The organism is Pseudomonas sp. NFPP25, assembly GCF_900116505.1.
Taxonomy (GTDB): Bacteria; Pseudomonadota; Gammaproteobacteria; order Pseudomonadales; family Pseudomonadaceae; genus Aquipseudomonas; species Aquipseudomonas protegens.
Genome location: NZ_FPBG01000004.1, coordinates 55986 through 166875, shown reverse-complemented (window position 1 = coordinate 166875; position 110890 = coordinate 55986). Strand labels below are relative to the sequence as shown.

Below are 110890 nucleotides of genomic sequence, written 5' to 3'. Positions count from 1 at the left end.
CGCTGGCTTGCAACTGCGCCTGGTTGGTCTGCTCGGCAGCCGCTCCACGTTCCCGGGAAATCAGCGCCTGGGCGCCAATCTGCGCCGCTTGCACACCGTGGTAGGCATTGGCCGCGCCAGCCGGTGGATGGATGGCCTCGACTACCGTGGCGAGAATCTCCACCCCGCTGTCGAGCCGATCCAGATCGCCCTGCACGGCCCTGCCGATGTCATCGGCCAGCCCGGTGCGGTCCTGCCCCAGCAGGCCATCGAGGGTGCGCGAGGCAAAGTCGTGCACCAGCACGCGGCTGGCGGTGCTGCGGATCAGCGTCGGCACATCGCTGCTGTTGTAAGTGGCGGCCAGCGCCGCAGCGTCGCCCAGGCCGATGCGGTAGACGAAGCGCACGTCCATGTTGACGATCTGAAAACTCTGTTGCTGGGCATTGCCGCTGGCGATCACCTGGGATTTGTCATTCACGTGGCTGGCATCCCACAGGCGGTTGGCAATGGCGGGGGCCGGGCCTTCGGCAGGGGCCGCTTGAAACGGCTGCGAGCTTTCGCCCACGCTGGTGGCCAGTTCATGGACCACGCCGTTTTCCACCGTCAGTACCCGCCCCAGGGGCCAGGGCAGGCCCAGATGCAGGCCCGGGCCAAAGACCTGTACCGGCTTGCCGAAACGCTCGTAAATACCGCGATTTTGCATGGAAAGTTCATGAACGCCGGCCAACAGCCAACCTACCGCCAACACCACCAGCAATACCGGTACAAAGGCCCGGCGCATATAGGCGAAGGCCCAGATCTGCCGCAGATCGATGCCAAAACGGTTGTGCAATTCATGCTGCAGGCTGAGCAGGGGTTGGGGCGGCCAACGCAGCATGTCGGCAACAAAACTGTGGGCCAGAAGCCGTGGCTCCAGCTGTTCGCGCTGTGGGCTGAACAGCGACAGCACCGCGCGCAACAACAACTCGCCGGCCACCAATGCCGGCAGCAGCCCCGTCAGCACCGCCAGACGTACTGGCCACAAGGCCGTGTCGCTGCTGAACAACAGGCACAGGGCGCTCACCAGCAAACAGATAATCGCCACCCGCAGCAGCTGCGCCAGGGCGCCGGCTTCCGGCCATTCCCCTGGGTGCTCCTGGGCCAGTTGGCGCTCCAGCACCAGCAGGGCAAACGCCAGCAGCAGAGCCAGCACCGCCACCACGCTGGCACTCAGGCCCAGGGCGGTGGCGGGCAACGACAGGTTGAACACCTGCACCACGCTATACAGGATCAGCAGCGACCAGCCACCAAGCCACAGGGTAGGCGCGCCGATCTGCTGCAACAGGCGCCGCCCGCGCAGGGTCAGGGCAGCCGCCAGCCGGCCCTGTGGCTGCCGATCCTCCCCGGCCTCGGGCGTGACAACCGGCGCCGGGGCGATCACCTCTTCGCGCCAGCGGCTGACCCAGCACGCCGATTGCAGCCCGGCCACCACCACCAGCAAGGCACACGAAAGGTTCACCAGCAGTGCCGGCCAGATGGTCAGCGCCGCAAACAGATCGACAAACACCGCCGCCACCAGCCCCAGCACCGCCAGGCCCAGCAAAGCGGCGCCCCAGCGCTGCAAACGCGCCGCATGGGACGCCGCCTGCTGAAACCGTGGCAAGGCAGCCACCTCGCCACCTTGCGTCTCAAGATCGACTTGCATACCACCCCGCCGCTCTGGTCCGGCCCTGTGGATAAACCCACGGGGCCGAAGAAATTCGAAACAATTCGTTACTATATAACGAGCCGAGTGAAATTTTTGTCCCCCGCCATGCCTTTTCATCTATTGCGTACGTCGTAGACACAGAGACAGCTGTTTGCTCATGACAAAACTTCTGATGTCAGCCCCCTGGCATTTAAGGCAATAATCCAGCCCTGCTCACCGCGTGCGACAAGGAACCGTCCCATCATGCTCTCGATTTACCAGCTCAAACCGCGCTTTCAGAACCTGCTGCGGCCGTTGGTGCAGCGCCTGTACGACAACGGCACCACGGCCAACCAGATCACTGTCCTGGCCGCCGTCATCTCGGTCCTGGTCGGCACCGTCATCGCCCTGTTCCCCGGCCATGCCTGGCTGTTCGCCCTGATTCCCCTGTGGATGATCCTGCGCATGGCGCTCAATGCCATCGACGGCATGCTGGCGCGGGAATTCGGCCAGCAATCGCGCCTGGGGGCCTACCTCAACGAACTCTGCGACGTGGTCGCCGACAGCGCCCTGATCCTGCCTTTCGCCCTGTTGCCCGGGGCCAGCCTGCTGCTGGTGCTGGCCGTGACCCTGCTGGCACTGTTCAGTGAATACGCCGGGGTGCTCGGGCCCATGGTCGGGGCCTCGCGGCGCTACGACGGGCCCATGGGCAAGAGCGACCGCGCCTTCATCCTCGGCGTGCTGGCCACCGGCATCGCCCTGGGCTGGCTCAGCGCCCTGTGGATAAACGGCGTGCTGGCACTGGTGGCCGCACTGCTGGTCTACACCCTGATCAATCGGGTCCGCCAGGGCCTCAAAGAAGTTCAGCACAATGCTCCCTCTGCATAAGGAAATGGCTATGCGCGACGCTCAACACCAGACGTTCCGAACCCATGACGGTGTCGAACTGTTCTACCGCCACTGGCCAGCCACTGAAGTGGCCCCTGGCGAACCGCGGCAAGCGGTGATGCTGTTCCACCGCGGTCACGAACACTCCGGGCGCATTGCCCACCTGGTGGAAGAGCTGAACCTGCCCCAGTTCGATTTCTTCGCCTGGGATGCCCGTGGCCATGGCCAGTCGCCGGGCGCCCGTGGCGACAGCCCGAGCTTCGCTACCAGCGTGCGCGACGTGCAGACCTTCTGTGATCACCTGGGCAGCGCTCATGGGATCGCCGAGGAAAACATCGCCGTGGTGGCCCAGAGCGTGGGCGCGGTGATCGCGTCCACCTGGGTCCACGACTACGCGCCGCGCATCCGCTCCCTGGTGCTGGCCTCGCCGGCGTTCAAGGTCAAGCTGTACGTGCCCTTCGCCCGGCCCGGCCTGGCCCTGATGCGGCGCTTTCGTGGCAACTTCTTCGTCAACAGCTACGTCAAGGCGCGCTTCCTGAGCCACGACCCGGAGCGGGTCCGCAGCTATGACAGCGACCCGCTGGTCACCAAGGCGATCTCGGTGAATGTACTGCTGGGCCTGTATGAAGCGGCAGACCGGGTGGTAGCCGACGCCCAGGCGATCCAGGTGCCGACCCAGTTGCTGATCTCCGGCTCCGACTTCGTGGTGCATCGCAAGCCCCAGGAGCAGTTCTTCGAGCGCCTGGGCAGCCTGCACAAGGAAAAGCACATCCTCCCGGGCTTCTTCCACGACACCCTGGGGGAAAAGAACCGGGCGCCGGCCATGGCCAGCATCCGTCGCTTCATCCTGCAGAATTTCGAGCGCCCGCTGAACCGCCCTGCCCTGCTGGACGCCGACCGCCTGGGCGTTACCTGCGCCGAGTCCGAAGCCCTGGCCGCGCCGCTGCCGCACAATTCCCTGCGCGACCTGTACTGGCGCGCCACCCGCGCCAGCATGCGCCTGGGCAGCCAGCTGTCGGCGGGGGTCAAGCTGGGCTTCGACACCGGTTTCGACTCCGGCAGCACCCTGGACTACGTCTACCGCAACCGCCCCACCGGGCATTCCGCACTGGGCCGGATGATCGACCAGAACTACCTGAACTCCATCGGCTGGCGCGGCATCCGCCAGCGCAAGCTGCATGTGGAAGAACTGCTGCGCCTGGCCATGGAAAAACTCCGTGAGCAAAACAGCGAAGTGCGCATCGTCGATATCGCCGCCGGCCACGGCCGCTACATCCTCGAAGCCCTGCAAGGGGTCAGCCCGCTGCCGGAATCGATCCTGCTGCGCGACTACAGCGATATCAACGTGCGCGACGGCAGTGCGCTGATCCAGGAAAAAGGCCTGGGGGACATCGCCCGCTTCGTCAAAGGCAACGCCTTCGACCGCGAGGACCTCGCAGCCCTGGACCCGAAACCCACCCTGGCGGTGGTCTCCGGGCTCTATGAGCTGTTCGCCGACAACCAGATGGTCGGCGGCTCCCTGGCGGGCCTGGCCAGTGCCGTGGAGCCCGGCGGCTACCTGGTGTACACCGGCCAGCCGTGGCACCCGCAGCTGGAACTGATCGCCCGCGCCCTGACCAGCCACCGCGAAGGCCAGGCCTGGGTCATGCGCCGCCGCACCCAGGCGGAGATGGACCAACTGGTGGAGGCCGCCGGCTTTCGCAAGGTCACCATGCGTGTGGATGAATGGGGGATCTTCAGCGTATCCCTGGCGCAACGGGTGCAATGATGGCCGCAGGCGCCTTGCCGGCCCGGGAGCCGGGGCTGCTGAAACCCGCGGTGCTCTGGCTGCTGTTGCTGGCACCGCTGTTCTTCAGCACCTACGGCTTCGCCACCTGGGTCACCGCCCAGCGCGACGACGTCGGCAGCATGGTCTTCGACTGGGAACGGCACATGCCGTTCTGGGCCTGGACCATCGTGCCCTACTGGTCCATCGACCTGCTCTACGGCTTCTCCCTGTTGTTGCCGCGCAGCCGTGACGAGCTCAAGCGCCACGCCCTGCGCCTGCTCACCGCCCAGGTAATCGCGGTCAGTTGCTTCCTGCTCTGGCCGCTGAGCTTTACCTTCTCCAGGCCGGAACTGGACGGGGTTTTCGGCTGGCTGTTCGCGGTGCTGGCCGGCTTCGACAAGCCCTTCAACCAGGCGCCGTCGCTGCACATCGCCCTGCTGGTGGTGCTCTGGGTCTGCTACGCACGGCATACCCAGGGCTTCTGGCGCTGGCTGGTGCATGGCTGGTTCGCGCTGATCGGGGTCTCGGTGCTGAGCACTTATCAACACCACTTCATCGATGTACCCACAGGCGCCCTGGCCGGCTGGCTGTGTGTCTGGCTATGGCCGCTGGACCGTCCCAGCCCGCTGTTCAGTGCCCGTGCGGCCCAGGACCCGAAGCGCCGCCAGCTGGCCCTGCGCTATGGCCTGGGTGCGACGCTGTTCGCCGGGGCAGCCTTTGCCTGGGGCGGCGCCGCGCTGTGGCTGATCTGGCCCGCCGTGGCGCTGTTGCTGGTGGCCTTGAACTACGCCCTGCTGGGTGCCGAGGGTTTCCAGAAGCGCCAGGACGGCAGCCTCAGCCCCGCTGCGCGCTGGTTGCTGGCGCCTTACCTGGCGGCGGCCTGGATCAACTCGCGGCTGTGGACAAGAAAACATCCACAGCCGGACCCGGTTGTGGATAACGTCTGGCTCGGGCGCCTGCCGACACCGGCCGAGCTCAAGGACAGCCCGTTCGACGCCGTGCTCGACCTGTGCGCCGAGCTGTCCCTGGACAGCCGCGGGCTGCGGGCCTACCAGAGCCTGCCGGTGCTGGACCTGTGCGCCCCCAGTGCCGAGCAGTGCCTGGCCGCCGCCCACGCCATCGAACGCCTGCGCCAGCAAGGGCCGCTGCTGGTGTGCTGCGCCCTGGGTTATTCGCGCAGCGCCACGGCGATTGCCGCCTGGCTGCTGCACAGCGGCCGCGCAGCCACGGTGGATGCCGCCATCGTGCAGATCCAGCGGGCCCGCCCGCAGATCGTCCTGCACCCCGCCCACCGCCAGGCGCTGCAAGCCCTGAGCAGCGCCGGGAGAACGGCCCATGTCCACTGAAATGCAGCTCTACAGCGTGGCCAGCCTGCTGCGCCGGGGCCGCGCCCTGGATCAGTTATCCACAGGCCTGACCCTGCTCGGCGCGCTGTATGGCCTGGGCCAGTACCTGCTGACCAGCGTCACCCTGGGCGGGCTGCTGGTCAGCCTGGCCCTAGTGCTGCTGGGGCTTGTGGAAAAGTACCTGGCGCTGCGGGTAGCCTTCGACGCCGACCTGTTTCAACGCGTGGCCGACGCCCCAACTACCCTGGAACACAGTACCCAGGCCCTGGACCAGGCCCTGAGCGCCCTCGGCCTGCAACCCGCGCAGCGCGGCGGCCGGCCCTGGGACCAACGCAGCCGCGGGGCCCTGGGCCTGCTGCGCCGCCAGGCATTACTGCTGGCAGCACAAGTGCTGGTGATACTGAGCGTGATCCTGGTCAGCCCCTGGCTGACCTTTGCCGGATAAGGAATGCCCATGTTCGAACCCCTGGTCGCCAATCTCATCACCTCCGCCGCCCGCAGCATCACCGGCGCCCGCAGCCTGTGGCTGGGCTCGGCACCGCGCGCGGTGCAGCGGATCTACTTCGCCAACCACAGCAGCCACGGCGACTTCGTACTGCTCTGGGCCTCCCTGCCGCCGGCCCTGCGCAAACTGACGCGGCCCGTGGCCGGCGCCGACTACTGGCAGAAAAGCAACCTGCGCCGCTACATCATCAATCGGGTGTTCAACGGCGTGCTGATCGACCGCGAGCGCAAGGAGGCTGTGGATAACAACCCCCTGCAACCCATGATCGATGCCCTGGAGAACGGCGACTCGCTGATCATCTTTCCGGAAGGCACGCGCAACCCCGAAGACGGCCTGCTGCCGTTCAAGAGCGGGATCTACCACCTGGCCAAACGTTATCCACAGGTTGAGGTGATTCCGGTGTGGATCGCCAACCTCAACCGGGTCATGCCCAAGGGCCGCTTCCTGCCCCTGCCGCTGCTGTGCACCACCAGTTTCGGCGCCCCCCTGACCCTGGAAGAAGACGAAACCAAGGAACACTTCCTCGAACGCAGCCGCGCCGCGCTGCTGGCCCTGGCCCCGGAGCACGCCTGAGATGGATAAGCAGACCCTGATGTTATTCGGCGGCATCGGCGCCATTCTGGTGCTGGCCTCGCTGATCGGTTTCATCCTCCAGTGGCGCACCCGTGGCGCGCCCAACCCGGTGATCGACAACCTCAATGCGCGGATCAATGCCTGGTGGGTGATGGTGCTGGTGATCGGTATCGCCTTCTGGCTCGGCACCGCGGCGGTGATCCTGCTGTTCTATGCGGTGTCGTTCTACGCCCTGCGGGAATTCCTCACCCTGACCCCGACCCGGCGCAGCGACTATCCGGCCCTGGTGGCGGCCTTCTACCTGGCCCTGCCCCTGCAATACCTGCTGATCTACTCCGACTGGTACGGGCTGTTCTCGATCTTCATTCCGGTCTACGTGTTCCTGCTGCTACCGATCCTCGCGTCGCTCGGTGGCGACAGCACGCACTTCCTGGAGCGTGCCTCCAAGGTCCAGTGGGGGCTGATGATCGCGGTGTTCTGCGTGTCCTTCGTGCCCGCCCTGCTGACCCTGGACATCGCCGGCTATGAAGGCCGCAACCTGCTGCTGATCGCTTACCTGGTGATCGTGGTGCAGCTCTCGGACGTGCTGCAGTACGTCTGTGGAAAACTCTTCGGCAAGCGCAAAATCGCCCCCAACCTGTCGCCGTCCAAGACCGTGGAAGGCTTTGTCGGCGGCATCCTGCTGGCTTCGATGATCGGCGGGGCGCTGTTCTGGATCACCCCGTTCAATGTCTGGCAGTCATTCCTCATCGCCCTGCTGATCAACCTGCTGGGCTTTGCCGGCGGCATCGTCATGTCGGCGATCAAGCGCGATCGCGGGGTCAAGGACTGGGGGCACATGATCGAGGGCCACGGCGGCATGCTCGATCGCCTGGATTCGGTGTGTTTCGCCGCGCCGATCTTCTTCCACCTGGTGCGCTACTGGTGGACCTGAACCCTTCAGCCCGGTAGATGCCCCAATGGCAGGGGCCCCGGGGTTTTCACCGTGTGAATCGCGAAGTTGCTGCGGATGTCGCTGACCCCAGGGATCTTCAGCAAGTGGCCGGTCAGGAAGCGGTCATAGCCACGCAGGTCCGGGACCACCACTTGCAGCAGGAAATCCGATTCACCCGATACCAGGAACGCCGAGATCACCTCCGGCAACTGCAATACCGCCTGGCGGAAGGCTTCGGCCTCGGCATCGTTGTGTCGCTCCACCTTGACCCCGACGAACACGGTCAGCCCCAGGCCCACCTCGTCGCGGTCCAGGGTGGCCTGGTAGCCACGGATCACCCCGGCCTCTTCCAGCATGCGCACCCGGCGCAGGCAGGGTGACGGCGACAGGCCGATCTCTTCGGCCAGTTGCACGTTGCTCAGGCGACCATCGCGCTGCAGCGCGGCGAGGATCTTGCGGTCATAGGCATCAAGTTTCATGTTTGGCATATCCAGATGGTGATTCCGTTCATTAGTGGAACATTATGCCAATTTCAGCTTTCCCGTTGGTTGATTACGCAAGCACCTGCCCTGCCCTGTGGCCCTAAACTGGGCGCACCGACTCGACAACGAAGGGGGTGCAAGGTGGCGCAACTGTGGATGTATTTCCTGGCTCTGGCGGTGGTCTACCTGCTGCCCGGCCCCGACATGATCCTGCTGCTGCAAACCGGCGCCCGCCAGGGCAAGGCCCAGGCTCTGGCCACCGCGCTGGGCCTGGCCCTGTCCCGCGGCTGCCATGTGGCCCTGGCCGCGCTGGGCCTGGCGGCGCTGTTCAAGGCCGCGCCCTGGACCTTCGACCTGGTACGCCTGGCGGGCGCCGCCTACCTGCTGTGGATTGGTATCCAGTGCCTGCGGGCGAACCTGTTGCCCAACCTTGAGCCCGGCACCGCCGCAGCCACGCCCCTGCGCTGGCGCGAGGCGATCCAGCGCGGCCTGTTGACCAACCTGCTGAACCCCAAAGCATTGCTGTTCTGTTCGGTACTGCTGCCGCAGTTCGTCGATCCCCAGGCCGGTGCGGTGGTCCCGCAATTCATGACCCTGGGGGTGCTGCTGGTGGCCGTGGGCGGCCTGTTCGACTGCTGCTACGCCCTGGCCGGTGCCGGGCTGGGCCGCTGGATGCAGCGCAGCCCGTCGGCGCAACGAGTGCAGCAATGGCTGTTCGGCAGCCTGCTGATCGGCTTCGCCCTGCGCCTGACGTTCGTCCAGCAGGCCTGACGGCACCTGTAGCCGCTGCCGAGCCTCGGCGAAGCTGCGCGAAGGTCCGCAGGACCTTGCCTGGCGATCCCCGTCAAAATGTTCGCCCCAGAGATCGCCGCGACCGCTGCGTCGGAGTGCCGCCCAGCTCGTACGCAGCCTGCGGCAGCGGCTACAGGATCCTGGGCACGCTTTTATGTCGCCTTGTGCGAGGACACCGCGCGGCGGCGTCGGAACAGGTAGGCCGTCCCCAACAGCAGCACGCCGGCACCGGCGCCGGCAGCCAGCCTGTGCTCGGCCACCGCGGAACGGGATGCGTCCAGCCACTGGGTCAGGTAGCGCTTGTTGGCGCTGCCGAAGTCCGGTTCCTCACAGTTCATGCCGAAGTTGCCGGCCCACTCCACAAAGGGACCGTTCTGCACATAGCGCCGGTAGTACTCGATCTCGGCATCGCTGCCCCGGGTCCAGCGCGCCGCCTTGCACAGCACCGCGGCATAGGCCTGGCTGGTGTGGGGCAGGAAGTCCGCCGCCTGGTTGCCCAGCTCGCCGGCCACGTAGCGATAGTGGTAGCGCACATCGGGTTCGGCAGTGGTGGCCTGCTGGCGCTGCACTTCGTCGGCGCTGATCAGCGGGCCAGCCTGTACCGGCGGGATTTCCAGGCTGTAGCTGCCCCACAGGCTGTGGTAGTCCGGACCCATCTCGTAGCCGAGGATCTCCATCCCCGACGCCCGTGCCAGCTTGCCCGCCTGGTAATAGGCCTCGGCTCGCCGGGTTGGCAGCCAGGCCGACTCGGCGCTGCGCCGGTACTCGCCGTAGGCCTTGGCGATCGCCTGGCGCTCGGGGGTGTAGAAGTAGCCCCAGCCCTCTTCGTAGCGGCCCTCGCGCAACAGCCGCCGGCCCAGCAGTTCGCGCACCTGGGCGGCAATCGGCAGGCTCTCGTAGTAGGCATCGGGCTGCTGGGGGACGAGCGGCGGCGCCGGAACCTGGGCGTCGACGAAATGCTTGAGTTCATCCAGGGTCAGCACCCGCTCAGCCACGGTTGCCGCGTCGTGCCAGTAAATGTCGCCACTGCGGTAGAGCAGCTCGAACGCCTGCACATAGTCGCCACGGTCCAGGGCCAGCAAGGCGCTTTCGCCTTCTACCCGGCAGCCCGGCTTGAGGTCTTCATAGTTGCCGTCGTAGTCGCCGCGAAAGCCCCAGCTCTCGTCCCGGGGGAAAGCCGCGGCGGCCTTGGCGTAAGCGGCTGCGGCCGAAGCCTTGTCGCCGTCGCGCACGGCCAGCTTGGCCCGCAGCCACCAGGCCAGGCCACCGTCGCCGGCATGCTCGAGCAGCAACCGGGTGGTGGCGAAATCGCCGTTCTGGTAATTCAGCGCCGCCAGGCGATCGGCGTTGTCGAACGTGCCGGCGGTGCCCTGACTCAGCAGCTTGATCAGTTTTTGCTCGGCCTCCGGCTTTTCACCGAAGGACCAGCCCTGGTGCGAAACCAGTGAAGCCGTGAGCAAACGCGCCACCGAGGGCTGCTTGAGCTGCTCCAGCAATTGCGCGTCCGACAGGCCGCCCAACTCGCCCACCACCTGCTTCAGCGAGCTGTAGCCGACCTCCGACCCCAGCAGGTTCTGGCTGGCATACAGATCGATGGCCTCGCTCCAGTGGTTCTGGTTCTTCAGAATGCGCGCCTCTTCCCCCAGGCTGGCGATGCCCAGCTCCAGGGGGTCGCTGAAGCCGTCGATGCTCAGTTGGCGGGTCTGGACGAAGGCCTGGCGCGCCGCCAGCAAGGTGTCGCTGCGCCCCTGGTCGTCCAGCTCGTTGGCCTCTTCACTGATGGCTTGCAGGGCCCGGCCCAGGGAGTAGGCGGCCCAGGTACTGCGCAGCGCCCGCTGCTCGGCGGGCAGCGCCAGCACCTTGCGGAAATACTCCGCCGCCAGCTCATGATCCCCGGCGCCGAAGGCCACCGCGCCCGCGGTGTAGAGGTTGATCTGCGGCGGCAGGCTGGCCCCTTGCTGCTCCGCCACGCTCCCGTCATTGAGCGTGCGCAACTGCCCGACCAGGGCTTTCTGGGCGTCGTCCAGCCCTTGCTGTTCCGCCCAGTTGCGCGCCTGTACCTCGTAGCTGTCAGGCAGGTTGTAATCGCGGCTGAAGGCATCCTTGACCACTGGCTTGAGCCCGGCGATGGGCTTGCCCAGGCGGGACACTTCGAACTGGAAGCTGCCTTCCGGCAACTGCGCCAGGGTTTGCGGGCGATCCTCCAGCAGGCGCATGGGGAAGGTCGGACCGCAGGCCAGGGCCGGGGCCAAGGGCAGGCACAGGCTCAGGCACAGCAGGTAGCGGGATCTAGGGACGAACATGTGCAGCTCCTTGGTCAATTTTTGTACAGCGGGCCCAGCCCACGGCCCGGGTGCCGCCCGCCGCCAGACGGCCGGCCTGCTGGCGGGTCAATAGCAGCTGGCCGTCACGCAGCTCGGCGGAATAACCGCCCAGCCCGTCGAATCCGTCGCATTGGGCAACGGCCAGGGTCAGTTGTTCAGGCAAAGGGCGGTCGAGATTGCCCGGGTTGTCCAAGCGGATATCGAAGAGACCGTCCTGCTCCTGCAGGCTGATGCCCAAGCGGCTGTCCAGCACGTCTCCACGGGCCACCGCGCGCAGGGTATCCAGGCTCCAGGCGCGGACATCGCCCTTGAGCGGCAGGCGAAACCAGATCAGCCCGGCCAGATGGGCCGGCGGATCATTGCGCAGGGTCTTGGCCAGTTGGCTCAGTTGCTCGGGGTCGGCCATCAGCTCCCGGCGCTGGCCCCGGCGCGCAATGGGCGCCTCGCTTTCCACCACTGGAGCCTGGGCGGTGCCGGGCAGCAAGGCCACGCCGTAGGCAGGCAGGGCCAGGTAGAACGGCTTGTCGCTGACCCCAGCCCAGCGCCTGGCCCATTGTTCAGCCTGGTGCGGGTCGAACAGCCCGCGCCGGGGGTCGCTGACCGCATGCACCTGGAGCACGCTGCTGTCGACCTGAGCCAGCAGCCCGGGCAACTCGCGGCTGTCGAGCCAGGCGGGCAGCGCGGTGATGCTCAGGGCCAGCTGCTGCGGCAGCACCTCGCGCAGCCGCCGCAGAAGCCCGGCATAGGCCGGCAGCCGGGCGCTGCCGGCATCGTGGTCGATCTCCAGGCCGGCCAGGGTCAGGCCCTGCCCTTGCCAGTCGGCCAGCAGTTGCTGCACCTGCTGGAGGATGTCGTCCTGGTTCAGGGACGGCAGTTGGCCATCCAGGCGCACCACCGCAATCAGTGGGCGACCGTCTTGCTTGAGCAAGGCGGCGTCGATCCGCGCCCGGCTCCAGCCGGCCTGTGGAAAAGCCTGCAGGGCCAGCACCCGGACGGTGGAAAAGTCCGCCCGCGAGCCTGCCAGGGCGTCGGCGTGGGCCGGGGTCCACTGGCGTTGCCAGATATAGAGTTGCTGATCCAGCGGCGGCCCCTCTTCATGACGACAGGCATTGAGCAGCAGCCCGCAGACCAGCACGGCGCAAAGACGGAGCAAAACCCGGGGGAGCATGAATCGTTGATTCCCTTTAACGCAAAAGCCCCGGAATACCGGGCGCCATACACCTGATCGACATCGCCTGTAGCCGCTGCCGGGCCCGCGAGGCAGCGAAAAGAACCGCAGGGCTTTCCCCCCTCACTTACAACCCGCAGCTACCGCGACAAAGCAGCCGCCAGCCTACGCAGCAGCGCGGTTGGCAGCAATCGCCGCAAGGAGTTTTTTCCCGCTTCTACAGGTCCAGCACCAACGCTGGCACCAGGTTATCCACAGCCGCCGGCACCGCGCAGCAGATCAGCACCTGCCCCGGTTCCGGTAACTGTGCAGGCACCTGTGGATAATTCACCTGGCCGCTGATCAACCGAGTCTGGCAAGTGCCGCAGGAGCCGCCACGGCAACTGAATGGCGGATGCAGGCCGGCACTCTCCGCCAGTTGCAGCAGGCTGCCGCTGGCCGGCTCCCAGGACAGCTCCCGGCCGGCCTGCTGGAACCGCACCGCCACGGCCCGGGTGGCGGCAGGCGGTTGGGCAAAGGGCACGGCCTCGGGGTCCGGCCGGCGGCGCAGGGTCGAAGGGCCGAAGGTTTCGGCATGGATCTGCCGGTCGTCGATATCCAGGTCCCGCAGGCTGTCGTACAGGCCCTGGGTAAAGGCCCCGGGGCCGCAGAGCACGAAGTCTGCGCGGTCAAGATCCAGGTCCGGTTGCGCCAGCAGCAGTTGCACATCGATGCGCCCGCAATGATCGAAGCCAGCCCCCGGCCGGGCCCCGGCTTCCGGCTGGCTGAGCAGGCGCAGCAGCCGCACTGAATCCCCAGCCTGCGCCAGCAGGGTTTGCAGCTCCTTGGCAAAGGGTTGCTCGGCAAGCGTGCGCGAACCCTGGATCAACCAGGTGGGCCGGGTATGCCGGGTGCGCAGGCCCTGGTACAGCACCTCCCGCAGCATCGACAGCAACGGTGTGATGCCGACCCCGGCCGCCAGCAGCACCAGTGGCTGTGACGACAGCGCATCGGCAGTGAAACGCCCCTGCGGGGCGCGGGCCTGCAGCAAGTCGCCGACCTTGAGTGCCTGATGCAGGTGGCGGGAAACCTGGCCCTCGCGCTTGACGCTGATACGCAGAAAATCATCGGAAGGCGCGCTGGACAGGCTGTAGGTGCGAATCAGCGGCTGGCCGTCGAGCACGACTTGCACGGGCAGGTGCTGGCCGGGCACAAAGCTCGGGGCGCCTGCTGCATCCGCCGGTTCCAGGTAGAAGGAGCGAATGCTGCTGCTTTCGTCCTCGATCCGAGTCACCCGCAATGGCCGCCACTGCTGGCCCAGGGCCGTGGCGCGCAGCCGAGCCTCGGCTTGCGGCCAACTGCCGGTCAGCAGGCTATTGGGGGAAAAACCCTGCAACTGCCAACGCAGGGACAGCGCCGCCGGGCGCCGTACCAGCCGCTCCACGGTAAAGCGCCACAACCGCTCGGCGCCCTGGAAGGCCTTGACCAGCGGCCCGTCGTGGATGATTTCGGTGCGGCCGCTGAGCTGCAGCAGCTCACCGCTGGGAAAGTCGATGAACAACAAGCCGGCCCGGGGGTTGAGCAGCAGGTTGCCCAGGGTGTTGAAGTGCAGGTTGCCGGCAAAATCCGGGATGGTCAGGCAATTGCCCTCGACCCGGACGAACCCGGCCTGGCCGCCACGATGGGACACATCCACCGAGCGCTGGCCGTCCAGGTCGACGTAGCTGGCGACAAAGAAAGTGTCGGCGCCACCGATCAGGGCCCGAGCCTCAGGATCCAGGCCGTCGCGATACTGTGCCGGCCGGCTGGCGGGGTCGCTCAAGGGCACCTGCTGCAGCTCGCGCTGCTGGATGTATTGCGGGCAATTGCCGAACGCCTGTTGCACCGTCACGCTGAAGCCGTGGCGGTCCACAGCACTGACCCGGCCATTGAGGCGGTTGCGCCGCCGGGTGTGCAGTTCAATGCCCAGCAAGCCCAGGGCCGCACCTTCCTGCAACTGCACGGGGTCGTCGGCGGCCGGCAGGCTGCCCAGGCGCAGCCGGGTCGCCTCGGGGGCCTGGGCGAAACCGGGCGGGCCTTCGAGAATGCTCGTCCAGGGGTTGCCCTGGGCATCCACCGCGCCCACCAGGATGAACGGCAACTGCCCGTAGAACTGCCGGTGCTGATCCGGCATCGCCTGGCGGATCACCTTGGTGCCAAAGGCCTCCATGCGCTCGGCCACTCCGGCCCGGGCCTGCAACTGCCGCTCGCCGGCATGCCAGGGGGAACTGCTGCTCATGGTGCTGCCTCCGCAGGTGCGCCTCAGGCGCTTTTGAGCCCCGCCGCCGTGGACGGCATGGGCACGAAGCCCGGCAAGGCCTCGATCCGCGCCAGCCAGGCCCGCACGTTGGGATAATCGGCCAGGGACACGTTGCCCTCCGGCGCGTGGGCGATATAGCTGTAGCCGGCGACGTCAGCGATGGTCGCCTGTTCACCCACCAGGAACGGCCGGTTCGCCAGTTCCTGGTCCATGACCTTGAGCAGGCCGTGGGCGCGGGCAATGACCTCTTCGGCATTGAAGGTGGCGCCGAACACCGTGATCAGTCGCGCCGCCGCCGGACCGAAGGCGATCGGCCCCGCCGCCACCGACAACCAGCGCTGTACCTGCGCCGCGCCCACCGGGTCGGTGGGCAACCAGCGGCCGCGGCCATAGCGTTGCGCCAGGTACACCAGGATCGCGTTGGAGTCCGCCAGCACCGTGCCCTGGTCATCGATCACCGGTACTTGGCCAAAGGCGTTGAGGGCCAGGAACTCGGGCTGCTTGTGGGCACCCTGGGCCAGGTCGACAAAGATGGTTTCGGTAGGCAGGTCCAGCAGCGACAGCATCAGCTCGACGCGGTGAGCGTGGCCGGACCGGGGAAAGTTGTAGAACTTGATGGGAAGCAGGGACATGCTCGACTCCGCAGGCTGGGACGCGGTCGAAGGGCCGCGCTGGCAGGGCCATCTTGGTCCATGACGCAAAACAACAGAATCACCAGAAATCGCAATCCGGCATTTCAGCCAGTGCAATAAAGCTGATCAAGTATTGAGCGATGGATGCTCGCGCAGGGCCTGCACGGCGAAATCGACAAAGCTGCGCACCCGCGCCGGCGCCTTGCGACCGCCCTGGTACACCACGTGGATCGGCAAGGGCGGCAGCTCGAAATCCGCCAGCACGATCTGCAACTGGCCGGCAGCGACCTGATCGGCCACCTGATAGGACAGCACCCGGGTCAGGCCCAGCCCCAGGCAGGCGGCACTGATGGCGGCCTGGTTGGCGCTCACCAGCAGCCGCGGTTCCGGGCGCAGGCTCAGAGCGCGCCCGGCGTCGTTGAATTGCCAGTGGCGCGCCTGGCCGGTGGAGGATGGCGCAATCAGCGGAGCCTGGCGCAGGTCATCGGGGTGCTGGGGGCAACCATGGGCCGCCAGGAATCCGGGGGCTGCACAGACCACCCGGCGCACCTGGCCTACTCGGATGCTGTGCTGGCCGCTGTCCGGCAATTCGCCGATGCGCACCGCCACATCGATGCCTTCATCCACCATGTTCGCCACTCGGTCCACCAGCAAGGCGTTGATGCTGACCTGTGGATAACGCTGCAGGTAGCGCACCAGCAGCGGGGTGACGAACAGATCGCCGAACAGCACCGGCGCAGTCAGGCTCAGTTGCCCCCGTGGCTGGGCGTGGATGCCGGCGGCCGAGGCCTCGGCATCCTGCACCTCGGCGAGAATGCGTCGGCAGTCCTCCAGATAACGTTGCCCGGCTTCGCTCAGGTGCACCTTGCGGGTGGTGCGTACCAGCAACTGGGTGCCGATGCGCTGTTCGAGGGCTGCCACGGCCCGGGTGACGCTGGCCGCCGACAGGTTAAGGCGCCGCGCAGCCGCGGCGAACCCCTGCTCCTGGGCGACACAGACGAACACCTGCATTTCCTGAAACCTGTCCATGTCTTATCTCACCTGGCAGCGCCCGCCCGACAGGCGCCCCGCACGCGCAGCATAATCCACGGCCACGACGTCAGGGAGCGCACCAGGTCTGCACCTCGTGCTTGTCGAATCCGGGGCAACGGTTGGTTTTGGCAATCAACCGGTAAGGTTGGTCTTGGGCGTAGGAAAAATAGAAGTAGTACTGCTGATCTTCACCGTATAGCCAATAGGAAGAGGAACCCTGGTTGATCAGAGTCGGTTCAAAGGTCCAGATGGACGATTCGGCAGGAATGAAATTGGTTCGGTCCATCAGCAGCAAGAGGCTGTTGGAGAGCACTGGGGTCAGGACTCCCAGGCCCAGGACAGCCACCATCAGAACGATCATCCATCCATGAATCAGGCGAAGTGTCATTGGTTTTCCATTAGCGCGCTAAAAAATTCCGGCCTGTGCATAAGTCGGGATTCGCCGGGGCGTCCACTGGCACTCGCAGTGGATTCGCAGAACCAAAACTGTCGCACAAAAATAACGCTCTGATTTCAATTGTTTTTCGAAGATCCAACGCGGACAGGCGAGCAAGGACAAGGGGGCACCCCAGACGTTTGGTTCCTTCCCGCCGGCGGCGTGAAGCGCGAGTGGTCCCCTGTGACGACAGACTGCCTTCCAGCTCTTGCCGCGCCCCCGGTTACTCTTTGATAATCCGCCGCTCGGGCCACCCACTGGCCCCAGGGAAGATGCGTATCGCATCGCAGGCGGAGTCTCAGCATGGATGTACAGGCCGCAGCGCGGTTGGGCGACGACATCGCCCATGGATTCGGAGTTGCTGCCATGCTCGCCGGCGCGGTCGCAGGCGCTCTCATTGGCGCGGCCATCATTGCGGCGACCGCGGCAACAGGCGGCCTGGCGGTGGTGATCCTGGCGGGTTCGGTCGCCGCCGGTGGCCTGTCGATGTTCCAGCTGGTGAAGGGGCTGTCGACCATCTTCGATCTGCCCGAGCCAACCACCGGTGAACTCATAAGGGGCAGTCCCAACGTATTCGTCAACTTGCGCAATGCCATGCGTGCCGGCGAGGACGTGTCCAGTTCCTGTACCGGCTTTCCCGTGGCGCATCCCCCCTGGCCCTTCCCGGTCACCATCGCCGAAGGCAGCGCTACCGTGTATATCAACGGCAAGCCGGCGGCGCGACTGAGCAGCAAGATGACCTGCGGCGCGCATATCAAGTCCGGTAGCCCGAACACCTTCATCGGCGGTCCGACGCTGCAGGTGGAATTCGTGCTGGATATCGAGGGCTGGCTGCATACCGGCCTGGAGGCGCTGGGCCTGGTCGCCGCCGCCGGCGCGCTGGTGCTGGCCGCCATGGCCGGCCTCGCGGCCCTGCTGACCACCGTGGCGGTGGGGGCCGCGATCTATGGCGGCATGGAGTTGCTGGGCCAGCTCGGCGACCGGCTCGGCCCGGGCTACCGCGACCTGCTGCAAGGTATCGCCGGCCTGGCGCTGCTCGGCGCCGGGCCGAAAATGGCCAAGTTGAGCGCCGAACGCAATGCCGCGCGACTGGCCAACCAGTCGCAGGTGCTCGAGGTGCGCACGGCCGCCCAGGTCAACGAGGCGATGGTCGCCGAGGGCAACTTGCCGGCTTGGCTGGAAGGCACCCAGGTCAAGACCGAAATAGTGCCACCGGGAAGGCAATACCAGATGGTCGTCGCCAAGGGCCAGGCCGAAGCCATCATGCAGGGCAAGCCAGCCTTCGGAGGTTTCGCCGCCCCCGAGCCGATTCCCAGCCAGGCCTACGCTCGGGATAAACTGGTGATCCTCGATCGATTCAAGACAGACGTATCCCATGTGATCACCGTCGAAACCACCGCACCGCAAAAGATTCACAGTGGTATCACCGGCCCGCTGGAGAACTACAAGGGCGGCGTGCAGCAGGTGGAGTTCGTCGGTGACAGGAATCTGAAAATTGTCGGCACGCCTGGTGTGCTGCCTGTGGAGTGAAAGTTGTGATTAGTGATTTCGAGCGGATCCGCGAAGACGGCAAGGTCATCGACGAAAACATGACGGTGGACCAGATGATCGCCCTGGGGTGGTCTCCTTGCCGGGTCGTCGAGGCTCGCTGGCGCTGGCAGGAACAGCTCCTGAGCGTGGTCAACAGCCGCGGCCTGCTGGCGATCGTGGTGCCGGATCGGCAACACCTGGCCATCCTGTGGAACGATGACGATACGGGCGTGGCCGCAACCCTCTACGTGGTCTCCGGCGACCGCCAGCAACAGATCAGGATTGCCGACCAGTTACTGATCAATGGCCAGCTCGAAGCAGGTATCTACAGCTGGTTCGAGCAGTTCCCGCAGGTTTCGCCCAGCATCTTTACCTGCATGTTCAGCCGTCAGCGTGACCAGGCAATGTTCAGGGTGGATATCGACGCGTCCACTGGCGACATTGTTTCGATACAGCATTCGCGCTGAGCGCTGTTCAGCACCGCCACGCCTGAGCGACGAGCGCTGCAGGCAGGCAAAGGGAAATAACAAAGAGGGGAGCCCGGCTGGGCTCCCCTCTTGCTGTGTCAACTTCGATGATCCAGGACCATCACTTGAGTGATAGTGAAGATTAAAGACTGTCTCGCCAGCCCAAGGAAATATCGCCCCGAATGCTGTCGCGGAATTGTTTCCTACTGATGCTGGCAGCGGCATGGCGCTGAGATGGGCTTGCCAATTTGGCAACCCATCACAGTAGAGAGAGGCCTGATATGCCCACTTTGAATCCTGCAATCACGCTGGTCGGCAACCTTGACCAATTCAACCATGATGGTTTCGAGATCGAAGCCATGAACTTCCTCTTCGATCGCCTTGATCGTGGCAACCTGACGGTGGATGGCGAGCCCCTGTACATTGGCAATCAAGCTGTCCATCACTACACCTGGCGCGACAAACAACGTAACCGCACCTGCTCAATGTTCTACACGTATGGCAATACCCCGAGCAGTCATCTTTCGGTTTATGGCCTGGGCAAACACGTTGGTGACAGCGACAAGGAATACGCGCTCTACACCTGGATCGACAAGAAAGAACAGCTGTACACCCTGGCCCCAACCCGCAGCGATTCACGCTTTCGCTCGCTGCTAGCGCCCAACTGAGTCGGCGCCATGTGAAGCAGCCCCCTGCAACAAGGCGCTCATCTGGAGCGCCTTGTTGCAAGAGCGAGCACCTGGGCGGTCACTGTGGATAACTCACTCCACGGTCACCGACTTGGCGAGGTTGCGCGGCTGGTCGACGTCGGTGCCCTTGAGCACGGCCACGTAGTAGGACAGCAGCTGCAGCGGGATGGTGTAGAGGATCGGCGAGAGGATGTCGTGGATGTGCGGCATCTGGATCACGTGGGTGCCTTCGCCATTGGTCATGCCGGCCTGCTCGTCGGCGAACACGATCAGCTCGCCGCCACGGGCGCGCACTTCCTGCAGGTTGGACTTGAGCTTTTCCAGCAGCTCGTTGTTCGGTGCCACGGTAACCACCGGCATGTCGTTATCCACAAGCGCCAGGGGGCCGTGCTTGAGCTCGCCGGCCGGATAGGCTTCGGCGTGGATGTAGGAAATCTCCTTGAGCTTGAGCGAGCCTTCCATCGCCACCGGGTACTGGGCACCACGGCCGAGGAACAGGGTGTGGTGCTTGTCGGCAAACAGCTCGGCCGTTTTTTCCACCACGCCATCCATGGCCAGGGCTTCGCCCAGGCGGATCGGCAGGCGACGCAGCTCTTCCACCAGCTCGGCTTCCACGCCGGCGGCCAGGGTGCCACGTACCTGGCCCAGGGACAGGGTCAGCAGCAGCAGGCCCACCAGTTGGGTGGTGAAGGCCTTGGTGGAGGCCACGCCGATCTCGCGACCGGCCTGGGTCAGCAGGGTCAGGTCCGATTCACGCACCAGGGAGCTGATGCCGACGTTGCAGATCGCCAGGCTGGCGAGGAAGCCCAGCTCCTTGGCATTGCGCAGAGCGGCCAAAGTGTCGGCGGTTTCGCCGGACTGGGAGATGGTCACGAACAGGGTGTCGGGCTGCACCACCACCTTGCGGTAGCGGAACTCGCTGGCCACTTCCACCTGGCAGGGGATGCCGGCCAGTTCTTCCAGCCAGTAACGGGCGACCATGCCGGCATGGTAGCTGGTGCCGCAGGCGACGATCTGCACATTGCGCACCTTGGCGAACAGCTCGGCGGCTTGCGGACCGAAGGCCTGGACCAGTACCTGGTTGGCGCTCAGGCGGCCTTCCAGGGTGCGCTGCACCACGGATGGCTGCTCGTGGATTTCCTTGAGCATGAAGTGGCGGAACTCGCCCTTCTCTGCTGCTTCGGCACCATCGCGGTACTGCACCGCTTCGCGTTCCACGGCCTTGCCGTTGATGTCCCAGATCTGCACGCTGTCGCGGCGGATTTCGGCGATATCACCTTCTTCCAGGTACATGAAGCGGTCGGTGACCTGGCGCAGGGCCAACTGGTCGGAGGCGAGGAAGTTTTCCCCCAGGCCCAGGCCGATCACCAGCGGGCTGCCACTGCGGGCAGCGACCAGGCGGTCCGGCTGGCTGGCGCTGATCACGGCCAGGCCGTAGGCACCATGCAGCTCCTTGACGGTGGCCTTGAGGGCCTTGGTGAGGTCTCCCAGGTCCTTGAGTTTGTGGTTCAGCAAGTGGGCGATGACTTCGGTGTCGGTGTCCGAAGTGAACTCGTAACCCAGGGCGCCGAGCTGCGCGCGCAAGGCTTCGTGGTTCTCGATGATGCCGTTGTGCACGATCGCCAGGTCGCCGGAGAAATGCGGGTGGGCATTACGTTCGCATGGCGCACCGTGGGTGGCCCAACGGGTGTGGGCGATGCCCAGGCGGCCGACCAGCGGCTCACTGGCCAGGGCCTGCTCCAGTTCGCTGACCTTGCCCGGGCGCCGCATGCGCTCCAGCTTGCCGGCGTTGGTGTAGACCGCCACACCGGCGCTGTCGTAGCCGCGGTATTCGAGGCGCTTGAGGCCTTCCAGCAAAATGGCGGTGATATTGCGTTCAGCAACGGCGCCAACAATTCCACACATGGTTTCTCTCCTAGCTGACAGCCGCGCAAATCAGAGTTATGCCGCGGGCCTGGATCTGGTCGCGGACCTCTAAGGGCAGGCGATCATCGGTAATAAGGGTATGGACGCTGCTCCACGGCAGCTCCAGGTTGGGAATCTTGCGGCCGATCTTGTCGGATTCGACCATCACCACCACTTCCCGGGCCACTTCGGCCATGACCCGGCTCAAACCCAGCAGTTCGTTGAAAGTGGTAGTGCCACGGGCCAGATCGATGCCATCGGCACCGATAAACAGCTGGTCGAAGTCATATGAGCGTAGAACCTGCTCGGCCACCTGGCCCTGGAAGGACTCGGAATGCGGGTCCCAGGTGCCACCGGTCATCAACAGCACCGGCTCGTGCTCCAGCTCGCTCAGGGCGTTGGCCACATTCAACGAGTTGGTCATGACCACCAGGCCAGGCTGCAGGCCCAGCTCGGGGATCATCGCGGCAGTGGTGCTGCCACTGTCGATGATGATCCGGGCATGCTCACGGATACGCTGCACCGCAGCGCGGGCAATGGCCTGCTTGTAGAGGGATACGGGCTGGCCAATATCGCTGACCAGTTCCTGGGGCATGGTGATCGCTCCACCGTAGCGGCGCAGCAGCAAGCCATTGCTCTCCAGGGCGGCCAGGTCCTTTCGAATCGTAACTTCAGAGGTTTCGAAACGCTTGGCCAACTCGTCGACACTCACTTCGCCCTGTTCATTGAGCAAGGCAAGGATATTGTGGCGACGTTGAGGTGTATTGCGTTTTGACATGATGGCTTTAAGTTTCGATTCGAAAGATAACGGAAGCAATAAAAACCCAAGATCGAAACTTCGTCAAGCGCGCAGGTGAAAAAAATCGCCGGCAAGCCGGCTCCTACAGATGGGTGTAAGAGCCAGCTTGCCGGCGAACAGGGTTCCGCGGTTGTGGATAACCTCAGTCCTTCTTGATCTTCTCCGGCCGTTTCCAGCCATCGATGTTCTTCTGCCGGGCGCGGCCGACCGCCAGTTGAGCCGGGGCCACATCCTGGGTGATGGTGGAACCGGCAGCCGTGGTGGCGCCGGAGGAGATATCCACAGGTGCTACCAACGAGTTGTTGGAGCCGATGAACACGTCTTCGCCCATGATCGTCTTGTGCTTGTTCACCCCATCGTAGTTGCAGGTGATGGTGCCGGCGCCAATGTTGGTGCGCGCACCGATCACCGCGTCGCCCAGGTAGGTCAGGTGGCCGGCCTTGGCACCCTGGCCCAGGTGGGCATTCTTCAGTTCGACGAAGTTACCCACATGAGCCCTGGCTTCCAGCACGGTACCGGGACGCAGCCGGGCGAACGGACCGGCATCGCTGCCCTCGCCCATCACCGCGCCATCGAGGTGGCTGTTAGCCTTGATCACCGCGCCCTTGCGCAGGGTGCTGTCCTTGATCACGCAGTTGGGGCCGATGATCACGTCGTCCTCGATCACTACCCGGCCTTCGAGAATCACGTTGATGTCGATCAGCACATCACGGCCAACGATGACTTCGCCACGCACATCAAAACGTGCCGGGTCGCGCAAGGTCACGCCCTGGGCCATCAACCGGCGGCCGGCCCGCAGCTGGTAGTGCCGCTCCAGCTCGGCCAGTTGCTTGCGGTCGTTGGCGCCCTGCACTTCCATGGCGTCGTGGGGCTGCTCGGTGGCGACGATCAGGCCGTCGCTGACCGCCATGGCGATCACGTCGGTGAGGTAGTACTCGCCCTGGGCGTTGTTGTTGGACAGCCGGCCGGTCCAGTCGCCCAGGCGCTTGCCGGGCACTGCGAGAATGCCGGTGTTGCCTTCGGTGATGGCGCGGGTGGCTTCGTCAGCATCCTTCTGCTCGACAATGGCGACGACTTTGCCGTCGGCATCACGAACGATGCGCCCGTAGCCGGTGGGGTCGTCCAGCTCGACGGTAAGCAGGCCCAGTTGCTCCGGCCCCACCTGCTTGAGCAGGCGCTGCAGGGTCTCGACTTCGATCAGCGGCACGTCGCCGTAGAGGATCAGCACCGTGTCAGCAGTGATAAAAGGCACGGCCTGGGCCACCGCATGGCCGGTGCCCAGTTGCTTGTCCTGCAACACGAAATTCAGGTCATCGGCCGCCAAACGCTCACGCACCGCATCCGCACCGTGGCCGATCACCACATGAATACGCTGTGGATCGAGTTGCCGGGCGCTGTGGATAACATGCCCGAGCATGGAGTTGCCGGCGACCGGGTGAAGAACCTTGGGCAGCGCCGAACGCATGCGGGTGCCCTGGCCTGCGGCGAGGATAACGATTTCGAGAGACATGACTGGCTACCAATCCTGGGTGGTCGGCGACTGCGACCAGAGGGGGTGAATGGCGGAAAATAAAAAGGGTAGCCGAGGCTACCCTTTTTAATCAATCACACAGAAAGCCTGCGGCTTAGCCGCCGAACTTCTTGCGGATCTGCTGGACGGTACGCAGCTGAGCTGCGGCCTCGGCCAGACGTGCAGCAGCAGAACCGTAGTCGAAATCTGCGCCTTTTTCATTCAGGGCCTTCTCAGCAGCCTTGACGGCTTCCTGAGCGGAGGCTTCGTCCAGGTCGGCAGCACGTTGCACGGTGTCGGCAAGAACCTTGACCATGTTCGGCTGAACCTCGAGGAAACCACCGGAGATGTAGAACACCTCGGCTTCCCCGCCCTGCTTGATCAAGCGGATCGGACCTGGCTTCAGGTTGGTGATCAGCGGTGCGTGACCCAGAGCGATACCAAGATCACCCAGTTCACCGTGCGCAACCACCATCTCCACCAGACCGGAGAAGATTTCCCCTTCCGCGCTGACGATATCGCAATGGACTGTCATAGCCATCTGCTTGCCTCAACCTAAATTAGCGCCCGTTGCCGGGCGCCGGGATTACAGTTTCTTGGCTTTCTCGATCGCTTCGTCGATGCCGCCGACCATGTAGAACGCTTGTTCTGGCAGGTGGTCGTAGTCACCGTTGAGGATGCCTTTGAAGCCAGCGATGGTGTCTTTCAGGGAAACGTATTTGCCTGGAGAACCAGTGAAGACTTCAGCCACGAAGAACGGCTGCGACAAGAAGCGCTGGATCTTACGAGCGCGGGATACCAACTGCTTGTCGGTTTCCGACAGCTCGTCCATACCCAGGATCGCAATGATGTCCTTCAGCTCTTTGTAACGCTGCAGTACGTACTGAACGCCGCGAGCGGTCTCGTAGTGTTCGTTGCCGATCACGTTCGGGTCCAGCTGACGGGAAGTCGAGTCCAGTGGGTCTACCGCTGGGTAGATACCCAGGGAAGCGATGTCACGGGACAGAACGACGGTGGCGTCCAAGTGGGCGAAGGTGGTCGCTGGCGACGGGTCGGTCAAGTCGTCCGCAGGTACGTATACCGCTTGGATCGAGGTGATCGAGCCTTGCTTGGTCGAAGTGATACGTTCTTGCAGAACGCCCATCTCTTCAGCCAGGGTCGGCTGGTAGCCTACTGCGGAAGGCATACGGCCCAGCAGTGCGGATACTTCGGTACCGGCCAGGGTGTAACGGTAGATGTTGTCGACGAACAGCAGAACGTCGTTACCTTCGTCACGGAACTTCTCGGCCATGGTCAGGCCGGTCAGGGCTACGCGCAGACGGTTTCCCGGCGGCTCGTTCATCTGGCCGTAGACCAGTGCCACTTTGTCCAGAACGTTGGAGTCCTTCATCTCGTGGTAGAAGTCGTTACCCTCACGAGTACGCTCACCCACACCTGCGAACACGGAATAACCGCTGTGCTCGATGGCGATGTTACGGATCAGTTCCATCATGTTTACGGTCTTGCCTACACCGGCACCACCGAACAGACCGACTTTACCGCCCTTGGCGAACGGGCAAACCAGGTCAATTACCTTGATCCCGGTTTCCAGCAGGTCGTTGCCGCCTGCCTGTTCTGCAAAGGAAGGTGCTGGACGGTGGATGCCCCAACGCTCTTCTTCACCGATAGGACCGGCTTCGTCGATTGGGTTGCCCAGTACGTCCATGATCCGGCCCAGGGTCGCTTTACCGACCGGTACGGAGATGGCTGCGCCAGTGTTGTTGACGTCCAGACCGCGCTTCAAGCCTTCGGTGGAGCCCATCGCAATGGTACGCACCACGCCGTCGCCCAGCTGCTGCTGAACTTCCAGAGTGGTTTCGGCGCCTTGAACCTTCAAGGCGTCGTAGATGCTCGGTACGCTGTCGCGTGGAAATTCCACGTCGATAACGGCGCCGATGATTTGAACGATACGTCCGCTACTCATAGCTGGATCCTCTGAATATTTGAACCGTTAAACCGCGGCAGCGCCGCCGACGATTTCCGAGATCTCTTGGGTGATCGCAGCCTGACGCGCCTTGTTGTAGATCAGCTGCAAATCGCTGATCAAATCACCGGCGTTGTCGGTAGCGTTCTTCATTGCGATCATCCGCGCCGCTTGTTCAGCTGCGTTGTTCTCGACCACCGCCTGGTAGACCTGCGACTCCACGTAACGGACCATCAAGCCGTCCAGCAGCTCCTTGGCATCCGGTTCGTAGAGGTAGTCCCAGTGGTGCTTGAGTTCTTGATCCGGGGTTGCCTCCAGTGGAATCAACTGCTCCACGGTCGGCTGCTGGGTCATGGTGTTGATGAACTTGTTGGATACCACGGACAGGCGGTCAATCCGGCCTTCCAGGTACGCATCCAGCATCACCTTGACGCTGCCGATCAGATCATTGATCGACGGCTCTTCACCCAGATGGCTGATAGCTGCAACGACGTTACCGCCGAAGTTGCGGAAGAAGGCCGCACCCTTGCTACCGACCACACACAGATCGATCTCGACGCCTTGTTCGCGGTTTACCGCCATGTCCTTGACCAGGGCCTTGAACAGGTTGGTGTTCAAGCCACCACACAGACCACGGTCACTGCTCACCACAACGTAACCGACGCGCTTGATAGCACGGTCGATCATGAACGGGTGACGATATTCCGGGTTGGCGTTGGCCAGATGACCAATAACCTGGCGGATGCGCTCCGCATAAGGACGGCTAGCAGCCATGCGCATTTGTGCCTTGCGCATTTTGCTGACCGCCACTTTTTCCATGGCGCTGGTAATTTTTTGCGTGCTTTTGATGCTCGCAATCTTACTGCGAATCTCTTTTGCGCCTGCCATGTAACACCTATCAGGTTAGCAAGCGGGAGCCTTGCGGCTCCCGCTGCGGCTTACCAGGTTTGGGTGGCTTTGAACTTCTCGATACCGGCTTTCAGGCCAGCGTCGATTTCGTCATTGAAGTCACCCTTCACGTTGATCTTCGCCATCAGGTCGGCGTGATCGCGGTTGAAGTAAGCAATCATGGCCTGTTCGAAGCTACCAACTTTGGCAATCTCGACGTCCGTCAGGAAGCCACGTTCAGCGGCATACAGGGACAAGGACATGTCGGCGATGGACATCGGCGCATATTGCTTCTGCTTCATCAGCTCGGTAACGCGCTGACCATGCTCAAGTTGCTTACGGGTCGCTTCGTCCAGGTCAGAAGCGAACTGGGCGAATGCCGCCAATTCACGGTACTGAGCCAGAGCGGTACGGATACCACCGGACAGCTTCTTGATGATCTTGGTCTGAGCGGCACCACCCACACGGGATACCGAAACACCGGCGTTCACAGCAGGACGGATCCCGGAGTTGAACATGGCCGATTCCAGGAAGATCTGACCGTCGGTGATGGAGATCACGTTGGTCGGAACGAACGCGGAAACGTCGCCAGCCTGGGTTTCGATGATCGGCAGAGCGGTCAGGGAACCGGTCTTGCCAGTCACTGCGCCGTTGGTGAACTTCTCTACGTACTCTTCGGAAACGCGGGATGCGCGCTCCAGCAGACGGGAGTGGAGATAGAACACGTCACCTGGGTAGGCTTCACGGCCTGGTGGACGGCGCAGCAGCAGGGAAATCTGGCGGTAGGCCACTGCTTGCTTGGACAGATCGTCATAAACGATCAGCGCGTCTTCACCGCGGTCGCGGAAGTATTCGCCCATGGTGCAACCGGAGTACGGAGCCAGGAATTGCAGTGCTGCAGATTCCGAAGCGCTCGCTGCAACGATGATGGTGTTAGCCAGTGCACCGTTTTCTTCCAGCTTGCGAACCACGTTGGCGATGGTCGATTGCTTCTGACCGATAGCCACATAGACGCAGAAAATGCCGCTGTCTTTCTGGTTGATGATCGCGTCGATCGCCAGAGCGGTCTTACCGATCTGACGGTCACCGATGATCAGCTCACGCTGGCCACGGCCGACTGGGATCATGGCATCGACAGCCTTGTAGCCAGTCTGTACAGGCTGGTCTACCGACTTACGCCAGATCACGCCTGGAGCAACTTTCTCGACCGCGTCGGTCTCGGTGTTGTTCAGCGGACCTTTGCCGTCAACTGGGTTACCCAGTGCGTCGACTACGCGACCCAGCAGTTCCTTACCAACCGGAACCTCCAGGATGCGGCCAGTGCACTTGGCGCTCATGCCTTCAGCCAGACTGGTGTACGCGCCCAATACAACGGCACCTACGGAGTCTTGCTCCAGGTTGAGGGCCATACCGTAGACGCCGCCCGGAAACTCGATCATCTCGCCGTACATAACGTCGGCCAGACCGTGAATCCGCACGATGCCGTCAGATACGCTGACGACAGTGCCTTCGTTACGGGCTTGGGAGGTCACATCGAGCTTTTCGATGCGGCCCTTGATAATTTCACTTATTTCGGAAGGATTGAGTTGCTGCATTGCTCTGCTGCCCCTTCAAACTCAAGATTTCAATGCTTCGGCAAGGTTCGCGAGTTTGCCGCGAATCGAGCCATCGATAACCAGGTCGCCGGCGCGGATTACGACGCCACCAATAAGGCTGGCATCCTCCGCAGCGTGCAGTCGCACTTCCCGGCCGAGCCGTGCACTGAGAACCTTGGCGAGTTTGTCTTGCTGTTCTTGGTTCAATGCGAACGCACTGGTCACATCCACATCCACCGATTTCTCTTGCTCGGCCTTGTACAGGTCGAACAGAGCGGAGATCTCCGGCAACAGCAGGAGACGGTCGTTTTCGGCGGCAACGTGAATGAAATTCTGTGCCTGTGCATCAAACTTGTCGCCACACACTTCGATAAAAGTGCTGGCCTTTTCTGCGCTCGTCAGTCGCGGGGCCTTAAGCACGCGCTGCATGGTGTCATCTTGTGACACCGCTGCAGCCAGGCCGAGCATGGCTGACCAAGAGGCCAGCTGCTGGTGGGCCTGAGCGTGCTCGAAGGCCGCCTTAGCGTAAGGTCGGGCCAACGTGGTCAGTTCTGCCATGATCGCCCTCGCTTAAATTTCAGCAGCCAGTTTGTTAACCAGCTCTGCGTGCGCGTTTTGATCGATTGTGGCACCCAGGATCTTCTCTGCGCCGTTGACTGCCAGGCTGCCCAGTTGGGCGCGCAGCGCGTCTTTGACGCCGTTCAGTTCCTGTTCGATCTCGGCCTGAGCCTGAGCCTTCACACGTTCAGCTTCGACACGAGCCTGTTCACGGGCTTCGTCGACGATCTGAGAACCGCGCTTCTTGGCTTGCTCAATGATTTCAGCTGCCTGAGCTTTAGCTTCGCGCAGTTGCTGACCCGCTTTATCTTGGGCCAGTTCCAGGTCACGAGCTGCTCGGCTGGCAGCGTCCAGTCCATCCGCGATCTTCTTTTGACGTTCGTGCAGAGCTGCAATGACCGGAGGCCAAATGAACTTCATGCAGAACAATACAAAAATTAAGAACGCAACGGACTGGCCAATCAGGGTTGCATTAATGTTCACGCCAACACCTCGCTCGTTCGTTGTCCGTCACACCAATCAACTCGAAGAATCGAGTGATTAGCCAGCGAGTTGACCAACGAAGGGGTTTGCGAAGGTGAAGAACAGAGCGATACCAACACCGATCATGGTTACGGCGTCGAGCAGACCGGCAACGATGAACATTTTAACTTGCAGCATTGGAACCATTTCTGGCTGACGCGCTGCGCCTTCCAGGAACTTGCCGCCCAGCAGGCCGAAACCAATTGCGGTACCCAGTGCGCCCAGGCCGATCAACAGTGCAACAGCGATAGCGGTTAGACCAACTACAGTTTCCATCTTTCCTCCCGACTTTTACGTCGTATGGTTTAGGTTTTTTAGATTAAAGCGGTAAAACAAATCGTTTCATTGACCCGAGACGGGCCCCCTCTCGCCGCAACGAGAGGGACATCAGACTAGTCGAGACTGGTCTTAATGGTTCTCTTCGTGCGCCATCGACAGGTAGACGATGGTCAGCATCATGAAGATAAAGGCCTGCAGGGTGATGATCAGGATGTGGAACACAGCCCACGCCCATTGCAGAACCACACCCATGCCGCTGAGCCACAGCAGGCCGCTGCCGAACATCACAGCGATCAGGATGAACACCAGTTCGCCGGCATACATGTTGCCGAACAGACGCAGTGCCAACGAGATCGGCTTGGCAACCAGGGTCACGAATTCAAGCAGGAAGTTCACCGGAATCAGCAGCGCCTGAACCAGGATGTTCTTGCTGCCGAACGGGTGCAGGGTCAGTTCGCCGATGAAGCCGCCGATGCCCTTGACCTTGATGCTGTAGAAAATGATCAGCGCAAACACCGACAGGGCCATGCCCAGGGTGGCGTTCGGGTCAGTGGTGGATACGGCACGGAACGGAATGTGCTGGTCGCCGGAGATCAACATGGCCAGTTGTGGAATCCAGTCCACCGGTACCAGGTCGATGGCGTTCATCAGGAACACCCAGACGAAAATGGTCAGTGCCAACGGTGCGATCACCGGGCTGCGGCCGTGGAAACTGTCCTTCACGCTGCCATCGACGAAGCCAACCATGACTTCAACGAAGTTCTGCAAAGCGCCCGGCACGCCGGAAGTCGCCTTCTTGGCCGCCATGCGGAACAGAAGAATGAAGATCACACCCAGTGCGACAGACCAGCCGAGGGTATCGACGTGGAATGCCCAGAAGCCCATTTCCTTGGCTTCTGCTGCGGAGTGGGCAAAGCCCCAGCTCCCATTGGGTAGCTGACCGAAGGTCAGGTTCTGCAAGTGGTGCTGGATATAGCCCGAAGCGGTTGTTTCTGCTGACATGGTTGCCTCAAACGCCCTAAGGTCTCGAAAGTCTTGTTCTCATTAGCAGGGGAGCGAACCAGCTGACCAGTTGGGTCAGCACGAAGACGCCGAATACAGCCAGCGGCGCCAATGGCTTCACACCTGCAAACGTCAGTGCAAACAGCACCGCCGTCAAAATCAGTTTGCCCGCCTCACCGGCATAAAAAGACCGGACGATGGCTTGGGCCGCTCGGGCGCCGGAAAACCGAAATGCCCTGTGAGCGAAATACACATTGGGTAGCAAGGCTATCAGTCCTCCGCAAAGGCCTGAGTATCCGGCTACGACTCCACGCCATTGCCAGAGCGCCAGAGCGGCTATCAGTAAAATGATCAACTGAGCCAGTAAAACCGGAAAAACCGCCAAGCGATGAAACGGCAAGCGGTTTGGCGTGCGGGTTTCCATCGCTCTTGCTCCTCAAGGGTCGGCTGCCAGAATTCAATAACTTGGCATAATTTGTGCCGACAAAATGCGCGCAGAGTATAGGGGCGGTTCAGCCCCTATTCAACTGCCGGGTAGTGATTTCCGACTGCGCGCTACATAAGGAAATGTTTCAGCGGATGTGAGCGAGGACGCCTTGCAGCTCATCCAGGGAGTTGTAGCCGATCACCAGCTGACCTTTACCCTTCTTGCCGTGGCGGATCTGCACCGCAGAGCCCAGGCGCTCGGCCAGACGCTGCTCGAGACGGGCGATATCCGGGTCTGGCTTGACCGGTTCAGCAGGTTCCTGTTTGCCGCTCAGCCACTGGCGAACCAGGGCCTCGGTCTGGCGCACGGTGAGGCCTCGTGCGACAACGTGTCGCGCCCCTTCAACCTGTTGATTTTCCGGCAATCCGAGCAATGCACGGGCATGACCCATTTCCAGGTCGCCGTGGGACAGCATGGTCTTGATCACCTCAGGCAAGGCGATCAGGCGCAGCAGGTTGGCCACGCTAACGCGGGACTTGCCCACGGCTTCGGCGACCTGTTGCTGAGTCAGCTGGAATTCCTGCTGCAGGCGCTGCAGGGCCACCGCCTCCTCGATGGGGTTGAGGTCTTCACGCTGGATGTTCTCGATCAGAGCCATGGCGATGGCGGTTTCATCCGGCACATCGCGGACCATCGCCGGGATGGTTTCCTGACCAGCCTGCTGGCTGGCGCGCCAGCGGCGCTCGCCGGCAATGATCTCGAAACGACCACCACCGATGGGCCGGACCACGATCGGCTGCATCACGCCCTGGCTCTTGATCGAATTCGCCAGTTCTTCCAGCGCTTGCGGGTCCATGTCCCGACGCGGCTGGTACTTGCCGCGCTGGATCAGGTCCAGGGGCAGGTGTTGCAGCTCACGCTGGTCGGCCTGCACCGCTTGTTCTTCCAGTGCGCTGACAGTCGGACCACTCAACAGTGCATCCAGTCCACGTCCGAGACCTCTTTTCTTGACGGCCATGGGGATTCCTTAAGTTGGCTGGGCGGCTGCGACGCGCGATTGTTTACGTTGCCGGCGAACCATCTCGCCCGCCAGGGCCAGGTAGGCCAGCGCGCCACGGGATTGTTTGTCGTACGCCAACGCCGGCATACCGTAGCTCGGCGCTTCGGCCAAACGGATGTTGCGCGGAATCACGGTGTCATACAGCTGATCGCCGAAGTGTTCCTTGAGCTGCGCGGAAACATCGTTCATCAGGCTCAGGCGCGGGTCGAACATGGTGCGCAGCAAGCCTTCGATCTTCAGCTCCGGGTTGAGCAGTTCGGCGATGCGCTTGATGTTATCCACAAGGTCGCTCAAACCTTCCAATGCGTAGTACTCGCACTGCATGGGGATAATGACCCCATCGGCGGCGACCAGGGCGTTGAGGGTGAGCATCGACAGCGACGGCGGGCAGTCGATCAGGATGTAGTCGTAGTTTTCACGGATTGGCGCCAGGGCGCTGCGCAGACGGCTTTCCTTCATCTGCATTTCCAGCAGCACCACCTCCGCGGCCGTCAGGTCGCGGTTGGCCGGCAGCAACTGGTAACCGCCGTGCTCGGAGAAATGCATGGCCTGGGCCAGGTCGCACTCACCGATCAGCAGGTCATAGACCGAGTTTTCCAAACCGTGTTTATCCACACCGCTACCCATGGTGGCGTTGCCCTGTGGATCAAGATCGATCAACAGCACCCGGCGCTTGGTCGCTACCAGGGATGCTGCGAGGTTGATGCAGGTGGTGGTCTTGCCCACGCCACCTTTCTGGTTCGCTATCGCGAATACCTTAGCCATTCTTGCTTGTGTTCCCAATCATGCCGTGCGGCGCAGTATCAGCAGATGGCGTTGGCCTTGGCAACCGGGTACGGCCAAGGCGTGTTCGCTATCGAGGTGGAAGTCCGCCGGCAATGCTAACAGCTCATCCGAGGGATGGACGCCCTTCATTGCCAGCCAGCGTGTATCGCGGTCGCCCAGGTGGCGGGTCCAGCTGGTGAAGTTCTCCATGCTGCTGAACGCCCGGGAAATGATCCCGTTGAAAGGCTGCTCAGGGGTGAAGGCTTCGACCCGACTGTGGATAACTTGCAGGTTTTCGAGCTTGAGTTCGAGTTTGACCTGGGTCAGGAAGCGGGTTTTCTTGCCGTTGCTGTCCAGACAGGTGACTTGCGACTCGGGAAACAGGATCGCCAGCGGGATGCCGGGCATGCCGCCACCGCTGCCGACGTCCAGCCAGCGGCCGTTTTCGATGAACGACATTACGCTCAAGCTATCGAGCAGATGGCGGGACACCATTTCATCCGGGTCGCGCACCGCCGTCAGGTTGTAAGCCTTGTTCCACTTGATCAACAGGGCCAGGTAACCCAGCAGCAATTCGTGCTGGGTTGGGCTCAGATTGACACCGAGCTGGCGAGCGCCTGTGGATAACTCATCCGCGTGTTGTGGGGTGACCATAGAACTCAAGCGCTTTGCTCCAACTGACGGCCCGCGCCGCGTTTTTTCAAGTGAATCATCAACAGGGAAATCGCCGCCGGGGTCACGCCGGGAATCCGCGATGCCTGGCCCAGGGTTTCCGGACGGGTCGCGCCAAGCTTGCTCTGGATTTCCTTCGACAACCCGGAAATGCCGGTGTAATCGATATCCACAGGCAGCTTGGTGTCTTCGCTGGCCCGCAGACGAGCAATTTCGTCCTGCTGGCGATCGATATAGCCGGCGTACTTGGTCTTGATCTCGACCTGTTCCGCGACTTGTGGATCTTCAGCACCCTGCCCGGTCACTTCGACCAGACCAGCGTAGTCGATTTCCGGACGGCTCAGCAGGTTCAGCAGGTTGTATTCGTGGGTCAGCGGCGTGCCGAATTTTTGTGCAATGGCATCACCCTGCTCGGTACCCGGACGAACCCAGGTGGACTTCAAACGTTGTTCTTCCTGGGCAATACCTTCGCGTTTCTTGCAGAAAGCGGCCCAGCGCACGTCATCCACCAGCCCCAGTTCGCGACCTTTTTCGGTCAGACGCAGGTCGGCGTTGTCTTCACGCAGGATCAAGCGGTATTCCGCCCGGGACGTGAACATCCGGTACGGTTCCTGGGTGCCCAGGGTAATCAGGTCATCCACCAGTACCCCGATATAGGCCTCGTCGCGACGCGGGCACCAGCTGTCTTTGCCCTGAGCACGCAGTGCCGCGTTGGCCCCGGCCAGCAAACCTTGGGCACCGGCTTCTTCATAGCCGGTGGTGCCATTGATCTGGCCTGCGAAGAACAGGCCACCGATGACTTTGGTTTCCAGGCTGTACTTCAAGTCCCGCGGGTCGAAGTAGTCGTACTCGATGGCATAGCCCGGGCGCACGATATGGGCGTTTTCCATGCCGCGAATCGACTGCACGATCTGCAGTTGCACGTCGAATGGCAGGGAGGTGGATATCCCGTTCGGGTACAGCTCGTGGGTAGTCAGGCCTTCGGGCTCGATGAAGACCTGGTGGCTTTCCTTGTCGGCAAAGCGATGGATCTTGTCTTCGATCGACGGGCAGTAACGCGGGCCAATACCTTCGATCACCCCGGAGTACATCGGCGAACGGTCGAGGTTCGAAGCAATGATTTCGTGGGTGCGGGCGTTGGTGTGGGTAATCCAGCAACTGACTTGCGGTGGATGCTGCTCTTTCGACCCCAGGAACGACATCACGGGAATCGGGGTATCGCCAGGTTGCTCGGTCATTACCGAGAAATCCACAGAACGGCCATCAATACGCGGCGGTGTGCCGGTTTTCAGGCGGCCGACACGCAGAGGCAGTTCCCGAAGTCGCTGCGCCAGGGCAATCGAGGGCGGATCACCAGCACGACCGCCGGAGTAGTTCTGCATACCGATGTGGATAAGTCCGCCGAGGAAGGTACCGGTGGTCAACACCACGGATTCGGCGAAGAAACGCAGGCCCATCTGGGTCACAACACCACGGACCTGATCCTGTTCAACGATCAGGTCGTCAGCCGCCTGTTGAAATATCCACAGGTTGGGCTGGTTTTCCAGAATCTCGCGAACAGCTGCCTTATACAGAATGCGGTCGGCCTGGGCGCGGGTAGCGCGCACGGCTGGGCCTTTGCGGCTGTTCAACACGCGAAACTGGATGCCGCCCTTATCTGTAGCCATGGCCATCGCGCCGCCCAGGGCATCGATTTCCTTGACCAGGTGGCTCTTGCCAATGCCGCCGATCGCGGGATTGCAGCTCATGGCACCGAGGGTTTCCACGTTGTGCGTCAGCAACAGGGTTTTTGCCCCCATGCGTGCTGATGCAAGTGCTGCCTCGGTACCGGCATGACCGCCGCCGATGACGATCACTTCAAAACGGGAAGGGAAATCCACCACGCACCTCGTGCCTGCTTCAAGTAGGAGTAATTAGGAGTAGTTGTCGGGTTGGTTTTTGGACCAAGGCGGCAAGTATAGGGACTTCGACCTTTCTAAAGAACCCTTTGCACAAAATTTAACCAGCTGTGGATGACTGGCGGACAATAGAAATTAAAAGAGAGAGATTTATTAAAACCTTGTTTTTATGTTTATTCTTATACAGCCACCTATCTGTGGATAGATCGCTGTAACCCTTTATTTACAATGTGTACAGAGATTTTAAAGTCTGTGGTTAGGTGGCAATGAGGCCCTTGGATAACCGGTTTAAGCCTGTGGATGAATGGGATGGTTATCCACAGGGGTAGTTTTCCTTAGTTTTGGAGCCCGGTTATCAACTGAGCTGAAGGGCAGTTATTCACAGGGCTTAATCCACAGAAAAACCTGCTTTCCACTGATAGACGCCCACAGCTACCCCCCTTCGCCCAGGGCAAAGAACGAAAATGGAAGCTGGATAACGCGAAAAGACAGGCCGCGAGCGCGACCTGCCGGTGGATAAATGACCGTTCAGGCCAGGTCGCGAGGCCACAAACGTGGAAACAGCTCATGTTCCAGAGCGGCGCCGGCGGCCAACTGTTCGACCAGGCCGGGGAATTCCGGTGAGGTTCGCCATGGTCTCGGGGCATGGCGCATGTCTTCTCCGAGAAAACGCAGGGAAAATGCCCGCCGTCGTCTATTTCCGCCTACACCGCCGGCCCCATGCAGGGTCAGCATGTGGAAAAACACTGCGTCGCCGGGCTGCAGTTCCCAGCCCAGAATGTTCCATGCTGAACGATCGGCCTCGATGTCCGGAAGATCAGCCAGGCTGCCCTCGGGGAACCACCTGGCCTGGTTGTCGAGAAAGGTTCGCGGCATCAGCCAGGGCCCCAGGTGCGAGCCGGCAATGAACTCCAGGGTCGATTCCCGGGCCACCGGGTCCACCGGCATCCACATGCTGCAGTTCTGACGGCCTTCGACGTTGTAGTACGGCTGGTCCTGGTGCCAGGGCGTGCGTTGCCGGGTATTGGGTTCCTTGACCAGCAGGTGGTCGTGATACAGGCGAGCCTGATCGCTGCCCATCAGTTGCGCAGCCACATGGCCAACCCTGCTCTGGAAGATGAACTGCCGATAGGCCGGGTTCTCTTGCCAGTTGCAGAAGTCCTCGAAGAACCAGCCAGGGTCGTCCGGACGGCTGGCGACCTTGGCCCGTTCGCTGGGAAACGCCAGGTTGTGCTCGATCCCCTGCTCCAGCAGGCCGACTTCATCGCTGCTGAACAGTTGGCGAATGCACACAGCGCCATCGCGCTGAAAGGCTTCAATGGTTGTAGGCGGCAACTCGAACGATCCCATGGGTTATCCCTTTTCCTGAGTTCCGATACCGGGCTCGGCGGCGGCCGAGCCGGTGGTATCCGGCTTGATCCATATCCAATAGGCCAGCGACAGCAGCGCCAACCAGCCCAGCCCCACATACAGAGCCAGGCGCGTATCGGCAAATGCGCCCAGCACACCGAAGATGAACAACATGAAAACCACGGCACAGGCCTGACCCGCAGTGCCCAGGGGCACCGGGAACTTCAGTTCGTGGATTTCCCTGGTACTCATGCCACGACGCATGGCCATTTGTGACAGCAGGATCATCAGCCAGACCCAGACCACGGAAAAGGTCACCAGTGAGGCAAAGATCAGGAACAGTTCCTGCGGGATCCAGTAGTTGAGCAGCACCCCCAGCAGCAATGCCACCGACATGACCAACACCGTCATCCAGGGCACGCCGAAGCGGGAGGTCCTGGCGAACACTGCCGGCGCCTGCCCGATCGCCGCCATGCCATACATCATTCGCCCGGCACTGAAGATATCGCTGTTGATGGCCGAGACCACGGCGGAAATCACTACGATATTCAGCACCGTGGCCGCCGAACTGATCCCCAGGCTGCTGAAGATCTGCACGAACGGGCTGCCATGGCTACCGATGCTCGACCAGGGAGCCAGGGTCAACAGAATCAGCAAGGTCAGTACGTAGAAGATCAGGATCCGCAGCGGTACCGAGTTGATGGCCTTGGGGATCATGCGCTGCGGGTCCTTGGCCTCGCCGGCGGTGATGCCGATGACTTCGATTCCACCAAAGGCGAACATGACGATGGTGAAGGAGGCGATCATGCCCTCCACGCCATTAGGGAAAAAGCCGCCGTATTCCCAGAGATTGGCCAGTCCTCCCCGGCTTTGTTCCTCCCCAAGTTGGATGCCGAAGAACAACAGGGTAAAGCCGCCGACGATCATGGCCACAATGGCGCCAACCTTGAGCAGCGACAACCAGAACTCCAGCTCGCCGAACACCTTTACGCTGCACAGGTTCAAGGCGCCAATGCCCAGGACAATGCTCAGCACCCAGATCCAGCGGGGAGTATCGGGAAACCACAGGCCCATGTAGACGCCGAATGCGGTGACGTCAGCCAGGCACACCATGAGCATGGAAAAGGCGTAGCTCCAGCCGGTGAGAAAACCCGCAAAACGTCCCAGATAACTGCTGGCGTAATGTCCGAAAGAGCCTGAAACAGGAGTCCTGACTGCCATCTCTCCCAGGGCGCGCATGGTCAGGTAGATGGCTGCGCCGCCAATCAGATAGGCCAGCAGGACCGAAGGCCCCGCCCGTTGAATGGCGGCCGCCGAACCGTAGAACAAGCCTGTGCCAATGGCAGAGCCCAGGGCGATGAAGCGGATGTGCCGGGTGCTCAGGCCACGCTGTAGAACAGTGCCCGCGTCAGCCATTTCAGCTCCTTGAATGCAGGTTCATGAAGACCAGCCGGCTTCCAACCGTCGGCCCAGGCGACGCATGCCGGGGAATTTCCCGAGATGTATAAACCTGTACAAGAAATGGATGCAAATAGGGAACCAAGTCGGCGCTTATGCGAACTTCTGCGATATGACGGCTATTGGCGGATTAACCGGGGGATAAAGCAGTTATTTTCAGGCGGGCGCTGTTACTCAATGTCGCAGCGGGCTTGGATGGGGGATATAGGTAACGCCCGCAGACGGTATCCCGGAGGGAGTTGTCCACAGGCGCTTGCTCGGAAGGATGATTACTTGCCGATGCAGAAGCTGGAGAAGATCCGCCCCAGCAGGTCATCGGAACTGAAGGCCCCGGTGATTTCCCCCAGCGATTGTTGGGCCTGGCGCAAGTCCTCGGCCAGCAGTTCGCCGGCACCTGCCAGGGTCAACTGTGCCCGGCCATGTTCCAGGGCGGCACTGGCGTAGTGCAATGCCTCCAAGTGCCGGCGGCGCGCACTGAAGCTGCTTTCGGACGTCTGTTCATAGCCCATGCAGGCTTTCAGGTGGTCACGCAGCAGTTCCAGCCCGCTACCCGCGGCCATGGCACTGAGGCTGATGGTGACATGGCCATCGTCACAGGTTTCCAGGGCAATGGGTTCACCGGTCAGATCGGCCTTGTTGCGAATCAGCGTGACCTTGGCCGGGTCTGGTCGCTGTTCGAGAAACTCCGGCCACAGGGCGAAGGGGTCCGCTGCTTCCGCCGCGGTGGCGTCCACCACCAGCAACACCCGGTCGGCCTCGCTGATGGCCTTGAGGGCCCGTTCGACACCGATCTTTTCCACCTGGTCCTCGGTGTCCCGCAGCCCTGCGGTGTCCACCACGTGCAACGGCATGCCGTCGATGTGGATATGTTCGCGCAGGATGTCCCGAGTGGTGCCGGCGATATCGGTGACAATGGCAGCCTCGCGCCCGGCCAGGGCGTTGAGCAGGCTGGATTTGCCGGCATTTGGGCGCCCGGCGATCACCACGGTCATGCCATCGCGCAGCAAGGCGCCCTGCCCAGCTTCACGCAGTACTGTGGATAACTCGTCACGCACCGCATCGAGCATGCTCAACACATGGCCATCGGCAAGGAAGTCGATTTCTTCCTCGGGAAAATCGATCGCCGCTTCGACATAGATCCGCAGGGCGATCAGTTGCTCGGTCAAGTTATACACACGCTGGGAGAACGCCCCTTGCAACGAACGCAGGGCATTGCGCGCAGCCTGTGCCGAACTGGCCTCGATCAGGTCGGCAATGGCTTCGGCCTGGGCCAGGTCCAGTTTGTCGTTGAGGAACGCACGCTCGCTGAATTCCCCCGGCCGAGCCAGGCGGCAGCCCAGTTCCAGGCAGCGCTGCAGCAGCATGTCGAGAACAATCGGGCCGCCGTGGCCCTGCAGTTCCAGCACGTCTTCGCCGGTGAAGGAGTTCGGCCCGGGGAAATACAGGGCAATGCCCTCATCCAGGACTTCTTCTTGCTCACTGAGAAACGGCCCGTAATGGGCAAACCGCGGCTTCAGCTCACGGCCGCTGATGGCTTTGGCTGCCGCGCCCGCCAGGGGCCCGGAAATCCGTACGATACCCACGCCGCCGCGGCCCTGGGCGGTAGCAATGGCAGCGATGGTTTCACGAGGGACATTCATAACCCGACATCCAGACAAAAGTGACAGATAGCAAAACGCCCCACTAGGGGGCGTCTTGTGTGGTTATCCACAGCGTAGGTCAGGCAGCTGCTTTCTTGGTAGCCGCTTCGATCTTACGAGTGATGTACCACTGTTGAGCGATCGACAGGCAGTTGTTCACTACCCAGTACAGCACCAGACCCGCCGGGAACCACAGGAAGAAGAAGGTGAAGATGATCGGCATCATTTTCATCACCTTGGCCTGCATCGGATCCGGAGGCGTCGGGTTCAGCTGCTGCTGGATGAACATGGTGGCGCCCATGATGATCGGCAGGATGAAGAACGGATCCTTGATCGACAGGTCGGTAATCCACAGCATGAACGGTGCCTGGCGCATTTCCACGCTTTCCAGGAGTACCCAATACAGGGACAGGAAGACCGGCATCTGCACCAGGATCGGCAAGCAGCCGCCCAGCGGATTGATCTTCTCTTTCTTGTACAGCTCCATCATCGCCTGGGACATTTTCTGACGATCGTCGCCGAATTTTTCCTTCAGCGCGGCCAGTTTCGGAGCCACTGCACGCATGCGTGCCATGGACTTGTAGCTGGCAGCCGACAGTGGGAAGAAGATCCCCTTGATCAGCATGGTCAGGAAGATGATCGACCAGCCCCAGTTACCCACCAGGCTGTGGATATGTTGCAGCAGCCAGAAGATCGGCTGGGCAATGAACCACAGGAAGCCGTAGTCCACGGTCAGTTCCAGGCCTGGGGACAACTCTTTCAGCACGGCCTGGCTTTTCGGGCCGGCGTACAGAATGGCGCTGGTTTCAGCCTTGGCACCCGGAGCAACGGTCATCGAAGGGCCGGTGTAGCCGATGATGTAGTTGCCTTTGCTGTCTTTACGCGCCAGAACCTGGTTGTTCTCGCCTTTTGGTGGAATCCAGGCGGTCACGAAGTAGTGCTGCAGCCAGGCAACCCAACCACCCTGAACATTTTCAGTGATGGGTGCCTTGGATTTGTCCTCGTTCACCTTGTCCATGTCTTTCATGGACACTTTTTTGTACGGCTCGGAACTTGTCCACAGGGCGGCGCCCAGGTAAGTCGCGGTGCCGGTGGCGGTGCTGGAGGATGGATCGGAACTGGCGTCGCGCTTGAGCTGGGCGAACATCGCACCGGTCCAGGGCTGCGCGCTTTCGTTGTCGATCAGGTAGGAAACGGTGATGTCATACAGGCCACGCTTCAGGGTGAAGCGCTTGATGTAGTTGACGCCGTCCTTGCTGAACTTCAGGTCGACCACCAATTGGTCCTGACCGTCAGCCAGTTGATAACTTTTCTTCTCGGCCGAGTAGATCGGGCGACCGGCCGGGCTTGCGTCCGGGCCGTTGCTGCCAATCAGGCCACTTTGTGCCAGATAAGTCCGCTCGTTGCCGTTATCGAACAGCTGGAACGGGATTTCCGGGTGGTCCTGACGACGTGGATACAGTGGCAAACGCAGTTGCGCGATATCCCCACCTTGTGGATCGACAGCCAGGTCGAGCACATCCGTTTTGATCTGAATGAGATCTTTGCTTGCCGCTACAGGCGCTTCAGCGGGTGCGGTGGTGTCGCTTGCCGCGCGCGGAATGTCGTCGTTGGCAGCGGAAGTGCCTGTTGGCGCATCCGGCAAGCCCGGGGCGGTCGTGCTGGAAGCAACATTCTGAGTCGGCAGGGCAGCTTGGCCATAATCCTGGTTCCATTTAAGAACCATGACATAGGACACGATTGCCAGGGCGACGATCAGGATCGTGCGTTTGATATCCATGATTACTCGGCCATCGAAGAAGAACGGGAGGTAGGGATAGGTGGAACCGGGTCATAACCACCGGGATTCCACGGATGACAGCGACCTAAACGACGAAAGGTCAGCCAGCCACCGCGCAGAAGGCCATGATTTTCGATGGCTTCCAACGCGTAGCAGGAACAACTGGGGTAGAAACGACAGTGATTGGCCATCAGAGGACTAATGGCATAGCGGTAAAACTGGATCGGAACGAGTGCCAGTTTACGCATCGGGACTGTCTACCCCTACAGTTTCGGAGTTGGCTGCTGGTACCGGCTTGTTGCGTGCCAGGCGTTTCCAGAGTTTGCCGAAATGCTGAATCAATTCGGGGTTTTCTACATCGCCCAAACCTTTGCGCGCGACGATAACGATATCCCATCCGACCAGTGAGTCCTGGTGGAGACGAAACGATTCGCGCATCAGACGCTTGAGGCGATTGCGCTCAACGGAGAGTTTTACGCTCTTTTTCCCGATCACGAGCCCCAGACGGGGATGATCAAGATCGTTGTTGCGCGCAAGGAGCAGGAGATTTTTCCCCGGAACCTTGCCGGTAGGGGAGTCAAAGACCGCCTTGAAGTGCCGGGGAGTAAGCAGACGCTTTTCCCGACTGAAGTCCTGACTCACCTCCAGTGCCGGATTATCAAACTGCCAGACGCGCACGACCTTTGGCGCGACGACGCGACAGGACGGCACGACCGTTCTTGGTAGCCATGCGAGCACGGAAACCGTGGGTACGAGCGCGTTTGATAGTGCTTGGTTGGAAAGTACGTTTCATGTCGTGTTACCTGGTTCGTCCACAACGGGCCGGAATGGCCCCCGTTTTAAGAGATCGGCGATTCTAGAGAAAGCAAGCCTCTAGGTCAATTTCCAACCAGCTTTTCCTTTATCTATGTATGTCCGGGTACGGGGTTGTGAGCCAGGGTCGGCTAGATATAAAAATAAAGAAGGAAAGTATTTAAAGCTTTTCTGTAAAGCTTATAAAGACTAGGAACGGCCTCATCTGTGGATAACTGACTCAAGCCCTTCTAGTCCGTACTGTACAGAGAATGACAACACGGTTGAGAAACGGTGTCCTGCCTGTGCTGCGCCATCGGAAAACCTGTGTGTGGAACCGTCTGTTATCCACAGGCGAGTTACCCACAGAGTTTCGCCCCGAGTTGTGCAATGGCCTCAAGTGGGGTTATCCACAGAGCTTATGCACATACCGCTGGTCGTGTTTATTCGGGGTAAGGCGTTGATTCTTAGTGTCCTGAGGACACGCTACATGTGGATAAGTGGGCGGCTGATCGCTACAATGGCCGCTTGTTTTTGCCTCACCGGCTTTCAACTTAGGGGATATCCGTGTCAGTGGAACTTTGGCAGCAGTGCGTGGAGCTTCTGCGTGATGAGCTGCCTGCCCAGCAATTCAACACTTGGATCCGTCCGCTACAGGTCGAAGCCGAAGGCGACGAGTTGCGTGTATACGCACCGAATCGTTTTGTTCTCGATTGGGTCAATGAAAAGTACCTGGGGCGTGTGCTCGAGCTGCTGGATGAACACGGCAACGGCATGGCACCGGTTCTTTCCTTATTAATAGGCAGCAAACGCAGTTCGGCGCCTCGCGCCGCACCTAACGCGCCACTGGCCGCTGCCGCTTCGCAAGCCCTGCAAGCCGCAGCAGCCAATGCTGCCCCGGCTGCTGCTCCCGCGCCCGCTCCGGCACCCTCTTCTGCCCCGGCCAAGAAAGCCGCCGCGCAGAAGGCTGCCGAAGTCAGCGAAGAACCCTCTCGTGACAGCTTCGACCCGATGGCGGGCGCCAGCTCGCAGCAGGCACCGGTACGCGCCGAACAGCGTACCGTCCAGGTAGAGGGCGCGCTCAAGCACACCAGCTACCTGAACCGCACTTTCACCTTTGAGAATTTCGTCGAGGGTAAATCCAACCAGCTGGCCCGCGCGGCGGCCTGGCAGGTGGCGGACAACCCCAAGCATGGCTACAACCCGCTGTTCCTTTATGGCGGCGTCGGCCTGGGTAAGACCCACTTGATGCACGCTGTGGGTAACCACCTATTAAAGAAGAACCCGAATGCCAAGGTCGTGTACCTGCATTCCGAGCGCTTCGTGGCGGACATGGTCAAGGCGTTGCAGCTCAACGCCATCAACGAATTCAAGCGTTTCTACCGTTCGGTCGATGCGCTGCTGATCGATGACATTCAATTCTTCGCCCGCAAGGAACGTTCCCAGGAAGAGTTCTTCCACACCTTCAACGCCCTCCTCGAAGGCGGCCAGCAGGTGATTCTCACCAGCGACCGCTACCCGAAGGAGATCGAAGGCCTGGAAGAGCGCCTCAAGTCGCGCTTCGGCTGGGGCCTGACGGTGGCCGTCGAACCGCCTGAGCTGGAAACCCGGGTGGCGATCCTGATGAAGAAGGCCGACCAGGCCAAGGTCGAGCTGCCTCATGATGCAGCGTTCTTCATTGCCCAGCGCATTCGCTCCAACGTCCGTGAACTGGAAGGTGCCCTGAAACGGGTCATCGCCCATTCGCACTTCATGGGCCGCGATATCACCATCGAGCTGATTCGCGAATCCTTGAAGGACTTGCTGGCGCTGCAGGACAAGCTGGTGTCTGTGGATAACATCCAGCGCACCGTCGCCGAGTACTACAAGATCAAGATTTCCGATCTGCTGTCCAAGCGGCGTTCCCGTTCGGTGGCCCGCCCGCGTCAGGTGGCCATGGCCCTGTCCAAGGAACTGACCAACCACAGCCTGCCGGAAATCGGCGATGTGTTCGGCGGTCGCGACCACACCACGGTTCTGCACGCCTGCCGCAAGATCAATGAACTTAAGGAATCCGACGCGGACATCCGCGAGGACTACAAGAACCTGCTGCGTACTCTGACCACTTGATGACTCCAACGCAGCTTATTAAGGCAAGGGACTAGACCATGCATTTCACCATTCAACGCGAAGCCCTGTTGAAACCCCTGCAACTGGTCGCCGGCGTCGTCGAACGCCGCCAGACCTTGCCGGTGCTTTCCAACGTGCTGCTGGTTGTCGAAGGCCAGCAACTGTCGCTGACCGGTACCGACCTGGAAGTCGAGCTGGTCGGTCGTGTGCAACTTGAAGAGCCAGCCGAGCCGGGGGAAATCACCGTTCCCGCGCGCAAGCTGATGGACATCTGCAAGAGCCTGCCCAACGATGCCCTGATCGACATCAAGGTCGACGAGCAGAAGCTGGTGGTGAAGGCCGGGCGTAGCCGCTTCACCCTGTCGACCCTGCCGGCCAACGACTTCCCGACTGTGGAAGAAGGCCCGGGCTCGTTGACCTGCCAGCTGGAGCAGAGCCGACTGCGTCGCCTGATCGAACGCACCAGCTTCGCCATGGCCCAGCAGGATGTGCGCTACTACCTCAATGGCATGCTGCTGGAAGTGTCCGCCGGGATCATCCGCGCCGTGGCCACCGACGGTCACCGTCTGGCCATGTGCTCGATGCAGGCGGACATCGGCCAGCCGGATCGCCACCAGGTGATCGTGCCGCGCAAAGGCATCCTGGAACTGGCGCGCCTGCTCACCGAGCCCGATGGCAACGTCAGCATTGTCCTGGGCCAGCACCACATTCGTGCCACCACCGGCGAATTCACCTTCACCTCCAAGCTGGTGGACGGCAAGTTCCCGGACTACGAGCGCGTGCTGCCCAAAGGTGGTGACAAGCTGGTACTGGGGGATCGCCAGGCGCTGCGCGAAGCCTTCAGCCGTACCGCGATCCTGTCCAACGAGAAGTACCGCGGCATCCGTCTGCAACTGGCCAATGGTCAGCTGAAGATCCAGGCCAACAACCCGGAGCAGGAAGAAGCGGAAGAAGAAGTGGGCGTGGAATACAACGGCGGTTCCCTGGAAATCGGCTTCAACGTCAGCTACCTGCTGGACGTTCTGGGCGTGATGACCACCGAACAGGTTCGCCTGATCCTGTCCGATTCCAACAGCAGTGCGCTGGTGCAGGAATCCGACAACGACGACTCGGCTTACGTTGTCATGCCGATGCGCCTGTAATCATGCTCAGCAGAAGCTAGATGTCCCTCAGTCGCGTCTCGGTCACCGCGGTGCGCAATCTGCACCCGGTGACCTTCTCCCCCTCCCCCCGCATCAACCTTCTCTACGGCGCCAACGGCAGTGGCAAGACCAGTGTGCTGGAAGCCATCCACCTGCTGGGGCTTGCCCGCTCGTTCCGCAGTGCCCGCCTGTTGCCGGTGATCCAGTACGAGCAGCTGGCTTGCACGGTGTTCGGCCAGGTGGAGTTGGCCCAGGGCGGCCATAGCAGCCTGGGGATATCCCGTGATCGCCAGGGGGAATTCCAGATCCGCATCGACGGTCAGAATGCCCGCAGCGCGGCGCAGTTGGCCGAGATCCTGCCGCTGCAGTTGATCAACCCGGACAGCTTCCGCCTGCTGGAGGGCGCACCGAAGATCCGTCGGCAGTTCCTGGATTGGGGAGTGTTCCATGTGGAACCACGCTTCATGTCCACCTGGCAGCGCTTGCAGAAGGCCCTGCGGCAGCGGAACTCATGGCTGCGGCATGGTACACTTGACGCCGCTTCGCAAGCGGCCTGGGACCGGGAACTGTGTCAGGCCAGCGCTGAAATCGATGAATACCGCCGCGCTTATATCAAAGCCTTGAAACCAGTCTTTGAGCGGACCTTGGGCGAACTGTTGCAGCTCGAGGGCCTGACGCTTAGCTATTACCGTGGTTGGGACAAGGACCGGGAGCTCAGTGAAGTGCTCGCGACCGCCCTCCACCGTGACCAGCAAATGGGTCATACCCAGGCCGGCCCACAACGTGCTGATTTGCGTCTGCGCTTAGGCGGACACAACGCCGCGGACATCTTGTCCCGTGGCCAGCAGAAGTTGGTGGTCTGTGCCTTGCGCATTGCCCAGGGGCACCTGGTGAGCCAGGCTCGCCGCGGTCAGTGTATTTATCTGGTGGATGACTTGCCGTCCGAGCTGGACGAGCAGCATCGCCGCGCACTTTGTCGCTTGTTGGAAGACTTACGCTGCCAGGTGTTTATCACCTGTGTAGACCACGAATTATTGAGGGAAGGCTGGCAGACGGAAACGCCAGTCGCTTTGTTCCACGTGGAACAAGGCCGTATCACCCAGACCCACGACCATCGGGAGTGAAGGCATGAGCGAAGAAAATACGTACGACTCGACCAGCATCAAGGTGCTGAAAGGTTTGGATGCCGTACGCAAACGTCCCGGTATGTACATTGGCGACACCGATGACGGCAGCGGTCTGCACCACATGGTGTTCGAGGTGGTCGATAACTCCATCGACGAAGCGCTGGCCGGCCATTGCGACGACATCAGCATCATCATCCACCCGGATGAATCCATCACCGTGCGCGACAACGGTCGTGGCATCCCGGTAGATGTGCATAAAGAAGAAGGCGTTTCGGCGGCCGAGGTCATCATGACCGTGCTCCACGCCGGCGGTAAGTTCGATGACAACTCCTACAAGGTCTCCGGCGGTCTGCACGGCGTAGGTGTGTCGGTAGTGAACGCCCTGTCCGAGGAGCTGATCCTCACCGTGCGCCGTAGCGGCAAGATCTGGGAACAGACCTATGTCCACGGTGTTCCGCAAGAGCGGATGAAGATCGTGGGTGACAGCGAAACCACCGGTACCCAGATCCACTTCAAGCCTTCGGCTGAAACCTTCAAGAACATCCACTTCAGCTGGGACGTCCTGGCCAAGCGGATCCGTGAACTGTCCTTCCTTAACTCCGGTGTCGGCATCGTCCTCAAGGACGAACGCAGCGGCAAGGAAGAGCTGTTCAAGTACGAAGGCGGCCTGCGGGCATTCGTTGAATACCTGAACACCAACAAGACTGCGGTCAACCAGGTGTTCCACTTCAACATCCAGCGTGAAGACGGCATCGGCGTGGAAATCGCCTTGCAGTGGAACGACAGCTTCAACGAGAACCTGTTGTGCTTCACCAACAACATTCCTCAGCGCGACGGCGGTACCCACCTGGTGGGCTTCCGTTCGGCCCTGACCCGTAACCTGAACAACTACATAGAGCAGGAAGGCCTGGCCAAGAAACACAAGGTCGCCACCACTGGTGACGACGCTCGTGAAGGCCTGACCGCGATCATCTCGGTGAAGGTGCCGGATCCGAAGTTCAGCTCCCAGACCAAGGACAAGCTGGTTTCTTCCGAAGTGAAGACCGCGGTCGAACAGGAGATGGGCAAGTACTTCTCCGACTTCCTGCTGGAAAACCCCAACGAAGCCAAGTTGGTGGTGGGCAAGATGATCGACGCTGCCCGCGCTCGTGAAGCGGCGCGTAAAGCCCGTGAAATGACCCGTCGCAAAGGCGCGCTGGATATCGCCGGCCTGCCGGGCAAACTGGCGGACTGCCAGGAAAAGGATCCGGCCCTGTCCGAACTCTACCTGGTGGAAGGTGACTCTGCTGGCGGTTCCGCCAAGCAGGGCCGCAACCGCAAGACCCAGGCGATCCTGCCGCTCAAGGGCAAGATCCTCAACGTCGAGAAGGCACGCTTCGACAAGATGATCTCCTCGCAAGAGGTGGGCACCCTGATCACCGCGCTGGGCTGCGGCATCGGCCGTGAAGAGTACAACATCGACAAGCTGCGTTATCACAACATCATCATCATGACCGATGCTGACGTTGACGGTTCGCACATCCGTACCCTGCTGCTGACCTTCTTCTTCCGTCAGTTGCCGGAGCTGATCGAGCGCGGCTACATCTACATCGCCCAGCCGCCGCTGTACAAGGTCAAGAAAGGCAAGCAAGAGCAATACATCAAAGACGACGACGCCATGGAAGACTACATGACCCAGTCGGCTCTGGAAGATGCCAGCCTGCACTTGAACGAAGAAGCCCCGGGGATCTCCGGCGAGGCGCTGGAGCGCCTGGTCAACGACTTCCGCATGGTGATGAAGACCCTCAAGCGCCTGTCGCGCCTGTACCCGCAGGAGCTGACCGAGCACTTCATCTACCTGCCGGCCGTGACCATGGAGCAACTGTCCGACCACGCCGCCATGCAGGATTGGCTGGCCAAGTACGACGCCCGCCTGCGCACTTCCGAGAAGTCCGGCCTGGTCTACAAGGCCAGCCTGCGCGAAGACCGTGAACGCAATGTGTGGCTGCCAGAGGTCGAGCTGATCTCCCACGGCCTGTCCAACTACGTCACCTTCAACCGCGACTTCTTCGGCAGCAACGACTACAAGACCGTCGTCTCCCTCGGCGCTCAACTGAGCACCCTGCTGGACGAAGGCGCGTATGTTCAGCGCGGCGAACGCAAGAAAGCCGTCACCGAGTTCAAGGAGGCCCTGGACTGGCTGATGGCGGAAAGCACCAAGCGCCACACCATCCAGCGATACAAAGGTCTGGGCGAGATGAACCCTGACCAGCTGTGGGAAACCACCATGGACCCAAGCATGCGCCGCATGCTCAAGGTGACCATCGAAGACGCCATCGGCGCCGACCAGATCTTCAACACCCTGATGGGTGATGCGGTCGAGCCTCGTCGCGACTTCATCGAAAGCAACGCCCTGGCGGTGTCCAACCTGGACTTCTGATCCGGGGGCACAGCTGGAAATAAAAAGGCCGACGCTTAGCGTTGGCCTTTTTATTGGATGGAGTAAATAAGGACGTTGATCTTGGCAGGTACAAACAGCCACCTATTCGATGAAGTACCCTACCCCATCGCCTGGCGTTTCAATGCCGTGGACTGTGGCCTGAGTGCTGACGACAAACAGCAAGTCGTACTGTTTGATCAGGTAGCGTCAAAGGCGCTATGGGACTGGTTCATTCCAGTGCCCAGCCTTATCACAGCGCAGAGGTCATATTTTCCTTCGAGGAAAACTTCTTTTACGTGCAGTTCATGAGGCCCATGGCGGCGCCTCGGTGAGATGGAATGGATACCTCGACAGCACAGTTTCACAAGATCATTTTCAAGCTCACCGTCGACGCCGACGGTTATCCACCGGTGGAGTATGAGTCGATGTGGGGCATTCAACGGGGGGCAGATGTCTACCAGTTGGATAACACGCCCTACTATCTCTATGGCGTGAGCAAGGGGGACTGGGTGCTGACTCGCGCTGAGGCCCATGAGCGGATCGCTACCGGCGTGGTGCGGCAATCCGGGCACTCGACGCTGCGGGTTTTTGCCGAGCGCGAGTCAGAGCGCTCGGGGATTGTGCAGCACCTGCGCAGCCTCGGCGCCAGGTGTACGGTTACCCGGGGCCTGTCGCTGTTCTCTGTGGATATCGCGCCCGAGGTCAGTTTTTGCGCAATCGACCAATACCTGGCCTCCATCACCGACGACCAACATGTCGCCTATGAAGATGCCTGTTTACAGCACGGGGCCATTGAGCCTGCGCGCCTGAGCGAGTGCTCTTCACTGGCCTCACTTGAGTGCGTCACCTGGAGGGATCACTAGGTGCTGTGCTGGCACCTGAGCTGCGAGACGATCCGGCCATAGAACAGGCGCGTTCGAGATGTGTTTATCGAACAGTTGACCCCGCTACGCGGCTGGGCCGGTTCGGCTCATTTCACCCTTTGTAGAAACAGCAATCGCACGGAAATGGGTTATGGATGATGAAAACCAGGAAATATCGATTCGGGTTGTTGCGGGGCAGAACAGCCGTGGCCCGGTCTATGAGCCGCTGCATGTCCGGCGCATTGATGAGGACAGTTACGAGATTCTCTATTCTCCAGGGCTGGCGCTGAACCTGGCCAAGGGCGACATCATTTCGATCAAGGATCCGCAGGCCCCCGCCGTGGTGCTCAAGCGTGGCGGCAACTTCTGCATCCATATCTATTCGGATCACATCCCTGAAGAACACATCATGGCCCTGGCGGCGGATGTGGCGAGCGAATTGGGTGGCATGCTCGACGGGCGCTACAAGGGCAATCTGACATTGTCGGTGCCGGCGCGAAGCGGCATGGACAACATCGCCCTGTTCTTCAACCGCTTTCGCGAGACCACGGGCAGCGAGTGGTACTACGCCAACATCTATAAAAACCTCGATGACACCGATGACGAGACCCTGCTCGATTGGTGGCTGGCCCTATGAACGAAAGACAGCAGCTTATCTGTGAACGCTACGACCTTGCTCCCCAGGCCCCGGAGCCGATGATTGCTCTGGCCATAGGCTCCCTTGCGCAATCGCCCATCTATGGCACCCGGGTCGAGTTGCCGGAAAACGGCACGGTCAGTTGGTTTATCCACTGCGGCGAACATTCCACTGCGGTGGATTTCTACCAGCCTCTGTGTGCCGAGCATCTGCTCGAGCTGTTGCCGGAGGTGATCGATTACCTGTACCTGCCGAGCGGGACGCGTTTCATCATCGACCGCGCCGGCTATGAAGATGTCTGGCGGGACCCGGAATGATATCAAGCCGCTTTTGAAGGCAAGCAGTCAGCTGCCCTGTTCTTCAGGCGACGCGACACTTTCCAGGCGGTAGCCATAGCCGTAGATCGTCAACAGCTGCCAGCCGCGATCCGCGGTCAGCCCGAGTTTGTTGCGCAAGCGGTAGATGTGGGTATCCAGGGGCCGTGAGGAAACGATTTCCTCATGGGTCCAGAACCGTTCGTACAGGTACTCCCGGGACAGCGGCCGGCCCAGGTTGGCGAACAGGCAGCGGGCCAGGCGGTACTCGCGCTCGGTAAGGCTGATGGGAGCGCCGGCGCGGGTGACGGTCAGTTCCGCATCATCGAAGCTCAGGTCGTTGAAACTCTGCACTTCTTCGCTGTGGTTGCGCTGCAAGCCATGGCGGCGCAGTACCGCGTTGACCCGGGCCTTGAGTTCGTTGGGGCGAAACGGCTTGCTCAGGTAGTCGTCGGCACCGGTGTTCAGGGCCTGGACGATATCGCTCTCGGCATCGCGGCTGGTGAGCATGATGGCCGCGGGCGGCGAATCCATGTGTTCCCGGGTCCAGCGCAACAGGGACAGGCCGCTGAGGTCCGGCACTTGCCAGTCGAGGATCAGCAGGTCGAAGGTTTCCCGGCGCAACTGGCGCAGCAGGTCTTCTCCGCGCTCGAAGCTGTGCAAGGTCCAGGGCTGTTCGCCGGGGCCGGGAATCTCTCGCAGTGTCTGTTCCACCCGCGCCAGTTCCGCAGGTTCGTCATCCAGTATCGCGACACGCATGCGAGGCAGTTCCTTATGGTTCCAAGAGCGCCCGGGGCCGTGGCTGCCGGGCTCGGACTGAGGGGAAGTTTAGGCACCTGGCCTGAATCTGAACAATTGTGGCGAATTGCTCTTGAGCCCCGGGTCCCTCGGTACGCTGATATCAAATAGCCGGTAAGGCGCCCGGAGCACGGGCCGTCGGGCTATTGAGCAGCACGATACCGGCTCGTACAAACAAGGAAAAGAACCATGGGGAACCTGCTCAGGAAAGGCCAGGTCGCGCTTGTCAGAATATTCAGCGGCGATGATCCGGTGCGTCTTCTCAGTTTGATGCTGGCGGCTTATCTGGGAATCAGTGCCTGTACCGTGCCAGCGTCCACAGCGGGCTGCTGTCAGCCCTCCGGCATCGGGCAATACCCGGCGTTTGCCCTGCCCGCCGGCAGTGACTCCAACCTGACCCTGGACGCCGAGCCCGTGATCGGTCGGACAGCGCTACCCACGAACCTGCAGCCACCGGCCCCGCGCTGGGTGTTCTAGAGGCCGCGGCAATGATTCTGAACAAATATTGCAAATCCGTCGCAGCTTTGCGGCCAGCGTTACATTGCTTCCCGCTGAGTGGCACACGGGGGCACCTGGAAGTGCTCCGACACAGGGAGTGTCAACCGCCAGGCTGGCGGGACAACGCGCGCTCGCGTGCGTCGTTGAAGGGGAATACAGGGAGTGCCTCCTCAGGACTTTGGGCCGGGCGACCTGTCGCTCCGGTTCCGACACAGGGACGTGTCACTTTCTTCTCGCCCTGTCCTGTTTCCGCCCTCGCCCGACCGGGTTCCTGTCTTTGGGCGACATCCCGCAGCGTTCGGCTTTCTGCCAACGATCTGCCTCAGGTATGGTGCGTAGGATTTCGCCGCGGTTTTCCCAAAGGCTCTAAGCACATCCATGAATGACCTCTGCCCTTTTCCGTCCACCGGCCGGCCTCAGGTCGCGCGTGTCGCCCTGCTGCTGGCCGGGCTGATTCTGCCGTTGTGTGCGGCACAGGCGGCAGCGCCACGGCTGCCCTATATCGATGACAACCAGCAGTGCCGTGGCCAGCCCCTGCCGGCGACGGTGGAACACCTGACCGGCGAAGCCTGGAAACTGGACGCCAAGGGACGCGAGGTGCTCCTGCAGGAAGGCATGAGCATCGATGAGAAGGAAGGGGTCAGGACCTCGCCGTCGGCCTTCGTCAGCCTGTCCCTGGGAGACGGTTCGCGGGTGGTGCTGCCTTCCAGTTCCCAGGTCACCCTGCAACTCAATAACCAGTACGCCATCCCTCAGGTTGTGCTGGAGCAGGGCCAGATCGAGTCCTACGTGATCAAGCGCACCAGTGATCACGACCGTTTCCAGATCGTTACGCCGGTGGGCGTGCTGGGGGTTCGCGGTACTCACTTCCGGGTACGCAATGACGATCAGCAATCCCTGGTGGAGGTGCTCAATGGCCAGGTGGCGGTGAATCGCGAAGAGGACGCGCCGCAGCCGGCACCGCGGCGTACGCGTCAACGCCCTGTGGATAAACCGGCAGGCCCGGTGCCGGGTGAAGTCCAGGTCATGGCGCGCCAGGGGCTGCGGATCCAGAAACAGGGCGAGCTCAAGCCGGTGGAACTGCTGTCCGCGCCGAGGCTGCTGGGGCAGGCCGGACAGACCGGTGCCCTGCCCGTCTGGCAACTGATCCTGCAACCTTTGCCCGGGGCCAGCCGCTACCGGGCCCAGGTCGCCACCGACAAGGACTTCCTGAACATCAAGCAGGAGCAGTTCTCCAGCACCCCGCAGGTCAACTTCACCGGCTTGCAGGCATTTTTTTATCACGTGCGTCTTTCGGCGTTCGATGAGCACGGCCTGGAAGGCGAAACCGGGGTCTATGACATCTTTTATTACCCCAGGACCACCCGTGTTGAATAACGCTCCGGTGGGCCGTCCATGAGCGTGTGGCGCCGTCGGGCCGAAGGCCGTGAACCGACCCAGGCTCAGCGCCTGTTCCGCGGGCTGGTGCGGGAGTGGCTGTGGGTCAGCCTGATTCTTCTGCCGCTGACTGCGGTGTTGTCCCTGAGCCACGGCCTGGCCCTGAACAATCTGTTCTACGACAACCTGCGGCGCTTCACCCCGCTACCGGTGGACCCGCGCATCCTGCTGGTGACCATCGACGACTACAGCTTGCAGCAACTGGGGCGCTGGCCCTGGCCGCGGGCCATTCATGGCCAACTGCTGGACCGGCTGAGCGCGGCCGAGGCCAAAGGGGTGCTGTTCGATGTGATCCTCAGTGAACCCGGCAGCACGGTGGAAAACGACACCCGCCTGGCTGCCGCCCTGTGCCGGGCCGGCAATGTGTTCCTGCCGGTGCTGCGCCAGGGCGTTGCCCGCTATGGCCAGGACATTGAGGAAATCCCGCCGGTGCCGCTGCTGCGCAATTGCGCCCGCGGCCTGGGCCATATCAATGCCGAAGCGGATGCCGATGGCACGGTGCGCAGCGTGTACCTGCGCGAAGGCCCGATGCTGGCTCCCCGGGCGCAACTGACATGGCTGCTGTACCAACTGACCGAAGCCGAGCCGGCATTCCCCCATATGCCCGGGCCCGGTGAACCTCGCGTGGCCCAGGGGTGGCTGCGGTCCAACCCGGTGCGCATTCCCTTTATCAGCGCCGACGCCGGCTTTCCCAGCGTGCCCTATGTCAGCGTGCTGCGGGGCGAAGTGCCGCCGGAGCTGCTGCGCGACCGGCTGATCCTGGTGGGCTCCACGGCCCCGGGGCTGGGGGACCGCTACGTGACCCCGCAATCCGGCAGCCAGGGCACCACCCCGGGGGTGGAGATCCAGGCCAACCTGCTCAACGGCCTGCTCCAGCATCGCAGCGTGGTTGCCCTGGGCCAGTGGTCGGGGATGCTGCTGTCCATGGCCCTGACCGCTGTGTTGCTGGGCCTGTTGCTGTGGCGGCCGCGCCACGCGCTGTGGATAACCCTGGGTTGCATGGGGCTGGGCCTGGCGGGCTCGGTATTGATGCTGCGGCTGGGCTACTGGTGGTCGCCGGTGGCCAGCCTGCTGGGCATGCTGCTGGCCTACCTGATCTGGAACTGGCGCCGGCTGAGCGTGATCCTGGCCTACTTCGGCTGGGAACTGGCGCGCCTGGACAGCGAGCCCAAGGTGTTGCCGGAACGCCGGCGCAGCCAGGCCCCGGCCGGGGATGTGCTGCAGGGGCAGATCGTCGCTCTGGAGCAGGCCCTGAGCCGCACCCGGGACACCCGGCGTTTTATCGCCGATGGCCTGGAGTACCTGCCGGTGGCGACCCTGATCAGCGACCCCGACGGCAAGATCCTGCTGGCCAACCGCAATGCACGGGAAGTGTTTGCCCATTCCCTGGTGGGTGAAGGGCTGATTGCCCAGTTGGCTGCCCTGGGTTACCCGGGCCTGACGGAACCGGCCTTGTACCCCCGGCTGGAACAACTGCCGGCGGTGGAGTTCCGTGATGTTCAGCAGCGCAGCCTGCGCATGGAACTGGCGCCGCTGCTGCCGGTGGACAGCGATACCGCCATTGGCTGGCTGCTGAGCCTCACCGACCTCAGCGTCGAGCGCGACGCCGAACAGCAACGCAGCGTGCTGTTGCGCTTTCTGTCCCATGATCTGCGCGCGCCCCATTCGGCGATCCTGGCCTTGCTGGATGTGCAGCGCCATCAGCCGGCGACGCCCCGGCAGGTGTACGGCCAGATCGAACAGCAGGTACGCCGGGCCTTGGCTCTGACCGAGGCCTTCGTGCAGTTGGCCAAGGCCGAGTCGGAGGCCTACCAGTTCGAACCGAGCATGTTCGCCATGCTGGTGCTGGACGCCTTCGATCAGGCCACGACCCTGGCCCAGTTGAAGGACATTCACCTGGAGCATGACCTGGACGACGAGGCCGAAGGCCTGGTGCTGGCGGACCAGTCGCTACTGACCCGGGCGCTGTTCAACCTGCTGGAAAACGCCATCAAGTACAGCCCGGTGGAGTCCAGGGTGAGTGTGCGGGTCAGTTGTACCTCAGGCTGGCTGCGCTGCGAGATCAGCGATGAAGGCCGGGGTATCGATGCCGCGGATCTGCCCCAGCTGTTCGGCCAGTACCAGCGTTTTGCTTCGGCCAAGGGCATTGATGGCCTGGGCCTGGGCTTGTCCATGGTCAAGGCGGTGGTGGACCGGCATCAGGGCCGTATCAGTTGCCAGAGCGTGGTGGGTCGGGGCTCTTGCTTCATCCTCGAACTGCCTTTGCTGGAGGAATGAAGGGCCGGGAATATCCCAGGTGAAAAAAACCGGCTCCAAGGCCGGTTTTTTTGTCTGCTGAAAAACTTATGCACGTTTTTCCACATTTTATGAGCTTGGGAAATATATATATAAATCAGTGATTTATAATTCGATTTCAAGCCTTGTAGGAAAAGTCGTACACAGGTTATCCACAGAAGCTCATACAGCAACCTTATCCGTAGAAGTGGCCAATGGTGGCAATGAGCCCATATCCCGTTGAGCCTGTTCATTCCAGGCCGCCACCCGGTCATTGAGCTCGGCGATGGCCCGCGGGCCGCTGCCTTCGGCATACATCGGCGCGCCGATGGTCACGGTGATGGTGCCGGGGCGCTTGGCCCAGCCGGTCTTCGGCCAGAACTTGCCCGCGTTGTGGGCCACCGGCAGCACCGGCAGGTCGGCATTCACCGCCAGGGCGCTGCCGCTGCGGGAAAACTTGCCGATCTGGCCGTGGGGCACACGGGTGCCTTCAGGGAAGATCAGTACCCAGACATTGTCCTTGAGCAACTCGTCGCCCTTGCTCGCCACCTGCTTGAGGGCAGCCTTGGGGTTGTCCCGGTCAATGGCGATGGGCCGCAGCATGGCCATGGCCCAGCCGAAAAACGGCACATACAGCAGCTCGCGCTTGAGCACCTGGCTCAGGGGCTCGAAGTAGGCCGAGAGAAAGAAGGTTTCCCAGGTGCTCTGGTGATTGGAAACGATCACGCAAGGCCGCTCGGGGACGTTTTCCGCGCCCTTCACTTCCACGCGGATATTGAGGAATACCTTGGTCAGCCACAGCGCGCAGCGACACCAGTAGACGTTGATAAAGCGATAGCGCGCCTTGAATGGGAGGAACGGCGCGATAAAAAAGCTCAGGGAGCACCACAGCAAGGAACTGGTGCCCAGTAGCAGGTAAAAGAAAAAGGTTCTGATGGCCTGCAGGATCGACATAGCGGCATTTACCATTGCGGGCATTGCCCGCCTGTTAAAAAGCGCTCTCCCGAACAGTCCTTGGTCAGGATGCCAGAAGGGGCCTAATTGTGGATAAGTTCAGCGGCAACGGCCGCCAGGTCGTCAAAAATCAAGGTGCCTACCGGCAGGGTTTTCCCCAGAGTCTTTTCGCCTTTCCCGGTCTTTACCAATACTGGCTGAGAGTCGACGGCTTTTGCGGCTTCCAGGTCACCGAGACTGTCACCGACAAACCATAGACCTGTCAGTTCTGCCTGGTAATGCTCGGCAATGGTTCGCAGCATGCCCGGTTTCGGTTTGCGGCAGGCGCACCCTTCGTCGGGCCCATGGGGGCAATAGACGATCAGCCCGACTTCGCCGCCCTGCTCCGCCACCAGTTCGCGCAGGCGCGCGTGCATGGCATCGAGGGTGGCCAGGTCGTAGTAGCCGCGAGCGATGCCGGACTGGTTGGTGGCGATCGCCACCGTCCAGCCGGCCTTGCTCAACTGCGCAATGGCTTCGATCGCGCCGGGGAGCGGAATCCACTCCTGCACCGATTTGATGTAGGCATCGGAGTCGTGATTGATCACGCCGTCACGATCGAGTATCAGCAGTTTCACAGCAGTTCCCTACCTGATCAGCTCAGTACCGAAATGTCGGCCACGCCCAGGAACAGGCCCCGCAGCCGCGCCAGCAGCGCGTAGCGGTTGGCCCGTACATTGGCGTCCTCGGCATTGACCATCACCGCCTCGAAGAAGGCGTCCACCGGCTCGCGCAGGGCAGCCAGGCGGGCCAGGGTCTCGCTGTACTGGCGGGCAGCGGCCATGGGCTGTACAGCCTGGTCCGCTTGCTGGATCGCCGAGTACAGGGAGAACTCGTTGGCGTTGTCGAAGTACTTGGCTTCGATGGTGGTCGGCACATTGCCTTCGATCTTGCTCAGCAGGTTCGACACGCGCTTGTTCACCGCAGCCAGGGCGGCGGCTTCCGGCAGTTTGCGGAAGGCCTGCACGGCTTGCACGCGCTGGTCGAAGTCCAGGGCCGAACCCGGCTTCAGGGCACGCACCGAGAGGTAGGTGGCCACATCCACGCCTTCGTCTTCGTAACGGGCACGCAGGCGGTCGAAGATGAACTCCAGCACCTGGTCGGCCAGGCCGGCGGCCTTGACCTTGCTGCCGAAGGCGCTGACGGCGAAGGCCACGGCGTCGTTCAGGTCGAGGTCGAACTTCTTCTCGATCAGGATCCGCAGCACGCCCAGTGCCGCGCGACGCAGGGCGTAGGGGTCCTTGCTGCCGGTGGGCAGCATGCCGATGCCGAAGATCCCCACCAGGGTGTCCAGCTTGTCGGCGATGGCCACGGCGGCACCGGTCACGGTGCTGGGCAGCTCGGCGCCGGCGCCACGTGGCATGTACTGCTCGTTCAGGGCCAGGGCGACATCTTCCGGCTCGCCGTCATTGAGGGCGTAGTAGTAGCCGGCGATACCTTGCATCTCCGGGAACTCGCCGACCATCTCGGTGGCCAGGTCGCACTTGGACAGCAGGCCGGCGCGTGCGGCGCGCTGGGCGTCGCCGCCGATGCGCGGGGCAATGAAGGCGGCCAGCTTGGAGATCCGCTCGGCCTTGTCGTAGACGCTGCCGAGTTTTTCCTGGAAGACCACGTTCTGCAGGCGCAGGTTGAAGTCTTCGAGCTTCTGCTTCTTGTCCTGCTTGAAGAAGAACTCGGCGTCGGTCAGGCGTGGGCGCACGACTTTCTCGTTGCCCTCGATGATCTGGCGCGGGTCCTTGCTCTCGATGTTGGCCACGGTGATGAAGCGCGGCAGCAGCTTGCCGTCCACGTCCAGCAGGCAGAAGTACTTCTGGTTGTCCTGCATGGTGGTGATCAGGGCTTCCTGGGGCACTTCGAGGAAGCGTTCCTCGAACGAGCACACCAGTGGCACCGGCCATTCGACCAGGGCAGTCACTTCGTCCAGCAGGTCCGCCGGGACGATCGCCGTGCCTTCCTGCAGGGTCGCCAGTTCCGCGGTGCGCTTGCTGATCAGCTCGCGACGCTCGTTGGCGTCGGCCAGCACGTAGGCGGCACGCAGGTCGGCCAGGTAGTTGGCCGGCGCGGTGATGCGCACGCTTTGCGGGTGGTGGAAGCGGTGGCCGCGGGAGTCGCGACCGGCCTTCTGGGCGAGGATGGTGCAGTCGATGACCTCATCGCCCAGCAGCATCACCAGCCATTGAGTCGGGCGCACGAACTCTTCCTTGCGCGCGGCCCAGCGCATGCGCTTGGGAATCGGCAGGTCGTTCAGCGAATCTTCGACGATGGTTGGCAGCAGGCTGGCGGTCGGCTTGCCCTTGATGCTCTGGCTGTAGCGCAGTTTCGGGCCGCTCTGGTCGATCTCGCTGAGTTCGACGCCGCACTTCTTGGCAAAGCCCAGGGCCGCCTGGGTCGGGTTGCCTTCAGCATCGAAGGCTGCCTGGCGTGGCGGGCCGTCGAGGTTGATGCTGCGATCCGGCTGCTGGGTGGCCAGTTGGGTGATCAGCACCGCCAGGCGCCGTGGCGCGGCGTATACGTGCTTGGCCTGGAAGCTCAGGCCGGCGCTCTGCAGGCCTTTTTCGATGCCGGCCAGAAAGGCTTCGGCCAGGGTGTTCAGGGCTTTGGGTGGCAGTTCTTCAGTGCCCAGTTCAACCAGAAAATCTTGCGCACTCATTGTGCCGCCTCCAACTTAGCCAACACTTCATCACGCAGGTCCGGGGTTGCCATCGGGAAGCCCAGCTTGGCACGGGCCAGCAGGTAGGCTTGCGCAACGGAACGCGCCAGGGTGCGCACACGCAGGATGTACTGCTGGCGTGCGGTGACCGAGATGGCCCGGCGTGCATCCAGCAGGTTGAAGGTGTGCGAGGCCTTGAGGACCATTTCATAGCTCGGCAGCGGCAGTGGCTGATCCAGTTCGATCAGGCGCTTGGCCTCGCTTTCGTAGAAATCGAACAGTTCGAACAGCTTCTCGACGTTGGCGTGTTCGAAGTTGTAGGTCGACTGCTCCACTTCGTTCTGGTGGAACACATCGCCATAGGTGACCTTGCCGAACGGGCCGTCGGCCCACACCAGGTCGTATACCGAATCCACGCCCTGCAGGTACATGGCCAGGCGTTCCAGGCCGTAGGTGATTTCACCGGTCACCGGGTAGCACTCGATGCCACCGGCTTGCTGGAAGTAGGTGAACTGAGTCACTTCCATGCCGTTGAGCCAGACTTCCCAGCCCAGGCCCCAGGCGCCCAGGGTCGGCGATTCCCAGTTGTCCTCGACGAAGCGGATGTCGTGCACCAGCGGGTCCAGGCCCACGTGCTTCAGGGAACCCAGGTACAGCTCCTGGAAGTTCTCCGGGTTGGGCTTCAAGACCACCTGGAACTGATAGTAGTGCTGCAGGCGGTTGGGGTTTTCGCCGTAGCGGCCGTCAGTCGGGCGACGACTGGGCTGCACATAAGCGGCGTTCCAGGTTTCCGGGCCGATGGCCCGCAGGAAGGTAGCGGTGTGGAAAGTGCCGGCGCCTACTTCCATATCGTAGGGCTGAAGTACCACACAACCTTGCTCGGCCCAGTACTGCTGGAGGGCGAGGATCAAGTCTTGGAAGGTACGCACGGCTGGCGTAGGCTGGCTCACGAAATTCACCTGTTACTTGGGCTGCGATTTAAGGAGCGGGAGTATACCCGATTCAGTCCTGCGCACGCCCCCTGGAGCCTTATGCCACGCTGCTTTTGGTGTTCCGAAGATCCGCTGTACATGGCTTATCACGATCAGGAGTGGGGCGTGCCGCTGCGCGATGGGCAGCGCTTGTTCGAGTTGTTATTGCTCGAAGGGTTCCAGGCCGGGCTGTCATGGATCACCGTGCTGAAGAAGCGCGAGCATTATCGCCAGGTGCTGTTCGGCTTCGATGTGCAGCGTGTGGCGCAGATGAGCGATGCCGAGATCGACGACCTGATGCAGGACCCGGGCATCATCCGCAACCGCCTCAAGCTCAACGCCGCGCGGCGCAATGCCCAGGCCTGGCTGGAGCTGGAAGACCCGGTGGCCTTTCTCTGGGCCTTCGTCGGTGGCGTGCCGAAGATCAACCATTTCAACGACCGCAGCGAAGTGCCGGCGGTGACGCCGGAGGCCGAAGCCATGAGCCGCGGCCTGCGCAAGGCCGGCTTCACTTTCGTCGGCCCGACCATCTGTTATGCGCTGATGCAGGCCTCGGGGATGGTCATGGACCACACCCTGGACTGTGATCGGTACGCCATCCTGGCCGATGCGCGGTTAGAATAGCCGGCTGGCGACACGCTTCATGACCAAGATCAGGAGTCATTTGTGGATAAGTTCAAAGGCGCCCTGCTGGTGGGTGCTCTGCGGTTGTTTGCCCTGCTGCCCTGGCGCGCGGTGCAGGCGGTCGGCGCAGCCATCGGCTGGATCATGTGGAAGACGCCCAATCGTTCCCGCGAGGTGGTGCGCATCAACCTGGCCAAGTGTTTTCCACAGATGGACCCGGCGGAACGCGAGCGCCTGGTAGGCCAGAGCCTGAAGGACATCGGCAAGTCCCTGACTGAAAGCGCCTGCGCCTGGATCTGGCCGGCCGAGCGTTCCATTGCCCTGGTGCGTGAAGTCGAGGGCCTGGAAGTACTCAAGGACGCCCTGGCCTCGGGCAAGGGCGTGGTTGGCATCACCAGCCACCTGGGCAACTGGGAAGTGCTCAACCACTTCTATTGCAGCCAGTGCAAACCGATCATTTTCTACCGTCCGCCCAAGCTCAAGGCGGTGGACGAACTGCTGCGCAAGCAGCGGGTGCAACTGGGCAACCGCGTGGCGGCTTCCACCAAGGAAGGCATCCTCAGCGTCATCAAGGAAGTGCGCAAAGGGGGGGCAGTGGGCATCCCCGCCGACCCGGAACCGGCCGAATCCGCCGGGATCTTCGTGCCCTTCTTCGCCACCCAGGCCCTGACCAGCAAGTTCGTGCCGAACATGCTGGCCGGCGGCAAGGCGGTCGGCGTGTTCCTCCATGCCCTGCGCCTGCCCGACGGCTCGGGCTACAAGGTGATCCTCGAAGCGGCGCCGGAAGACATGTACAGCACCGATACCGAAACCTCCTGCGCGGCCATGAGCAAGGTGGTCGAGCGTTATGTGGGGGCCTATCCGAGCCAGTACATGTGGAGCATGAAACGCTTCAAGAAGCGCCCGCCTGGCGAGGCGCGCTGGTACTGAGGGAGCTGGCACGATCTGTGGATAACCCCGCATCGGGAGTTATCCACAGCACACCGAACAAGGGCGCAGAAGATGTCCGATCATCGCAAGTCGTTCCGCATCAAGATTTCCCACGAAAGCATCGGCGAATGCCTGGGGCAGACCCGCAACCTGTCCGCCAGCGGCGTCTATGTACAGAGCCCGGCCCTGGCAAGACTGCCCAAGGGCGCGGTGGTCTACGGCCAGGTCCAGGGCCTGCCGGTGACGGCGCCGCGGGTGCGCATGGAAGTGGTGCAAGTGGACGCGGAAGGGATCGCCCTGCGCTACCTGTGAAATAGCCCTGTAGCCGTTGCCGAGCCCGCGAGGCTGCGAAAAGGACCAAAGGGCCTTGCTTGGCGCTCTCTTGTCGAGCCTGTGCGGGTCTTCAGAGCTAGCGAGCAGTGCATCGGAGTGCCGCCCAGCTCGTTCGCAGCCTGCAGCAGCGGCTACCGAGGAGGGGTGGGGTCAGCCTTGAGACTGGCGGTCGAGTTTTTTCAGGAACACCGTCATTTCCTTTTCCGCCTGCTTGTCGCCGTGGCCCCGGGCCGCTTCCAGGCCCTGTTCCCAGGCCTGGCGCGCTGCCGGCAGTTCGCCCTGCCCCTGGCAGGCCTTGCCCAGCAACTTCCACGCCGCGGAATACTTGGGGTCGAAGGCCACGCAACGTTGCAGGTGCTCGGCGGCCTTGGCGAAATCGCCCTGATCCAGGTAACCCTTGCCCAGGCCAAAGCGCAGCAGGGCGTTATCCACACCCTTGGCGAGCATTTTTTCCAGGGATTCAAGCATCGTTGTCACTCCTGTGGGCTCATGTAGCCGCCGCAGGTTGCGATCAGGCCCGCAGGGCCTTCGCAAGGGCAGCGCCTGCTGCGCAGTCGATCGCAGCCTTCGGCAGCGGCTACAGAGTTGTTGATCAGAAGAAGCTCAGGCCGACGTGGAACAGTTTCTCCACGTCGCGGATGTGTTTTTTATCCACAAGGAACAGGATCACGTGGTCGCCGGCTTCGATCACCGTGTCGTCGTGGGCGATCAGCACTTCTTCGTCGCGAATGATCGCGCCGATGGTGGTGCCCGGCGGCAGGCCGATGTTCTCGATGGCACGACCGATCACCTTGCTCGACTTGGCGTCGCCGTGGGCGATGGCCTCGATGGCTTCCGCCGCGCCCCGGCGCAGGGAGTGCACGCTGACGATATCGCCGCGGCGCACGTGGGCCAGCAGCGTGCCGATGGTGGCCAGCTGCGGGCTGATGGCGATGTCGATATCGCCACCCTGGATCAGGTCGACGTAGGCCGGGTTGTTGATGATGGTCATCACCTTCTTCGCTCCCAGGCGCTTGGCCAGCAGCGAGGACATGATGTTGGCTTCGTCGTCGTTGGTCAGGGCCAGGAAGATATCGGCGTCGGCGATGTTCTCTTCCAGCAGCAGGTCGCGGTCCGAGGCGCTGCCCTGCAGCACCACGGTGCTGTCCAGGGTGTCGGAGAGGTAGCGGCAGCGGGCCGGGTTCATCTCGATGATCTTCACCTGGTAGCGGCTTTCGATGGCTTCGGCCAGGCGCTCGCCGATCTGCCCGCCACCGGCGATGACGATGCGCTTGTAGGATTCCTCCAGGCGGCGCATCTCGCTCATCACCGCACGGATGTGGGCCTTGGCGGCGATGAAGAACACTTCGTCGTCGGCCTCGATCACCGTATCGCCCTTGGGCATGATCGGCCGGTCGCGACGGAAGATCGCCGCCACCCGGGTGTCGACGTTGGGCATGTGCTCGCGCAGCTGGCGCAGTTGCTGGCCCACCAGCGGGCCACCGTAGTAGGCCTTGACCGCCACCAGTTGCGCCTTGCCTTCGGCGAAGTCGATCACCTGCAGCGCACCGGGGTGCTCGATCAGGCGCTTGATGTAGTTGGTCACCACCTGCTCGGGGCTGATCAGCACGTCCACCGGAATCGCATCGTTGTCGAACAGCCCGGCGCGGGTCAGGTAGGCGGCTTCGCGCACCCGGGCGATCTTGGTCGGGGTGTGGAACAGGGTGTGGGCCACCTGGCAGGCGACCATGTTGGTCTCGTCGCTGTTGGTTACCGCCACCAGCATGTCGGCGTCGTCGGCGCCGGCCTGGCGCAGCACCGTCGGGAACGAGGCGCGGCCCTGCACGGTGCGGATGTCCAGGCGGTCGCCGAGGTCGCGCAGGCGTTCGCCGTCGGTGTCGACCACGGTGATATCGTTGGCTTCGCTGGCCAGGTGTTCCGCCAGCGTGCCACCCACTTGCCCGGCGCCGAGGATGATGATCTTCATCCAGTCACTCCCTTAAAACCGTTTAACCGCGTGCGGCGGCAATCTTGATCAGCTTGGCGTAGTAGAAGCCGTCGTGGCCGCCTTCTTGCGCCAGCAACTGGCGCCCGTGGGGCTGCTTGAGGCCGGCCGCAGGCTGCCCCAGTTGGCCGCCGATGTCCAATTCACGAGCACCCGGGGTGCGGGCCAGGAAGGCCTCGATGACCTCGGTGTTCTCGGTGGGCAGGGTCGAGCAGGTGGCGTAGAGCAGGATGCCGCCCACTTCCAGGGCCTGCCACATGGCATCCAGCAGTTCGCCTTGCAGTTGCGCCAGGGCGGCGATGTCTTCGGGCTGGCGGGTCAGCTTGATATCCGGATGGCGGCGGATCACCCCGGTGGCCGAGCATGGCGCGTCCAGCAGGATCCGCTGGAACGGCTTGCCGTCCCACCAGGCCTGGGTGTCGCGGCCATCGGCGGCGATCAATTGGGCGTCGAGCCCCAGGCGGTCGAGGTTTTCCCGTACCCGCACCAGGCGCTTGGCCTCCAGGTCCACCGCTACCACGCCGGCCAGGGCCGGTTGCACTTCGAGGATGTGGCAGGTCTTGCCGCCCGGGGCGCAGCAGGCGTCCAGCACCCGTTGCCCCGGCGCCAGTTCCAGCAGCTCGGCGGCCAGTTGCGCGGCCTCGTCCTGCACACTGATCCAGCCTTCGGCAAAGCCCGGCAGGCTGCGTACATCCAAGGCTTCGTCGAGGACGATGCCGTCCTGGCTATAGACGCAAGCCTTGGCCGCAACCCCCGCTTCGCTCAACAGCTTCAGGTAGGCATCGCGGGAGTGATGCCGGCGGTTGACCCGCAGGATCATCGGCGGGTGGGCGTTGTTGGCGGCGCAGATGGCTTCCCACTGCTCGGGCCAGAACGCCTTGAGGGATTTCTGCAACCAGCGCGGGTGCGCGGTGCGCACCACCGGGTCGTGCTCCAACTCGGCCAGCAGCGTTTCGCTTTCGCGTTGGGCACGGCGCAGCACGGCATTGAGCAGAGCCTTGGCCCAGGGCTTTTTCAGCTTGTCGGCGCAGCCCACGGTTTCACCGATGGCGGCGTGGGCCGGAACCCGGGTGTAGAGCAACTGATAGAGGCCCACCAGCAGCAATGCTTCGACATCGGCGTCGGCTGCCTTGAACGGCTTCTGCAGCAGCTTGGCCGCCAGCGCCGACAGCCGCGGCTGCCAGCGTGCGGTGCCGAAGGCCAGGTCCTGGGTGAAGCCGCGATCACGGGCCTCGACCTTGTCCAGCTGGATCGGCAGCGAGCTGTTGAGCGAGGCCTTGCCGTTGAGCACGGCAGTCAGCGCCTTGGCGGCGGCCAGGCGCGGGTTCATTGGGCCTCCGCTGCTGGGCCGAGCAGGGTGCCGATGGCGAATTTCTCGCGGCGGCTGTTGAACAGGTCGCTGAAGTTCAGCGCCTTGCCCCCGGGCAGTTGCAGGCGGGTCAGGCACAGCGCCTGCTCACCGCAGGCAACGATCAGGCCGTCCTTGCTGGCGCCGAGGATTTCCCCCGGCGCGCCCTTGCCTTCGGCCAGGGTGGCGGCCAGCACTTTCAGCGCTTCGCCATTCAAGCTGCTGTGGCAGATCGGCCAGGGGTTGAAGGCCCGCACCAGGCGCTCCAGTTCCACGGCCGGGCGGCTCCAGTCGATGCGCGCCTCGTCCTTGTTCAGCTTGTGGGCGTAAGTGGCCAGGCTGTCGTCCTGGACTTCGCCTTCCAGGGTGCCGGCGGCCAGGCCTTCGATGGCTTGCAGCACTGCGGGCGGGCCCATCTCGGCCAGGCGGTCGTGGAGGCTGCCGCCGGTATCTTCGGCGCTGATCGGGGTGCTGACCTTGAGTAGCATCGGCCCGGTATCCAGGCCGGCTTCCATGCGCATCACGGTCACCCCGCTTTGCGCGTCACCGGCTTGCACCGCACGCTGGATCGGCGCGGCACCGCGCCAGCGTGGCAACAGCGAAGCGTGGCTGTTGATGCAACCCAGGCGCGGAATATCCAGCACCGCCTGGGGCAGGATCAGGCCGTAGGCCACCACCACCATCAGGTCCGGCTTGAGCGCTGCCAGTTCGGCTTGAGCCTCGGCATTGCGCAAGGTCGGCGGTTGCAGCACGGGGATGTCGTTTTCCAGAGCAAGCTGCTTGACCGGACTGGGCATCAGCTTCTGCCCGCGCCCCGCCGGACGGTCCGGCTGGGTGTAGACCGCAACGATCTGGTAAGGGCTGTCGAGCAGGGCCTTGAGGTGTTCGGCGGCGAATTCGGGGGTGCCGGCAAAGACGATGCGCAGTGGCTCAGTCATGGGAATTCTCGATGTTAAACATGCGGAAAAGAAAAAGGCTTGCCGTAGCAAGCCTTTGCAAGACGGTCATCAAGCCTGCTGGCGATGCTGCTTTTCCAGCTTCTTCTTGATCCGGTCACGCTTGAGCGTGGACAGGTAGTCGACGAACAACTTGCCGTTCAGGTGGTCGCATTCGTGCTGGATGCACACGGCGAGCAAACCTTCGGCGATCAGTTCGTAGGGCTGGCCGTCGCGGTCCAGGGCCTTGATCTTGACCCGTTGCGGGCGGTCGACGTTTTCGTAGAAGCCCGGTACCGAAAGGCAGCCTTCCTGGTACTGGTCCATCTCGTCGGTCAGGGCTTCGAACTCGGGGTTGATGAACACCCGTGGTTCGCTGCGGTCTTCGGACAGGTCCATGACCACCACGCGTTTGTGCACGTTGACCTGGGTCGCCGCCAGACCGATGCCTGGGGCCTCATACATTGTTTCAAACATGTCGTCGACCAACTGACGCACTTCGTCGTCCACTACGGCCACTGGTTTGGCGATAGTGCGCAGGCGCGGATCAGGGAATTCGAGGATGTTTAAAATGGCCATAAGCGTAATTGCTACACGTGTGAAGTAAGGGCGGAGTCGGCGTCCGCGCAGGTTCTGGACCTGGGCCGCCGGTGCAAAACGTGCTCTGGGATGGAGCGAGCCGTGCAGGCTCTGGCGTTTCACGCGAACGCACATAATAAAGGGATTCAGCCCATGAGGAAATCACTGTTCGCCCTGCTGCTGGCGGGCTGGACCGCCATCGGCCAGGCCCAGGTGCAACTGCGGGACAGTTATCCACAGCACTATCGGGTGCAGCCGGGCGATACCCTGTGGAGCGTCGCCAGCCTGTATCTGCAGCAGCCCTGGCAATGGCGCGAGCTCTGGCCGGCGGGCTTCGCCGGGCAGATCTTCCCCGGCGACCGCCTGCAACTGGTGCGCAATGACGGCCCGCCACGCCTGCAGCTGGAGCGACCAGCGGCGCCGCCGACGGTCAAGCTCGCGCCCCAGGCCCGGCGCCTGCCCCCTGCCCCGATTCCGAGCATCCCCCTGCAAGCGATCAGCAGCTTCTTGCTGGACAACCGCATCGTCGATCAGCCCGGGGCCCTGGAGCAGGCGCCGTATATCGTGGCCGGCGAGGGCGAGCGGGTGCTGGGTGGCATGGGCGACCGGCTTTTCGCCCGTGGCCGGCTGGACCCAGAGCAGCCGGTCTATGAGCTGTTCCGCCAGGGCAAGGTCTACCGCGACCCCCTGAGCCAGGAACTGCTGGGGGTCAACGCCGACGCCATTGGCAGCGCCCGGGTGGTGGCGAGCGAAGGTGACCTGGCCACCCTCGCCTTGCAGAGCAGCAACCAGGAAGTGCGCCTGGGTGATCGCTTGCTGGCCGCCGATACCTCGGGGTTGCCGGGCTCCTTCAGCCCCAGTGCCCCGCAACGGCCGGTGGAAGGGCTAATCATCGACGTGCCCCGAGGGGTCACCCAGATCGGCGCCCTGGATGTGGTGACCCTCAACCGCGGGCGCCGCGACGGGCTGCTGGAGGGCAACGTGCTGGCGGTGATCAAGACCGGGGAAACCGTACGCGACCGGCAAACCGGCGAGCCGCTGAAAATCCCCGACGAGGCGGCCGGCTGGCTGATGGTGTTCCGCAGCTACGACAGGCTCAGCTACGGATTGGTACTCAAGGCCACGCGTTCGCTGGCGGTGCTGGACAAGGTCCGCAACCCCTGAGGAAGATCTTTCCTCAACAAGTTACCAACAGAGTTATCCACAGCTTGTTCCAGCTCAGGCTGGAGCCCTGACGATCAAGGATGATCCATGTCGAACTCGATGAGCGGCAGCATTTCCCCGGCAGAACTGGAAGCTCGATTGCGCTTGCACGTCCTGCCCGAACTCGGGCCGATGCGTTTTCAGCGCCTGCTTCAGGCATTCGGTTGCGCTTCTAAAGCACTCCGTGCCCCGGCCAGTGCCTGGCGTTCCCTGGACCTGCCGCCGGCCTGCAGCGAGGCCCGGCGCAGCCCCCAGGTGCGCGACGGCGCCCGTCGCGCATTGGCCTGGATAGATAGCCAGGCCCAGCATTTGCTGATGTGGGACCAGCCCGGCTACCCGCCCTTGCTGGCGCAACTCGAGGATGCGCCACCGCTGCTGTTCGTGGCCGGCGACCCCTCGATTCTCGAACGGCCGCAGTTGGCGATGGTGGGCAGCCGTCGTGCATCGCGACCGGGGCTGGACACCGCCGGGGCCTTTTCCCGCAGCCTGGCCCGTGCCGGTTTTGTCATCACCAGCGGTCTGGCCCTGGGCGTCGATGGCGCTGCCCATCAGGCGGCCCTGGATGTTGGCGGGCGTACCGTGGGCGTGCTGGGCACTGGCCTGGAAAATTTTTATCCACAGCGGCACCGGGCCCTGGCCAGGGCCATGATCGACCAGGGCAGCGCGGTGGTTTCCGAGTTCCCTCTGGACACCCCGGCGCGTGCGGAACACTTCCCCCGGCGCAATCGAATCATCAGTGGCCTGGCCCTGGGCGTGCTGGTGGTGGAGGCCAGCGTCGCCAGCGGTTCGCTGATTACCGCGCGGCTGGCGGCGGAGCAAGGCCGCGAGGTGTATGCCATCCCCGGTTCTATCCACCACCCCGGTGCCCGGGGCTGCCACCAGTTGATCCGCGACGGCGCGGTGCTGGTGGAAAGCGTGCAGCACATCCTGGAGACCCTGGCCGGCTGGCAGAACCTGCCGCCCAGCGCCTCGCTGCCGACAGCGGCCTGTACCCACCCGTTGCTGGCCTTGCTGCATGCGGCGCCCCACAGCAGCGAAGCCTTGGCCAGCGCCAGCGGCTGGTCCCTGCCCCGGGTGCTGGCGGCCCTGACCGAGCTGGAGATCGAAGGCCGTGCGGTCCATGAAAATGGGCGTTGGTATGCGCGTCTGAGCTAGGTTTTATAAGCAGGATGGGTAAACTGCGCACAGCTTTTATCTGGAGAGTCGGCAATGGTCAGCAGTTGGCGCGTGCAGCAAGCCGCACGAGAGATTCGCGCAGGGGCGGTGATTGCCTATCCAACCGAAGCGGTCTGGGGCCTGGGGTGCGATCCGTGGAATGAAGAGGCGGTGGATCGTCTGCTGGCGATCAAGTCACGGTCGGTGGACAAGGGCCTGATCCTGATCGCTGACAACATCCATCAGTTCGATTTCCTCTTCGAGGACTTCCCGGACACCTGGATCGATCGCATGTCCAGCACCTGGCCGGGGCCCAATACCTGGCTGGTGCCCCATCAGAACCTGTTGCCCGAGTGGGTCACCGGGGTCCATGACACGGTGGCGCTGCGGGTCAGCGACCATCCGCTGGTGCGTGAACTGTGCTCCCTGGTGGGCCCGCTGATTTCCACCTCGGCCAACCCCCAGGGGCGCCCGGCGGCGCGCACGCGGCTGCGCATCGAGCAGTATTTCCGTGGGCAACTGGATCTGGTCCTCAGTGGCAGCCTGGGCGGGCGCAAGAACCCGAGCCTGATCCGTGACCTGGCTACCGGCAAGGTAGTTCGGCCTTCCTGAAGCGCTTCGCCGGCAAGCCGGCTCCTACGATACTCGGTAGGAACCGGCTTGCCGGCGAAGGCGTTCAAGGCAGCAGCACAGTCGAGCCAGTCGTGCGTCGCGCCGACAGTTCGATATGGGCCTTGGCCGCATCCGCCAGGGCGAAGCGCTGGCCAATCTCGATCTTCAGCTTGCCGCTGGCAATCATGCCGAACAGGTCGTCGGCCATGCGCTGCAGGTTCTCGGCATTGTTGGCGTAGCTGGCCAGGGTCGGCCGGGTCACGTACAGCGAGCCCTTGGCCGAGAGAATCCCCAGGTTGACCCCGTCCACTGCGCCAGAGGCGTTGCCGAAGCTGACCATCAGCCCGCGTGGGGCCAGGCAATCCAGGGAGGTCAGCCAGGTGTCCTTGCCCACGCCGTCGTAGACCACCGGGCACTTCTTCCCGCCGGTCAGTTCCAGCACTCGCTGGGCCACGTCTTCATGGCTGTAGTCGATGGTTTCCCAGGCGCCCAGGGCCTTGGCGATGGCGGCCTTTTCCGGCGAGCTGACGGTGCCGATCAGCTTTACCCCGAGGGCCTTGGCCCACTGGCAGGCCAGGGAGCCGACACCGCCGGCAGCGGCGTGGAACAGCACGGTTTCGCCGCCCTGGAGTTCATAGGTCTGGCGCAGCAGGTACTGCACGGTCAGGCCCTTGAGCATGACCCCGGCGGCCTGTTCGAAGCTGATGGCGTCCGGCAGGCGTACCAGGTTGGCTTCGGGCAGCACATGCACATCGCTGTAGGCCCCCAGTGGGCCGCTGCCGTAAGCCACGCGGTCGCCGACCTTGAAACGGGTCACGGCACTGCCTACGGCCTCGACCACGCCCGCGCCTTCGGCCCCCAGGCCTGAAGGCAGGGCGGGCGGTGCGTAGAGACCGCTGCGGAAATAGGTGTCGATGAAGTTCAGGCCGATGGCCTTGTTGCTGACGCGAACCTGTTGCGGGCCCGGTTCCGCCGGTTGGTAATCCACATATTCGAGCACTTCGGGGCCGCCATGGGCGCGGAACTGGATACGTTTGGCCATCTGCATTCTCTCCTCGGACGTGTCGTGAAAGTGCTCTATCGGACTCCTCTGCTTGACCTTCGTCAACTGCGGAGCGCCCCGGCGCGGTGTTATGCTACGCGCCCATTTGCGCCGGCCCGTGCTCCATCCCTAGCGCCGCGTAGCTTTGCCCGATTCAAGGTGATGCCATGACTACCCGCACCGAGGCCGTGAAAGCCTACCTGCTCGACCTGCAAGACCGCATTTGCGCTGCACTGGAAACCGAAGACGGTGGCGCACGCTTCATCGAGGACGCCTGGACCCGGCCTGCCGGTGGTGGCGGGCGTACCCGGGTGATCGGCGACGGTGCAGTGATCGAAAAGGGTGGGGTGAACTTCTCCCATGTATTCGGCAGCGGCCTGCCGCCATCGGCCAGTGCCCACCGGCCCGAGCTGGCCGGCCGTGGCTTCGAGGCCCTGGGCGTGTCCCTGGTGATCCACCCGCACAACCCCCATGTGCCGACTTCCCACGCCAACGTGCGGTTCTTCATCGCCGAGAAGGAAGGCGAAGAGCCGGTCTGGTGGTTCGGCGGCGGTTTCGACCTGACCCCCTACTACGGCAACATCGATGACTGCGTGCACTGGCACCGGGTTGCCGAGCGGGCCTGCGCGCCCTTCGGTGCCGATGTCTACCCGCGCTACAAGGCCTGGTGCGACAGCTATTTCCACATCAAGCACCGCAATGAACCGCGGGGCATCGGCGGCCTGTTCTTCGACGATCTGAACGAATGGGACTTCGACACCAGTTTCGCCTTCATGCGCGCCATCGGCGACGCCTACATCGAGGCCTACCTGCCCATCGTCCAGCGCCGCAAGGCCGCGGCCTACACCGCGCAGCAGCGGGAATTCCAGGAATTCCGCCGGGGCCGCTACGTGGAGTTCAACCTGGTCTACGACCGTGGCACCCTGTTCGGCCTGCAATCGGGCGGGCGCACCGAGTCGATCCTCATGTCGCTGCCGCCACAAGTGCGCTGGGGCTATGACTGGAAGGCCGAGCCGGGCAGCGAAGAAGCGCGCCTGACCGAATACTTCCTGCAGGATCGCGACTGGCTGGCAGCCAGCAACTAAACCGCACCCACTGTGTAGAAGCCGGCTTGCCGGCGAAAAGGCCTTCAAGGCGGATGCGGTTCCTACCCCTGTGTTGAGCAAATGGGATGAGAGATGGATCAGTACGTTGTCTTTGGTAATCCGATCGGCCACAGCAAGTCGCCGCTGATCCATCGGCTGTTTGCCCAGCAGACCGGCCAGCAGCTGGAGTACAACACCCTGCTGGCGCCCCTGGATGATTTCGCCGGCACCGCTCGCAGTTTCTTCGCCCACGGGCGTGGGGCCAATGTCACGGTGCCGTTCAAGGAAGAGGCCTATCGCCTGTGCGACAGCCTGACCGAACGGGCCCAGCGCGCCGGCGCGGTGAACACCCTGAGCAAGCAGGCCGACGGCCGCCTGCTGGGGGACAACACCGACGGCGCCGGGCTGGTGCGCGACCTGAAGGTGAACGCCGGGGTCAGCCTCAAGGGCAAGCGCATCCTTGTGCTGGGGGCTGGCGGCGCGGTCCGTGGTGCCCTGGAGCCGTTGCTGGCCGAGCAGCCGGAGGCCTTGGTGATCGCCAATCGCACCGTGGAAAAGGCTGAGCTGCTGGCGGAGTTGTTCGCCGACCTGGGGCCGGTATCGGCCAGCGGCTTCGACTGGCTGCAGGAGTCGGTGGACCTGATCATCAATGCCACCTCCGCCAGCCTTTCGGGCGAGCTGCCGCCGATTGCCGGCAGCCTGATCGAGGCGGGCAAGACCGTGTGCTACGACATGATGTACGCCAAGGAGCCGACACCGTTCTGCCGCTGGGCCAGTGAACAGGGCGCGGCCTTGGTGCTGGATGGCCTGGGCATGCTGGCCGAGCAAGCGGCGGAAGCCTTCTACCTATGGCGCGGCGTGCGCCCCGACAGTGCCCCGGTGCTGGCTGAACTGCGTCGCCAGCTGGCGCAGTAACCCCCCTTAGGAGCTGGCTTGCCAGCGAAGGCGGCTTCAAGGCTGGGCCAGGCTCAAGGGCTTCTTCGCCGGCAAGCCGGCTCTCACGTCGGGTGTGGGCAAGGCGCCCGCGGGTTCAGTCTTCGAAGTGGATCGGGCAGCGTTCCGGGCCTTCGAGCTTGATCAACTCTTCTTTCACCGCCTGCCGTGCCCGGCGCAGGATCAGGCTGCGCTCCTGGCGCCTGAGGCGGCGTGCTTCCTGGTGCAGCATCTCCACCCCTGAGTAGTCGATAAAGTTGATCTGCCGTGCGTCGATCACCAGCCTGGGCGCGTGGCAGCGCTGCATGCGCACCTGCAGGTAATGGCTGGCGCCGAAGAAAATCGAACCGCCGACCCGCAGGATGTCTTCATCGCCTTCGCTGGACTGCTGCACCCGCGGTTGCGAAGTGCGCTTGAGGTAGAAGAACAGCGACGCCAGGACCCCGGCATAGATCGCGGTCTGCAACTCCAGGAGCAGGGTGGCGACGCAGGTCAGGCTCATCACCACGAACTCGGCGCGGCTGACCCGGAACAGCGCGCGAATGCCCCGATGGTCCACCAGCCCCCAGCAGATCAGCAGGATGCTGCCGGCCATGGCCGGGATCGGGATATGGGCGATCAGCCCGGCGCCGGCCACGGCGAACAGCGCCACCCACAGCGCCGAGAACACCCCGGCCAGGGGCGAGCAGGCGCCGGCCTCGTAGCTCAACCCGGAGCGGGTGAAGGAGCCCGAGGACAGGTAGCCGGAGAAAAACGCCCCGACCATGTTCGACAGGCCCTGGGCGCGGACCTCCTGGTTGGCGTCCAGCAACTGTTCCGAACGTGCTGACAGTGAGCGGGCAATCGACAGGCTGGTGACCAGCCCGAGCATGCCCACCGCCACTGCGCTGGGCAGCAACCGCAGGATCAGTTCCAGGTCCAGGGGCAATGGGCTAAACGGCGGCAGCCGGCCGACGAAGGCGCTGACCAGTTGCACATGGCCAAACACCCCTGGCAGCAGCCATACCACCAGGGCACTGAACACCAGGCTCAGCAGCAGGCCGGGCCAGCGCGGCGCCAGCAGCTTGAAGGCGACCCCCAGCGCCAGGGTGCCCAGCCCCAGCAGCAGCGAAGGCCGGTCCACCTCGCCCAGGTGCTGCAGCAACTGGCTCAGGCTGTTGAGGGCGGTGGCCTGGTTCGGCAGTTCCAGCCCCAGCAGGTTGGGCAATTGGCCCAGGGCGATGACCACCGCCGCGCCGAGGGTGAAGCCCAGCACCACCGAGTGCGAGACGAAGTTCACCAGGGCGCCGAAGCGCAGCATTCCCAGCAGCCACTGGAAGACCCCAGCCAACAGCGTCAGGAGCAGGATCAGGGTGATGTAGTCCTCGGAGGCCGGCACTGCCAGGGGGCTGACGCTGGCATAGAGAACGATGGAAATTGCCGCCGTGGGGCCGCAGATCAGGTGCCACGATGAACCCCACAGGCAGGCGATCAGCACCGGGACTATGGCCGCGTACAGCCCGTACTCCGGGGGCAGGCCGGCGATCAGGGCATAGGCGATGGATTGCGGCAGAGCGAGGATCGCGCCGCTCAGGCCCACCAGCAGGTCACGGCCGACGCTGGCCCGGGTCTGGCGCGGCAGCCAGCTCAGCAAAGGCAGGAGAGATTGGCGGTCGGGCCAGGCCATGGTTCCTCACGGGTGGGTTGATTCGGTGGGCCAGGGTAAAGCATTGCCAGGCTTTGAGTGTAGGAGCCGGCTTGCCGGCGAATGGCCGGCACACCTCGGGCTACAACCTGCTCTTCACCGCTGCCAGGGCCTCTTTGTCATCAATGGTCCGCACTCCCTCCAGCCATTGCTCCAGCACTGCCGGGTGAGCCTTGATCCAGGCCTTGGCGGCCTCGGTGTTGCTGAGTTTGCTGTTGACCACTGCGGCCATGATGCTGTTCTCCATCTCCTGGGTGAACCGCAGGTTGCCCAGCAGTTTGCCGACGTTCGGGCAAGCCTGTGCATAACCCTTGCGGGTCAGGGTGTAGACGCTGCCGCTGGCGCCGAAGTACTTTTCGCCACCGGTCAGGTAGCGCATCTTCAACTGCACGTTCATCGGGTGTGGGGTCCAGCCGAGGAAGGTGATGAAGCGCTGCTTTTTCGTGGCCCGGGACACTTCGGCGAGCATTGCCTGTTCACTGGACTCGATCAGCTTCCACTGGCCCAGGTTGAACTGGTTGCTCTTGATGATTTCCTGCAGCGACAGGTTGGCCGGCGCGCCGGAGCCGATGCCGTAGAGCTTTTTGTCGAACTTGTCGGCGAACTTGTCCAGGTCGGCAAAATCATGCACTCCGGCCTCCCACACATAGTCCGGCACCGCCAGGGTGAACTCGGTCCCTTCCAGGTTCTTGGCCAGCTGGGTGACGTCGCCATTGGCCACGAACTTGTCATGGAAGCCTTGCTGCGCCGGCATCCAGTTACCCAGGAATACATCCACCCGGCCATCCTTCAGACCCCCGAAGGTGATGGGCACGGCCAGGGTGTCGATCTTCGCCTTGTAGCCCATGCCGTCCAGCAGGAAGCCGGTGATGGCATTGGTGGCGGCGATATCGCTCCACCCCGGGTCGGCCATCTTCACGGTCTCGCACGAGTCGGCCCAAGCGGATGCGCTGCCCAGGGCCAGAAGCCCGAGCGTCAGTGCTGTGGATAACCTTTGCATGCTTTTCCCCTTACGTTTTATTGGTTTTGGCAGGGTTGTGGATAACGGGCCTTGCGCTCCAGGTCATCGAGGTCGATGTGGTTGCGCATGTACTGCTGGCTGGCGTCTACCAGCGGCTGGTGGTCCCAGCTCTTGAGTTTGCCCCGGCTCAGCGCCTCGGCCACCAGCCGGCGGCGGCGCTGGCTGGCCAGGACCTGTTGGTGAATGCGCGGAATGTCCCACTTGGCCCGGGCCTCTGCCAGGAACGCGGCGAACAGCGGCCGATGCTCGGGCGACTGGCCAAGGTCGAAGCGCTCTTGCGGGTCGTGGTGCAGGTCGAAGAGTAGGCAGGGGTCGTCTTCGCTGTAGATGAACTTGTAGGCACCGCGGCGAATCATCATCAGCGGGCCGATGGTGCCTTCGGCCATGTATTCGCCGAACACCTCGTCGTGCCCGCCCTGCCCTTGCAAGTGCGGGACCAGGGAGCGGCCATCCAGCGGCAGGTCGGGCTCGACCCGGCCGCCGGCCAGCTCCACCAGGGTCGGCAGCAGGTCGGCGGTGGAGACAGCGGCGCTGACCCGGCCGGCAGTGAACTGCCCCGGTGCACAGATCAGCAGCGGTACCCGGGCGGCCATTTCAAACCAGTGCATTTTGTACCAGAGACCGCGCTCGCCGAGCATGTCGCCGTGGTCGCCGGAAAACACGATCAGCGTGTCGTCCGCCAGCCCGGTGTCTTCCAGGGTCTGCAGCAGCTTGCCGACGTTGCTGTCGATGTAGCTGCAGGCGCCGAAGTAGGCGCGGCGCGCGTCGCGGATCTTATCCACAGGCAAGGGCTTGTCCCACAGGTCGTAGACCTTGAGCAGGCGCTGGGAATGCGGATCCAGCTCGCTTTGGGGCGGGGTCTGCGGCAGTGGAATCTGGTCGTCGCGGTACAGGTCCCAGAAGGCCCTGGGAATGGTGTACGGATCGTGGGGGTGGGTCATGGAGACGGTGAGGCAGAACGGCTGGTCGCCGGCCTCGCGCACATGGTCGAACAGGTATTGCTGGGCCTTGAACACCACCTCCTCGTCGAAATCCAGCTGGTTGGTGCGTACACAGGGGCCGGCCTGCAGTACCGAGGACATATTGTGGTACCAGCTGGGGCGCACATCGGGCTGGTCCCAGTTCACCGCCCAGCCATAGTCGGCGGGGTAGATATCGCTGGTCAGGCGCTCTTCATAACCGTGCAACTGGTCCGGGCCGCAGAAGTGCATCTTGCCCGAGAGCGCAGTGCGGTAGCCCAGGCGCCGCAGGTAGTGGGCGTAGGTAGGCACGTCGGCGGGGAAGTCCGCGGCGTTGTCGTAGGCGCCGATCCGGCTGGGCAACTGGCCGCTGACCAAAGTGAAGCGCGAGGGTGCGCACAAGGGGCTGTTGCAGTAGGCGGCGTCGAAGACCACGCCCTGGGCGGCCAGCCGGCTGAGGTGAGGCAGCTTGATCGGCGAGGGTCCGTAGAACGGCAGCAAGGGGGCGGCCATCTGATCGGCCATGATGAAAAGAATGTTCTTGCGCTTCATGGATTCGCGGCATTCCATAGTCGATGGTTATGCGAAAGTGCTGCAACCGAGCATGGATCCCATGCCGTTGGTGGTAAAGCCCATGTACAGCAATGACTAGGATAAGCACAGCTTATGTATGAAGCCCTTGGCGACCTGTCCCTGGACCTGCTCCGGGTGTTCGAAGCAGCCGCGCGCCTGCGCAGCTTCACCGCCGCGGCGGTGGAACTGGGCACCACCCAGCCGGCTATCAGTCAGCAGATCAAGCGCCTGGAGGAACAGCTGGGGGTGCGCCTGTTCGACCGCATCTACCGGGGCATCGAGCTCACCGAGTCTGCAGCCTTGTTGCTGGATCAGGTCCAGGCCGGCCTGCAGAGCATCGATGCCGGCCTCAGCGCCCTCAGCCAGCAGCATCAGCATGAGGTGTTGCAGGTGGCCACGGATTTCGCCTTCGCCGCCTACTGGCTGATGCCGCGCCTGCATCGTTTTCATGAGGCCAATCCCCAGGTGGACGTCAGCCTGGTGACCAGTGAACGCAGCCACAGCATGCTGCGTAGCGATATCGACGTGGCGGTGCTGTTCGGCGACGGGCGTTTCAAGCACGGCGAAAGTCGCTGGCTGTTCAGCGAGGAAGTTTTTCCGGTGTGCAGCCCGCTGCTGCTCAAGGAACGTCTGGCTCCCCTGCCCGCCCATGCCCTGCTGGAGATGCCGCTGCTGCACCTGCGGGGTGAAAACGCCAGCCACTGGTTCGACTGGAGCGGGGTGTTCCGCGAACTGGGCCTGGCTGGCGCCCCGCCTCCCGGGCAATTGCGTTTCGACAACTACACCCTGCTGATCCAGGCGGCCATCGGCGGTCAGGGCGTGGCCATCGGCTGGCGTCATCTGGTGGACGATTTGCTGGCGCAGGGGCTGTTGTGCCGGCCGATCGCCCAGAGTGCGCTGTCCGGCTACGGCTATTACGTGGTGCTGCCGCCACGCAAGCGCCGTGGCCCATTGATCCAGCGCTTCGTCGACTGGCTGATGGCCGAGCAAGCCGGCAGCGCTCAATCCCTCAAGGGGCTGTCGTTGCCGTCCATTGCCTTGTAGGCGGCGCCTTGAACAGGCTCAACAGGGACAGTGCGCCGTTGCCCAGGCACACCAGCGACACCGACACCACCGCCAGGAAGGCCAGGTATTCCCAGCCGCCGCCCGGGCTGGTGTAGATCCAGCCGTGGGCGCCGTGGACGAAGACAATCGCCCCCAGCAGCATCGGCAGCAGCCCCAGGGCGATCCAGCGCACGCCGACCCCGAGTATCAGCAACAAGCCCCCCACCAGCTCGGCGCACACCGCCGGGTAGGTCATCCACTCGGGCATGCCGGTGGCGCCGAACAGCTTGAGGGTGCCCGGCCAGCCCAGGACCAGGACTTTGAACAGCGCATGGGCGATGTACATGGCGCCCAGGGCCAGGCGCAGGAACAGGGCGGCCCATTGTTCCGGTGCCGAGAGTGGTGATGCGATTGAGCGGGCAGGCATATGACAAGTCCTTGTGTGGTTGGGAATGTTGCCGATTGCTGAGTGTTCAGCGGTTAAACGATGGCCACCGAGGCGCCGGCCAGGAGCAGCACGCCGACGTGGAAGTTGCTGCGAAACAGGTCGTTGCAGGGCTCCGGGTGGTCCGGACTGAACAGGCTGAGCTGGTAGGCCAGGGACAAGGCGATCGGCAGCAGCACGATGAAAAAGCCCGGGTTGGCACCGGCCAGCAGGCCCGCGCCGCACCAGCACAGCACGGTCATGGCGTAGAACCCGGCGATCCAGGTCTTGCCCCGTTCGGCGAACAGCGTCGCGGTGGAGCGCAGGCCCATTTTCAGGTCGTCCTCACGGTCGCTGTAGGCATAGAGCGTGTCGTAGCCCAACTGCCAGAACAGGCAGCCCAGCCACAGTGCCAGCGCACTGGCTTGCAGGCTGCCGGTGGTTTCCACGCTGGCCATGAGCACGCCCCAGTTGAACACCGCGCCGAGAAACGCCTGGGGCCAGTGGGTGAAGCGTTTGAACAGCGGGTAGATCAGGGTCAGCGGCACGCAGCCCAGGGCCAGCAGCACCGTCAGTGGTTGCAGCAAGGGCAGTAGTGCGGCCGCCAGCAGCAAGAGTACGACCAGGCAAGCCAGGGCCTGATTCAGGCTCAGTGAGCCCTTGGCCAGGGGCCGCTGGCGGGTGCGGTTGACCTGGGCGTCGAAGCGTCGGTCGAGGATGTCGTTGATGCAGCAGCCGGCACTGCGCATTAGCAGGGCGCCGAGGGCGAACACCAGCACCGTGCCGACCTGCGGAATACGTCCGGCGCAGAGTATCAACGCGGCCAGGGCCGGCAGCAGGGTCAGCCAGGTGCCGATGGGCCGGTCCAGGCGCATCAGGCGGGCGTAGGCCTGCCAGGAGCGGGGCAGCCGGGTGGCGACCCAATCGTGGGCGCGAATGTCATTGAGGTCGGGGCTTGCGGGCATCTTCGTTCCCTGAACTTGAGCACGGTCTTGATCGCAACTGAGGACGAGGTTTCAAGGGGTCGAAAAACACTCAGGTCAGTTGCTTTCACTGAACTTCGGGCAAGCCGTGGCCGTGATCGCACGGTTTGATTTTCAGTGCCATCTGCTCGCTTGTCGGATGCGCTAAAGTTGCCCGCGCCCGCCCCTTGGGGCAAGGGAACAATCCGCAATAGCCTCCTGCAGGATATGCAATATGCTCCGTGATGAAGTGCCCCGCGTCCCGCGTATCGACCTCAACCTGCTGCGGGTTTTCGATGCCGTCTATGAGGACCGCAGCATCCTGCTGGCCAGCAAGCGCCTCCATCTGAGCCAGTCGGCGGTCAGCCATGCCTTGACCCGGTTGCGTGAGTCCCTGCAGGACGAGTTGTTTATTCGCACCGCCAAGGGCATGCAGCCGTCGGCCCGTGCCGAAGCAATTGCCGGCCCGCTGCGCGAAGCACTGCTGACCATTCAGCGCACGGTGGGCGTGGAGGCGTTCGACCCCGCCAGCGCAACGCGGACCTTCACCCTTGCCGCCAATGACTATCTGAGTTCGGTGCTGCTGGCACCGCTGTTGCGGCGCCTGGCCCAGGAGGCTCCGGGGGTGGACCTGGTGGTGCGCCCGGCGACCCGCCTGGATCTGGCCGAGCAGATCGACGTCGGGCGCATCGACCTGGCCGTGGGGGTGTTTGCCGAGCTGCCGCAGCGAGTGCACAGCGCCCGTCTCTGGCAGCAGCAGGATGTGTTGCTGATGTGTCCCGAGCATCCCTTGCTCGACCTGCCCGAGTTGACCCTTGAGGCCCTGGCGGACCAGCCATTGATCACACTGTCGGTAGGCGGGCAGGAGGAAGGCGCGGTCAACGGCTACATTCTTGAGCGCGGTATTGCCCGGCAGTCGGAGATGTTCGATCGCCAGCGCCTGGAGCAGGCGCTGGCGGCGATTGGCCGCAGTCCCCAGTACAAGGTCACCCTGCCCCATGCCCTGGTGCTGCCGCAGTTGCTGGAACAGTCGCGGCTGGTGGCGATTGTGCCGGTGCCACTGGCCCGGGCTTTCGAACAGCGCTTTGGCCTGTGTCAGCGGGCGCTGCCACTGGCGGTTGAAGCGTCGTCGCTGTTGGCGATCTGGCATGGACGCAACACGGCAGACCCGGCCCATCTCTGGTTGCGCCAGCAGTTGCTGGAGGTGGCAGGCGCGCTGGCGCAACTGCTTTGAGCTGCTCGGCTTTCGGTGTTTTCATGGGGCCGGTGTTTTTTCCACAGAGGGTGCTCAGCCTCTGTGACGGGCCTTGAGGCTTGGTCTTTTATCGCGAGGGTTTGCATGCAACGGATCAAGGGCTATCACGCCCACGTCTACTTCGACGCCAGTACCATCGACCTGGCCCGGGCCTTGTGTGAGCAGGCCGCGCAGCTGTTTGACCTGAAAATGGGTCGGGTCCACGAGCGGCCGGTGGGGCCCCATCCGGACTGGAGTTGCCAGTTGGCGTTCGCCCCTGAGGTGTTTGCCCAGGTAGTGCCGTGGCTGGCCCTCAATCGCCGGGGGCTGGTGGTGTTCCTGCACCCGGATACCGGGGACGACTTGCTCGATCACACCGATCATGCGATCTGGATGGGGGCCATGCGGCCGCTGGATCTGACGGGGTTCTAGGGGCTGGTGATTGCTCGTACACACCATGCAAAAAGGGGGCGCAACCTTTGGTTGCGCCCCCCTGATCTTGCGGTCTGGTCTTTACCTTCAGCTGACCCGAGCCTTACGTACGCCCTCGGACAGCGCCGCACACAGGCTCAGCACCCCATCCACCGCTTGCTCGGCAGACTCGGCGCTGGCGATGTGGTCGATCAGCGCCGAGCCCACTACCACGCCGTCGGCCAGGCGAGCGATGGCGGCTGCCTGCTCCGGAGTACGGATGCCGAAACCGATGCTGATGGGCAGGTCGGTGTGGCGACGCAGGCGGGCCACGGCTTCTTCCACGTGTTCCAGGGTGGCGGCACCGGCACCGGTGACCCCGGCCACGGAAACGTAGTAGACGAAACCGGAGCTGCCGTTGAGCACCTTGGGCAGGCGGGCGTCGTCGGTGGTCGGTGTGGTCAGGCGGATGAAGTCGATGCCGGCGGCCTGGGCCGGGTCGCACAGTTCGCTGTTATGTTCCGGCGGCATGTCCACCACGATCAGGCCATCGACACCGGCGGCCTTGGCGTCGGCGATGAAGCGCGGCACGCCGTAGTGGTGGATCGGGTTGAAGTAGCCCATGAGCACCAGCGGGGTGTCGCTGTTGCCTTCGCGGAACTCGCGAACCATCTGCAGGGTTTTCGCCAGGTTTTGCTTGGCCCCCAGGGCACGGATGTTGGCCAGCTGGATCGCCGGGCCGTCGGCCATCGGGTCGGTGAAGGGCATGCCCAGTTCGATCACGTCGGCGCCCGCTGCGGGCAGGCCCTTGAGGATCGCCAGGGAGGTGTCGTAGTTCGGGTCGCCGGCGGTGACGAAGGTTACCAGGGCGGCGCGGTTTGCTTCCTTCAGCTCGGCAAAACGGGTTTGCAGGCGGCTCATCAGTGTTTCTCCTGCTGGGACTGTTGCATGTGGTGCATCACGGTCTGCATGTCTTTGTCGCCACGGCCCGAGAGGTTGACCACCATCAGGTGATCCTTGGGCAGGTTCGGTGCCCGCTTGAAGACTTCGGCCAGGGCATGGGCGCTTTCCAGGGCCGGGATGATGCCTTCCAGGCGGCAGCACTGGTGGAACGCGGCCAGGGCTTCGTCGTCGGTCACCGAGGTGTATTCGACGCGGCCGATATCGTGCAACCAGGCGTGTTCCGGGCCGATGCCGGGGTAGTCGAGGCCGGCGGAAATCGAGTGGGCGTCGATGATCTGGCCATCGTCGTCCTGCAGCAGGAAGGTGCGGTTGCCGTGCAGTACGCCGGGTACGCCGCCGTTGAGGCTGGCGGCGTGCTTGCCGGTCTCGATGCCGTAGCCGGCGGCTTCGACGCCGATGATCTCGACGCTCTTGTCGTCAAGGAACGGGTGGAACAGGCCCATGGCGTTGGAACCGCCACCGATGCACGCCACCAGGCTGTCCGGCAGGCGGCCTTCCTGGGCTTGCATCTGCTCGCGGGTTTCCTTGCCGATGACCGCCTGGAAGTCGCGGACCATGGCCGGGTACGGGTGCGGGCCGGCGACGGTGCCGATCAGGTAGAAGGTGCTGTCGACGTTGGTCACCCAGTCACGCAGGGCTTCGTTCATCGCGTCCTTCAGGGTGCCGGTGCCGGCCACCACCGGGATCACTTCGGCGCCCAGCAGCTTCATGCGAAATACGTTGGCCTGTTGGCGCTCGATGTCGGTGGTGCCCATGTAGATCACGCAATCCAGGCCAAAACGCGCGGCCACGGTGGCGGTGGCCACGCCATGCATGCCGGCGCCGGTCTCGGCGATGATGCGTTTCTTGCCCATGCGCCGCGCCAGCAGGATCTGGCCGATGCAGTTGTTGATCTTGTGCGCGCCGGTGTGGTTCAGCTCTTCACGCTTGAGGTAGATCTTGGCGCCGCCGCAGTGCTCGGTCAGGCGTTCGGCGAAGTACAGCGGGCTGGGGCGGCCCACGTAATCGCGCTGGAAGTAGGCCAGCTCCTTGAGGAATTCGGGATCTTCCTTGGCCTTTTCGTATTCGCGGGCCAGGTCGAGGATCAGCGGCATCAGGGTTTCGGCCACGTAACGGCCGCCGAATGCGCCGAACAGGCCGTTGTCGTCAGGGCCATTGCGTAATTGGGACTGGGTCATTGCAGCGCTCCCGGGGGAAGTTTGGAGAAAGAAGGCCTGGTGGAAAGACCGCTTCGTAGAAACACAATGGAGCCCACTCTACCCCTGACATCCGATGCTGAAAACCGATAAGATCGCCGCAACCTGTCAGAAAAACTCACAGATAAAATGAGCCGCGACCTGCCTCCCCTGAATGCCCTGCGGGCCTTCGAAGCCACTGCCCGGCTCAATAGCGTCAGCCACGCGGCCGAACAGCTGCACGTCACCCACGGCGCGGTCAGCCGGCAGTTGAAGGTGCTTGAAGAACACCTGGGGCTGAGCCTTTTCGTCAAGGAAGGCCGTGGCCTTAAACTCACAGATGCCGGCATTCGCCTGCGCGATGCCAGCAGCGAGGCCTTCGAGCGCCTGCGGGATGTCTGCGCCGAGCTGACCCAGGGCAGCGCCGATGCGCCCTTTGTCCTGGGCTGTTCCGGAAGCCTGCTGGCGCGCTGGCTGATCCCGCGCCTGGGGCGCCTGAACGCCGACCTGCCGGACCTGCGCCTGCACCTTTCGGCCGGTGAAGGCGACCTCGACCCCCGGCGCCCGGGCCTGGATGCCTTGCTGGTCTTTGCCGAACCGCCCTGGCCGGCGGACATGCAGGTCTATGAACTGGCCAGCGAACGCATCGGCCCGGTGCTCAGCCCGCGCTATGCCGGTTATCCACGCCTGCGGCAGGCGCCGGCTGGCGTCCTGGCCAGCGAGGCCCTGCTGCACACCACTTCCCGCCCCCAGGCCTGGCCCAGTTGGGCACGGCGCAACGACCTGAATCCCGAAACGTTGAAGTACGGGCAGGGTTTCGAGCATCTGTATTATTTGCTGGAGGCGGCCGTGGCGGGCCTGGGGGTGGCAATTGCCCCGCAGCCGCTGGTGGCCGAGGACTTGCTGGCGGGCAGGCTGGTTGCGCCCTGGGGTTTTTCCGACACCCCGGGGCAACTGGCGCTGTGGTTACCCAAGCGCGCCGCGGATGGGCGCGCCCGGCAATTGGCGCAGTGGCTGGAAAACGAACTGCGCCAGCAGCTTTAGTCGCCGCGCTTGCACAGCAGATAGGCGGCCAGCAGGCCGATGGCACCCACGGCGACCCCGGCGGTGGTCCAGGGGTGTTCCTGGGCATAGTCGCGGGTCGCGATCCCCGTTTCACGGGTTTTCACTTTGACTTCTTCATAGGCATCGCTGAGCAGGCTGCGCGAATGCTTCAGCGCGCTTTCGGCATTGCTCTTGAGCGCCTTGAGGGTCTTGCGCGACTCGTCGGACGCATCGTCCTTCAGGCTTTCCAGCGATTTGAGCAGGCTGGAGATCTCGGCTTCCATACTTTCCAGTGAGGCTTTGCGTAACGAGGTGTTGGCCATGTCGGCTCTCCTGCAGGGTGGTGAATGGGCTGTGTAGGTTCCGACTGCGGCGTGTTGGGAAAGTGCAGAAAATCTGAACTTAGCCTTGGGCGCAGGCGCCACAAGTAATAAGAAAAATCACTGCTAGGCTGTAATTCACAGCTAAAAAGGAGAGCGCCATGACTGATCATCACACTTACAAGAAAGTCGAACTGGTGGGTTCGTCGCCGAACAGCATCGAAGATGCGATCAACAACGCGCTGGCGGAAGCGCACAAGAGCATCAAGCACCTGGAGTGGTTCGAAGTGACTGAAACCCGGGGCCATATCAAGGACGGCAAAGCGGCGCATTTTCAGGTCACGCTCAAGGTGGGCTTCCGAATTGCCAATAGTTGAAGGCTTGAGCTAGGCTCTGGAACTTGTGCGCTGGCCGAGTGCCATAGGAAATGGCAAAGCGCTACAAGTGTCTTGAGCCTCTGTCAGGCAGGCGTCAATGCCGCCTCTTTTGATCCGACCAGGGAATGTGACCGATGAAAAAACTAGTATTAGCTGCTGCTTTGTTGAGTCTTGCGGGAACAGCCCTTGCCGCTGGCAAGCCGTGCGAAGAACTCAAGAGCGAGATTGCCGCCAAGATCGACGCCAACGGCGCCAAGCACTACTCGCTGGAAGTGGTGGACAAGGGCGCGGCGGCGGATGGCAAGGTAGTCGGCTCCTGCGAAGCCGGTACCAAGGAAATTGTCTACAAGCGCGGTTGAGCCTTGTGGATGGTCAAAAAAAAGCCGACGCAGAACGTCGGCTTTTTCATGCCTGTCGTTTCAGCCTTTCATCACCTGTGACAGCAGCTCGTAGGAGTGCAGCCGATCGGCGTGTTCGTACAGATCGCAGGTGAAGATCAGCTCATCGGCTCCGGTCTGCTCGATCAGCACCTGCAGCTTGGCGCGGATTTTCGCCGGGCTGCCGACCATCGCCAGGCCGAGGAAGCTGGCAACCGCTTCCTTCTCATGGGGCAGCCACAGGCCGTCCATGCTTTGCACCGGTTTGCGCTGGACCAGGCTCTGGCCACGCATCAGCGCCAGGATGCGCTGGTACACCGAAGTCGCCAGGTAATCGGCCTGTTCGTCGGTGTCGGCTGCCACCAGCGGCACGCCAAGCATCACATAAGGCTTGTCGAGCACCGCCGAAGGCTTGAAGTGGTTGCGGTAGACGCGAATCGCCTCGTGCATGTAGCGCGGTGCGAAATGCGAGGCGAAGGCGTAAGGCAAGCCCCGTTCCCCGGCCAGTTGTGCACTGAACAGGCTGGAGCCCAGCAGCCATACCGGCACGTTGGTGCCGGTGCCCGGCATGGCGATCACCCGTTGTTCGGGGGTACGCGGGCCCAGGTAGGCCATCAGTTCGGCCACGTCCTCAGGGAAATCGTCGGCGCTGCCGGAGCGCTCCCGGCGCAGGGCGCGGGCGGTCATCTGGTCGGAACCCGGGGCGCGGCCCAGTCCTAGGTCGATGCGCCCCGGGTACAGGCTTTCCAGGGTGCCGAACTGTTCGGCGATCACCAGGGGCGCGTGGTTGGGCAGCATGACCCCGCCGGAACCGACACGAATGGTCGAAGTACCGCCCGCCAGGTAGCCGATCAGCACCGAGGTAGCGGAACTGGCGATACCGTCCATGTTGTGGTGCTCGGCGACCCAGAAGCGCGTGTAACCGAGTTTCTCCACATGCTGCGCCAAGTCCAGGGAGTTGCGCAGGGACTGCCCCGGGCTGCCGTTTTCACGCACGGGCACCAGGTCGAGGGTCGAGTATTTAACAGCGGACAGCGGTTTCATAAGCCTGCTTCTCCTTGGGGTGCGCAGGCTTTTGTCATGAGCCAAAACCTGCCGAAGTCTGTAAGTCAGATCTATGCAATGTGGGCATATACCCGAGTTTCAATAGCCTGAGTGAATTTGTCGGGTAAACGGGCATCGGCGACAACGGCTGAACTTTGCCATCGGATCTATCCTCAGAACCCTTAGGCAACAAAAAACATCAGGGTGCGAACTTTCGCACCGGTTCTTGAGGAGAAAGCGATGAGCATCAAAAAGAAAGCCTCGGCGCACTGGGAAGGTGACCTGAAAACCGGCATTGGCTCGATCTCGACCGAAACCGGCGTGTTGCGTGAGGCGCCCTACGGCTTCAAGGCGCGTTTCGAAGGCGGCAAGGGCACCAACCCGGAGGAACTGATTGGCGCGGCCCACGCGGGCTGTTTCTCCATGGCCTTTTCCATGATCCTTGGCGAGGCCGGGCTCAAGGCGGACAGCATCGACACCCAGGCAGAAGTGACCCTGGACCAGGTCGATGGCGGCTTTGCCATTACCGCGGTGCACCTGATCCTCAAGGCGAAGATCCCCGGTGCCAGCCAGCAGCAGTTCGATGAGCTGAGCAAGAAGGCCAAGGAAGGGTGCCCGGTGTCCAAGGTGCTCAACGCCAAGATCAGCCTGGATGCGACGCTGCTGAGTTGAGGCAACTGCTTGGCCGGCAAGCCGGCTCCTGCACCGGTCCGTAGGAGCGGGCATGCCGGCGAATGCGCCTGTGCGGCGGACAAGCACCTGTGGTCGAATACGCGACTGCGGCTTCAGCGCACCCCCGTGTGCACCGCAGCAAGGGAGCTTTAGATCATGAAACGTTTTGCCTTGGCGGTTGTTAGTTGTGCGCTGGCCACATCGGCCCTGGCCGCGCCCAAGCCCTGCGAGGAACTCAAGGCCGAGATCGAAGCCAAGATCCAGGCCCAGGGCGTACCTTCCTACACCCTGGAAATCGTCACCAACGATGAAGTCCACGACAACAACATGGTGGTCGGCAGCTGTGAAAACGGCACCAGGAAGATCATCTATCAGAAGAACGATCGCTGACCCGACTCAGGGCACGCAGTTGATCATGCGCTCCTCGGCGACTATTTCGCGCTGGGCGTTGTACAGCCGGGCGCTGGGGGTGAACCCCAGGTTGCGCGCCTCCAGGCGATAGCGCTGGCCGGCCTGGAAATGGTCGTAGCGCAGGCTCAGGTAGCACAGGCGCTCCTGGGGATCGTTGTTCATGCCCATGCCGCCGGCGAACACTTCGAAATCGAAGCGCACCATCAATTCGTGGCTGCCGGGGCTGACCTGGAAGAAGCGCCCGTCGTCCAGGCGCTGGTTGTCCAGGCGTTCGGCCATGACCAGCTTGCCCCCGGGCGTCGGGGTGGCCAGGTCGATCCAGGCCTGTTGCGGATCGACGCCCGGCAGGGGCGTAGTGCAGGCGCTGAGGGTGCCAAGGGCGAGAAACAGTAGAAATGGACGCATGACTGGGGCCGAGTGAGCGAGAGGCCCTCAGCATAGCGCCGTTCAACTGCGCTGGCAGCCTGCCGGCCGGGCTTTGTCGAGCAGGGTGTGCTGCTCGTCGTAGAGCCTGGCCCAGGGGTGGAAACCGATGTTCCCGGCCTGTACCTGGTAGCGCTGGCCGGCACCGAAATCCTTGAATTTCACGTTCAGCTGGCAATCGCGCCACAGCGGCTCGGCGTCTGGCCCGATGTTGCTCGGTTGCACGGCGAACTGGTAGCGCAGGGTCAGTTCATGGCTGCCGGGCTGGACCTGGAAATAGCGCGGATCATCGATGTTCTTGGCGTCCACCTCCAATGCCTGCAGGTGGGTGTCCCGGGGCGGAGCCAGGTCGACCCAGGCCTGGGCCGGGTCGGGGTCGGGCAGGCCGGCGCAACCGCCGAGGGTCAGCAGGCCGGTGGTCAACAGCAACACGCGCATGGCGAAACTCCAGGCTGGCGAGATAGTCTTGCGGACAGACTCTCTGTGGATGATTCGATTTGACTAGGCCGTGTTCAAGCCATGGGTTACTTGATCCTCTTTTACGGTTTTTGTTTCCGGCACTGATGCTTTTGCTGCTCAACGGTTGCAGCAGCGTCGGTTATTACAGCCAGCTGGCCAGTGGCCAATTGCAGCTGCTGCGAGCCCGTGTGCCGGTGGCGCAAGTCGTCGCCGACCCGAGCCGCGATGCGAGCCTGCGTGCCCATCTGGCCCAGTCGCAGCAGGCACGCCGCTTTGCCAGCGAGCACCTGCACCTGCCGGACAACCGCAGCTATCGGCTGTACGTCGACATCGGGCGGCCCTATGTGGTGTGGAACGTGTTCGCCACCCCGGAGTTTTCCCTGAACCCGCAAACCCACTGCTTTCCCATTGCCGGTTGCGTGGCTTACCGCGGCTATTACAGCCAGGGCGCGGCCCGGGGCGAGGCGGCGTTGCAGCAGTTGAAGGGCATGGACGTGGCGATCGGCGGGGTCGAGGCGTATTCCACCCTGGGCTGGTTCGACGACCCGATCATCAGTTCGATGATGCACTGGGGCGACGAGCGCCTGGCGACCCTGATCTTCCACGAGCTGGCGCACCAGCGCTTCTATGTGAAGGACGACACCGAGTTCAACGAGTCCTACGCCACCTTCGTCGAGCAGGAAGGCACCCGCCAGTGGCGCGCCTATCGCGGGCTGGCGCCATTGAGCGACGGCGAGTTGCGCCAGCGTGACCAGTTCACCCAGCTGGTGCTCGATACCCGCAAGCGCCTGGAGCAGCTGTATGCCCTGCCCTTGCCCGCCGAGCAGATGCGCCAGCGCAAGGCCGCGGAGTTCGAGCGCATGCGCAGCGAGTATCGGCAGTTGCGCGACAGCCAGTGGGCCGGTTCCAAGCGCTATGACGCCTGGATCAACGCCCCGCTGAACAACGCCCGGCTGCTGCCCTTCGGCCTGTATGACCAATGGGTGCCGGCGTTTGCCGCCTTGTTCAGGCAGGTGAAGGGGGACTGGCCGGCATTCTTCGCCGCCGTGGAGACGCTGGGACGTTTGCCGGCCGAGGAGCGCAAGGCGGCCCTGATCCGGTTGCAGGACACCGTCGCCCTGGCGCCGGCTCCTGCTTCGGGCCTGTAGCAGCCGGCTTGCCGGCGAAGCCTCTGCCCTAACGCGGCAAAAACGCCTGGTGCAGCTCGCCCAGGGTCTGGAAGTGATAGGCCGGGGCTTCGGCAGTCAATTCCTCATGGCTGCCAAAGCCATACCCCACCGCCGCCGCGTCCAGCCCGTTGCGCCTGGCGCCGATCAGGTCGTGCTTGCGGTCGCCGATCATCAATGTGCTGGCAGGGTCGAGTTGCTCCTGCTCCAGCAGATGGGCGATCAGCTCCACCTTGTCGGTGCGGGTGCCGTCCAGTTCGCTGCCGTAGATCACCTTGAAGTGCTTGGCGAAGTCGAAGTGACGGGCGATCTCCCGGGCGAAGACCCAGGGCTTGGAGGTCGCGATGTACAGTTGCCGCCCTTGCCCGCCGAGGGTTTCCAGCAGCGGCGTGACGCCATCGAAGACGCGGTTTTCATACAGGCCGGTGACCTTGAAGCGTTCGCGATAGAAGTTCACCGCTTCCCAGGCCCGGGCCTCGTCGAAGCCGTAGAACTGCATGAAGGCCTGCAACAGCGGCGGGCCGATGAAGTGTTCCAGTTTGCTCAGGTCCGGCTCGTCGATGCCCAGTTTGCCCAGGGCGAACTGGATCGAACGGGTGATGCCCTCGCGAGGGTCGGTGAGGGTGCCGTCGAGGTCGAACAGTACGGTTTGGTAATGCATGGGGATTCCTGGGCTGTGCAAGGGGGGTCAGGGCCGGTCGTAGCCTTCGGCCAGGTGCAGGTCCTTGAGCTTCACGTAGTTGGCGGCGCTGTAGGTGAAGAAGGCGCGCTCCTTGTCGGTCAGCGGGCGCGCCTGCCTCACCGGGCTGCCGACATACAGGAAGCCGCTTTCCAGGCGCTTGCCCGGCGGCACCAGGCTGCCGGCGCCGACTATCACATCGTCCTCCACCACCGCGCCATCCATGACAATGCTGCCCATGCCGATCAGCACCCGGCTGCCGATGCTGCAACCGTGGAGCATGACCTTGTGGGCGATGGTCACGTCGTCGCCGATCAGCAGCGGGAAGCCGTCGGGGTTGAACGGGCCGGCGTGGGTGATGTGCAGCACGCTGGCGTCCTGCACGCTGGTGCGCGCGCCGATGCGGATGCGGTGCATGTCGCCGCGGATCACGGTCAGCGGCCAGACCGAGCTGTCGGCGCCGATTTCCACGTCGCCGATGACCACCGCCGAGTGGTCGACAAAGGCCCGCTCGCCCAGGTTCGGGGTGTGGTTCTGGTAGCTGCGAATGGCCAAGTGCGAATGCCTCTCTGAGATTTATTAATGGGGGCTATAGCTGCGGTGGGCGTCGATTGTAATTAAGATGGCTCAATGTTTCTTCCAGCCAAGGTGCCCACCGTGAGTGTGAACAACCCTCTTCTGCAGCCCTACGACCTGCCGCCGTTCTCGGCGATCCGCGCCGAGCATGTGCAACCGGCCATCGAACAGATCCTGGCTGACAACCGCGCCGCCATCGCTGACATCCTCAAGACCCAAGCCACCCAGCCGACCTGGGCTGGCCTGGTGCTGGCCATGGACGAGCTCAATGATCGCCTGGGCGCTGCCTGGAGCCCGGTCAGCCACCTCAACGCAGTGTGCAACAGCGCCGAACTGCGTGAAGCCTACGAGGCCTGCCTGCCGGCCCTGAGCGCCTATTCCACGGAAATGGGCCAGAACCGCGAGCTGTTCCAGGCCTTCGACGCCCTGGCCAAGAGCCCGGAAGCCGCCGGTTTCGACGTGGCGCAGAAGACTATCCTCGAACACTCCCTGCGGGACTTCCGCCTGTCGGGCATCGACCTGCCGCCCGAGCAGCAAAAGCGTTATGCCGAGGTGCAGAGCAAGCTTTCCGAGCTGGGCAGCCGGTTCTCCAACCAACTGCTGGATGCCACCCAGGCCTGGACCAAGCACATCACCGACGAAGCCGCCCTGGCCGGCCTGACCGACTCGGCCAAGGCGCAAATGGCTGCCGCCGCCCAGGCCAAGGACCTGGAAGGCTGGCTGATCACCCTGGAATTCCCCAGCTACTACGCAGTGATGACCTATGCCCAGGACCGTGCCCTGCGCGAAGAAGTCTATGCCGCCTACAGCACCCGCGCGTCGGACCAGGGCCCTAACGCCGGTCAGAACGACAACGGTCCGGTGATGGAAGAAATCCTCGACCTGCGTCAGGAGTTGGCCAAGCTCCTGGGTTTCGCCAGCTTCTCCGAGTTGAGCCTGGCCACCAAGATGGCCGAGTCCAGCGACCAGGTGCTGAGCTTCCTGCGGGACCTGGCCAAGCGCAGCAAGCCGTTTGCCGCCCAGGACCTGGAGCAGCTCAAGGCCTACGCCGCCGAACAGGGTTGCCCCGACCTGCAAAGCTGGGACAGCGGTTTCTACGGCGAGAAGCTGCGTGAGCAGCGCTACAGCGTTTCCCAGGAAGCCCTGCGCGCCTATTTCCCCATCGACAAGGTGCTGAGCGGGCTGTTCGCCATTGTCCAGCGCCTGTACGGCATCGAGATCGCCGAGCAGAAAGGTTTCGATACCTGGCACCCGGACGTGCGCCTGTTCGAGATCAAGGAAAACGGCCAGCACGTCGGCCGCTTCTTCTTCGACCTCTATGCCCGCGCCAACAAGCGCGGCGGTGCCTGGATGGACGGTGCCCGCGATCGCCGTCGCACGCTGGACGGGGTATTGCAAAGCCCGGTAGCCAACCTGGTGTGCAACTTCACTCCGGCGGTCAGCGGCAAGCCGGCCTTGCTGACCCACGATGAAGTCACCACCCTGTTCCACGAATTCGGCCACGGCCTGCACCACCTGCTGACCCGGGTCGAGCACGCCGGAGTGTCCGGGATCAACGGCGTGGCCTGGGACGCCGTCGAGCTGCCGAGCCAGTTCATGGAGAACTGGTGCTGGGAGCCGGAAGGCCTGGCACTGATCTCCGGCCACTATGAAAGCGGCGAACCGCTGCCCCAGGACCTGCTGCAGAAGATGCTGGCGGCGAAGAACTTCCAGTCCGGGCTGATGATGGTGCGCCAGCTGGAATTTTCCCTGTTCGACTTCGAACTGCACGCCACCCACGGCGACGGCCGCAGCGTGCTGCAAGTGCTGGAAACCGTGCGCGACGAAGTCTCGGTGATGCGCCCGCCGGCCTACAACCGCTTCCCCAACAGCTTCGCGCACATCTTCGCCGGCGGTTACGCCGCGGGGTACTACAGCTACAAGTGGGCGGAAGTGCTGTCGGCCGACGCCTTCTCCAGGTTCGAGGAAGAGGGTGTGCTCAATTCGGCCACCGGGCGTGCGTTCCGCGAGGCGATCCTGGCCCGTGGCGGCTCCCAGGAGCCTATGGTGCTGTTCGTCGATTTCCGCGGACGGGCGCCGTCGATTGACGCACTCTTGCGCCACAGCGGCCTCAGCGAGGACGCGGCAGCATGAGTGACGCACCCGTGAAGACCAAGAAACGCTTTATTGCCGGGGCGGTATGCCCGGCGTGCAGTGAGCAGGACAAGCTGATGATGTGGAGTGAGGACGATGTGCCTCATCGCGAGTGTGTGGCCTGTGGCTACTCCGACACCCTCAACGAACAGGGGCTGTCGGTGCCCAAGGAACTCGGGACCCGGGTCAACAGCGCGACGCCCAAGGTGGCGGACATCAAGGTGCAATCGGTGCAGTTTTTCCCCAACCCCAAGTTGAAGAAAAAGACTGACTGACCCCGCAGTAAAAAGCCGGCTCCCCTCCAGGAGCCGGCTTGCCGGCGAAGCGATTCGCCCCCCTTCTTTCGATCCCTGGGTTTTCGCAAGCAGGCTCGCTCCTACACAGGGTGTGGCGCTCAGTTGCTCAGCGGCTTGGTCGCGCTCACCGTCTCGAACCAGCTCTTCACCGAACAGGTGGCGAATACGCTGGTGCTGCAATCGCCATTGGCCAGGGCGGTGCGCAGTTTGTCGACATCGGCCTGCATCATGTAGCGAATGCCATCCTTGAAGTGGGAACTGTCGCCGTACCCACCCTGGGTCATTTCATTCAGCGCTTCTTCTTTGCTCCAACCCTGGATCACCACCCGGTACATGGCCGACATCAGGCCGGTGCGGTCCGAACCATGCTTGCAATGCATCAGCACCGGGCCTTGGGCTTCGGCGCTCTGGATCGCGCGCAGGGCCTTGAGCACATCGGCGTCGTCCACATGGTTGGTGCGATAAGGCAACTGCACCTGGTTGATGCCCGGTGCCGACAGCCAGCTGGCGTCGGATTCCGGCAGGAAGTTGATCACCGTTGCCACCTTGAGCTGCTGCAGCAGCGGCACCGCGCCTTTGTCCGGCAGGGCGCTGCGATACAGGGTCGGGGACATCTGGTACAGGTTGTACTGCTTTTCCACTGGCTGCGCCCATTGGTCCGGGCGGCTGGAGGGGGCCTCTGCGGCTTGTACCTGGGGCCCGGCCAGCAGTGCCAGCAACGACAGGCAAAGGGCCGGGATGAAACGAATGCTCGACATGCGCGGGATCACCGATGAGGGGATTCAATGCCGCGCAGTATCGATTTGCCGGGGTCAAAGCCCCGTGAGCCCCCTGTCAAAGAATCGTGAAGCTGATCCGCTTTTTCCGGCGGTTTCTGATCTTTTTTCCGCCTGAAACGATTCATCTGGATGCTTAGCCTGCTACCATTTGTAACTAAAGTTTGCTGATGTGTTCATAAAACCGGGTCTTCCCGGCCTTTTGCGTTGCCAAAACACAAAGTCGCGCCATGACGCGGCTGACCAATCCATCAATGCCTGATGAGGTGCACCCATGTCTGATCAAGATCGAGACAACCCGCGGCGTGAGTTCTTGCGTAAATCCCTGACCTTGATCCCTGTGGTCACCGTCGCCAGCACCGGCCTGGGCGGCTCCCTGCTGGCGGCTGCACCTGAAACGGCCGCCGCTGCCACACCGGCCACGCCGGGCAAGCAGCCCGCCGGCAGCGGCCAGGGCTATGAGCCGGGCTATTTCACCGCCGAGGAGTGGGCCTTCATCAAGGCCGCGGTGGAACGCCTGATCCCGGCCGACGAAATGGGCCCGGGAGCCCTGGAAGCCGGCGTGCCGGAATACATCGACCGGCAGATGAATACCCCCTACGCCGCTGGCGCTCTGTGGTACATGCAAGGCCCGTTCAAGGCCGATGCCGTACCGGAGATGGGCTGGCAGAGCAAACTGGTGCCCAAGGACATCTATCGCCTGGGCATTGCCGCCACGGATGCGTGGTGCAAAGAGCTCAAGGGGCAAACATTTGCTGCGCAAGACAGCGCTACCCGAGACGACTTGCTCAAGCAACTGGAGGCCGGAACCCCGCAGTTCGACGCGGTCCCGGCCAAGCTTTTCTTCAATCTGCTGTTGCAGAACACCAAGGAAGGCTTCTTCAGCGATCCGATCCACGGTGGCAATAAAGGCCTGGTGGGCTGGACCCTGATCGGCTTTCCCGGCGCTCGCGCCGATTTCATGGATTGGGTGGAACGCAACGAGCAATACCCCTTCCCGGCTGTATCGATTCGCGGCGAGAGGGCTTGAGCATGGCAACAGTGATGAAGAAGGTCGACGCAGTGATCGTCGGTTTCGGCTGGACCGGCGCGATCATGGCCAAGGAACTGACCGAGGCCGGGCTCAATGTGCTGGCGCTGGAACGCGGGCCGATGCAGGACACCTACCCGGATGGCAACTATCCCCAGGTGATCGACGAACTCACCTACAGCGTGCGCAAGAAACTCTTCCAGGACATTTCCAAAGAGACGGTGACCATCCGCCACAGCGTCAACGACGTGGCCCTGCCCAACCGGCAACTGGGGGCCTTCCTGCCGGGCAATGGCGTGGGCGGCGCCGGCCTGCACTGGTCCGGGGTGCACTTTCGGGTCGACCCCATCGAGCTGCGCATGCGCAGCCACTACGAAGAACGCTACGGTAAGAACTTCATCCCCAAGGACATGACCATCCAGGACTTCGGCGTCAGCTATGAAGAGCTGGAGCCGTTCTTCGACTACGCGGAAAAGGTCTTCGGCACCTCGGGCCAGGCCTGGACCGTGAAGGGCCAACTGGTGGGCGACGGCAAGGGCGGCAACCCTTATGCGCCGGATCGCTCGGACCACTTCCCGCTGGAATCGCAGAAGAACACCTATTCCGCACAGCTGTTTCAGAAAGCGGCCAATGAGGTGGGCTACAAGCCCTACAACCTGCCGTCGGCCAATACCTCGGGGCCTTACACCAACCCCTATGGCGCACAGATGGGGCCGTGCAACTTTTGCGGTTTCTGCAGCGGCTACGTCTGCTACATGTACTCCAAGGCCTCGCCCAACGTGAACATCCTGCCGGCCCTCAAGCCGCTGCCGAACTTCGAGCTGCGGCCCAACTCCCACGTGCTCAGGGTCAACCTCGACAGCAGCAAGACCCGCGCCACCGGCGTGACCTACGTCGATGGCCAGGGCCGCGAGATCGAGCAGCCGGCGGACCTGGTGATCCTCGGCGCCTTCCAGTTCCACAACGTGCGCCTGATGTTGCTGTCGGGCATCGGCAAGCCCTACGACCCGATCACCGGCGAAGGCGTGGTGGGCAAGAACTTCGCCTACCAGAACATGGCCACCATCAAGGCCTACTTCGACAAGGACGTGCACACCAACAACTTCATCGGCGCCGGCGGCAACGGCGTGGCGGTGGACGACTTCAACGCCGACAACTTCGACCACGGCCCCCACGGCTTTGTCGGCGGCTCGCCGATGTGGGTCAACCAGGCCGGTAGCCGGCCCATCGCCGGCACCTCCAACCCGCCGGGTACCCCGGCCTGGGGCAGTGCCTGGAAGAAAGCCACCGCCGACTACTACACCCATCAGGTCTCCATGGACGCCCACGGAGCGCATCAGTCCTACCGTGGCAACTACCTGGATCTGGACCCGGTGTACCGCGATGCCTACGGCTTGCCCCTGCTACGGATGACCTTCGACTGGCAGGAAAACGACATCAAGATGAACCGCTTCATGGTGGAGAAAATGGGCAAGATCGCCGAGGCGATGAACCCCAAGGCCATTGCCTTGCTGGGCAAGAAGGTCGGTGAGCACTTCAACACTGCGTCCTACCAGACCACCCACTTGAACGGCGGCGCGATCATGGGCACCGACCCTAGGACCAGCGCCCTGAACCGCTACCTGCAAAGCTGGGACGTGCACAACGTCTTCGTGCCCGGGGCTTCGGCCTTCCCTCAAGGCCTGGGCTACAACCCTACCGGCCTGGTGGCGGCGTTGACCTACTGGTCGGCCCGGGCGATCCGCGAGCAGTACCTGAAAAACCCCGGCCCGCTGGTTCAGGCATAAGGAGCGATGACCATGAAAGCACTCGTTATCGCCACCCTGGCGCTGCTGGGCAGCGCAGCCGCCAATGCTGCCGAAGCGGATCAGCAAGCCCTGGTGCAACAGGGCGAATACCTGGCCCGCGCCGGTGACTGCGTAGCCTGCCATACCGCCAAGGACGGCAAGCCGTTCGCCGGCGGGCTGCCGATGGAGACCCCCATCGGCGTGATCTATTCCACCAACATCACCCCGGACAAGACCGGCATCGGCGACTACAGCTTCGAGGACTTCGACAAAGCCGTGCGCCATGGTGTGGCCAAGGGCGGCAGCACCCTGTACCCGGCCATGCCGTTTCCTTCCTACGCCCGAGTCAGCGACGCCGACATGCAGGCGTTGTATGCCTACTTCATGAAGGGCGTGGCACCGGTGCCCCGGGACAACCAGGACAGTGACATTCCCTGGCCCCTGAGCATGCGCTGGCCGTTGTCCATCTGGCGCTGGATGTTCGCCCCGAGCGTGGAGACCCCGGCACCTGCGGCTGGCAGCGATCCGGTGATCAGCCGCGGTGCCTACCTGGTGGAAGGCCTGGGCCACTGCGGCGCCTGCCACACGCCACGGGCCCTGACCATGCAGGAGAAGGCCCTGAGCGCCAGCGATGGCAGCGACTTCCTGTCTGGCAGCGCGCCGCTGGAGGGCTGGATCGCCAAAAGCCTGCGTGGCGATCACAAGGATGGCCTGGGCAGCTGGAGCGAAGAGCAACTGGTGCAGTTCCTCAAGACCGGTCGCAGTGATCGCAGCGCGGTGTTCGGCGGCATGAGCGATGTGGTGGTCCACAGCATGCAGTACATGACCGACGCAGACCTGACGGCGATTGCCCGCTATCTCAAGTCCCTGCCGGCCAATGACCCCAAGGACCAGCCGCACCAGTACGACAAGCAAGTGGCCCAGGCCCTGTGGAACGGTGACGACAGCAAGCCGGGCGCGGCGGTGTACATCGACAACTGCGCGGCCTGCCACCGCACCGACGGCCACGGCTACACCCGGGTGTTCCCGGCGCTGGCGGGCAACCCCGTGCTGCAATCGGCGGATGCCACCTCGCTGATCCATATCGTGCTCAAGGGCGGCACCTTGCCAGCGACCCACAGCGCGCCTTCGACCTTCACCATGCCGGCCTTCGCCTGGCGCCTGTCGGATCAGGAGGTGGCCGATGTGGTCAACTTCATCCGCAGCAGCTGGGGCAACCAGGCCTCGGCGGTGAAGCCCGGGGATGTGGCGGCGCTGCGCAACGGCGACTTGCAGAGTACCTCCAACGACGACCTGGGGCAGGTCACCAGCCACTAGCCCCAAGGCCGGCGCTCGCTGCGGGCGCCGGCCCGGGATGGCCGTTCAGCCCTGGGTGAAGCGCTGGATGCCCCGGCGGCTTTCCAGTTGATAGCCGGCGATGCAGTCCGCCAGCCCGGCGGTCATCAGGTCTTGCCAGCTTGCGGGGAGCAGGCCGATGCCTTCGTGGCAGGGGCTCCAGCGCACCTCGGCGAACTTCGGGTCCGCTTCATCGAAGGGTTGCTGGCCGTTCACAGTGGCCTTTTCGATGTCCTGGGTGCACAGCTCGAATTCGCAGGCCACTCCCCACAACTGCCCGTCGGGGGCCCTGACGATGATCAGGTCGGCACCTTGTTCGTAGCTGGGGAGGTAGGCCTCTGCGGCGTAGAAAATCTTTTCCAGCGTGCCGGGTGTCCTGGGCATGCTCGTGCTCCTGTTCTTTGAGCCTGCCTTATACCCTAACGCCACACGCCCGCAGTAGCCGGCTTGTCGGCCAAGGATGCGGTACGCCTTGTGTCGCACTGGGGAACGTCCGCTGTCAGGGGTGGGTTTCGGTCCGACGGTGCTGGTCAGGTAAATCCGGCTCCATTACTGTATGTGCATACAGTTATGGAGTTCTTCCATGTTCAACCCCCTGCCTCCCCGTGGTCGCGGTACCGCGAGCAATCCGCACAACCGTTTTGCGCCCAATCGTTCGGTGGCCGAGGATGATGGCTGGTACCAGGAAGTGCCGTTGACCCAGGGCACCGAGGTGCGCTTTGAAACGGCCAAGTCGATCATCACCCGCAACAGTTCGCCGGACCTGCCCTTCGACCGCTCCATCAACCCCTATCGCGGTTGCGAGCACGGTTGCATCTATTGCTACGCGCGGCCCAGCCACGCCTATTGGGACCTGTCCCCGGGGCTGGATTTCGAAACCAAGCTGATCGCCAAGAGCAACACCGCGGCCTTGCTGGAGCAGCAACTGTCCAAGCCCGGCTATCGCTGCGCACCGATCAACCTGGGGTCCAATACCGATCCCTACCAGCCCATCGAGCGCGAACAGCAGTTGACCCGGCGCACCCTGGAGGTGCTGCTGCGCTATCGACACCCGGTGACCATCGTCACCAAGGGCTCATTGATCCTCCGGGACCTGGACCTGCTGAGCGAGCTGGCGCGCCAGCGCCTGGTGGCGGTGATGATCAGCCTGACCACTTTGGACGATGAGTTGAAGCGCATTCTCGAGCCCCGGGCGGCGGCGCCCAAGGCGCGCTTGCGGGCCATCCGGGTGATGCGCGGGGCGGGCATCCCGGTGGGCGTGCTGTGTTCGCCGATGATTCCGATGATCAACGACAGCGAGCTGGAAAGCCTGCTCAGCGAGGCCCATGCCGCGGGGGCGCAGAGCGCGGCCTACATGATGCTGCGCCTGCCCCTGGAAGTGGCGCCGCTGTTCGAGGAGTGGCTGGCGGCGCATTACCCGCAAAGGGCGGCCCATGTGCTCAGCCTGATCCGCCAGAGCCGTGGCGGTGAGCTCTACGACAGCCGTTTTGGCGCCCGCATGCGCGGTGAAGGGCCCTTCGCCGATCTGCTGGCCCAGCGTTTTGCCAAGGCGCTCAAGCGTCTGGGGATCAACCGTCGCGAGGGTTTCGATCTCGACTGTTCAGCCTTCTGTCCGCCGGGCGGGCAGATGTCGTTGTTGTGAGCGGCATTGGCCTATCGTTGAGTAGTGGGCGCAGCGTTCCCGAGGTACTCTGGTCGCCTTTTGCCATCGCTCATAGTGGCGTTCTAGAGCCTTCCGTTCAGTTTGAGTTAAGTATTCATGGCTACCTTGTTCATCGAGTGACCTACGGGTCGCCGCCAGCGGGTCGGTGGTTTTTTTATCGATGGCTGGCGTCGTGCCGGATATTTCTGGAAAATTCACCAAATCCGACAGAGAGGATGAATCATGAGTGACAAGGATAAACAGCCGTTGGCTGCGTCGGCTCCGGCACCCACAGAAGTCGCCGAGACCGCCGATGCAGCGCTGCAGCACATCGTTGACGGCTTTTTGCATTTTCATCATGAAGTCTTCCCGCAGCAGGAAGAGCTGTTCAAGAAACTCGCCACCGCTCAGCGGCCGCGGGCGATGTTCATTGCCTGCGCCGACTCGCGCATCGTTCCCGAGCTGATCACCCAAAGCTCCCCGGGCGATCTGTTCGTGACCCGCAACGTGGGCAACGTGGTACCGCCCTACGGGCAGATGAACGGTGGTGTTTCCACGGCGATCGAGTACGCGGTGCTGGCCCTGGGGGTGCATCACATCATCGTCTGCGGGCACTCGGATTGCGGCGCCATGCGCGCGGTACTCAACCCGCAGAGCCTGGAGAAAATGCCCACGGTCAAGGCCTGGCTGCGCCACGCCGAAGTGGCGCGGACCATGGTCCACGAGAACTGCGATTGCGCCGACGAATCCTCCAGCATGCATGTGCTGACCGAAGAGAACGTCATTGCTCAACTGCAGCACCTGCGCACCCATCCTTCCGTGGCCTCGCGCATGGCCAACGGCCAGTTGTTCATCCATGGCTGGGTCTATGACATCGAGACCAGCTCGATCAAGGCCTACGACGCCGACAAGGGGTGTTTCCTGCCTCTGGATGGCAGCCACCCGATCCCGGTAGCGACGCCCAAAGCGCGTTTCTGATCCCACCTCAATCCCCCTGAGTGGTTGTAGCCAGGGCTGCCATCTGGCGGCCCGGCTTTGCCACGCCTGAAGAAAAGTCGGGAGAACTGTCATGCGTGCAGCACAGTTGAAAAGTGTCCTGCCACGGGAGCTGCTGGCTTCGGTGGTGGTGTTTCTGGTGGCCCTGCCCCTGTGCATGGGGATCGCCATTGCCTCGGGCCTGCCGCCGGCCAAGGGCCTGATCACCGGGATCATCGGTGGCCTGGTGGTGGGCTGGCTGGCGGGCTCGCCCTTGCAGGTCAGCGGGCCGGCGGCCGGGCTGGCGGTGCTGGTGTTCGAGCTGGTGCGCCAGCATGGGGTGGCCATGCTCGGGCCGATCCTGCTGCTGGCCGGGCTGCTGCAATTGCTGGCCGGGCGCCTGCGCCTGGGTTGCTGGTTCCGGGTCACGGCGCCAGCGGTGGTCTACGGCATGCTGGCGGGCATCGGCGTGCTGATCGTGCTGTCCCAGGTGCATGTGATGCTCGATGCCGCGCCCCAGGCCTCGGGCCTGGATAACCTTGTGGGCTTTCCCCAGGCTCTGGCGCAGGCCTTGCCGAGCCTGGGGTGGCAGGCTGGCTTGCTGGGGTTGGCGACTATCGCGGTGATGTGGGGCTGGGACAAGTGGCGGCCCCAGGCGCTGCGGTTCATCCCCGGTGCCCTGCTCGGTGTCGGGCTGGCGACCCTGGCCAGCCTGCTGCTGGCGCTGCCGGTGAAGCGCGTCGAGGTGCCGGCCAACCTGGCCGAGGCCATCGACTGGCTGCGCCCCGCCGACCTGCTCAACCTGGCGGACCCCAACCTGCTGATCGCCGCCTTCGCCGTGGCCTTTATCGCCAGTGCCGAAACCCTGCTCTCCGCCGCCGCGGTGGATCGCATGCACAGCGGCCAGCGCTCGGACTTCGACCGTGAACTGTCGGCCCAGGGCGTGGGCAACATGCTCTGCGGTCTGCTGGGTGCCCTGCCCATGACCGGTGTCATCGTGCGCAGCTCGGCCAATGTCCAGGCCGGGGCCCAGACCCGTTATTCGACGATTTTCCATGGCCTGTGGCTGCTGGGTTTCGTGCTGGTGCTGTCCAACGTGCTGCAGAGCATTCCGGTGGCGAGCCTGGCGGGGGTGCTGGTCTACACCGGCTTCAAGCTGGTGGACCTCAAGGTCTTTCGCGGCCTGGGGCGCTACGGGCGCATGCCGATGCTGACTTACGCGGTGACGGCCCTGGCGATTGTCTTCAGCGATCTGCTGACCGGGGTACTGATCGGCTTTGCCCTGACCCTGGCCAAGCTGGCGTTCAAGGCGTCGCGCTTGAAGATCAGCCTGATCGACCTGGCAGAGGAAGGCGAGATGGAGTTGCGTCTGGTGGGCGCTGCGACCTTTCTCAAGGTGCCGGCCCTGACTCGGGTGCTGGCGACGATTCCCCCGGCCACCACTGTGCATGTGCCCCTCAGCAACCTCAGTTATATCGACCATGCGTGCCTGGAGTTGCTGGAAGACTGGAATCGGGCCAACAGTGCCAAGGGCTCGCGGCTGGTGATCGAAACGCGGGGCTTGAAGCGGCGCCTGGAGGGCCGGTTGACCACCACCAGCGGCGTGGGGGCGGCTGCGGCGAGAGGTTGAATCGCCGGGTGGACGGGAGGGGCTTGGGCAAGCCAGGCCCTTCGCCACAAGGCTCGCTGCGAGCCTTGTGGCGAGGAGTGGGTCAGGCGGCTGGCTGGTCGAGTTCCAGTTCCACGCCCAGTTGGCGTGACAGGCAAGGCCAGCGTTTCCAGGCGGCCTCGGTGTCCGGGCTGCTGAGTTTCTCGCGGTAGGCTTCCACCGACTCCAGGGCGAAGCTTTCTTCGTCGAGCATGGCGTCGACGGCGTGGTGCACCGCTTCGTCCAGCTGGTTGGCGAAGGTTTCGCCGATCAGTTGGTGGGCGATGAGGTTGGCGACAGTCATGTCCAGAGGGATCAGCGGACGGCCGAAATGCTTGATGTACAGGTCGTTGACCTCTTCCACCAGACGGTGGGCCAGATAGGCTTCATCCAGCAGGCCGTCGAGGCCGACGTGGCCATCCATGATGGCCGGCGGCTGGAGGAAGAATTGCTCGGCGATCTTCAGCACCGGCTTGATCTGCGACTCGATGCCGGCTTCCCGGGCTACAGAGTTGGCGGCGTCCAGAAGGTCTGGAACCTGGTCGATATAGGCGCTGACAAAACGGGTCATGACGCCCTTGGCGTCGACTTCGGGCAGCTGGATGGCGGGGTGCAGGTGAGGCAATTGGCTCTCCAACTGACGGGTCAGGAGGCCGGTACTGGCTTCGTGCTGCTGGGCCAGTTTGATCTGCTCGCGCAATGCGGCGGTGTTCATGAAAACTCCAGGGAACAAGGGCAATTGAATAGGGAGAACATAAGTTAGCCTGCTTACAAAAGCGCTTAAGACGCATTTGTCATAATTATTTCATGCTTAGTCACCACGGTTATATCGTTTCGCCATCCAGGGCACTCGATCCCTTTCCCGCCGTGGCCTGCAAACCTCCTTATTAGTGTTTCAGCTGATTTACGCCCTCGCGTTGCGAGGTGGGAGTCGCTGTCTATACTCGCCCTTGTATGAAGTTAGCTGATGACGCCCGACTGCAAATGCAGCGAAGGCTCGGCCGGTTTAAGTTCGTAGTCTAGGCAGCCGCTCCCTTGCCGCAGGTGTTAAGCCGGCGGGATAACAAGAACGATAAGGGGAACCCGCAATGATGCGACATCCACATGTCTGGATGGGCCTCCTGTTGTGGTCGGTATTCAGCCAGGCGCAAGCCGCCTGGACCGTGAATATGACGCCTGGGGCGACCGAGATAAGCCACGCGGTATTCGACCTGCACATGACCATCTTCTGGATCTGTGTGGTGATCGGCGTCATCGTCTTCGGTGCGATGTTCTGGTCGATGATCGTTCACCGCCGTTCCGTCGGCCAGGTCCCGGCCAAATTCCACGAAAGCACCACGGTGGAAATCCTCTGGACCATCATTCCCTTCCTGATCCTGGTGGCCATGGCCGTGCCTGCCACGGCGACGCTGATCAAGATGTACGACACCAGCGAGCCGGACGTGGATATCCAGATCACCGGCTACCAGTGGAAGTGGCACTACAAATACCTTGGCCAGGACGTGGAGTTCTTCAGCAACCTGGCCACCCCCGCCGACCAGATCCACAACCAGAGCACCAAGGGCGAGCACTACCTGCTGGAGGTCGACCAGCCGCTGGTGCTGCCAGTGGGGGCCAAGGTGCGCTTTCTGGTGACCGCCGCCGACGTCATCCACTCCTGGTGGGTGCCGGCCTTTGCGGTCAAGCGTGATGCTATCCCGGGTTTCGTCAACGAAGCCTGGACCCGGGTCGACAAGCCCGGCATCTACCGTGGCCAGTGCGCCGAGCTGTGCGGCAAGGACCACGGCTTCATGCCGATCGTGGTGGAGGTCAAGAGCCAGGCCGACTACGACACCTGGATGGGCGAGCGCAAGGCCGAGGCGGCCAAGCTCAAGGAGCTGACCAGCAAGGAATGGACCCTAGACGAGCTGGTGGCCCGCGGTGACAAGATCTACCACACCACCTGCGTTGCCTGTCACCAGGCGGAAGGCCAGGGCCTGCCGCCGATGTTCCCGGCCCTCAAGGGCTCGAAGATCGCTACCGGTCCCAAGGAGGCTCACCTGAGCCTGGTGTTCCACGGCAAGCCGGGCACCGCCATGGCGGCCTTCGGCAAGCAGCTGTCGGAAGTCGACATCGCCGCCGTCGTCACCTACGAACGCAACGCCTGGGGCAACAACAAGGGCGACATGGTGACGCCCAAGGAAGTCCTGGCGCTGAAGCAGGCGGAAAGCAAATGAGCCGGCTCATGGGGTATGTGCGCAACCGGTCGCGGCGTTTCGCCGCCGATCATCCAGTCCATTCGCTCGCAGGAGACAGGACATGAGTGCTGTGATCGATGACCACGGCCACGCCGGCCATGATGACCACGCCCATGGCCCGGCCAAGGGCCTGATGCGCTGGGTACTGACCACCAACCACAAGGACATCGGCACCCTGTACCTGTGGTTCAGCTTCTGCATGTTCCTGCTGGGCGGCTCGTTCGCCATGGTGATCCGTGCCGAACTGTTCCAGCCCGGGCTGCAGATCGTCGAGCCGGCGTTCTTCAACCAGATGACCACCATGCATGGCCTGGTGATGGTCTTCGGTGCTGTGATGCCGGCCTTCGTCGGCCTGGCCAACTGGATGATCCCGTTGATGATCGGCGCGCCGGACATGGCCCTGCCGCGGATGAACAACTTCAGCTTCTGGCTGCTGCCGGCGGCCTTCCTGTTGCTGATCTCGACCCTGTTCATGCCCGGCGGCGGGCCGAACTTCGGCTGGACCTTCTATGCCCCCCTGTCCACCACCTACGCCCCGGAAAGCGTGACCTTCTTCATCTTCGCCATCCACCTGATGGGCGTCAGCTCGATCATGGGCGCGATCAACGTGATCGCCACCATCCTCAACCTGCGAGCCCCGGGCATGACCCTGATGAAGATGCCACTGTTCGTCTGGACCTGGCTGATCACCGCCTTCCTGCTGATTGCGGTGATGCCGGTACTGGCCGGGGTGGTGACCATGATGCTGATGGACATCCATTTCGGCACCAGCTTCTTCAGTGCAGCCGGCGGCGGTGACCCGGTGTTGTTCCAGCACGTGTTCTGGTTCTTCGGCCACCCCGAGGTGTACATCATGATCCTGCCGGCCTTCGGCGCGGTCAGCTCGATCATCCCCACCTTCAGCCGCAAGCCACTGTTCGGCTACACCTCGATGGTCTATGCCACCGGAGCGATCGCCTTCCTGTCGTTCATCGTCTGGGCGCACCACATGTTCGTGGTGGGCATCCCGCTGGTGGGCGAGCTGTTCTTCATGTACGCCACCCTGCTGATCGCCGTGCCCACTGGAGTCAAGGTGTTCAACTGGGTGAGTACCATGTGGCAGGGCTCGCTGACCTTCGAGACACCGATGCTGTTCGCGGTGGCCTTCGTCATCCTGTTCACCATCGGCGGTTTCTCCGGGCTGATGCTGGCCATTGCTCCGGCGGACTTCCAGTACCAGGACACCTACTTCGTGGTGGCGCACTTCCACTACGTACTGGTGCCGGGGGCGATCTTCGGGATCTTCGCCTCGGCCTACTACTGGCTGCCCAAGTGGACCGGGCACATGTACGACGAGACCCTGGGCAAGCTGCACTTCTGGCTGTCCTTCGTCGGCATGAACATGGCGTTCTTCCCCATGCACTTCGTGGGGCTGGCGGGCATGCCGCGGCGGATCCCGGACTACAACCTGCAGTTCGCCGACTTCAACATGGTGTCCTCGATCGGTGCGTTCACCTTCGGCGCGACGCAGATCTTCTTCCTGTTCATCGTCATCAAGTGCATCCGCGGCGGCAAAGCGGCTCCGGCCAAACCCTGGGAAGGTGCCGAAGGCCTGGAGTGGAGTATTCCCTCGCCGGCGCCGTACCACACCTTTGTCACCCCGCCGGAAGTGAAATGAACATCTGTGCTGTAGGAGCGAGCTCGCTCGCGAAGGCGCCAGAGGGTGGTGCCCGCTTCGCCGGCAAGCCGGCTCCTACAGGCTTGGGAGGACGTTGAGATGGCCGAGGTAACGCTGAAGAAACTGGTGACCCGCCTGTTGCTGGTGGTGGTGGCGATGTTCGTCTTCGGTTTTGCCCTGGTGCCGATCTACGACGTGATGTGCAAGGCCCTGGGGATCAACGGCAAGACCGGTGGGCAGTATGCGGACCAGGGGCAGCAGGTGGATGTATCGCGCCAGGTGCGGGTGCAGTTCCTGTCCACCAATGCCATCGACATGGTCTGGGATTTCTATCCCAAGTCCGATGACATCGTGGTCCATCCGGGGGCGGTGAACGAGATGATCTTCATCGCCCGCAACCCCAGCGACCACCCGATGAGCGCCCAGGCGATCCCGAGCATCTCCCCCAGCAGCGCGGCCATGTATTTCCACAAGACCGAGTGCTTCTGCTTTACCCAGCAGGTGCTGCAGCCGGGCGAGAAGATCGAGATGCCGGTGCGTTTCATCGTTGACCGTGACATGCCCAAGGATGTGAAGCACCTGACGCTGGCTTACACGCTGTTCGATATCACCGCGCGTCATCCACCGGTGGCGGTTGCCGCCAAGAACGGTGGCTAGACGATCTAGCGTGCCCGATAAGGAGAACAACCCATGGCGACTCATGAGCACTATTACGTTCCCGCCCAGAGCAAGTGGCCGATCATCGCAACGGTGGGCATGTTCGTCACCGTGGTGGGCCTGGGCACCTGGTTCAACGATCTCAAGGCTGCGCGACCGGAATCCCACGGCCCGCTGATTTTTTTCGTCGGCGGCCTGCTGCTGGCCTATATGCTGTTCGGCTGGTTTGGTGCGGTGGTCAAGGAAAGCCGCGCCGGGCTCTACAGCGCCCAGCTCGATCGCTCGTTCCGCTGGGGCATGAGCTGGTTCATCTTTTCCGAAGTGATGTTCTTCATGGCCTTCTTCGGCGCGCTGTTCTATGTGCGGCACATGTCCGGGCCCTGGCTCGGCGGTGAGGGGCACAAGGGCATCGCCCACATGCTGTGGCCGAACTTCGAGTTCGTCTGGCCGCTGCTCAACAACCCCGACCCGAAACTCTTTCCGCCGCCCAAGGGCACCATCAGCCCCTGGGGCCTGCCGCTGCTCAACACCATCCTGCTGGTGAGTTCCAGCGTCACCGTGACCATCGCCCACCACGCCTTGAAGAAAGGCCATCGGGGCGCGCTGAAGATCTGGCTGGCGCTGACGGTGCTGCTGGGTTGCGCCTTCCTGGGCTTTCAGGCCGAGGAATACATCCATGCCTACCACGAGCTGGGGCTGACCCTGGGTTCGGGGATCTACGGCGCCACCTTCTTCATGCTCACCGGTTTCCACGGTGCCCACGTGACCATTGGCACCCTGATCCTGTTCGTGATGCTGATGCGCATCATGCGCGGGCATTTCGACGCCGAGCACCAGTTCGGCTTCGAGGCCGCCAGCTGGTACTGGCACTTCGTCGATGTGGTCTGGATCGGCCTGTTCGTTTTCGTCTACGTGCTCTGAGGCGCCCTACCAGGGCGCGTGGGAGACCAGCTGGCCGCTGAAGAAACCCCAGGCGATCAAGCCGACGGTGACCACGGCCAGCGCGACCCGAATGCTCAGTGAGGTCACCAGGCGCTTGGATGAACTGTCGTCCTTGACCAGAAAGAACAGGCCGCTGAACAGGCTGACAACCGTGGCAATCAGCATCAGGACGATGGCTGCTTTGAGCATGGTGGGACTCCGGGGGAAACGCGATGTACAGCAGTATAGCGAGTGGATTTCTCAGCCTTGCAGGCCAGCCATGAAGGGCTTCCGGCCGGGCATCGGGCCGACCCTGGTGGTGCTTTTGCTGCTGCCGGTGCTGGTTGCCCTGGGCTTCTGGCAACTGGGCCGGGGCGAGCAGAAGCGCCAGTTGCTGGCCAGCTACGCCGAGCGCCGTGCGGCGGAGCCGGTGGCTGTGTTCGAGCTGTTGGCCAGCGAGGATCCGGCTTTTCGCCGGGTACGCCTGCACGGTCATTTCGATGCCGACCACAGCCTGTTGCTGGATAACCGCCTGCATGACGGCAAGGTCGGGGTCGAGCTGCTGCAACCCTTCCTCGACCAGGCCAGCGGTCGCTGGCTGCTGGTCAACCGCGGCTGGCTGCCCTGGCCCGACCGGCGCACGCCTCCCGTATTCAGCACCCCGCAGCAGAGCCTGAGCCTGGATGCCTGGGTCTACGTTTCGCCGGGCGCGGCATTCCAGCTGCACGCCGACCCCAGCGGCGCAAGCTGGCCGCGGCTGATTACCGCCGTGGCTCCGCAGGCGCTCTGGGCCGAGCTGGGCCGCAGCGGTTTCGACCATGAAGTGCGCCTGGAGTCAGGCCCGGGTGCCTACCTGACCGAATGGCCGGTGGTCGCCATGGGCCCGGAAAAACACCAGGCCTATGCGGTGCAGTGGTTCGCCATGGCCCTGGCGCTGTTCGCTCTCTATCTCTATTTCGGCTGGCACAACACTCGGGAGAAACGCCATGGGAACGGCCATGAATCCACCCAACATCTCTGACGCCCAGGCGCCCAACCGGCGGCGCGGCCGCTGGCAACTGGTGCTGATCCTGCTGATGGTGATCGGCCCGATGATCCTTGCCACCGGCATGTACAAGCTGCAGTTCTGGGTACCGGAAAGCCGCAGCTATCACGGCGAGCTGATCGGCAATGGCCAGACCCGCGCCCAGATCGGCGTGCAGGCCGAGGAGGATCGCTGGCAGGTTCTGGTCACCGCGCCCGGGGAGTGCGCAGTGGATTGCCAGCAACTGGTGTACCTGGCGCGGCAGATCCAGATCGCCCTGGGCCGTGATGCCTCGCGGGCCAGCCATGCCCTGGCCAGCGCCCGGCCCCTGAGCGCCGAATACGAAGCCAAGCTGCAGCGTGAATACCCGCAACTGCAACGCTACCCCCTGGACCTGGCGACCTTCACCAAGGGCGCCAACGACAAGGAGGCGCCGCAGCTGTGGATCGTCGACCCCCACAGCAACCTGGTGCTGCGCTACGACGCCCGGGTCAAGGGCAAGGACCTGCTCAACGACCTGCGCCACCTGCTGAAACTGTCGAACATCGGATAAGGGCATCGTCATGGCCAAACCTGGATTTCGCCTCGCGTTGTTTGCCACCTTGCTGGCCCTGATCGTGGTGCTGCTCGGCGCCTACACCCGGCTGACCCATGCCGGCCTCGGCTGCCCGGACTGGCCCGGCTGCTACGGCTTTATCAGCGTGCCGAAAGGCGAAGCCCAGTTGGCCCATGCCGAGCTGCATTTTCCCGATACCCCGGTGGAGGCCCACAAGGGCTGGAACGAGATGATCCACCGATACTTCGCCGGCACCCTGGGGCTGCTGATCGTGCTCCTGGCGGCCCGGGCCTGGACCCATCGCCGGCATCCGGGGCAGCCCCTGAAGCTACCGCTGTTCCTCCTGGCAGTGGTGTTCGCCCAGGCGGCCTTCGGCATGTGGACAGTGACCCTCAAGCTCTGGCCGCAAGTGGTCACCGCGCACCTGCTGGGCGGTTTCGCCACCCTGAGCCTGTTGTTCCTGCTGACCTTGCGCCTGTCCGGGGTATTGCCGGCGCTGATCGTGCCGCGGCGCTTGCAGTACTGGGCCACCGCCGGGCTGGTGCTGGTGATCGGGCAGATCGCCCTGGGTGGCTGGGTCAGTTCCAACTACGCGGCGGTGGCCTGTATCGACCTGCCCACCTGCCATGGCCAGTGGTGGCCGAACATGGACTTCGCCAACGGCTTCCACCTGACCCAGCACATCGGCCCCAACTACCTGGGCGGGCAACTGGACAGCGATGCCCGCACCGCCATCCACATGACCCACCGGGTTGGCGCGGTGCTGGTGACCCTGGTGTTGCTGGGCCTGGCCTGGCAGCTGCGGCAGACCGGCATGACCCGCCTGGCCGGGCTGGTGCTGGTGGCGCTGGGGGCGCAGGTCAGCCTGGGC

111 protein-coding genes (2 of these 111 only partly in view) are annotated in these 110890 nt (G+C 63.0%); 52 read left to right on the top strand and 59 right to left on the bottom strand.

Translation table 11 applies throughout. The features are described 5' to 3' along the window. On the bottom strand, positions 1-1663 hold the 5' portion of the coding sequence (locus BM382_RS17020) for a protease modulator HflK (RefSeq protein ID WP_072443376.1). Its footprint begins 287 nt before the window's first position; only the first 1663 of its 1950 coding nucleotides appear in the window; the start codon lies at positions 1661-1663; its stop codon lies off the left edge, out of view. A 246-nt stretch (positions 1664-1909) separates the two neighbouring features. Here BM382_RS17020 and BM382_RS17015 point away from each other — a divergent pair, with 246 nt between their 5' ends. Genes BM382_RS17015 through BM382_RS16990 form a run of 6 tightly spaced genes read left to right on the top strand, consistent with a single transcriptional unit; the run spans position 1910 to position 7659 of the window. Then, positions 1910-2533, top strand: a complete 624-nt coding sequence (locus tag BM382_RS17015) for a CDP-alcohol phosphatidyltransferase family protein (protein WP_011064360.1) — start codon at positions 1910-1912, stop codon at positions 2531-2533. 10 nt (positions 2534-2543) lie between these two features. Further along, positions 2544-4301, top strand: a complete 1758-nt coding sequence (locus tag BM382_RS17010; RefSeq protein ID WP_072443375.1) for a bifunctional alpha/beta hydrolase/class I SAM-dependent methyltransferase — start codon at positions 2544-2546, stop codon at positions 4299-4301. Further along, the gene (locus BM382_RS17005) at positions 4301-5647 is read left to right on the top strand and encodes a phosphatase PAP2/dual specificity phosphatase family protein (protein ID WP_011064362.1); all 1347 of its coding nucleotides are present in this window, start codon (positions 4301-4303) and stop codon (positions 5645-5647) included. Before BM382_RS17010 ends, BM382_RS17005 begins: the two co-directional genes overlap by 1 nt. Continuing rightward, positions 5637-6092 (top strand): hypothetical protein, encoded by a 456-nt coding sequence (locus BM382_RS17000; protein WP_015637562.1) that lies wholly within the window; start codon positions 5637-5639, stop codon positions 6090-6092. Before BM382_RS17005 ends, BM382_RS17000 begins: the two co-directional genes overlap by 11 nt. A gap of 9 nt (positions 6093-6101) precedes the next feature. Further along, positions 6102-6725, top strand: coding sequence for a lysophospholipid acyltransferase family protein (locus BM382_RS16995; protein WP_011064364.1), 624 nt, complete (start codon positions 6102-6104; stop codon positions 6723-6725). Position 6726: 1 nt separating this feature from the next. Beyond that, positions 6727-7659 (top strand): phosphatidate cytidylyltransferase, encoded by a 933-nt coding sequence (locus BM382_RS16990; protein ID WP_011064365.1) that lies wholly within the window; start codon positions 6727-6729, stop codon positions 7657-7659. 5 nt (positions 7660-7664) lie between these two features. Here BM382_RS16990 and BM382_RS16985 read toward each other — a convergent pair whose 3' ends face one another. Next, on the bottom strand, positions 7665-8138 hold the full coding sequence (locus BM382_RS16985) for an Lrp/AsnC family transcriptional regulator (protein ID WP_011064366.1): 474 nt from the start codon (positions 8136-8138) through the stop codon (positions 7665-7667). A gap of 144 nt (positions 8139-8282) precedes the next feature. Here BM382_RS16985 and BM382_RS16980 point away from each other — a divergent pair, with 144 nt between their 5' ends. Beyond that, positions 8283-8912: a LysE family translocator gene (locus tag BM382_RS16980; protein ID WP_011064367.1), complete on the top strand. Its 630-nt coding sequence runs from the start codon at positions 8283-8285 to the stop codon at positions 8910-8912. 173 nt (positions 8913-9085) lie between these two features. On the opposite strand, the gene BM382_RS16975 is transcribed toward BM382_RS16980, so the two are convergent. From BM382_RS16975 to BM382_RS16950, 6 genes are all read right to left on the bottom strand, one after another. After that, on the bottom strand, positions 9086-11236 hold the full coding sequence (locus BM382_RS16975; RefSeq protein ID WP_072443374.1) for a hypothetical protein: 2151 nt from the start codon (positions 11234-11236) through the stop codon (positions 9086-9088). Continuing rightward, complete coding sequence (locus tag BM382_RS16970) at positions 11223-12425, bottom strand: DUF3142 domain-containing protein (protein WP_019095998.1); 1203 nt, start codon at positions 12423-12425, stop codon at positions 11223-11225. Before BM382_RS16970 ends, BM382_RS16975 begins: the two co-directional genes overlap by 14 nt. 217 nt (positions 12426-12642) lie before the next feature. Further along, positions 12643-14682 carry a 2Fe-2S iron-sulfur cluster-binding protein gene (locus BM382_RS16965; RefSeq protein WP_072443373.1) on the bottom strand — a complete coding sequence of 680 codons (2040 nt, stop codon included), beginning with the start codon at positions 14680-14682 and terminating at the stop codon, positions 12643-12645. A 23-nt stretch (positions 14683-14705) separates the two neighbouring features. Continuing rightward, on the bottom strand, positions 14706-15335 hold the full coding sequence (locus BM382_RS16960) for a glutathione S-transferase family protein (RefSeq protein ID WP_011064371.1): 630 nt from the start codon (positions 15333-15335) through the stop codon (positions 14706-14708). Between the two features lie 126 nt (positions 15336-15461). Then, positions 15462-16364 carry a LysR family transcriptional regulator gene (locus BM382_RS16955; RefSeq protein ID WP_011064372.1) on the bottom strand — a complete coding sequence of 301 codons (903 nt, stop codon included), beginning with the start codon at positions 16362-16364 and terminating at the stop codon, positions 15462-15464. A 70-nt stretch (positions 16365-16434) separates the two neighbouring features. Beyond that, entirely contained in the window at positions 16435-16755 is a 321-nt protein-coding gene (locus BM382_RS16950; RefSeq protein WP_011064373.1) for a hypothetical protein, read from the bottom strand. A 351-nt stretch (positions 16756-17106) separates the two neighbouring features. Between BM382_RS16950 and BM382_RS32190 the strand changes: the two genes are divergently transcribed. The 3 genes from BM382_RS32190 (at position 17107) to BM382_RS16935 (ending at position 19468) form a co-directional block, all read left to right on the top strand. Continuing rightward, complete coding sequence (locus tag BM382_RS32190) at positions 17107-18333, top strand: PAAR domain-containing protein (RefSeq protein WP_015637569.1); 1227 nt, start codon at positions 17107-17109, stop codon at positions 18331-18333. Positions 18334-18338: 5 nt separating this feature from the next. Further along, entirely contained in the window at positions 18339-18800 is a 462-nt protein-coding gene (locus tag BM382_RS16940; protein ID WP_011064375.1) for a hypothetical protein, read from the top strand. Between the two features lie 281 nt (positions 18801-19081). Beyond that, positions 19082-19468, top strand: coding sequence for a hypothetical protein (locus tag BM382_RS16935; RefSeq protein WP_015637570.1), 387 nt, complete (start codon positions 19082-19084; stop codon positions 19466-19468). Between the two features lie 93 nt (positions 19469-19561). On the opposite strand, the gene glmS is transcribed toward BM382_RS16935, so the two are convergent. The 23 genes from glmS to rpmH form a co-directional block, all read right to left on the bottom strand. After that, positions 19562-21394: a glutamine--fructose-6-phosphate transaminase (isomerizing) gene (glmS, locus tag BM382_RS16930; protein ID WP_019095991.1), complete on the bottom strand. Its 1833-nt coding sequence runs from the start codon at positions 21392-21394 to the stop codon at positions 19562-19564. 10 nt (positions 21395-21404) lie between these two features. Next, entirely contained in the window at positions 21405-22175 is a 771-nt protein-coding gene (locus tag BM382_RS16925) for a DeoR/GlpR family DNA-binding transcription regulator (RefSeq protein ID WP_169892547.1), read from the bottom strand. Positions 22176-22335: 160 nt separating this feature from the next. Continuing rightward, complete coding sequence (glmU, locus tag BM382_RS16920) at positions 22336-23703, bottom strand: bifunctional UDP-N-acetylglucosamine diphosphorylase/glucosamine-1-phosphate N-acetyltransferase GlmU (protein WP_019093019.1); 1368 nt, start codon at positions 23701-23703, stop codon at positions 22336-22338. 115 nt (positions 23704-23818) lie between these two features. After that, on the bottom strand, positions 23819-24244 hold the full coding sequence (locus BM382_RS16915; protein WP_011064380.1) for a F0F1 ATP synthase subunit epsilon: 426 nt from the start codon (positions 24242-24244) through the stop codon (positions 23819-23821). A 45-nt stretch (positions 24245-24289) separates the two neighbouring features. After that, on the bottom strand, positions 24290-25666 hold the full coding sequence (gene atpD / locus BM382_RS16910) for a F0F1 ATP synthase subunit beta (RefSeq protein WP_011064381.1): 1377 nt from the start codon (positions 25664-25666) through the stop codon (positions 24290-24292). A 27-nt stretch (positions 25667-25693) separates the two neighbouring features. Next, positions 25694-26554 (bottom strand): F0F1 ATP synthase subunit gamma, encoded by an 861-nt coding sequence (gene atpG, locus BM382_RS16905; protein ID WP_011064382.1) that lies wholly within the window; start codon positions 26552-26554, stop codon positions 25694-25696. Positions 26555-26604: 50 nt separating this feature from the next. Next, complete coding sequence (gene atpA / locus BM382_RS16900; RefSeq protein ID WP_011064383.1) at positions 26605-28149, bottom strand: F0F1 ATP synthase subunit alpha; 1545 nt, start codon at positions 28147-28149, stop codon at positions 26605-26607. Positions 28150-28170: 21 nt separating this feature from the next. Beyond that, complete coding sequence (locus BM382_RS16895) at positions 28171-28707, bottom strand: F0F1 ATP synthase subunit delta (RefSeq protein ID WP_011064384.1); 537 nt, start codon at positions 28705-28707, stop codon at positions 28171-28173. A gap of 12 nt (positions 28708-28719) precedes the next feature. After that, positions 28720-29190 (bottom strand): F0F1 ATP synthase subunit B, encoded by a 471-nt coding sequence (locus BM382_RS16890; protein WP_011064385.1) that lies wholly within the window; start codon positions 29188-29190, stop codon positions 28720-28722. Positions 29191-29247: 57 nt separating this feature from the next. Next, positions 29248-29505 (bottom strand): F0F1 ATP synthase subunit C, encoded by a 258-nt coding sequence (atpE, locus tag BM382_RS16885; protein ID WP_002555987.1) that lies wholly within the window; start codon positions 29503-29505, stop codon positions 29248-29250. A gap of 132 nt (positions 29506-29637) precedes the next feature. Beyond that, the gene (gene atpB, locus BM382_RS16880) at positions 29638-30510 is read right to left on the bottom strand and encodes a F0F1 ATP synthase subunit A (RefSeq protein ID WP_011064386.1); all 873 of its coding nucleotides are present in this window, start codon (positions 30508-30510) and stop codon (positions 29638-29640) included. Between the two features lie 16 nt (positions 30511-30526). Then, complete coding sequence (locus BM382_RS16875; protein WP_015637573.1) at positions 30527-30934, bottom strand: F0F1 ATP synthase subunit I; 408 nt, start codon at positions 30932-30934, stop codon at positions 30527-30529. Between the two features lie 148 nt (positions 30935-31082). Further along, on the bottom strand, positions 31083-31955 hold the full coding sequence (locus BM382_RS16870; RefSeq protein ID WP_011064387.1) for a ParB/RepB/Spo0J family partition protein: 873 nt from the start codon (positions 31953-31955) through the stop codon (positions 31083-31085). A 9-nt stretch (positions 31956-31964) separates the two neighbouring features. Next, positions 31965-32762, bottom strand: coding sequence for a ParA family protein (locus BM382_RS16865; protein ID WP_011064388.1), 798 nt, complete (start codon positions 32760-32762; stop codon positions 31965-31967). Positions 32763-32780: 18 nt separating this feature from the next. Then, positions 32781-33416, bottom strand: a complete 636-nt coding sequence (gene rsmG / locus BM382_RS16860; protein ID WP_170866336.1) for a 16S rRNA (guanine(527)-N(7))-methyltransferase RsmG — start codon at positions 33414-33416, stop codon at positions 32781-32783. Positions 33417-33421: 5 nt separating this feature from the next. After that, positions 33422-35314, bottom strand: coding sequence for a tRNA uridine-5-carboxymethylaminomethyl(34) synthesis enzyme MnmG (gene mnmG / locus BM382_RS16855; protein WP_019095990.1), 1893 nt, complete (start codon positions 35312-35314; stop codon positions 33422-33424). 546 nt (positions 35315-35860) lie between these two features. After that, positions 35861-36682, bottom strand: a complete 822-nt coding sequence (locus BM382_RS16850) for a phytanoyl-CoA dioxygenase family protein (protein WP_072443371.1) — start codon at positions 36680-36682, stop codon at positions 35861-35863. 3 nt (positions 36683-36685) lie between these two features. After that, a complete protein-coding gene (locus BM382_RS16845) occupies positions 36686-38098 on the bottom strand; it encodes an amino acid permease (RefSeq protein WP_072443369.1) in 1413 nt (470 codons plus the stop codon). Positions 38099-38409: 311 nt separating this feature from the next. Next, entirely contained in the window at positions 38410-39780 is a 1371-nt protein-coding gene (gene mnmE / locus BM382_RS16840) for a tRNA uridine-5-carboxymethylaminomethyl(34) synthesis GTPase MnmE (RefSeq protein WP_072443367.1), read from the bottom strand. Positions 39781-39859: 79 nt separating this feature from the next. Continuing rightward, the gene (yidC, locus tag BM382_RS16835; protein ID WP_011064394.1) at positions 39860-41560 is read right to left on the bottom strand and encodes a membrane protein insertase YidC; all 1701 of its coding nucleotides are present in this window, start codon (positions 41558-41560) and stop codon (positions 39860-39862) included. Between the two features lie 2 nt (positions 41561-41562). Beyond that, positions 41563-41808: a membrane protein insertion efficiency factor YidD gene (gene yidD / locus BM382_RS16830; protein WP_003213574.1), complete on the bottom strand. Its 246-nt coding sequence runs from the start codon at positions 41806-41808 to the stop codon at positions 41563-41565. After that, positions 41801-42202: a ribonuclease P protein component gene (gene rnpA / locus BM382_RS16825; RefSeq protein ID WP_026020269.1), complete on the bottom strand. Its 402-nt coding sequence runs from the start codon at positions 42200-42202 to the stop codon at positions 41801-41803. Before rnpA ends, yidD begins: the two co-directional genes overlap by 8 nt. A gap of 16 nt (positions 42203-42218) precedes the next feature. After that, entirely contained in the window at positions 42219-42353 is a 135-nt protein-coding gene (rpmH, locus tag BM382_RS16820) for a 50S ribosomal protein L34 (RefSeq protein ID WP_003213577.1), read from the bottom strand. A 566-nt stretch (positions 42354-42919) separates the two neighbouring features. Between rpmH and dnaA the strand changes: the two genes are divergently transcribed. From dnaA to BM382_RS16785, 7 genes are all read left to right on the top strand, one after another. Continuing rightward, on the top strand, positions 42920-44461 hold the full coding sequence (dnaA, locus tag BM382_RS16815; protein ID WP_072443365.1) for a chromosomal replication initiator protein DnaA: 1542 nt from the start codon (positions 42920-42922) through the stop codon (positions 44459-44461). Between the two features lie 38 nt (positions 44462-44499). After that, the gene (dnaN, locus tag BM382_RS16810) at positions 44500-45603 is read left to right on the top strand and encodes a DNA polymerase III subunit beta (protein ID WP_011058392.1); all 1104 of its coding nucleotides are present in this window, start codon (positions 44500-44502) and stop codon (positions 45601-45603) included. Positions 45604-45623: 20 nt separating this feature from the next. Then, positions 45624-46727, top strand: coding sequence for a DNA replication/repair protein RecF (gene recF / locus BM382_RS16805; protein WP_011058393.1), 1104 nt, complete (start codon positions 45624-45626; stop codon positions 46725-46727). 4 nt (positions 46728-46731) lie between these two features. Next, a complete protein-coding gene (gyrB, locus tag BM382_RS16800) occupies positions 46732-49149 on the top strand; it encodes a DNA topoisomerase (ATP-hydrolyzing) subunit B (protein ID WP_011058394.1) in 2418 nt (805 codons plus the stop codon). A gap of 338 nt (positions 49150-49487) precedes the next feature. After that, a complete protein-coding gene (locus BM382_RS16795; RefSeq protein WP_053154776.1) occupies positions 49488-50012 on the top strand; it encodes a DUF4265 domain-containing protein in 525 nt (174 codons plus the stop codon). A 151-nt stretch (positions 50013-50163) separates the two neighbouring features. Continuing rightward, entirely contained in the window at positions 50164-50649 is a 486-nt protein-coding gene (locus BM382_RS16790; protein WP_011058396.1) for a DUF4265 domain-containing protein, read from the top strand. Further along, complete coding sequence (locus BM382_RS16785; RefSeq protein WP_169892327.1) at positions 50646-50966, top strand: immunity protein Imm33 domain-containing protein; 321 nt, start codon at positions 50646-50648, stop codon at positions 50964-50966. The genes BM382_RS16790 and BM382_RS16785 overlap by 4 nt, the downstream gene beginning before the upstream one ends. 27 nt (positions 50967-50993) lie before the next feature. Here BM382_RS16785 and BM382_RS16780 read toward each other — a convergent pair whose 3' ends face one another. Further along, positions 50994-51722, bottom strand: coding sequence for a response regulator transcription factor (locus BM382_RS16780; RefSeq protein ID WP_011058398.1), 729 nt, complete (start codon positions 51720-51722; stop codon positions 50994-50996). Between the two features lie 228 nt (positions 51723-51950). Here BM382_RS16780 and BM382_RS16775 point away from each other — a divergent pair, with 228 nt between their 5' ends. The 3 genes from BM382_RS16775 to BM382_RS16765 all read left to right on the top strand — a co-directional run bounded on the left by BM382_RS16775 (position 51951) and on the right by BM382_RS16765 (position 55973). Further along, on the top strand, positions 51951-52238 hold the full coding sequence (locus tag BM382_RS16775) for a hypothetical protein (RefSeq protein ID WP_019095588.1): 288 nt from the start codon (positions 51951-51953) through the stop codon (positions 52236-52238). A gap of 399 nt (positions 52239-52637) precedes the next feature. Continuing rightward, positions 52638-53636 (top strand): FecR family protein, encoded by a 999-nt coding sequence (locus tag BM382_RS16770; RefSeq protein WP_072443363.1) that lies wholly within the window; start codon positions 52638-52640, stop codon positions 53634-53636. Between the two features lie 18 nt (positions 53637-53654). Next, a complete protein-coding gene (locus BM382_RS16765; protein ID WP_072443361.1) occupies positions 53655-55973 on the top strand; it encodes a CHASE2 domain-containing protein in 2319 nt (772 codons plus the stop codon). 180 nt (positions 55974-56153) lie between these two features. Here BM382_RS16765 and BM382_RS16760 read toward each other — a convergent pair whose 3' ends face one another. From BM382_RS16760 to glyQ, 4 genes are all read right to left on the bottom strand, one after another. Continuing rightward, positions 56154-56924, bottom strand: coding sequence for a lysophospholipid acyltransferase family protein (locus tag BM382_RS16760; RefSeq protein WP_011058401.1), 771 nt, complete (start codon positions 56922-56924; stop codon positions 56154-56156). An 83-nt stretch (positions 56925-57007) separates the two neighbouring features. Next, positions 57008-57541 carry a D-glycero-beta-D-manno-heptose 1,7-bisphosphate 7-phosphatase gene (gene gmhB, locus BM382_RS16755; RefSeq protein ID WP_011058402.1) on the bottom strand — a complete coding sequence of 178 codons (534 nt, stop codon included), beginning with the start codon at positions 57539-57541 and terminating at the stop codon, positions 57008-57010. A 17-nt stretch (positions 57542-57558) separates the two neighbouring features. Further along, entirely contained in the window at positions 57559-59613 is a 2055-nt protein-coding gene (gene glyS / locus BM382_RS16750; RefSeq protein WP_015633612.1) for a glycine--tRNA ligase subunit beta, read from the bottom strand. After that, positions 59610-60563, bottom strand: coding sequence for a glycine--tRNA ligase subunit alpha (gene glyQ, locus BM382_RS16745; RefSeq protein ID WP_003177094.1), 954 nt, complete (start codon positions 60561-60563; stop codon positions 59610-59612). Before glyQ ends, glyS begins: the two co-directional genes overlap by 4 nt. A gap of 81 nt (positions 60564-60644) precedes the next feature. Here glyQ and tag point away from each other — a divergent pair, with 81 nt between their 5' ends. The 3 genes from tag (at position 60645) to BM382_RS16730 (ending at position 62450) form a co-directional block, all read left to right on the top strand. Then, positions 60645-61208, top strand: coding sequence for a DNA-3-methyladenine glycosylase I (gene tag / locus BM382_RS16740; protein ID WP_011058404.1), 564 nt, complete (start codon positions 60645-60647; stop codon positions 61206-61208). A gap of 42 nt (positions 61209-61250) precedes the next feature. After that, complete coding sequence (locus BM382_RS16735; RefSeq protein ID WP_011058405.1) at positions 61251-62138, top strand: lysophospholipid acyltransferase; 888 nt, start codon at positions 61251-61253, stop codon at positions 62136-62138. A 72-nt stretch (positions 62139-62210) separates the two neighbouring features. Further along, on the top strand, positions 62211-62450 hold the full coding sequence (locus tag BM382_RS16730; RefSeq protein WP_011058406.1) for a PilZ domain-containing protein: 240 nt from the start codon (positions 62211-62213) through the stop codon (positions 62448-62450). A 171-nt stretch (positions 62451-62621) separates the two neighbouring features. Here BM382_RS16730 and BM382_RS16725 read toward each other — a convergent pair whose 3' ends face one another. The 5 genes from BM382_RS16725 to def form a co-directional block, all read right to left on the bottom strand. Further along, complete coding sequence (locus tag BM382_RS16725; protein WP_072443360.1) at positions 62622-62939, bottom strand: tetratricopeptide repeat protein; 318 nt, start codon at positions 62937-62939, stop codon at positions 62622-62624. A gap of 124 nt (positions 62940-63063) precedes the next feature. After that, positions 63064-64437 carry a Trk system potassium transporter TrkA gene (gene trkA, locus BM382_RS16720; protein ID WP_011058408.1) on the bottom strand — a complete coding sequence of 458 codons (1374 nt, stop codon included), beginning with the start codon at positions 64435-64437 and terminating at the stop codon, positions 63064-63066. Positions 64438-64459: 22 nt separating this feature from the next. Next, positions 64460-65785: a 16S rRNA (cytosine(967)-C(5))-methyltransferase RsmB gene (gene rsmB, locus BM382_RS16715; protein ID WP_072443358.1), complete on the bottom strand. Its 1326-nt coding sequence runs from the start codon at positions 65783-65785 to the stop codon at positions 64460-64462. Next, positions 65782-66741 (bottom strand): methionyl-tRNA formyltransferase, encoded by a 960-nt coding sequence (gene fmt / locus BM382_RS16710; protein WP_015633615.1) that lies wholly within the window; start codon positions 66739-66741, stop codon positions 65782-65784. Before fmt ends, rsmB begins: the two co-directional genes overlap by 4 nt. Before the next feature lie 69 nt (positions 66742-66810). Continuing rightward, on the bottom strand, positions 66811-67317 hold the full coding sequence (gene def / locus BM382_RS16705; RefSeq protein ID WP_011058411.1) for a peptide deformylase: 507 nt from the start codon (positions 67315-67317) through the stop codon (positions 66811-66813). Between the two features lie 153 nt (positions 67318-67470). On the opposite strand from def, the gene BM382_RS16700 reads away from it, so the two are divergent. The 3 genes from BM382_RS16700 to BM382_RS16690 all read left to right on the top strand — a co-directional run bounded on the left by BM382_RS16700 (position 67471) and on the right by BM382_RS16690 (position 70287). After that, positions 67471-68481, top strand: coding sequence for a LysM peptidoglycan-binding domain-containing protein (locus tag BM382_RS16700; RefSeq protein ID WP_072443353.1), 1011 nt, complete (start codon positions 67471-67473; stop codon positions 68479-68481). Between the two features lie 87 nt (positions 68482-68568). Beyond that, a complete protein-coding gene (gene dprA, locus BM382_RS16695) occupies positions 68569-69675 on the top strand; it encodes a DNA-processing protein DprA (protein ID WP_072443351.1) in 1107 nt (368 codons plus the stop codon). 54 nt (positions 69676-69729) lie between these two features. Then, a complete protein-coding gene (locus tag BM382_RS16690) occupies positions 69730-70287 on the top strand; it encodes an L-threonylcarbamoyladenylate synthase type 1 TsaC (protein WP_011058414.1) in 558 nt (185 codons plus the stop codon). A gap of 64 nt (positions 70288-70351) precedes the next feature. Here the strand turns inward: BM382_RS16690 and BM382_RS16685 are convergent, their stop codons facing one another. Beyond that, the gene (locus tag BM382_RS16685; RefSeq protein ID WP_026020270.1) at positions 70352-71329 is read right to left on the bottom strand and encodes an NADPH:quinone reductase; all 978 of its coding nucleotides are present in this window, start codon (positions 71327-71329) and stop codon (positions 70352-70354) included. A 167-nt stretch (positions 71330-71496) separates the two neighbouring features. Here BM382_RS16685 and hemF point away from each other — a divergent pair, with 167 nt between their 5' ends. Both hemF and aroE read left to right on the top strand, forming a co-directional pair. Next, a complete protein-coding gene (gene hemF, locus BM382_RS16680; RefSeq protein ID WP_011058416.1) occupies positions 71497-72414 on the top strand; it encodes an oxygen-dependent coproporphyrinogen oxidase in 918 nt (305 codons plus the stop codon). Between the two features lie 93 nt (positions 72415-72507). Next, a complete protein-coding gene (gene aroE / locus BM382_RS16675; RefSeq protein ID WP_015633620.1) occupies positions 72508-73329 on the top strand; it encodes a shikimate dehydrogenase in 822 nt (273 codons plus the stop codon). Between the two features lie 115 nt (positions 73330-73444). Here the strand turns inward: aroE and BM382_RS16670 are convergent, their stop codons facing one another. The 3 genes from BM382_RS16670 to betC form a co-directional block, all read right to left on the bottom strand. Next, the gene (locus tag BM382_RS16670; protein WP_011058418.1) at positions 73445-75013 is read right to left on the bottom strand and encodes a SulP family inorganic anion transporter; all 1569 of its coding nucleotides are present in this window, start codon (positions 75011-75013) and stop codon (positions 73445-73447) included. 100 nt (positions 75014-75113) lie between these two features. Beyond that, positions 75114-76031, bottom strand: coding sequence for a choline ABC transporter substrate-binding protein (gene choX / locus BM382_RS16665; RefSeq protein ID WP_011058419.1), 918 nt, complete (start codon positions 76029-76031; stop codon positions 75114-75116). A gap of 17 nt (positions 76032-76048) precedes the next feature. Then, positions 76049-77563: a choline-sulfatase gene (betC, locus tag BM382_RS16660; RefSeq protein ID WP_072443349.1), complete on the bottom strand. Its 1515-nt coding sequence runs from the start codon at positions 77561-77563 to the stop codon at positions 76049-76051. Positions 77564-77677: 114 nt separating this feature from the next. Here betC and BM382_RS16655 point away from each other — a divergent pair, with 114 nt between their 5' ends. Further along, positions 77678-78628, top strand: coding sequence for a choline sulfate utilization transcriptional regulator (locus BM382_RS16655; protein WP_072443346.1), 951 nt, complete (start codon positions 77678-77680; stop codon positions 78626-78628). Here BM382_RS16655 and BM382_RS16650 read toward each other — a convergent pair. Then, a complete protein-coding gene (locus tag BM382_RS16650) occupies positions 78594-79055 on the bottom strand; it encodes a DoxX family protein (protein ID WP_019095597.1) in 462 nt (153 codons plus the stop codon). The genes BM382_RS16655 and BM382_RS16650 overlap by 35 nt on opposite strands. 53 nt (positions 79056-79108) lie before the next feature. Next, positions 79109-80017, bottom strand: coding sequence for a 4-hydroxybenzoate octaprenyltransferase (gene ubiA / locus BM382_RS16645; RefSeq protein WP_019095598.1), 909 nt, complete (start codon positions 80015-80017; stop codon positions 79109-79111). A 232-nt stretch (positions 80018-80249) separates the two neighbouring features. On the opposite strand from ubiA, the gene BM382_RS16640 reads away from it, so the two are divergent. Together BM382_RS16640 and BM382_RS16635 are read left to right on the top strand one after the other, a co-directional pair. Further along, complete coding sequence (locus BM382_RS16640; protein WP_072443344.1) at positions 80250-81248, top strand: LysR family transcriptional regulator; 999 nt, start codon at positions 80250-80252, stop codon at positions 81246-81248. 105 nt (positions 81249-81353) lie between these two features. Beyond that, positions 81354-81680 (top strand): DOPA 4,5-dioxygenase family protein, encoded by a 327-nt coding sequence (locus tag BM382_RS16635; protein ID WP_019095600.1) that lies wholly within the window; start codon positions 81354-81356, stop codon positions 81678-81680. Between the two features lie 87 nt (positions 81681-81767). Here the strand turns inward: BM382_RS16635 and trpA are convergent, their stop codons facing one another. Then, a complete protein-coding gene (trpA, locus tag BM382_RS16630) occupies positions 81768-82580 on the bottom strand; it encodes a tryptophan synthase subunit alpha (protein WP_047290185.1) in 813 nt (270 codons plus the stop codon). After that, complete coding sequence (gene trpB / locus BM382_RS16625) at positions 82580-83800, bottom strand: tryptophan synthase subunit beta (protein ID WP_011058426.1); 1221 nt, start codon at positions 83798-83800, stop codon at positions 82580-82582. The genes trpA and trpB overlap by 1 nt, the downstream gene beginning before the upstream one ends. 147 nt (positions 83801-83947) lie before the next feature. On the opposite strand from trpB, the gene BM382_RS16620 reads away from it, so the two are divergent. Beyond that, positions 83948-84841 carry a LysR family transcriptional regulator gene (locus BM382_RS16620; RefSeq protein ID WP_065364967.1) on the top strand — a complete coding sequence of 298 codons (894 nt, stop codon included), beginning with the start codon at positions 83948-83950 and terminating at the stop codon, positions 84839-84841. On the opposite strand, the gene BM382_RS16615 is transcribed toward BM382_RS16620, so the two are convergent. After that, on the bottom strand, positions 84838-85164 hold the full coding sequence (locus BM382_RS16615; protein WP_011058428.1) for an ElaB/YgaM/YqjD family protein: 327 nt from the start codon (positions 85162-85164) through the stop codon (positions 84838-84840). The two genes, BM382_RS16620 and BM382_RS16615, sit on opposite strands and share 4 nt — an antisense overlap. A gap of 158 nt (positions 85165-85322) precedes the next feature. On the opposite strand from BM382_RS16615, the gene BM382_RS16610 reads away from it, so the two are divergent. Both BM382_RS16610 and BM382_RS16605 read left to right on the top strand, forming a co-directional pair. Beyond that, positions 85323-85538, top strand: coding sequence for a dodecin (locus BM382_RS16610; RefSeq protein ID WP_011058429.1), 216 nt, complete (start codon positions 85323-85325; stop codon positions 85536-85538). 134 nt (positions 85539-85672) lie between these two features. Next, positions 85673-85897, top strand: a complete 225-nt coding sequence (locus BM382_RS16605; protein ID WP_041114958.1) for a DUF1161 domain-containing protein — start codon at positions 85673-85675, stop codon at positions 85895-85897. A gap of 60 nt (positions 85898-85957) precedes the next feature. Here BM382_RS16605 and BM382_RS16600 read toward each other — a convergent pair whose 3' ends face one another. Beyond that, complete coding sequence (locus BM382_RS16600) at positions 85958-86959, bottom strand: LLM class flavin-dependent oxidoreductase (protein WP_011058431.1); 1002 nt, start codon at positions 86957-86959, stop codon at positions 85958-85960. 240 nt (positions 86960-87199) lie between these two features. On the opposite strand from BM382_RS16600, the gene BM382_RS16595 reads away from it, so the two are divergent. Beyond that, positions 87200-87631, top strand: a complete 432-nt coding sequence (locus BM382_RS16595; protein WP_011058432.1) for an OsmC family protein — start codon at positions 87200-87202, stop codon at positions 87629-87631. Positions 87632-87787: 156 nt separating this feature from the next. Beyond that, a complete protein-coding gene (locus BM382_RS16590; protein ID WP_011058433.1) occupies positions 87788-88021 on the top strand; it encodes a DUF1161 domain-containing protein in 234 nt (77 codons plus the stop codon). A gap of 6 nt (positions 88022-88027) precedes the next feature. Here the strand turns inward: BM382_RS16590 and BM382_RS16585 are convergent, their stop codons facing one another. Both BM382_RS16585 and BM382_RS16580 read right to left on the bottom strand, forming a co-directional pair. Continuing rightward, positions 88028-88447 (bottom strand): PA0061/PA0062 family lipoprotein, encoded by a 420-nt coding sequence (locus BM382_RS16585; RefSeq protein WP_011058434.1) that lies wholly within the window; start codon positions 88445-88447, stop codon positions 88028-88030. A gap of 42 nt (positions 88448-88489) precedes the next feature. Beyond that, positions 88490-88903 carry a PA0061/PA0062 family lipoprotein gene (locus tag BM382_RS16580; protein WP_011058435.1) on the bottom strand — a complete coding sequence of 138 codons (414 nt, stop codon included), beginning with the start codon at positions 88901-88903 and terminating at the stop codon, positions 88490-88492. 59 nt (positions 88904-88962) lie between these two features. Between BM382_RS16580 and BM382_RS16575 the strand changes: the two genes are divergently transcribed. Further along, positions 88963-90072 carry an aminopeptidase gene (locus BM382_RS16575; RefSeq protein WP_072443343.1) on the top strand — a complete coding sequence of 370 codons (1110 nt, stop codon included), beginning with the start codon at positions 88963-88965 and terminating at the stop codon, positions 90070-90072. A 28-nt stretch (positions 90073-90100) separates the two neighbouring features. Here BM382_RS16575 and BM382_RS16570 read toward each other — a convergent pair whose 3' ends face one another. Both BM382_RS16570 and BM382_RS16565 read right to left on the bottom strand, forming a co-directional pair. Continuing rightward, on the bottom strand, positions 90101-90751 hold the full coding sequence (locus BM382_RS16570; protein WP_011058437.1) for an HAD family hydrolase: 651 nt from the start codon (positions 90749-90751) through the stop codon (positions 90101-90103). 27 nt (positions 90752-90778) lie between these two features. Then, the gene (locus tag BM382_RS16565; RefSeq protein ID WP_019095603.1) at positions 90779-91324 is read right to left on the bottom strand and encodes a gamma carbonic anhydrase family protein; all 546 of its coding nucleotides are present in this window, start codon (positions 91322-91324) and stop codon (positions 90779-90781) included. 102 nt (positions 91325-91426) lie between these two features. Here BM382_RS16565 and prlC point away from each other — a divergent pair, with 102 nt between their 5' ends. Beyond that, positions 91427-93478, top strand: coding sequence for an oligopeptidase A (gene prlC / locus BM382_RS16560; protein ID WP_011058439.1), 2052 nt, complete (start codon positions 91427-91429; stop codon positions 93476-93478). After that, positions 93475-93753 carry a YheV family putative zinc ribbon protein gene (locus BM382_RS16555; RefSeq protein ID WP_011058440.1) on the top strand — a complete coding sequence of 93 codons (279 nt, stop codon included), beginning with the start codon at positions 93475-93477 and terminating at the stop codon, positions 93751-93753. Before prlC ends, BM382_RS16555 begins: the two co-directional genes overlap by 4 nt. Positions 93754-93872: 119 nt before the next feature. Here BM382_RS16555 and BM382_RS16550 read toward each other — a convergent pair whose 3' ends face one another. After that, entirely contained in the window at positions 93873-94532 is a 660-nt protein-coding gene (locus tag BM382_RS16550) for a phosphatase domain-containing protein (RefSeq protein WP_019095605.1), read from the bottom strand. A 292-nt stretch (positions 94533-94824) separates the two neighbouring features. Between BM382_RS16550 and BM382_RS16545 the strand changes: the two genes are divergently transcribed. The 3 genes from BM382_RS16545 to BM382_RS16535 are packed head-to-tail and all read left to right on the top strand — an operon-like array spanning position 94825 to position 98684. Then, complete coding sequence (locus BM382_RS16545; RefSeq protein WP_072443341.1) at positions 94825-95580, top strand: gluconate 2-dehydrogenase subunit 3 family protein; 756 nt, start codon at positions 94825-94827, stop codon at positions 95578-95580. A gap of 2 nt (positions 95581-95582) precedes the next feature. Further along, a complete protein-coding gene (locus tag BM382_RS16540) occupies positions 95583-97367 on the top strand; it encodes a GMC family oxidoreductase (RefSeq protein ID WP_019095987.1) in 1785 nt (594 codons plus the stop codon). Between the two features lie 12 nt (positions 97368-97379). Next, positions 97380-98684 carry a cytochrome c gene (locus BM382_RS16535; protein ID WP_072443339.1) on the top strand — a complete coding sequence of 435 codons (1305 nt, stop codon included), beginning with the start codon at positions 97380-97382 and terminating at the stop codon, positions 98682-98684. A 45-nt stretch (positions 98685-98729) separates the two neighbouring features. On the opposite strand, the gene BM382_RS16530 is transcribed toward BM382_RS16535, so the two are convergent. Then, the gene (locus BM382_RS16530; RefSeq protein ID WP_072443337.1) at positions 98730-99086 is read right to left on the bottom strand and encodes a hypothetical protein; all 357 of its coding nucleotides are present in this window, start codon (positions 99084-99086) and stop codon (positions 98730-98732) included. 199 nt (positions 99087-99285) lie between these two features. On the opposite strand from BM382_RS16530, the gene BM382_RS16525 reads away from it, so the two are divergent. From BM382_RS16525 to BM382_RS16515, 3 genes are all read left to right on the top strand, one after another. Continuing rightward, positions 99286-100344, top strand: a complete 1059-nt coding sequence (locus tag BM382_RS16525) for a PA0069 family radical SAM protein (protein WP_019095609.1) — start codon at positions 99286-99288, stop codon at positions 100342-100344. A 243-nt stretch (positions 100345-100587) separates the two neighbouring features. Then, positions 100588-101322, top strand: coding sequence for a carbonic anhydrase (locus tag BM382_RS16520; protein WP_011058446.1), 735 nt, complete (start codon positions 100588-100590; stop codon positions 101320-101322). A 91-nt stretch (positions 101323-101413) separates the two neighbouring features. Next, positions 101414-102949, top strand: coding sequence for a SulP family inorganic anion transporter (locus tag BM382_RS16515; protein ID WP_072443335.1), 1536 nt, complete (start codon positions 101414-101416; stop codon positions 102947-102949). A gap of 82 nt (positions 102950-103031) precedes the next feature. Here BM382_RS16515 and BM382_RS16510 read toward each other — a convergent pair whose 3' ends face one another. After that, the gene (locus tag BM382_RS16510) at positions 103032-103682 is read right to left on the bottom strand and encodes a hypothetical protein (protein WP_015633641.1); all 651 of its coding nucleotides are present in this window, start codon (positions 103680-103682) and stop codon (positions 103032-103034) included. Positions 103683-104055: 373 nt separating this feature from the next. On the opposite strand from BM382_RS16510, the gene coxB reads away from it, so the two are divergent. The 4 genes from coxB (at position 104056) to BM382_RS16490 (ending at position 108439) form a co-directional block, all read left to right on the top strand. After that, the gene (coxB, locus tag BM382_RS16505) at positions 104056-105183 is read left to right on the top strand and encodes a cytochrome c oxidase subunit II (RefSeq protein ID WP_011058449.1); all 1128 of its coding nucleotides are present in this window, start codon (positions 104056-104058) and stop codon (positions 105181-105183) included. Between the two features lie 82 nt (positions 105184-105265). Continuing rightward, complete coding sequence (gene ctaD / locus BM382_RS16500; RefSeq protein WP_011058450.1) at positions 105266-106861, top strand: cytochrome c oxidase subunit I; 1596 nt, start codon at positions 105266-105268, stop codon at positions 106859-106861. Between the two features lie 99 nt (positions 106862-106960). Then, positions 106961-107518 (top strand): cytochrome c oxidase assembly protein, encoded by a 558-nt coding sequence (locus tag BM382_RS16495; protein ID WP_011058451.1) that lies wholly within the window; start codon positions 106961-106963, stop codon positions 107516-107518. A 33-nt stretch (positions 107519-107551) separates the two neighbouring features. After that, the gene (locus BM382_RS16490; protein WP_019095612.1) at positions 107552-108439 is read left to right on the top strand and encodes a cytochrome c oxidase subunit 3; all 888 of its coding nucleotides are present in this window, start codon (positions 107552-107554) and stop codon (positions 108437-108439) included. A gap of 6 nt (positions 108440-108445) precedes the next feature. Here the strand turns inward: BM382_RS16490 and BM382_RS16485 are convergent, their stop codons facing one another. Further along, a complete protein-coding gene (locus BM382_RS16485; protein WP_011058453.1) occupies positions 108446-108649 on the bottom strand; it encodes a twin transmembrane helix small protein in 204 nt (67 codons plus the stop codon). A gap of 70 nt (positions 108650-108719) precedes the next feature. Between BM382_RS16485 and BM382_RS16480 the strand changes: the two genes are divergently transcribed. The 3 genes in view from BM382_RS16480 to BM382_RS16470 are tightly spaced (at most 10 nt apart) and all read left to right on the top strand, a layout consistent with a single transcriptional unit that may run on beyond the window. Continuing rightward, on the top strand, positions 108720-109460 hold the full coding sequence (locus BM382_RS16480; RefSeq protein WP_019095613.1) for an SURF1 family protein: 741 nt from the start codon (positions 108720-108722) through the stop codon (positions 109458-109460). Beyond that, positions 109426-110016, top strand: coding sequence for a hypothetical protein (locus BM382_RS16475; protein ID WP_015633644.1), 591 nt, complete (start codon positions 109426-109428; stop codon positions 110014-110016). The genes BM382_RS16480 and BM382_RS16475 overlap by 35 nt, the downstream gene beginning before the upstream one ends. Positions 110017-110026: 10 nt before the next feature. Continuing rightward, positions 110027-110890, top strand: the 5' portion of a protein-coding gene (locus BM382_RS16470; protein WP_011058456.1) for a COX15/CtaA family protein. Its footprint extends 216 nt past the window's final position; 864 of the gene's 1080 nt are visible here — the first part of the coding sequence; the start codon lies at positions 110027-110029; its stop codon lies off the right edge, out of view.

Excerpts from the sequence above, each read along its gene's own strand:
- BM382_RS17015 (WP_011064360.1), top strand. The coding sequence starts at position 1,910 with ATGCTCTCGATTTACCAGCTCAAACCGCGCTTTCAGAACCTGCTGCGG.
- BM382_RS17010 (WP_072443375.1), top strand. The coding sequence starts at position 2,544 with ATGCGCGACGCTCAACACCAGACGTTCCGAACCCATGACGGTGTCGAA.
- BM382_RS17005 (WP_011064362.1), top strand. The coding sequence starts at position 4,301 with ATGGCCGCAGGCGCCTTGCCGGCCCGGGAGCCGGGGCTGCTGAAACCC.
- BM382_RS17000 (WP_015637562.1), top strand. The coding sequence starts at position 5,637 with ATGTCCACTGAAATGCAGCTCTACAGCGTGGCCAGCCTGCTGCGCCGG.
- BM382_RS16995 (WP_011064364.1), top strand. The coding sequence starts at position 6,102 with ATGTTCGAACCCCTGGTCGCCAATCTCATCACCTCCGCCGCCCGCAGC.
- BM382_RS16990 (WP_011064365.1), top strand. The coding sequence starts at position 6,727 with ATGGATAAGCAGACCCTGATGTTATTCGGCGGCATCGGCGCCATTCTG.
- BM382_RS16985 (WP_011064366.1), bottom strand. The coding sequence starts at position 8,138 with ATGAAACTTGATGCCTATGACCGCAAGATCCTCGCCGCGCTGCAGCGC.
- BM382_RS16975 (WP_072443374.1), bottom strand. The coding sequence starts at position 11,236 with ATGTTCGTCCCTAGATCCCGCTACCTGCTGTGCCTGAGCCTGTGCCTG.
- BM382_RS16970 (WP_019095998.1), bottom strand. The coding sequence starts at position 12,425 with ATGCTCCCCCGGGTTTTGCTCCGTCTTTGCGCCGTGCTGGTCTGCGGG.
- BM382_RS16965 (WP_072443373.1), bottom strand. The coding sequence starts at position 14,682 with ATGAGCAGCAGTTCCCCCTGGCATGCCGGCGAGCGGCAGTTGCAGGCC.
- BM382_RS16960 (WP_011064371.1), bottom strand. The coding sequence starts at position 15,335 with ATGTCCCTGCTTCCCATCAAGTTCTACAACTTTCCCCGGTCCGGCCAC.
- BM382_RS16955 (WP_011064372.1), bottom strand. The coding sequence starts at position 16,364 with ATGGACAGGTTTCAGGAAATGCAGGTGTTCGTCTGTGTCGCCCAGGAG.
- BM382_RS16950 (WP_011064373.1), bottom strand. The coding sequence starts at position 16,755 with ATGACACTTCGCCTGATTCATGGATGGATGATCGTTCTGATGGTGGCT.
- BM382_RS32190 (WP_015637569.1), top strand. The coding sequence starts at position 17,107 with ATGGATGTACAGGCCGCAGCGCGGTTGGGCGACGACATCGCCCATGGA.
- BM382_RS16935 (WP_015637570.1), top strand. The coding sequence starts at position 19,082 with ATGCCCACTTTGAATCCTGCAATCACGCTGGTCGGCAACCTTGACCAA.
- glmS (WP_019095991.1), bottom strand. The coding sequence starts at position 21,394 with ATGTGTGGAATTGTTGGCGCCGTTGCTGAACGCAATATCACCGCCATT.
- glmU (WP_019093019.1), bottom strand. The coding sequence starts at position 23,703 with ATGTCTCTCGAAATCGTTATCCTCGCCGCAGGCCAGGGCACCCGCATG.
- BM382_RS16915 (WP_011064380.1), bottom strand. The coding sequence starts at position 24,244 with ATGGCTATGACAGTCCATTGCGATATCGTCAGCGCGGAAGGGGAAATC.
- atpD (WP_011064381.1), bottom strand. The coding sequence starts at position 25,666 with ATGAGTAGCGGACGTATCGTTCAAATCATCGGCGCCGTTATCGACGTG.
- atpG (WP_011064382.1), bottom strand. The coding sequence starts at position 26,554 with ATGGCAGGCGCAAAAGAGATTCGCAGTAAGATTGCGAGCATCAAAAGC.
- atpA (WP_011064383.1), bottom strand. The coding sequence starts at position 28,149 with ATGCAGCAACTCAATCCTTCCGAAATAAGTGAAATTATCAAGGGCCGC.
- BM382_RS16895 (WP_011064384.1), bottom strand. The coding sequence starts at position 28,707 with ATGGCAGAACTGACCACGTTGGCCCGACCTTACGCTAAGGCGGCCTTC.
- atpE (WP_002555987.1), bottom strand. The coding sequence starts at position 29,505 with ATGGAAACTGTAGTTGGTCTAACCGCTATCGCTGTTGCACTGTTGATC.
- atpB (WP_011064386.1), bottom strand. The coding sequence starts at position 30,510 with ATGTCAGCAGAAACAACCGCTTCGGGCTATATCCAGCACCACTTGCAG.
- BM382_RS16875 (WP_015637573.1), bottom strand. The coding sequence starts at position 30,934 with ATGGAAACCCGCACGCCAAACCGCTTGCCGTTTCATCGCTTGGCGGTT.
- BM382_RS16870 (WP_011064387.1), bottom strand. The coding sequence starts at position 31,955 with ATGGCCGTCAAGAAAAGAGGTCTCGGACGTGGACTGGATGCACTGTTG.
- BM382_RS16865 (WP_011064388.1), bottom strand. The coding sequence starts at position 32,762 with ATGGCTAAGGTATTCGCGATAGCGAACCAGAAAGGTGGCGTGGGCAAG.
- rsmG (WP_170866336.1), bottom strand. The coding sequence starts at position 33,416 with ATGGTCACCCCACAACACGCGGATGAGTTATCCACAGGCGCTCGCCAG.
- BM382_RS16850 (WP_072443371.1), bottom strand. The coding sequence starts at position 36,682 with ATGGGATCGTTCGAGTTGCCGCCTACAACCATTGAAGCCTTTCAGCGC.
- BM382_RS16845 (WP_072443369.1), bottom strand. The coding sequence starts at position 38,098 with ATGGCTGACGCGGGCACTGTTCTACAGCGTGGCCTGAGCACCCGGCAC.
- mnmE (WP_072443367.1), bottom strand. The coding sequence starts at position 39,780 with ATGAATGTCCCTCGTGAAACCATCGCTGCCATTGCTACCGCCCAGGGC.
- yidC (WP_011064394.1), bottom strand. The coding sequence starts at position 41,560 with ATGGATATCAAACGCACGATCCTGATCGTCGCCCTGGCAATCGTGTCC.
- yidD (WP_003213574.1), bottom strand. The coding sequence starts at position 41,808 with ATGCGTAAACTGGCACTCGTTCCGATCCAGTTTTACCGCTATGCCATT.
- rpmH (WP_003213577.1), bottom strand. The coding sequence starts at position 42,353 with ATGAAACGTACTTTCCAACCAAGCACTATCAAACGCGCTCGTACCCAC.
- dnaN (WP_011058392.1), top strand. The coding sequence starts at position 44,500 with ATGCATTTCACCATTCAACGCGAAGCCCTGTTGAAACCCCTGCAACTG.
- recF (WP_011058393.1), top strand. The coding sequence starts at position 45,624 with ATGTCCCTCAGTCGCGTCTCGGTCACCGCGGTGCGCAATCTGCACCCG.
- gyrB (WP_011058394.1), top strand. The coding sequence starts at position 46,732 with ATGAGCGAAGAAAATACGTACGACTCGACCAGCATCAAGGTGCTGAAA.
- BM382_RS16795 (WP_053154776.1), top strand. The coding sequence starts at position 49,488 with ATGGATACCTCGACAGCACAGTTTCACAAGATCATTTTCAAGCTCACC.
- BM382_RS16790 (WP_011058396.1), top strand. The coding sequence starts at position 50,164 with ATGGATGATGAAAACCAGGAAATATCGATTCGGGTTGTTGCGGGGCAG.
- BM382_RS16785 (WP_169892327.1), top strand. The coding sequence starts at position 50,646 with ATGAACGAAAGACAGCAGCTTATCTGTGAACGCTACGACCTTGCTCCC.
- BM382_RS16780 (WP_011058398.1), bottom strand. The coding sequence starts at position 51,722 with ATGCGTGTCGCGATACTGGATGACGAACCTGCGGAACTGGCGCGGGTG.
- BM382_RS16775 (WP_019095588.1), top strand. The coding sequence starts at position 51,951 with ATGGGGAACCTGCTCAGGAAAGGCCAGGTCGCGCTTGTCAGAATATTC.
- BM382_RS16770 (WP_072443363.1), top strand. The coding sequence starts at position 52,638 with ATGAATGACCTCTGCCCTTTTCCGTCCACCGGCCGGCCTCAGGTCGCG.
- BM382_RS16765 (WP_072443361.1), top strand. The coding sequence starts at position 53,655 with ATGAGCGTGTGGCGCCGTCGGGCCGAAGGCCGTGAACCGACCCAGGCT.
- BM382_RS16760 (WP_011058401.1), bottom strand. The coding sequence starts at position 56,924 with ATGTCGATCCTGCAGGCCATCAGAACCTTTTTCTTTTACCTGCTACTG.
- glyS (WP_015633612.1), bottom strand. The coding sequence starts at position 59,613 with ATGAGTGCGCAAGATTTTCTGGTTGAACTGGGCACTGAAGAACTGCCA.
- tag (WP_011058404.1), top strand. The coding sequence starts at position 60,645 with ATGCCACGCTGCTTTTGGTGTTCCGAAGATCCGCTGTACATGGCTTAT.
- BM382_RS16730 (WP_011058406.1), top strand. The coding sequence starts at position 62,211 with ATGTCCGATCATCGCAAGTCGTTCCGCATCAAGATTTCCCACGAAAGC.
- BM382_RS16725 (WP_072443360.1), bottom strand. The coding sequence starts at position 62,939 with ATGCTTGAATCCCTGGAAAAAATGCTCGCCAAGGGTGTGGATAACGCC.
- trkA (WP_011058408.1), bottom strand. The coding sequence starts at position 64,437 with ATGAAGATCATCATCCTCGGCGCCGGGCAAGTGGGTGGCACGCTGGCG.
- rsmB (WP_072443358.1), bottom strand. The coding sequence starts at position 65,785 with ATGAACCCGCGCCTGGCCGCCGCCAAGGCGCTGACTGCCGTGCTCAAC.
- fmt (WP_015633615.1), bottom strand. The coding sequence starts at position 66,741 with ATGACTGAGCCACTGCGCATCGTCTTTGCCGGCACCCCCGAATTCGCC.
- def (WP_011058411.1), bottom strand. The coding sequence starts at position 67,317 with ATGGCCATTTTAAACATCCTCGAATTCCCTGATCCGCGCCTGCGCACT.
- BM382_RS16700 (WP_072443353.1), top strand. The coding sequence starts at position 67,471 with ATGAGGAAATCACTGTTCGCCCTGCTGCTGGCGGGCTGGACCGCCATC.
- dprA (WP_072443351.1), top strand. The coding sequence starts at position 68,569 with ATGTCGAACTCGATGAGCGGCAGCATTTCCCCGGCAGAACTGGAAGCT.
- BM382_RS16690 (WP_011058414.1), top strand. The coding sequence starts at position 69,730 with ATGGTCAGCAGTTGGCGCGTGCAGCAAGCCGCACGAGAGATTCGCGCA.
- BM382_RS16685 (WP_026020270.1), bottom strand. The coding sequence starts at position 71,329 with ATGGCCAAACGTATCCAGTTCCGCGCCCATGGCGGCCCCGAAGTGCTC.
- hemF (WP_011058416.1), top strand. The coding sequence starts at position 71,497 with ATGACTACCCGCACCGAGGCCGTGAAAGCCTACCTGCTCGACCTGCAA.
- aroE (WP_015633620.1), top strand. The coding sequence starts at position 72,508 with ATGGATCAGTACGTTGTCTTTGGTAATCCGATCGGCCACAGCAAGTCG.
- BM382_RS16670 (WP_011058418.1), bottom strand. The coding sequence starts at position 75,013 with ATGGCCTGGCCCGACCGCCAATCTCTCCTGCCTTTGCTGAGCTGGCTG.
- choX (WP_011058419.1), bottom strand. The coding sequence starts at position 76,031 with ATGCAAAGGTTATCCACAGCACTGACGCTCGGGCTTCTGGCCCTGGGC.
- betC (WP_072443349.1), bottom strand. The coding sequence starts at position 77,563 with ATGAAGCGCAAGAACATTCTTTTCATCATGGCCGATCAGATGGCCGCC.
- BM382_RS16655 (WP_072443346.1), top strand. The coding sequence starts at position 77,678 with ATGTATGAAGCCCTTGGCGACCTGTCCCTGGACCTGCTCCGGGTGTTC.
- BM382_RS16650 (WP_019095597.1), bottom strand. The coding sequence starts at position 79,055 with ATGCCTGCCCGCTCAATCGCATCACCACTCTCGGCACCGGAACAATGG.
- ubiA (WP_019095598.1), bottom strand. The coding sequence starts at position 80,017 with ATGCCCGCAAGCCCCGACCTCAATGACATTCGCGCCCACGATTGGGTC.
- BM382_RS16640 (WP_072443344.1), top strand. The coding sequence starts at position 80,250 with ATGCTCCGTGATGAAGTGCCCCGCGTCCCGCGTATCGACCTCAACCTG.
- BM382_RS16635 (WP_019095600.1), top strand. The coding sequence starts at position 81,354 with ATGCAACGGATCAAGGGCTATCACGCCCACGTCTACTTCGACGCCAGT.
- trpA (WP_047290185.1), bottom strand. The coding sequence starts at position 82,580 with ATGAGCCGCCTGCAAACCCGTTTTGCCGAGCTGAAGGAAGCAAACCGC.
- trpB (WP_011058426.1), bottom strand. The coding sequence starts at position 83,800 with ATGACCCAGTCCCAATTACGCAATGGCCCTGACGACAACGGCCTGTTC.
- BM382_RS16620 (WP_065364967.1), top strand. The coding sequence starts at position 83,948 with ATGAGCCGCGACCTGCCTCCCCTGAATGCCCTGCGGGCCTTCGAAGCC.
- BM382_RS16615 (WP_011058428.1), bottom strand. The coding sequence starts at position 85,164 with ATGGCCAACACCTCGTTACGCAAAGCCTCACTGGAAAGTATGGAAGCC.
- BM382_RS16610 (WP_011058429.1), top strand. The coding sequence starts at position 85,323 with ATGACTGATCATCACACTTACAAGAAAGTCGAACTGGTGGGTTCGTCG.
- BM382_RS16605 (WP_041114958.1), top strand. The coding sequence starts at position 85,673 with ATGAAAAAACTAGTATTAGCTGCTGCTTTGTTGAGTCTTGCGGGAACA.
- BM382_RS16600 (WP_011058431.1), bottom strand. The coding sequence starts at position 86,959 with ATGAAACCGCTGTCCGCTGTTAAATACTCGACCCTCGACCTGGTGCCC.
- BM382_RS16595 (WP_011058432.1), top strand. The coding sequence starts at position 87,200 with ATGAGCATCAAAAAGAAAGCCTCGGCGCACTGGGAAGGTGACCTGAAA.
- BM382_RS16590 (WP_011058433.1), top strand. The coding sequence starts at position 87,788 with ATGAAACGTTTTGCCTTGGCGGTTGTTAGTTGTGCGCTGGCCACATCG.
- BM382_RS16585 (WP_011058434.1), bottom strand. The coding sequence starts at position 88,447 with ATGCGTCCATTTCTACTGTTTCTCGCCCTTGGCACCCTCAGCGCCTGC.
- BM382_RS16580 (WP_011058435.1), bottom strand. The coding sequence starts at position 88,903 with ATGCGCGTGTTGCTGTTGACCACCGGCCTGCTGACCCTCGGCGGTTGC.
- BM382_RS16570 (WP_011058437.1), bottom strand. The coding sequence starts at position 90,751 with ATGCATTACCAAACCGTACTGTTCGACCTCGACGGCACCCTCACCGAC.
- BM382_RS16555 (WP_011058440.1), top strand. The coding sequence starts at position 93,475 with ATGAGTGACGCACCCGTGAAGACCAAGAAACGCTTTATTGCCGGGGCG.
- BM382_RS16550 (WP_019095605.1), bottom strand. The coding sequence starts at position 94,532 with ATGTCGAGCATTCGTTTCATCCCGGCCCTTTGCCTGTCGTTGCTGGCA.
- BM382_RS16545 (WP_072443341.1), top strand. The coding sequence starts at position 94,825 with ATGTCTGATCAAGATCGAGACAACCCGCGGCGTGAGTTCTTGCGTAAA.
- BM382_RS16540 (WP_019095987.1), top strand. The coding sequence starts at position 95,583 with ATGGCAACAGTGATGAAGAAGGTCGACGCAGTGATCGTCGGTTTCGGC.
- BM382_RS16535 (WP_072443339.1), top strand. The coding sequence starts at position 97,380 with ATGAAAGCACTCGTTATCGCCACCCTGGCGCTGCTGGGCAGCGCAGCC.
- BM382_RS16530 (WP_072443337.1), bottom strand. The coding sequence starts at position 99,086 with ATGCCCAGGACACCCGGCACGCTGGAAAAGATTTTCTACGCCGCAGAG.
- BM382_RS16525 (WP_019095609.1), top strand. The coding sequence starts at position 99,286 with ATGTTCAACCCCCTGCCTCCCCGTGGTCGCGGTACCGCGAGCAATCCG.
- BM382_RS16520 (WP_011058446.1), top strand. The coding sequence starts at position 100,588 with ATGAGTGACAAGGATAAACAGCCGTTGGCTGCGTCGGCTCCGGCACCC.
- BM382_RS16515 (WP_072443335.1), top strand. The coding sequence starts at position 101,414 with ATGCGTGCAGCACAGTTGAAAAGTGTCCTGCCACGGGAGCTGCTGGCT.
- BM382_RS16510 (WP_015633641.1), bottom strand. The coding sequence starts at position 103,682 with ATGAACACCGCCGCATTGCGCGAGCAGATCAAACTGGCCCAGCAGCAC.
- coxB (WP_011058449.1), top strand. The coding sequence starts at position 104,056 with ATGATGCGACATCCACATGTCTGGATGGGCCTCCTGTTGTGGTCGGTA.
- ctaD (WP_011058450.1), top strand. The coding sequence starts at position 105,266 with ATGAGTGCTGTGATCGATGACCACGGCCACGCCGGCCATGATGACCAC.
- BM382_RS16495 (WP_011058451.1), top strand. The coding sequence starts at position 106,961 with ATGGCCGAGGTAACGCTGAAGAAACTGGTGACCCGCCTGTTGCTGGTG.
- BM382_RS16490 (WP_019095612.1), top strand. The coding sequence starts at position 107,552 with ATGGCGACTCATGAGCACTATTACGTTCCCGCCCAGAGCAAGTGGCCG.
- BM382_RS16485 (WP_011058453.1), bottom strand. The coding sequence starts at position 108,649 with ATGCTCAAAGCAGCCATCGTCCTGATGCTGATTGCCACGGTTGTCAGC.
- BM382_RS16480 (WP_019095613.1), top strand. The coding sequence starts at position 108,720 with ATGAAGGGCTTCCGGCCGGGCATCGGGCCGACCCTGGTGGTGCTTTTG.
- BM382_RS16475 (WP_015633644.1), top strand. The coding sequence starts at position 109,426 with ATGGGAACGGCCATGAATCCACCCAACATCTCTGACGCCCAGGCGCCC.